Here is a 115,343-nt window from a genome sequence, read left to right on the forward strand (position 1 = left end):
ACTCGAGGAGCTAGCCGGCGCAGCTGGACATTGAAATGCGGAGGGCGCTCTCCCTGGGACGTACAAACTGGACTGAGCTTCCTGAGATAAAGGAAACACGGAGAGCGATAGCGATCCGATGTTGACTTATCGTAGGGAAGTGAGGGAAGTTTGAGAGTCCCAAGCGCCCGCAGCTGGACACATTGAAACTAATTGTGACATACTTTATATGTAAATATTATATACTAATTATACTGAAATACGACAGAATTGGAAAGAGGCTGACTAAATATAGTTTGCTATTATTAGTCAGCCTCTTTATTCAATTTTTTCATTTTATCATAGGATGCTTCTTTTGTCTCAAATATTACTTCACAATAATGACGTTTATATTTCCGAAAACGGAAATCAATTGAGACAGACTGGACATCAATGCAAGGCGGTTGTTACGGATATCTTCCTTGTCTGTCATTACCATGATATTGTCGAAGAATGCGTCAATCGCTGGTTTTAACGAAGCGAGCTCCTTCCAGACCTCTGTGTAGTCCTTGGCATCAGATGCTTGAATCACCTTTTCTTCCTTTTCCTTAAACAAGGAGTACAAAGCTTGTTCCTCCCTGTTGATGAGAAGCTCTGCTTTTACCAAGTTATCATTGACAGCTTTTTTGGCGATATTTCTTACACGACTCAAGGATTCCATGATTTCTTTGAAATTCGCATCCTCTTTTGCAGCGTCCAGGACTTCCGCCTTTTTCACGCTTGCATTCACATCATGAAGCGGCAATTCCAAAATCGCATCAACGATATCATAGCGTATTCCGCGTTCAGACAGGTTGTTCTTTAAGCGCATTTTGAAAAATTGGATCACTTCGGCAACCGTCTCATCCTTGGAACGTTTTCCAATATTCTGTTCCTCGTAATGGGAGACAAATTTAGTGATCAGTTCTTCAACGGAAATCGGCCATTTTTTGTTGATCAACGTCTGGATGATTCCTGATGCTTGCCTTCTCAATGCATATGGGTCCTGAGAACCTGTCGGAATGACACCGATAGCAAAGAAGCCTACAATCGTATCCAATTTTTCCGAGATGCTAAGGATCGCACCAACATCAGAAGCTGGTGTATCATCATCTGCAGACCGCGGCATATAGTGTTCATTTATTGCACGTGCGACAACAGGATTTTCACCTTTTGCCTTTGCATATTTCTCTCCCATGATTCCTTGCAGTTCCGGGAACTCATATACCATGTGAGAAACCAGATCGAATTTGTAGATGGAGGAAGCACGGCTTACATTCTTCATGTTCTCTTCATCTACCTGTAGAAGATCCGCTAATTTAAGCGCAAAATTGTGCACCCGTTTCACTTTTTCCCCGGTTGTACCTATTTCTTCGTGGAAAACGATCTTATCGAGTCTTTTTACTGCTTCATCGATGACTAGCTTTTCGTCTTCCTTGGAGAAGAAAGCTGCATCTGAAAGTCTGGCACGAAGCACCTTTTCATTTCCTCTTGCCACATTATCCAGGTTTTCATGGTTCCCGTTACGCACAGTCACAAAATAAGGAAGGAGTTTTCCATCCTTGCTTTTCACCGGGAAGTAACGTTGATGCTCTTTCATCGATGTAATCAACACTTCTTCAGGCAAGGAAAGATACTCGGATTCGAATGTACCGAATAGTGCAGTCGGATATTCAACCAGATTGTTTACTTCTTCGAGCAAGTCTTCATCCACCGGGATTACCCAGCCATTTTCCTCTGCAATGATTGACAGCTGCTGTCTGATCGCTTCCTTGCGCTCAAAAGCATTTACAATGACATAATTGGAAAGAAGGGCATCCACATAATTCGCTGCTTCCTTCAATTCCACCTGAGCCCCTAGGAAACGGTGACCGGTTGACACTCTTCCGGACTCCACAGTAGTGATTCTCAATGGGATGATTTCATCACCGAATAAGGCAATCAGCCACTTGATTGGACGAACATAACGGAGCTCTTCACTGCCCCAACGCATATTTTTCGGAAAATGAAGGCCTGTCAAAACGGGAACGATCGTTTCAAGGATTTCTTTTGTTTCTTTCCCTACGACATGCTTTTGAACGTGTGCATATTCTACGCCGTTGATTTCTTTGAAGTAGATATCATCTACAGTCAGACCTTGACCCCTTGTAAAGCCTTGTGCCGCTTTGGACCATTCCCCATCCTCATTCTGGGCAACTTTCTTTGCGGGACCTTTTGCTTCAACTGTAACATCCTCCTGTTTTTCCACCAGGTCTTCTACAAGCAGAGCCAAACGACGTGGCGTGGAATAAACGTGAACATAACCGAATTCCAATTGATTGGCCGCCAACCATTCCTTCACTTTCGCTTCCAGTTGGCTCATCGAGTCTGTCACAAAGCGGGCAGGCATTTCTTCCAGTCCTATTTCAATTAAAAAATCCCGTTTACTCATTTGTGTTCTCCTCCTTATTCAAAATTGGAAAACCAAGTTTCTCTCTTTCATCATAGAACGTTTTCGCTACTTTCCTTGCGAGATTACGAACACGTCCAATATAGCCCGTACGCTCTGTTACAGAGATCGCGCCTCTGGCATCCAATTGGTTAAAGGTATGGGAGCATTTCAAAACATAGTCATAGGCAGGATGTACGAGTCCATGGCCCATTTGACGATGTGCTTCCTTTTCATAGATATCAAATAGATTGAAAAGCATGTCTGGATCTGATGTTTCAAAAGTATATTTGGAATGCTCATATTCCGGTTGAAGGAAGATGTCACGCACCGTGAAACCTTCTGTCCACTCCAGGTCAAATACGTTTTCTTTATCCTGGATATAAGATGCCAAGCGTTCTATTCCATATGTGATTTCCACAGATACCGGTTTACATTCCAATCCGCCTACCTGTTGGAAGTATGTGAATTGGGTGATTTCCATCCCATCCAGCCAAACCTCCCAGCCAAGACCTGCTGCACCGAGGGTCGGAGCCTCCCAGTTATCCTCCACGAATCGGATATCGTGCTTTAACGGGTCAATGCCAAGCTTTTTAAGGGACTCAAGGTAAAGCTCCTGGATATTATCCGGTGAAGGCTTCATGATCACCTGGAATTGGTGATGCTGATAAAGCCTGTTCGGGTTTTCCCCATATCTTCCGTCCACAGGTCTTCTGGAAGGTTCTACATAAGCCACATTCCAAGGCTCAGGACCAATACTTCTAAGGAATGTGTATGGGCTCATCGTACCTGCGCCCTTTTCCACATCATAAGCCTGCATCAAAATACAGCCTTGTTCGGACCAATGATTTTGTAGTGTTAAAATCATGTTCTGAATGTTCATCTTCATTTCCCTCCAATACATATTGTCAAGTTGACCGAGAGCGGGAAAATAGAAAAAACCTCCCGTCCCTATGCCAACTTCCATCAGCATAGGGACGAGAGGTTATCCCGCGGTTCCACCCTATTTGTAAAGGGTCTTCCCTTTACCACTTTATCCGTATTGCTCCAGAACGCCTTCCCCATCTCTCTGACCCCTAGCTCTCACTATCCTAGGTTCGCTTTTTCAGAGGGCGAATAGGTACTACTTTCCTTCACCGCAATCATTATGAACGTAATTGGATAATAAATGATTTTTTTCACAAAGTCAATAATCACCGCTATTTTTTATCAAGATTTACTTTTAAGGTTCCAATCTGTTTAAGGAATCGTTTGGATTTTAACATTATTCCTGAATAAGCTTCGTAATATTCATCTATGATCAGGCGCAGCTCCGCCCTTGTCTCCTCTTTAAGTGAGAGATTTCCTATTCGATTCAGATCGTAATAATAAAAGGTCCTTAAAAGCCTTAAAGCTGCAGGTGATGCCTTTATAAGATAAGGGTCCAAATGATGACACCGATGACATAGAAAGCCACCTTCCTTTATTGAAAAAGCAAAAGTACCTTCCGTGCTTGCACATGAGGCACATTTATTCAACTCGGGTGTGATCCCGATCACATCAAGCATTTTCATCTGATAGATGAAGGTCAGTATTTCTGCATCAAACCCGTCATTGATATAGTGCAAGGTCAGATAAAGAAGTTCGTATAAATGAGGATTGCGTCTTCTGTCTTCCGTAACCCGGTCCATCAGTTCCACTACAAACGAGCAATAGGCTGTCAAGAAAATATCTTCCCTTATCGCCCGCATCGATTCCATCATATCGCCCTGCTGCAGGCTTCCGAGTCCGCTGCCTTGCTGGAAGACATATGTCCCATGTGAAAAAAGCTGGGAAACTGCAGTGAGCCGGCTGCTCGGTTTATTTGCCCCACGCGCCATCACACCGACTTTACCCAATTCCTTCGTATACAGGGTCACAATCTTATTGTTCTCTCCATAGGCATTTGTCCTGATGACTATCCCTTCACATTTATGTAGCAATATGTCCACCATCCCGCACTGATAATCATTCATTATCAATTGTATAGACCTGCATATAAAAAGGCAATCTACAAGGGGTAGATTGCCTTCATCACATCAACCATCGTCATGAAATTGGTAAGTCACGATTCGCCAGCTCTTCTGATTGCTCGGGTATATCGACATTCTCCTTTTCAAGCTCTTTAAAAAGAAGATAGGTATCAATATTACCTGTTTCCTTAAAGACTTTCCAGGTAAAATCCAACATTGTAAACCCCACCCTTTCTGTTGTAAAGACCAGCATACTTATTCCAATTCCTATATGACTATGATGACCGTTCAAGGGCCAAAACATGTTAGATAAATAATGTAAATTCCCCTGCAAAGTTAACTGCTGCGAATATGCTTGCCTTTTAATTTCCATAAGGTTTGACTATGCAAATGATTTTATCGGTTCTTTATAGCACCGCTGTTGATTTCCGCACTAGGCTGCGCTTTCCGCGGGGCGTTTGTGGAGCCTCCTCGGCTTACGCCTGTGGGGTCTCCACTAAACGCTATCTCCCGCAGGAGTCTTCGCCTATTGCTCCAATCAACAGCTAGCTTAGATAAAAGCATCACTTTTGTTCTTGATTAATATTCGTTTTCGTTAAAACCAAAGTCCCTTAGCTGGGATTGTTTGTTGCGCCAGTCTTTCTGGACTTTCACCCAAAGTTCGAGGAATACTTTTGAGCCAAGGAGGGCTTCGATGTCCATTCTTGCCTTTTGGCCAACTTCTTTTAATACTTTGCCTTGTTTTCCGATGACAATGCCTTTTTGTGAATCACGTTCCACCACAATCGTTGCCTGAATATCCACGATATCTCCACGTTCGCGCTTTTTCATCGAATCGATGGCTACAGCAATGCTATGTGGCACTTCTTCCCTTGTAAGGTGCAGCACTTTTTCCCGAATGAGTTCAGAAACAATGAAACGTTCAGGGTGGTCTGTAACCTGATCGGCAGGGTAGTATTGTGGTCCCTCAGGCAAGAATTGCTTGATCTGTTCAAGTAATGTTTCCACATTATTCCCTTGAAGTGCAGAAATGGGGATGATCTCTTTGAAATTGAATAGAGATTTGTATGTCTCCATTAAAGGAAGCAGCTCGTCAGGGTGAACCTCGTCGATTTTGTTTATGACCAAGTAGACTGGGGTTGATGTTTCCTTCAGCTTCTCGATGATGAACTCGTCGCCTCTTCCCAATCCTTCTTTTGCATTGATCATGAAGAGGATGAGGTCGACTTCCTTCAAAGTATTCTGAGCCACTTTCATCATGAAATCGCCCAGTTTATGCTTAGGCTTATGGATTCCAGGGGTATCTATGAAAACAATCTGTGCGTCATCCTGTGTAAATACACCTTGAATTTTATTGCGGGTCGTTTGAGGCTTGTCGCTCATAATGGCAATCTTTTGTCCAATGACCCTGTTCAGAAACGTCGATTTTCCTACATTCGGTCTGCCAATAATGGAAACAAAGCCTGATTTGTAATTAGTATTGGTATTAATCATTTAAATCCTCCGGTGAAAAAGCTCCAGGCAGCAATTCTGCTACAGTCAATTCCTGCACATCACCGTGAAGGTTTGTCAAGATGACTTTCGTTTCAGGTGCACATAATTCAGAGATGACTTGGCGGCAGGCTCCACATGGGGGCACAGGGCGTCGGGTATCAGCTACGACTGCGATTGCATCAAACTCCATTTGACCTTCTGAATACGCTTTAAATAATGCCGTACGCTCAGCACAATTGGTCATGCTGTATGCGGCATTTTCAATATTGCATCCGCGATAGACCTTTCCGTCTTTTCCTAGTAAGGCTGCACCAACTTTAAATTTGGAGTATGGTACATAGGCTAATTCTCTTGCTGCTTTTGCTTCTTGGATCAAAGCTTCTTTGTTCAATGTTGTTCTTCCTTTCTTCTATAAGCATCAGGGTTCGCGTTACTATTATTTTACCTTAATTCCTGCTGTAAATCACGTGAAAATTAAACAAAAATATAAAAAATTTTAAATTTTCAATTTATTTAATGATAGCCCATAAATAAGGTGAAAATAAGAGTATTCCTATTATAACAGAGATAAATGCAAAAACCAGAGCAGCCGAAGCCGCCACATCCTTTGCAATTTTTGCCAAAGGATGATATTCCTCCGTCACAAGGTCCACCACATTCTCTATTGCGGTATTCAGTATTTCAATGACGAGAATACCTCCTATGACAATAAAAAGGATGAGCCATTCCACTTTGGATATATGCAAGTATAGGGAGAGCGCCATCACAAAAAAAGCAATACCAAAGTGGATTTTGATATTCCTCTCTGTCCTCAGGACGAACATCAATCCACTCCAAGCATAGGTAAAGCTTTTTGCGAAGGAGCTCCTATATCCCTTCTTATTCCGCTCTTTTGAGTCCATAGGCATCAAGGATTTCCTTTTGTTTATCGAACATTTCCTTTTCTTCCGCTTCTGTTTCATGGTCATAACCCAAAAGATGAAGCAGTCCATGGAGCGCCAGGAAACCTAGCTCCCTTTTCAATGAATGTCCGTATTCCTCCGCCTGCTCCATTGCTTTAGGAACCGATATGATGATATCTCCAAGCATTCTTGGCGCTTCTTCTTCATAAATGATTTCCATTTCCCCTTCTCCCATTTCTTCCATTGCAAAAGAAATGACATCCGTTGCCTTGTCCTTATTGCGATAATCGCGATTTATTTCCCTTATTTTTTCGTTATCCACAAAAGTGACAGAAAGCTCGGCCCCAGAAGTTATATCTTCTTTTTTTGCTGCAAATTGAAGAAGTTGCTCAATATCTGTCCATTGCTCTTCTGATATTTCCGACGTTTCATCCATCATATCTATTTCCAGCATTATTCATCATCTCCCTTTTTCTTGGTTGCATCCGGATATTCTATTCGAGAATGAAAAATCCCCTGAAGGGTTTCACAGAATGATTGTCCCACCGTCTCGAGTTCCTTGAAGGTCAACGAGCAGTCACTATATTGCCCGTCTTGTAATCGATCGCTGATGATCGCTTTAACGATGCTCTCGATCTTATCAGGGGTCGGGTTGCTCAAGGATCTTACTGCAGCTTCAATGCTGTCGGCAGTACCTACGATGGCTGCCTCTTTTGTTGTCGCTTTCGGACCAGGATAGCGGTATTCCTCTTCCCTGATATCCTCATTCTTCTCTTTCGCTTTATGGTAGAAGAATTTCAATAAGGTTGTGCCGTGATGCTCTGCCGCAATATCGACAATTTCCTTCGGCATATTATGTTCGCGCAATATTTGAGCACCATCGGTTGCATGTGCCACAATGATATTCCTGCTTGTTTGCGGAGGCAGTTTATCATGAGGATTGCTTCGGCCCATTTGATTTTCGATAAAGTAATGCGGCCTTCTTGTTTTCCCGATGTCATGATAATACGACGCCACCCTGGCCAACAGCCCATTTGCCCCGACAGCTTCACAAGCAGACTCTGAAAGGTTGGCGACCATGACACTGTGGTGATAGGTTCCCGGCGTTTCCATCAGTATTTTTCTTAACAATGGATGGTTGGGATTGGACAATTCCAATAGTTTCATGGTGGAAAGCATGCCGAACCCTACTTCAAAAAACGGCAATATCCCAATCGTCAATACGGCCGAAACGACACCAGATCCAATTGCCATGGTGCTGTGCGTACCAATTTCAAGCCACTGACTGACTCCTGAGAGATCCCGATTTGTCAGCAGCATCATAGCAATGACAGTGATCACATTGATCAGGGACACGAACAGCCCTGTTTGAAGAATCGTCAGACGGCGGTTATGCTGGTTAAGGAACAAGACGGATGCTATGGCTGAAATGATCAGATAAGCCCCTACCGTATAATTCATTGCACCAGGAACTGTATTAAATATGAGACTTCCACATATCCCGAAAATAATACCTGAAATGATGGCAATCCTGTCATCTATCAACATCTTTATCAGCATGGCACCCATTGCTACCGGAGCAATAAATCCTATTTCCGTTGCATTCAAGGTCTGGAACAAGCTGAAGATCTTCAGTAATAATAGTGTGATGGAAAATATGAGAAGGTACATGGTCAAGTATGTGTTTTTACTGTGGATGCTCGTATCGATACTCCTGAACAGGTAAGCCAATGCCACCACCATCAACGAAATGATAATCGCAAGCCCGATGAATGGAGTAATGGAATTCGATTGGTTAACAAGTCCTGCAGCTTCGAGTATCCTGAATTTTTCCCGATCAACAAATTGACCGGCTTTTACGATGGTATCCCCTTGGGAGATACGTACCGGTTCTACAGTATCTTCTGCTTGCCGTCTAAGATCCTGCGTCAATTCGGAATCATAGATGACATTTGGGATGATGGACAAATTCGCAAGGGATATCCCGATATTCCTTACACTCATAGGGAGATTCCCATATACTTGCATTTCTTGGACAGCATCATTTTTAGCTGCCTTCACATCATCTTCAAGTCGTATTTTTTTCGACATTGCATTATTGATGGCTGTAACTGTGGCATTCCTTAAAGTAGTTAGCTCTGCTTTTGTCATTTTCAAAAGCAACAAATATTCCTCATCGGATATCGCTTCTTTCCAATCATCGGTAACTTGTCCGACCAAGTTTTCTTTGAGCAGGGAAAGCTTCTCTTCATCTGTCAGTGCAACTGGCTCTGCAACCTGCTCCTCTTGGGATTCATCCGCTTCTTCTGTCGCGGTTTGTTCAGGCGGCTTTTCCAGGGTTTGTATCTCTGCCTGGACTTCTTCCACCACATCAAATACCTTATGTACACGTTCCGCTTGTTGAATGACTTTTTCTCGATCGTGGCGGTATTGGTCCTCTACACCATCTGCCGCTTCCCGGCGAAGCATGGCTGTTGCTTCCCTATCCTCGAAATTGTGAGGTGCCACTATCGTTTTTTCAGCGTTGGAGAAAATGCTTACATTTATTTCATCCGGTTTGACATTGCTGTACATCAGACCGAACATGATTGCTCCAAGCAAACAGTAGATGATAATATGATAAAATTTGAACCTTTTCAGCTGCTGAAAGGATTTTCCCCAATTAAAAGCACGTTTCTTCATGATCTCCCCCCTTTTTAGAAAAGCGTAGCCGGCTCGGTCTGGCCTGACAAGCATAAGACAGGTTTCCGGAAGAGGTTGGTTTTCACCTCTGCAGGAAAAATGGCTTATGACCTCGAGGGCCAAGCCGGCGGAGCTGGACAATGGAAAAGCGTAGCCGGCTCGGTGCCCGACAAGCAATAAAGGATTTTCCCTCTTTCAAGCGAAAGAGCCCCATTAGAGGGGCTATTTATTTTCTTCCAATTTTTCATATGCTGCAATGATGCGAGCCACAAGTGGGTGACGGACAACATCTGATTGTTCAAGCTCAATGAATTGGATGCCAGAGGTGTTTTTCAGAATATCCCTGACCACATTGAGTCCTGACTTCATGCCCTTGGGAAGATCCACTTGGGAGATGTCCCCGGTGATCACCATCTTGGAGCCGAAGCCCAGTCTTGTTAAGAACATTTTCATTTGTGCCGGTGTTGTGTTCTGTGCTTCGTCGAGTATGACAAATGCATCATCAAGGGTTCTACCTCTCATATATGCCAAAGGAGCAATCTCAATTGTTCCGCGTTCAATCAAGCGTTGTGTATGTTCAGATCCGAAAACATCATGCAGGGCATCATACAATGGACGCAGATAAGGATCGACCTTTTCCTTCAGATCTCCTGGCAGGAAACCTAGGCTCTCTCCAGCTTCAACAGCCGGGCGGGTCAATATGATGCGTTTAACCTGTCCATTTTTCAGAGCCATGACGGCCATGACCACCGCAAGATACGTTTTCCCCGTACCTGCAGGGCCAATCCCGAACACAAGATCTTTTTTCTTGATGGCAGAGACATATTGCCTTTGACCCAATGTTTTAACACGGATGGACTTACCCTTTACGTTCTTAGTCAATTCCTCTTCATAAAGGTCTTGGAAGGAATCCAATTTGCCTTCACGAGCAAGCTGGATCGCATACACAACATCACGCTCGGAAATCGTTATTCCTTTACGGATAACAAGCAAAAGGTTCTGCAGGACATTGTCCACCATTTCCACATCAGAAAGTTCTCCTGAAATATTCACGGCTTCTCCTCTTGTTACAATGGAAACCTTCAGTTCTTCTTCAATCCTTTTTAGATGAACATCTTGGTTGCCAAATAGAGCAATTGCTTCATTTGGATTATTTACTTGCTGCTTCATCATCACTAATTCTTCTGACATTCCTCAGTCTCCTTGAATAATTGGTTCTATTTTTACAATATTTTCAATGACTTGGTAATGAATTGATACTTTCACTTTACCATTCTCCGTTTCATGGTGCAAAACTTTTTCACCAATAATGGTGGCATCTTCGGGCAAATTCTTTTTCAAGTCTTTTTTCCCGATCACAAGAGCCTCTTCCACCGCTTCTTCCTCATCAAATATTCTCTCCACCATTTCGGACTCATGTATCGTTTTACCTACATAGGAGATAGGAAGTTTCCATTTGAAGAAATAGGCAGGACGTTCCGCTTCGTATTCCTTTTTCTGCTTGTACTCCGGCTCGAAAAATCCCCAGATAGGAATGTTGACACTTCCGATTTTCACATAATGCTTTTTATACACTTCACCGGTAAACACGGGTAGAATGGTCTTCATTGGTATTTTCACTTCAGATTGGTACCAGGTTTCCCCCAGCACTTCCCCTACAGCTGCAATCGACTTCTCATTTCCTTCTTTGCCAATGATGCCTGAAATAAGGAGTTGCCCTTTTTGCACATGATCATTTCTTTCCACCTTGGGTTGTCCTTTTTCAACGAACATGTTGACCACCACAGCTTTTTTCGTTGCAACAAGATTCCTTGGAGAGAGGCTCTCTATCTTTTCCGGTTCATTCTTTTCCACTACCTCGAAATGATAGGACGTTCCATTCAGGACCACGCCTATCCATGTAAGTTCACTGATGGTATCCGTCAGATCCCTCTGGATGCTCTCAACATCCTTGATAAAGAACTGGAGCTTGCCCTTTTTCACGCCAAGCCTGTCCAGCTCTTGCATGATCTTATGCTCTGTTGCCGGATTTGCCCCTTTGATTTCAATGCTCCACACCATATTGGAAAGAAGGAATATGGTCACCAGGCATAAAACGATGCCTGCGATGATGCCACTGTTCCTGAAGGAGTATTGCAAAAGAAAGGGAAGTCCCCTTCTTGTAAGGAAACGAAATTTGCACTCCTGATTTTTGATCAATCTGCGTATAGTTCGGACATCTTTTAATAGAATGTAGCAGGTGTATGCCTCTGCCCCCATCTTTTTCACTTGCCATATTTGAATCCCATTCCTTGTGCAGTCATTGAGGAACCTTTCCACTCCTCTTCCATGAATAATGATTTTGACACTGCCTGAAAAAAAGTTCATCCATTGGTTTTTCATGAAAATCCTCCTATATCATTCATTCAAATAGAGTACTTGGCTTATTTTCCCTTCCAGCAGGATCTCTTCCGGAAGGATGGTCCTTATGACAAATGAATCCCCTTTGACAAGCAGCTGGCCCTGTTTGAGCAGAAGCCTTATCTCCGTGTCGCTGAAGGTGAGCAATCCTCGGTGATTTTCAATATATATATGTATTTGTCCAATCATGGTTATGCGGGGCAGATCCATCATGACATCTGCGGGTAGTTCCATATTTTCCTGCATCCAGCTGTTCATTCTCGCGCGAAACTTCTTAAGCATGGAAAAACCCCCTTTCACTCATATGTATGAGAAAAAAGAGGGTTCTATCACTGAATTTACTCGGCAATCAAAAAAATCCCATACCGTTTAGAACGGCATGGGATGATATTCAACCTTTCCTTCTAGAGGCAGCATAATGCTGCGAATAGATTGGGGAATGAGGGTTCCTCGCACGTGGCTGACCGAGGATTTCTGCCCACATGACACCCTCCACCACACGTTTCGGGTTGATTTTATGGTTCTTAACTACTCTTCCTTCAGAAAGCTGCAGCTCCTGTTTTAGTATGGGGCTGTTTTTGACGATTTCCTGTTGCTTGATGGAAAGCTCCTGGACTTTTTCCTTCATCTGGAGTGGAGCGGTCTGTTTTGCTGTTGCGACCTGTTCTTTCTTTTTTTCCAAGTAAGGAGAAAGTGTCTCCCTTACCTTCTTTTCCAACTCTTCCTTCGTTTCGTTGAAGATGTCTATATCCCAGTCAAAGCTTTCCTGTTTCTTTTCTTCCCTGGGTTCATTGTTTGGATAAGCAGATTGAGTCTGCGGCTCTGTATGCTGCCCAGACTGCCTTTGCTGTCTTTGCTGCTGACGCCTCTTTTGTTCCTCTTGTTTCGATTTCTTTCCAAACAATCCGGTAATGGCACCGATCAACAGGACCAAAAGCAGGGGGTTACTAAGGAATAATTCAATGATGGTACCCAATGGTCAATCTTCCTCCCTTCCTAAAGGAGCAGGGAAAATGAAGCATTTCCCCCAAATCGTATATTACTTCTTGTCTCCATCTTCAGGTGTATCATTCAACTTCCCGATAGAATCTCTCATGTCCGTATCAGCAGTGATGTTCTTAATGTTCATATAATCCATCACGCCGATATTACCTGAACGCAGGGCTTCTGCCATCGCAAGTGGAACTTCCGCTTCGGCTTCTACAACCTTTGCACGCATTTCTTCTACGCGGGCGCGCATTTCCTGCTCTTGCGCAACGGCCATCGCACGGCGTTCCTCAGCTTTAGCCTGAGCAATTTTCTTATCTGCTTCCGCTTGGTCAGTCTGTAATTCAGCACCAATGTTTTTCCCGATATCAATGTCCGCGATATCGATGGATAGGATTTCAAACGCTGTTCCTGCATCCAAACCTTTGGATAGGACTGTTTGTGAAATCATATCAGGATTTTCCAATACTTTTTTATGATTATCAGCAGAACCGATTGTACTGACGATACCTTCACCTACACGGGCGATGACCGTTTCTTCTCCCGCTCCCCCTACTAGACGCTCTATGTTCGCACGAACGGTAATACGGGCTTTTGCCTTTACTTCAATTCCATCCATCGCAACACCGGCGATAAATGGTGTTTCGATTACTTTAGGGTTTACGGACATTTGAACTGCCTCGAGTACGTCACGGCCTGCAAGGTCGATTGCAGCTCCACGCTCGAAAGGTAATTCGATGTTCGCACGTTGCGCTGCAATAAGTGCATTCACAACACGATCCACATTTCCTCCAGCTAAATAGTGACTCTCCAACTGGTTTGTTGTTACATCCACGCCTGCTTTATGGGCTTTGATCAATGGATTGATAACACGGCTCGGGATAACCCTTCTTAATCTCATCCCTACAAGTGTGAAGATACTCACTCTGACCCCTGCAGCCAATGCTGAAATCCAGAGCATTACCGGTACAAATGTCATCAGTACCGCAAAAAAGATTATTCCCAAAACAACTGCTACTAAAATTATCAATGAAGTTGGATCCATCATTCATTTCCTCCTGTCAAATCTTCTGTGTGTATTTCTCTAACAACAATTCTAGGACCTTCCGCTTTTACAATTCTTACTCGTTTGTTCGAGCCGATAAAGCTGCCTTCGGTCACAACATCAATGCGTTCTTCTCTGATGACTGCTGTACCTGAAGGTCTTAACGGTGTTAATGTCACACCCTCCTGCCCGACCAGTTCGATACGCGATACATTTGATACATAGCCCTGCTCCGTATTGGTGGAATCGCGCAGGATGATGCGGTCAAAAAGGCGGATCCGCTTTCCGAATACGGTAAAGAGGACTACCATCGCAACAACCGTCACGACCATGGCAACCAGCAAGGAAATGCCAGTCTGCACTATATTACCTGTGGCTAAAAAGAAACTTGTAATCACTGCGCCTAATCCTAACACGCCTAAAATCCCCCCAGGCACAAATATCTCGAGCACTATGAATATGACACCGAGTATGAACAAAATCATCGTTTCCATTCCGGCCAGGCCTGCTACAAGATGCCCGTAGAAGAATAGCAATAAAGCACTGATCCCCATAAAGCCAGGTATTCCAAACCCGGGAGAATAAAGTTCAAGGACAAGGCCCAAAGATCCTACAGATAACAGGATCGAGACGACAATCGGGTTTGTCAGGAAACGGGCGACACTCTCTGCAAATGAAACCTCGACATTCACCACTTTCGCATCCTCATAACCCAAAGTTTGCAGTAGCTCGTCAAGATTTTTCACAGTCCCTTCGGAATACTCGATCTCCAATGCCTCTTTTGGACCCAGTGTCAGTAATTCTCCTTTGGGAGCACCAAGTTCTGGCAGATCCACTTCTGTATCAGCCATGGCTTTTGCATACAAGGGATCCCTTCCACTTGACTCTGCGGCATTTTCCATTTCCTGCAGCCAGTAGGATTGAGACTTTTTATCTGCTGCATTACCGTCACCGGTGATCACAGCAGCTGCCCCCATTGTAGCCCCTGGTGTCATATAAATTTTATCGGCATAAAGGGCGAGATATGCACCTGCCGACAATGCCCTTGTATCAATGAATGCAACACTTGGGATAGAGGTGGATTTGAAGCTCTTGGATATATCGCTTGCAGCATCCACCAGTCCTCCCGGAGTATGCAGCTTGTATATGATAAGATCTGCACCTGCATCCTCCGCTTCCTCTATCGACCTGTTAATAAAGGCAAGCAGCCCACTTTCAACCGTATCCTCAACCGGAATGACGTAGACAAGCTTTTCTGCACCATCCACAGTTGACGGCGCCATCGGGAAAAGAGAAAGTATTAAAGCAAGTAAAAAAGCACTAACATAACCTATACGAAGAACCTTTTTCATGATGTCCCCCTCTCCAACCATTCTTCCTTTTTATCTTTCACCGTGCCTACTAAGTAATACGCACAAACTCCAGCCAGGTTTCAGATTTTATGTATTTTTTAATGAAATTATTTTTATAAGGGCGGAGTTTTGAAAAAAAGATGGGGAAAAGGAAATGAATGTAAAAATAGCATCTTACATGTGTAAGATGCTATTTTAATGTTTTTATGAAAGATGTTGTTGTACAAGTTTGTTAACAAGGCTACCGTCCGCTTTGCCCTTAACCTTAGGCATTAAAGCTCCCATCACTTTACCCATGTCAGCTTTTGAAGTAGCGTTCACATCAGAGATTGTCTGTTGAACAATTGCTGATACTTCTTCTTCAGATAACTGTTCAGGCAAATAATGTTCGACTATCGCAAGTTCACCTTGTAATTTATGAACCAAGTCTTCACGACCGGCTTTATCAAATTCATGGAGGGAGTCTTTACGTTGCTTTAATTCACGAGACAATACGGTAAGTTCTTCCTCTTCAGTTAAATCTCTGCCATGCTTGATGGACTCGTTTTGAATTGCAGACTTAACCATTCTGAGTACGGAAAGCTTCTCTTTGTCCTTATCCTTCATAGCTTGCTTAATATCGGTATTTAAACGCTCGAGAAGACTCATTCTTACACCCTCTTGTTAAAATTTACGCTTTCTAGCAGCTTCAGACTTCTTCTTGCGTCTTACGCTTGGCTTTTCATAGAATTCACGCTTTCTTGCTTCTTGCAACGTACCAGTTTTTGAAACTGAACGTTTGAAACGGCGAAGAGCATCTTCAAGCGATTCGTTTTTACGAACAACTGTTTTTGACATTCTAATTCCCTCCCTCCAGAACAACCACTAACATTTTCAGAAAAAACATGGACTATACTTGAAAAAACCATGTATAGAACATGTACTTTCCAATTATAATATATCTGTTTGTGATGGTCAACAATTATAAGGAATTGCTTTTAAACATTCTTCTTCGTACTGTTATCGTGATATAAGTTTATAACCTTACTTTCCTTCCCAGCAATCATATACTGAGATCTCCCCAAATAGAGCGGAATCGATAGCTTATCCCATTGCGGAAGACCATTTTCGTGAAATAGCATATCATCTTTATAAAAACCTGTCATCTCGCCAACAAACCAATCATGGTCTCCATATGTCCGCTGATCCATCACCTTGCACTCGTAGGCAATGTAAGCATGGTCGAGGATCGGTGCTCCTATTGTTCTCCCTTTCGTATAGGGTGCGTTCATTTCCGTCAATTTATCAGTCTCCATGCCACTTTTTGTACCTGAAAATTGTATGTAATGTGCGTAAGCCTCCGGCACAAAATTTATCGCAAATTCCCCAGACCCTTCTATCAGATGATGTGTGTACCTTTCCTTAGCAATTGCGACCCCATAAATGGGTGGTTCATAAGAGATATAGCTATGCCAGCCGGCGGCCATGATATTGACCTTGCCCCCGCTTGCAGCTGTAACAAGTGCCACCATGCCCGGGTAACTGTGCATCACCGTTTTTTCCGTCCATTTCCTCATGCATCCTTCTCCTTTTTGTCATTCTTGTCCACCTTTCTCCATATAGTGAAGAGAGGTGATGGGCTTGTTTACTATTATAACGTTGTTTTTTGTTTATTTAGCGATATTTTTATATGGAATGACCGTTATGCGCACAGGTCTTTTAAACCTGACAGAGGACAGGACAAAGGGGTTTCTGCAGCATTTTACCGATCACCCGATTAAAGGCATGATGATAGGAGCGGTACTGACGGCATTGCTTCAGAGCAGTTCGGCGGTCATGGTGATCACTGTGGGCCTTGTAGCCGCCGGCTATCTCAGCTTTTATCAGTCCATCGGAATCATGCTTGGAAGCAACATCGGAACGACATTGACTACAGAACTGATCACTCTTGATATTTCAAATTATGTCTTCCCATTGTTGATTATCGGTTTTCTATTACTTTTCTCAAAAAAGAAACTTCCGTTCAGTATCGGATCTTCCATTTTCGGTCTTGGATGCCTGTTTGTTGCAATGGGGGGATTTGAAAGTCTCGCACTACCCCTTTCCCTGTTTCCGAATGTACAGGAATTTCTGATGCATACAAATGACCGGCACCTGATTGGCGTATTTCTTGGGACTGTCATCACGGCACTCATCCATTCAAGTTCAGCAACTGTCGGTATCAGCATGAGCTTTTTGAATAATGGCCTTCTGTCACTGCCGGCAGGGATAGCCATCATGCTTGGAGCAAATATCGGTACATGCATCACTGCATATATGGCAAGCATCGGGGGGATTAAAGAAGCAAAGCTCACTGCCTATGCGCATATCTGGCTGAATGTTTTTGGTGTATTGGCGTTTTTCCCATTGATTCCTTTATTGGGTAAGGTTGTGGAGTTTCTGGCAGTAAGTGCGGATGTACAGCTGGCCCATTCCAGCGTTATTTTCAATATTGTATGTTCGTTTGTGGCACTGCCATTTGTGAAGCCTTTTTCGAGGTTTGTGGAGAGGTTGCATCGGTAAAATAATTTTACACGTGAAATATTGCCCGTTGATTTCCGCTCCAGACACAAGACTCGCCGGGGACGGATGGGAGCCTCCTCGGCTTCGCCTGTGGGGTCTCCCATGCCCTCTACTTTCCCGCAGGAGTCAAGTGTCCTCCGCTACAATCAACTCAGGTGTTAAATATTATTTTCTCTACTGAAGTAATTAAGACAAAATTTTTTCTACCCTTAGAAAGGAGAATTCTCTACTTTAAGTCACCCCTGTTGGTTGGAGTGCAAGGCGTGAGACTCCTGCGGGAGCAGCGTGTCAATGGAGACCCCGCAGGTGCGTAGCACCGAGGAGGCTCCCGAGGCCGCCCGCGGAAAGCGAACGCCTGGAACGGAGACCAACAGTGTGTTTAATGTTGACATCCTATCTTTATTCCATTTTTTCTTTAAAATCCCAAAAAAAGAGCATCCAATCTGGACGCTCTTTTTCATGTATATTAATAGTCGCTGTCTGCAGTCAGTCCGTTGACGATTGCGATTCCGGAGCTTGCTCCGATACGTGTTGCGCCAGCTTCGATCATTTCTTTTGCATCCTGTGCATTTCGGACACCACCGGAAGCTTTTACTCCGATTTCAGGTCCTACAGTTTTTCTCATCAATGCGATGTCGGCAGCTGTTGCTCCACCAGTAGAGAAACCTGTAGAGGTTTTTACGAAATCTGCGCCTGCTTTTACTGCAAGTTCACATGCTCTTACTTTTTCTTCATCTGTAAGAAGGCAAGATTCGATGATCACTTTTGTCAGTGCTTTTCCTTTCGCAGCTTCCACAACTGCACGGATGTCTCTTTCAACAAGCTCGTTGTCGCCGTCCTTTAATGCTGAAATGTTGATGACCATGTCCACTTCAGTTGCGCCGTTTTCAATGGCATTCGTTGTTTCGAATGCTTTTACCTCTGGAGTGTTTGCCCCTAATGGGAAACCGATAACGGTACAAACATCCACTTCACTGCCTTCAAGTAATTGTGCAGCAGTTTTTACCCAACCTGGGTTTACACAAACAGATGCAAAGTTATATTCTCTTGCTTCTTGGCATAATGTTGTGATTGCTTCTTTAGTAGCGTCCGCTTTTAATAATGTATGATCAATGATTTCTCCAATGTTTGTATGCATAGTATATGCTCCTTTCAATATAAGAGGTCTGACCTCTAACATCACCTTAGCCATCATAACATGTTTGATTGTTTTTGGCGAGTACAATGATAGTATTTCCTCTAACTTTTTCTCCACAAAAAAAAGTGATTCCATCTTTTCCAATGGAATCACTCTATTTACAATTATGAACTTAGGCGAACCTGCTCTTCTTCAAGACGCGTTGCATCGTCCAGGATCCGGACAAATTGACCTTCGTTATAAGGGTAGCCCGCTTTGGTAATTTTCACTTTGACAAGTTTACCGACCATTTCTTCATTAGCCGGGAAGACCACTTTCAGATAGTTGTCCGTATAACCTACATACAACCCTTTTTCTGGTTCTTCTTTATAGATTTCCTCAGGAATCACTTCCAAAACTTCCTCTTCGAAGTTGGAAGCATATTCTTTTGCAAGTTGATTGGAAAGCTCGATGAGGCGATGAACACGCTCATTTTTAACTTCCTCATCCACTTGGTCCGTCATACGTGCTGCAGGCGTTCCGGTACGTTTGGAGTATGGGAACACATGAAGCTCTGAGAATTTATGTTCCTTGATGAAATTGTAGGTTTCCATGAATTCCTCTTCCGTTTCACCAGGGAATCCGACAATGACATCGGAAGTAATCGCTAGACCAGGCAATGCTTCCTTCAGGCGATTCAAACGGTCAGCGAAGAATTCCATCGTATATTTACGACGCATTCTTTTCAACACCGTATTAGACGCGGATTGGATCGGAATGTGAAGATGACGCACAATTTTATCCGAATCATTCAATACTTGGATCACTTCATCGGTGATCTGGCTTGCTTCTATGGAAGAAATACGGATACGCTTCAAGCCCTTGACTCTTTTGTCCAGTTCACGGAGAAGCATGGCAAAATTGTAGTCCTTCATGTCTTCACCGTATCCGCCTGTGTGGATTCCAGTCAGGACGATTTCCTTATAACCTGCATCAACCAATTGTTGAGCCTGTGTGATGACTTCCTCCGGATCACGGGAGCGCATCAGACCGCGTGCCCAAGGAATGATACAGAACGTACAGAAGTTGTTACACCCTTCCTGGATTTTCAACGATGCACGGGTGCGGTCAGTGAAAGCCGGGACATCAAGCTCCTCATAAACACGCGCTTTCATGATATTCCCCACTCCGTTGATCGGTTGGCGTTCCTGCTTGAATTGTTCAATATACTCAAGCATTTTCACTCGGTCCTGGGTTCCCACTACGATATCAACGCCTGGGATTGCCATGATTTCCGCCGGGGAGGTCTGGGCGTAGCAGCCTGTGACACAGATGACTGCGTCTGGATTTTTTCTGATGGCACGGCGAATGACCTGGCGACTTTTCTTATCGCCTGTGTTCGTTACCGTACAGGTATTGATGACATACACATCTGCAGTTCCTTCAAATTCGGTTCTTTCATAATCATTTGCTTTGAATAACTGCCAGATTGCTTCTGTTTCATAATGATTTACTTTACATCCAAGTGTGTGAAAGGCAACAGTTGGCATGTTTTTCACCTCACATTAATTCATTAGTTCAAAATGATACGACATGGCACTGAGCGCATAGAGCGGTGCCGTCTCTGTCCTTAGGATCCGGGGACCTAATGCACAGAGGATAAATCCTTGCTCAGTAAGCTTATCTATTTCTTTTTCGGAAAGTCCGCCTTCTGGTCCGAAAAGCATCAGTACAGACTCTCCCGCATTCATATTTTGTAGCGCCTGGGCAAAGGCAGATCGCTCACCCTTTTTGGCACTTTCCTCATAAGCGACTAGTTTATAATCGTAGTTCCCGCTTTTTTTTAATAGCTCTGCAAATGAAAGTGGGGCAGTAACTTCAGGCAGAAAAGAACGATGGGATTGCTCGGCAGCTTCCTTTGCAATCTTGTTCCATCGCTCCACCTTTTTCTGACCTTTTTTCTCATCCCATTTTACGATGGAACGGGCAGCATTAAAAGGGATAAACATTTCTGCGCCAAGTTCTGTTCCCTTTTGAATGACAAGTTCCAATTTATCCCCTTTGGGCAGCCCGTTCGCAATGGTTACACGAACCGGTAATTCCACTTCAGCACTTATCCATTCTACAATATGGGCCACAACCATATCATTGGTAATTTCAGCAATTTGACATAGAGCGGTCTGCCTTGTATCAGACAGGCTGCAGAGCAGGCGATCCTCTACATTCATCCGCATCACTCTCGCAATATGATGAACATCCTCACCAGTAATGGTAATCGTCTGGTCCTCTATTTGATTGGAATGGACAAAATAACGCTGCATGCTAATCCCGCTTTCTTAGTTTTCTTTTTTTGCTATAAAGGCAACCCAGTCTTCCATCATCATCGTCTCTTCAATCTTGAAGCCGGATTTGATCAAAGCATCCTTCACTTCCTGCTTTTTCGTACTGATGATACCTGAAGAGATAAATGTACCGCCGTTTTCCAATACCCTGAAAACGTCATCTGTGAATCGGACGATCACTTCAGCAAGGATGTTGGCAACCACTACATTTACTGGCCCTTCCACATTGTTAAGAAGGTTGTTCTGTTTCACGGTTACACGCGGATGCACTTTATTCAGCTTGATGTTCAGTTTGGCAGATTCGACGGCCACATCATCAAGGTCCAAAGCAAGTACCTCTTGTGCGTCCATCATGGCAGCAGCAATACTCAGGACTCCAGATCCGGTACCAACATCAATCACCTTGTCATCGGGTTGAACTGTACGCTCAATCGCCTGGATGCAAAGGACTGTCGTCGGATGGGTACCCGTTCCGAATGCCATTCCTGGATCAAGTTCAATGATTTTTTCATCTGAACTCACCGGCTCATATGTTTCCCATGTTGGCACAATGGTGAATTTCTCGGAAATCTTGACAGGATTATAGTACTTTTTCCAGGCTGTCGCCCATTCCTCTTCATTTACTTCACTGATGGAAATATTGTTTAATCCAAGATCGATATCAAATAGAAGAAGATTGTTTATGGCCTCTTTGATCCCCTCTACCGTTTCGCCCAAAAAGCTGTTAACTGGCAGGTAGGCTTTCATAATGACGCCTTCTTCCGGATAATCATCAGGATTGAGTTGGTATATCTCCCCGAATTTGTCTTCTCTTTCCTTCGTGAGATCAAATGGATCCTCGATCACCACTCCACTGGCACCAGCCTCGTGAAGAATATGTGAAATCGGTTCAACCGCTTCATTTGTTGTATGGATACTAATTTCTGACCATTTCATAATACCAACTCCAATCCTACCATTAATGATTATTCTCCCTTAAGCACGCGCTTCACTTTTGCAAAAAATCCATCTTCATTCTCATCAGGCAGTTGGCCGCTGACTTCGGCGAATTCACGCATAAGCTGCTTTTGTTTTTCTGAAAGCTTTGTAGGAGTTACAACTCGAATCTTGATATGCTGATCGCCCTGACCGTATCCACGAACATTGGCAATCCCTTTTCCTTTTAGGCGGAAATTCGTGCCTGTCTGTGTACCGGCAGGAACCTTCAATTTCACTTTTCCGTGCAGGGTAGGCACCTCTACCTCATCACCAAGTGCAGCTTGTGCAAACGTGATCGGCATTTCACAGTAAACATCATCTCCATCACGTTCAAAGAATTCATGGTTGCGAACATGGAACACGATGTAAAGGTCTCCCGCTGGACCACCGTTTACGCCCGCTTCCCCTTTGCCTGCCACTCGCAATTGCTGCCCATCATCAATGCCTGCCGGGATTTTCACATGGATGGTATTGCGTTTCTTCACGCGGCCTGCACCATGGCAAGTCGAACATTTATGAGGAATCGATTTTCCTGTACCTTTACACACTGAACATGTACGACGGTTAACGATACGACCAAACGGCGTGTTCTGCTCGACACTCTCCTGCCCTGTACCGCGGCAGTTGGAACAGGTTTCCACTTTCGTGCCAGGCTTCGCACCAGTCCCTGAACACGTGTCACAGGATTCCTCCACCGGTATTTCAATGTCGGTTTCCTTGCCGAATGCCGCTTCCTCAAATTTGAGCGTCATGGTGTATTGAAGATCAGATCCCTGTCTTGGTGCATTCGGATCACGGCGACGCCTGCCGCCACCCTGTCCGCCAAAGAAAGTCTCGAAAATATCTTCAAAGCCGAAGCCGCCACCGAAGTCCGAGCCTCCGCCAAATCCGCCGAAGCCTTGGTTAGGGTCGGTATGGCCGAATTGGTCATAGTGCGATCTCTTCTGATCATCACTTAAGACTTCATAGGCTTCCTTGATCTCCTTGAATTTATCAGCTGCATCCGCCTCTTTGTTGATGTCTGGATGGTATTGTTTGGACAGCTTGCGGTATGCCTTTTTCAGTTCATCTTTCGACGCGCTTTTACTGACGCCAAGTACTTCATAGTAATCGCGTTTACTCATTAAATACCCACTCCCGATCTATTCACATAAAGGTTATTGTATCACTTTTGAGCTTTAAAAAGCAATAAAAGGTTAGACCTCTCCATCCCATTTTGTGATTTCTATTTACATGAAAAAGAAAGTCAAAGCCTAGGCTTCGACTTTCTTCTTTTAATGGTTCAAAAGTCCGGAGACTTCAGCTTATTTCTTATCGTCGTTTACTTCTTCGTATTCTGCGTCCACAACATTATCGTCTTGGTTTGCAGATCCAGCTTCAGCGCCTTCTGCTCCTTGAGCAGCTTGCTGTGCTTGTGCTGCTTGCTCATAAAGCTTCATGGAAAGCTGTTGTACGATTTCCTGAAGTGCATCTTTCTTTGTGCGGATTTCCGCTAAATCGTTTTTCTCGATTGCAGCTTTCAATTCTTCCTTCGCATCTTCTGCTTTTTTCACTTCTGCTTCTTCCACTTTGCCTTCTACTTCTTTAAGTGTCTTTTCAGTAGTGAATAACAATTGGTCAGCTTCGTTGCGAAGTTCCACTTCTTCCTTGCGCTGCTTATCTGCATCCGCATTTTCTTCCGCTTCTCTTACCATGCGTTGGATCTCATCCTCGGATAAGCCTGAAGAAGATTTAATTGTGATAGTTTGCTCTTTATTTGTGCCAAGGTCTTTCGCACGAACGTTTACGATACCATTCTTGTCGATATCAAAAGATACTTCGATTTGTGGTACGCCACGTGGTGCAGGCGGGATGTCCGTCAATTGGAAACGACCAAGTGTTTTGTTGTCGTTAGCCATCGGGCGCTCACCTTGAAGCACATGGATGTCCACTGCAGTTTGGCTGTCAGCAGCTGTTGAGAATACTTGAGACTTGCTTGTAGGAATTGTTGTGTTTCTTTCGATAAGCTTCGTGAATACTCCGCCCATCGTTTCAATTCCTAAAGAAAGTGGTGTTACGTCAAGAAGTACTACGTCTTTAACGTCTCCAGTCAATACTCCACCTTGGATTGCAGCACCTAGTGCAACAACTTCATCCGGGTTAACCCCTTTGTGAGGATCTTTTCCTGTTTCTTTCTTGATAGCATCTTGTACTGCAGGGATACGAGTAGACCCACCAACAAGAATTACTTTATCAAGTTCAGAAGCGGAGATGCCAGCATCTTGTAGTGCTTGGCGGACAGGACCCATTGTACGTTCAACCAGTGAAGACGTGATATCGTCAAATTTCGCACGGGATAAGCTCACTTCCAAGTGAAGAGGCCCAGCTTCTCCAGCCGTGATGAATGGCAGGGAGATTTGCGTGTTTGTCACTCCGGAAAGATCCTTTTTCGCTTTCTCAGCAGCATCCTTCAGACGTTGCAATGCCATTTTATCTTTAGAAAGGTCGATGCCATTCTCTTTTTTGAATTCTGCAACAAGATAGTCGATGATCACTTGGTCAAAGTCGTCTCCACCAAGACGGTTGTCACCGGCTGTAGAGCGTACTTCGAACACGCCGTCTCCAAGCTCAAGTACGGAAACGTCGAACGTACCGCCTCCAAGGTCATAAACAAGGATGGTCTGATCTTCGTCCATTTTATCCAATCCGTATGCCAATGCAGCTGCAGTCGGCTCGTTGATGATACGTTCCACTTCTAGGCCTGCAATTTTACCGGCATCTTTTGTTGCTTGACGCTCTGCATCGTTGAAGTAAGCAGGAACAGTGATTACCGCTTTGGTTACTGTTTCTCCTAAATACTCTTCCGCATAGCCTTTCAAGTGTTGAAGGATGATTGCAGAAACCTCTTGTGGAGAGTACTCTTTTCCTTCCACTTCCACTTTAAAGTCTGTACCCATGTGACGCTTGATTGACATGATTGTATTAGGGTTCGTGATGGACTGGCGCTTTGCCACTTCCCCTACTTGACGTTCCCCGTTTTTGAATGCCACAACGGAAGGAGTTGTTCTATTGCCTTCCGGATTTGGAATTACTTTTGGCTCGCCGCCTTCAAGGACAGCAACACATGAGTTTGTTGTTCCTAAGTCAATACCGATAATTTTACTCATCTTGTTTTCCTCCTAATGCTTATATGTAGTTACACTTTTTCAGTCGATTATTGCTTTACTTTCACCATGGATGGGCGAATGATGCGGTCTTTCAGTTTATATCCTTTTTGGAACTCTTCGAGGACTGTATTGGACTCCCCTTCGCCTTCTTCCACTTGCATCACTGCCTGGTGTAGATGCGGATCGAATTCCTGGCCCACAGAGTCGATTGCTTCAAGACCCTCATTCTTTAATGCTTCTAGTAGCTGGCGGTGCACCATTTCCATGCCCTGCAAGAATGTTTTTGTCTTTTCATCCTCGGCTTCCACTTTAAGCGCCCGTTCAAAGTTATCTAAAGCAGGAAGTATATCTGTAACAAGATTTTGCGCGCGATATTTTTGCGCTGCCTCTTGGTCAAGTCTCATGCGACGGCGGAAATTATCAAAGTCTGCCTGCAGGCGAAGGTAACGGTTTTCAGATTCTTCAAGCTTGGCTTCAAGCTCTTCAATCTTCTGCTGTTCAGGTGATACCTCCACCTCTTCTTGTACAGCTTCTGCAGTTTCCTCGTTCTCTTCCACAGTCACTTCTTCGTTTTCAACAGTTGCTTGTTCGTTCTTTTCTACCAATGGTTTCACCTCCTTAAATACGAAATGCGGAGCCGGTTTGATCAGCCCCGACAAGCATAAGACGGGTTCCGCTGGAGGTCGCCCTTTGACCTCTGGCGGAAAACGGCTAATGACCTCGAGGGGCTAGCCGGCGCAGCTGGACACCGAAATGCGAAGCCGGCTTGATTTGCCCTAACTTCTACAATATTTCCATGCTCAGTCCTTTTGATACAGCTTGGAAACGACCTGGGAAAGGTCGGAACTGACAAGCTGAAGAAGACTGATCACGCGCGAATACTCCATACGTGTAGGTCCAAGTAATGCTATCGTTCCCAACTGTTCCGGACCGATCGAATAGGTAGCGGAAATGATGCTGCAGCCTTCCATACCCGGAATATTGTTCTCGCTGCCGATCTTCACATGGATGCCGGCCTCTTTTGCACGAATATGCTGGGACAGGTCCTTTCCTTGATCGATCAATAGCATCAGCGAGCGGATCTTATTGATATCGTTGAACTCGGGCTGGGTGAGCATATTGGTCTTTCCGCCAAAAAACACCCGGTCCTTTTCTTCCATGTACAGAGTGGTACTTAACGATTGCAGGATATTTTCATAATTTCCTATATGAGAACGCAGAAGGGTTGCCACCTCTTTGTATAGCTTGTTGATCAACTCCGAAAGCGGCACTCCGATTAAACGCTCGTTTAAAATGTTCACCATTTTTTGAATGTCGGATGCATCCATATTGGCTGGAAATGTTATCATGCGATTTTCAACATGACCTGTATCCGTTACAATGATCGCAACTGCCTGCTCATGGTTTATCGGGATGATCTGCAGATTTTTCAGCTTATGATCCCTTACACCCGGTCCAAGGACAATGGAAGTATATTTCGTCAGATCGGAAAGGATCTGTGCCGATTTCTGCACTATCTTTTCCATTTCATAGATCTGCTCCCTGAAGATTGATTTTATCTCGAACACATCTCGCTTTGTCAGTCTCTCAGGTGAAAGAAGGTGATCCACATAATAGCGATACCCTTTTTCAGATGGAACTCTACCTGAGGAGGTATGTGTTTTTTCAATAAAACCTAATTCCTCCAAATCCGCCATTTCATTTCTGATGGTGGCCGAACTGAAGGATATTTCATCCTTTTTGGAGAGCGTCCTTGAGCCCACAGGTTGTGCAGAACGGATGAAGTCGTCAATAATTACTTGTAACACCAACAACTGTCGTTCTGTAAGCACTCAGCATCACCTCTGTTAGCACTCCTTTAAGTCGAGTGCTAATTCTATAAATAAATTACCAAATACCCAATCACATGTCAATCAGATCGCACCAATAAATGCTTGAAAAACTTCATTGCCAAGAAATTTTCCTTTTCGGGTCAGACGGATATAGTCGCCTTGTATTTCCAGCAGTCCTTTTTTAATGTTTTCATCAATAGGTGCTTGCAGAATATGAAGTGCATCAGCGCCAAATTTCCGCTCAAAACCGGAGATGGATACTCCCTGTGTTTTTCGCAGTCCAAGGAACATCTCCTCTTCTATTCGTTCTTCCCGCGTCACCGTATGCTCTTCTTTAATGCCGAGCCCTGTTTCGGAAATAGCATCCATGTACTTCTTCAATGGACCATGATTCGCAAGGCGCACACCATCAACATACCCATGCGCACCAGCTCCGATTCCATAATAGGATGCATTGTCCCAATAGGTGATATTGTGTCTGCTCTCGTATCCCTTTTTGGCGAAATTGGATATTTCATACTGTTGGTAGCCGTGCTTTTCCATTTCATTCATCAGCACGTCGTACATCTGCACTTCCTCCTCCTCGGTGGGAAGGGGAAGTTTCCCTTTGTTCATCAGATTATAAAAGACGGTCTTCGGTTCAATGATCAAGGAGTAGGCAGAGTAATGCTCCATATCAAGCGAGAATGCCGTCCGCAGGGTATCCTGAAAATCCTCCACCGTCTGGTCAGGCAGACTATAGATCAGATCCACACTGATGTTATCAAAACCGGCAGCCCTTGCATGCTCGATCGATTTGATAACATCCTCTTTCCGATGCGTGCGGCCGATTCTTTTCAATAACTCATCGTTGAAGCTTTGGACACCGAAACTTAGGCGATTCACCCCGCCCTCTTTTAACAGATGAAGCTTCTCAAGTGATAGGTCTCCCGGATTCGCTTCAAATGTATACTCCATATCCTGGGTCACAGGGAAATTCCGCTGAACTGAGTCTAGCAAGTAAGCCAACTGCTTTTCATTCAATGCCGTCGGAGTCCCGCCCCCGACGAAAATCGTTTCCAGATGATCGGGAGGAAACCGCTCCAATGTATGCTTCATTTCCATATCCATGAACTGTAGATATTCATCCACCGGCTGATTTTTCAAAAATACTTTATTGAAATCGCAGTAATGGCAAATATGATGACAGAACGGTATATGAAGATAGGCTGATTTAATCATAAAATCACACTTCCCTTAATTTGTCCCTACACTATAGCACAGGAAATACTTTTACGAAAAAATACCGCAGTAGGTCTGCGGTATTTTTCCTTTTGCTATATATTACTTTTTCTTCGCAGAATCGTCCATTTTCAGAACTGCCATGAAGGCTTCCTGTGGCACTTCCACAGAACCAACCTGCTTCATGCGTTTTTTACCTTCTTTTTGCTTATCCAAAAGCTTTCGTTTACGGGAAATGTCTCCTCCGTAACATTTTGCCAGTACGTTTTTACCCATGGACTTAATCGTCGATCTCGCAATGATCTTCTGACCGACAGCCGCTTGGATCGGCACCTCGAACTGTTGTCTCGGGATAAGCTCTTTTAGTTTCTCTACGATTATTTTCCCTCTGTCATAGGCTGAATCCCTGTGAACGATGAAGGAAAGTGCATCGACTTTTTCTCCATTCAGGAGAATATCCATTTTAGATAAAGCGGAAGGCTTGTACCCAATCAGTTCATAATCAAAGGAAGCATAGCCCTTTGTATTCGATTTTAACTGGTCAAAGAAATCATACACGATTTCCGCCAATGGAATTTCATAAACGATGCTCACCCGGATATCATCCAAATACTGCATATCGATAAAGTTCCCTCGCTTGTCCTGGCAAAGCTCCATGACCGCTCCGACATAGTCGTTCGGAACCATTATTGTCGCTTTGACATATGGCTCTTCCACTCGATCGATCGTTTGTGGGTCAGGGAAATTGGACGGGTTATCTACATTGAATGAGTCCCCGTTCGTTAAATGCACTTGGTAGATAACGGATGGAGCCGTTGTAATCAAGTCGATATTAAATTCACGCTCGATACGTTCCTGGATGATTTCCATGTGAAGCAGACCAAGGAATCCGCAACGGAAACCAAAGCCAAGGGCCTGTGAAGTCTCAGGCTCATACTGCAAGGCTGAATCATTCAGCTCAAGCTTCTCCAATGCATCTCGAAGGTCATTGAACTTCGCAGAATCAATCGGATAAAGTCCGCAATATACCATCGGGTTCAATTTACGGTACCCTGGAAGAGGTTCTGTTGCACCATTCTTCGCACTGGTGATGGTGTCACCCACTCGCGTGTCACCGACGTTTTTGATGGCTGCAGTCAAAAATCCTACATCCCCGACCGTCAATTCATCAAGCATCAACGCTTTGGGTGTAAACACACCAACTTCATTGACCTCAAACTCCTTGCCTGTCGCCATCATTCTGATCTTATCCCCAACCTTGACCGTACCATTCACCACACGGATGTATGCAACAACTCCACGATAAGGATCGAATAAGCTGTCAAAGATAAGTGCTTGCAATGGAGCATCCGGATCACCCTGCGGCGCCGGGATCTTTTGCACAGCCTGCTCCAGGATATCCTCGATCCCAATGCCGGCCTTTGCACTGGCCAAAACAGCATCGGATGCATCAAGTCCGATTACATCCTCGATTTCCTGGCGAACGCGCTCAGGCTCTGCACTCGGCAGGTCGATTTTATTGATGACCGGCATGATTTCAAGATTGTTATCCAATGCCAAATAAACGTTAGCAAGCGTCTGGGCTTCAATCCCCTGCGCTGCATCCACAACTAAAATGGCTCCTTCACAGGCAGCCAAGCTTCGAGAAACCTCATATGTAAAATCCACATGTCCCGGAGTATCTATCAGATGGAAAATGTATTGCTCCCCATCCTTCGCTTTATATTTTAACTGCACGGCATTTAATTTAATGGTGATTCCACGCTCACGCTCAAGGTCCATCGAATCCAAAAGCTGGTTTTTCATTTCCCTTTGCGTCAAAGCTGATGTCTTTTCCAAAATGCGGTCGGCCAAGGTGGATTTACCATGGTCGATATGGGCGATAATGGAAAAGTTCCTGATCTTTTCTTGTCGTTTTAAGCGTTCTTCTCTGTTCATCTCTTTCACTCCTACACTTTCGGCAACGTACACTATTTCTGATTATAACAATAGCGTGGGGAAGATTCAATGGTAATCGTGAAGGGGGGGAATTCGCGGGAAGAGGATGCATGAGATCTTCCTATCGGACTTTTTTGCCGGTCAATCGGACTTTTTTGGAGTTCTATTGAACTTTTTTCCTGGTCTATCGAACTTTTTTCGGTTTCTATTGACCTTTTTTGCAGTTCTATTGAACTTTTACCTATTATTGGAATTCGGCTAGGAGACAGTGAACAAAAAAACGGCCCAGCATGGGACCGTCCGCTCTATTCACTGACCTGTCCTTCGATTTTATCTGCTGCATCGTTCAGCAGCCCCGACATCAGGCTGCTCACCCCGTCTGCCAGCTTCTTTCCCATGGATGAGAAAAAATTGAACGCTTTGATTCCTTCCAGCTTTTCCTGCTTTTCCTTTATATCCTGGGAAGTGATTTCGTTGCCGAGGAATGTGCCATTATAGCCCTCAGTCGTTTCCACTACGTGAAAAGCCTTGCCATCTGAGGGGTCTTCATAGCCCTTCATCTTTCTCATACCTTCATTCGCCTGCTGCATCCCTAAAAGCACTCCAAGAAACAAAACCATTGTAATGAGGCCACTCATGAACAAAAATCTTTTCATCGCACTTTCAGCTCCTTTTATTCTTTATTGACGGTCACCCTCTGGCGTGCCATCCACTTTTTCAGCATCCCAATAGATTTCACTGAAAACATCCGCAAATATTTCGAGCGTCCTGTTCATCTCTTCAAAAGTATTGTCAACTCCGCCGACTTCTATAAGCATGGAGTTTGGTGATAGGTCTTGATTGTAAAGCCCGTTTCTCGTGGCAACTGCTGGCGGATCGAATAATCCTTTGCTCAGGCCAGGGTATTTTTCCTGCAGCTTTTCATGGATCTGATTGGCAAGCTTTTGATTTTGCTCATAGTTAGGATTCTTCTTACCGATAACAAAATATAATTTTGCGTAAGATTCTCCATTGATTTCAATGGTGGTGCTGGATCTTCTCCCCGCATCACGATGAATATCAATCAAGTAGTTAAGGTGCTGATTCCCTGCCAACGCTTCTTGAACAATTGGTCTGGTAATGTCATAGGATTTTCCGTATGTCCAGTTCTTTTCCTTTAATCCAAGCGCGGTATCCGTCGTATCAACATCTGTACCGATCCCTCTATCAATCAGTTCTTGCTGAAGCTTTGTACCAAGCTTAGTCACATTGACTTCAGGGTGACTAGCAGAATCAGGATCAGTCACACCTTTTAAATAAGGCAGAAAAGATTCACGTGAATGGGAATGGTAAATAAAAACGGTACGTTTGTCTCCAGTCGTTTGGGCAGGCGGGGGACTGTTCCCTTCACTCTCCTCCTCAAGTTCTACAGCGGATGCCTCTCTTTCCGCCAAAAGAACTTCCATCGGCGGCGAGGATTCAACAGGCATATTCGCATAGTTGATCCCTTCCCCTGCAACAAGGATCTCCCCATCATAATGAAAAAATCCCGGTATCTCATTTCTTATCAAGCTTCTCGGGTCATCCAGGTTTATGCTGGTTGTCAATTCAAACAGCGCGGAGCCATAATTAGGCTTCTTCGCCTCCTCTGACAATCCTTGGGTAAAATACGCATTGGTATAACCCAAAATATATAAAAGAGATTCTCCATTCAGTCTTTTGGAAAATTCGTTGATCGAGCTTGAGGTCACCCGATACTCCGGTTTCAGTGATGTCATTACACCGGATACCGCAAAAACGAGAATAAATCCCAAGATCACTGCTACGATTGCTTTTTTCAAGCTTGTCCCATTTACTGTTACGACGACGTTTGACGAGCGGTAGCCCTTCATGCTTTCACCCTTTCTATGCTAATTGCTACTATGTGTATGCATCAGCACAAAAGAGTAGAACAGGCTGTCGATTAATGGGTATAGGCGCCTACATTATCCTGGCCAACTTTTGCATGCAGGGCGGCATTCAATCCTTCCGCAATGACATTTGCCATGTCACCAATGAAGTCATCCACTTCCTTTGGCGTGACCATCAGATTATGGCCAAGCGGGGAAAGGACCTCATGGATCAATCTTCTTTTTTCCTCATCAGGCAATGTCCCGACAAGGCCGAGGAAATTTTGGCGATGCTCATCAGCCGGCAGATCCTCCTCTGTCAGCTTCCGCTTTTCACCAAAGCTCATTCCTGCAGGGACCAATGACCTTGAAGGGTTATCCCCTTCTTTCATTTCCCTGCCGAAATGCTTGAGAATAAAGTCAATCGTATCACTTGCCATGGATACCGCATCGACAACTGTCGGGATTCCGATGGCGATGACAGGAATCCCGAGCGTATCAAGACTAAGCTCTTTTCTTTTGTTGCCGACCCCTGACCCTGGGTGGATGCCTGTGTCTGAAATCTGGATTGTTGCATTGACCCGCTCAATGGAACGGGCAGCCAGTGCATCGATGGCAATGACAAAATCAGGTTTCGTTTTTTCCACAACCCCGACAATGATGTCACTTGTCTCGATTCCCGTTAACCCCATCACTCCGGGTGTGAGCGCACTGACCGGGCGGAAGCCGTCCTGTACCGATTCCGGCTGAAGGCTGAAAAGATGCCTTGTAATAAGCAGATTTTCGCAAGCAAGCGGCCCCAGGGCGTCAGGCGTCACATTTTTATTGCCAAGCCCAACGACGAGACAGCTGGCATCCTTTGAAATTTTCATTCCATCCAAAAATGCGCTGAATTCTTTCGCAAAAACCCTTTCCACCTTCTGCTGCAGTTCAGTATCCTGTTGACGGATCGCCGTTGTTTCCAGGGTCAAATAGTTCCCGGCTTTTTTCCCTGTCATTTCTGCACCTTTTTCAGAGATGGTAACGGTTGTTATATTGATTCCGTCAGATTGGCGTTCTTTCACCACCACTCCCTCAATCGCCGTGGAAGGCTGACCACCGGGCTGGGCGGTTGTGCTTCCGCCCGTCTGTGAAGAGGGGGACTCCTTTTCCTGTTTTTCACGTGCTATCTCGTTTGCTTCAATTGCCAAATCTGTTCTTACACTATATTGACTTAAATCCAATGGTTGATTATTCATAGAGACCTCCATCATTGCCAAATTTTAGTTTTATTTTTACCTTTTCCCCGCTTTTCATGCATCCTATATTCTTGGGCCTGAAACGACTTTTCATCACAATTAAGGCGTGATTTTCATGGAAGAAACCACTTTCAAGAAAATTACCTTGACTCCCTATTGCATAATCATCATGGATTTGATAGAATATCACTTGTTCTTATAAGTATAGAAATGTCGAGTTTTATATAATCTCGATCGTCGAATTGTATGGAGGTGAAAGATATGCCAAACATTAAATCTGCTATCAAACGTGTAAAAACTAACGATGTACGTCGTGCTCATAACGCTACTATTAAGTCTTCTATGCGTACTGCTGTGAAGAAAGTAGAAGCTTTTGTTGCCAACAACGATGTTGAAGGTGCAAAAACAGCTTACTTAGAAGCTGCGAAGCGTTTAGACAAAGCTGCTCAAAACGGTATCATCCACAAGAATGCAGCAAACCGTCAAAAATCTCGCCTAGCGAAAAAAGTAAACGGCGCTACTGCCTAATGAAAGACGATCCACTTGGGTCGTTTTTTATTTTGCCTTTTTTTATTTTCCCATTAAAGACACCACCAGTGCCTGGCCCCTCCATCCACCGATCTCAAACAAACCAGTGCCTGGCCCCCTCCATCCACTAACCAACCTCTTTCTTCCCCCAAACAAAAAAAGAGGGGCCTGGCACTAATAAGTACCATCCCCCACCTAATCCCATTCAATGTCAATCATTTCAAACTATTTCACCGGTGCCAGCTTCAGCAGCAGCATTTCAATTGCCAGCCTCTTGTCCACTTTCCCGCTTTTCATCTCATAATCCGCTTCTGCAAGATCCTCGATCATTTTCATCAGTTCCTTGCGTGAAAAATAGCGACTCTGTTGCGCTGCCAGTTTCACTCTGTATGGATGCACCCGTAGGATCCCCGCCATTTTCTGCTGACTGTAGCCTTGTTCACTCAAATCCTTCACCTGATATAACATCCTGAATTGGGTGGCGATCAAGGCGTGCAGCTTGATGGGCTCTTCATTGTTCCTGATCAATTCGTAGAAGATTGCCAATGCTTCATCAATTTTACGGTGCACCATTTTCTCGATCAGCTCGAAAATGGTATGTTCGATTGATTTGGCAGCAAGCAGTTTGACCGTTTCCACATTGATTGTCTGTTCAGCCGCTCCTATATACATCGCCATCTTGTTGATTTCCTGTGCCAGGACAGAAAGGTTCACCCCGGCGATTTTCAGCAATTCCTCCGCAGCATCGTTGGCAAGCACAGCACCGTTCTGTTCTGCCCTTCCCTTCATCCAGGCCATGAGTTCCCTTTCGCCCAGGGGTTGCCCTTCGATTACCTCTGCTATCGATTTCAACTGCTTCACGATTTTTTTGCGTTCGTCAAGCTTCTCATAAGGCGCATGAATGACAAGGATGGTGTAAGGTGCCGCCTGCTGTATGTATGACAAAAAACGGTCTGTGTTGTGCTCCACCTTGCTTTTACTTTTCTCACCCGTCAAAAAGAATGGATTGGTGAGCACCACCACTCTCCTCTCTCCCATAAAAGGCAAGGTTTCCGCGTCTTCAATCGCGATATCGACCGGCTGTTCTTCCATATCATAATAGGACAGATTGAAGTCATGCTCGTCCACTTCAAGGGCATGATCGATGATGCTGTCCCGGACTTCTTTTAATAAAAAACCTTCCGTTCCTAATAATAAGTAAATAGGCGCAAAATGTTTTGCCTTTATTTTTTTCAATGCTTCAAATCCCATAAGATTGCTCCCGTCAGTTTTGGTTCACTATTCTATCGTACATGAGGAAGCAAGGTTGTGACAAGCATTGAAACGACAAACAGAAAAAACGCCTTTAAAAGTCAAAGGAGATTAGTTTCAGCTGTAAAAACTAATCCCCATTTTATATGAACGTCAACGTAGCGAGCCCCAGGTAACTCACTTGCTGACGATTGACCCCCTCGGGTGTAATACTATGTTCTCCCGTTATTTCCGAACTATTTGTGACAACTCTTGTCAAAGGTGGAAAAGCATATTTGTTAGGTAGATTTTTTTTAGCGAATAGCTTATACTAATGAATGATAAGGAGGGATACTTATGAACGAATTTGAAAAAAGCGTCCAAAGTAAACGTAACGATGCAGTTGATTCTGGTGTCGGTTTTGTCGTATCCTTCGGGTTTTTCGCAACGATTTTTCTAATGGGAACTCTTATTCAGTACCTAGGATCTTAATTACGGTTCTATACATACCGTAGTGATTCTTTCTCAAAGCTCGTTGTGGAAAGAATGAGGATAAAACTCAAAGCTTCGTTTTAAAAGAGACTGCTGATAACCTGCAGTCTCTTTTTCATTTCTTCTAGTGTATCCTATGGTAATTGGGTGGAAAACGTTCCTCCGCGTTGTGTAAAATTATAAAAGATGGCTCCTTGTTCATCCGTGCGATAATGCATGGAACCGATACCTTCGATTCGCTCCAGCACTTCAGCATGGGGATGCCCAAACCGGTTGTTCCTGCCTGCTGATATAAGGACATAATCAGGGTCCAGCCGATCGAGAAATGGAGCCAGGCTGGATGTGCCGCTGCCATGATGCGCAGCTTTCAATACATCCGCCTTCAATTCAGGATACCTCTGAATAAGATCCCTTTCCCCAGCTGCTTCTATATCACCTGTAAACAGCCACGATAGCCCGCCGAACTCTGCGTACAGGACAATGGAACCATCATTTTTGTCCTTATATACCTTTGATGGATGCAAAAATTGAAAGGAAGCTTCCCCTGCTTTCCAACCAGACGAATCATCCACCACTTGTACGTTGATTTTCCTTTTTGCTGCCTCTGACATAACCTCCCGTTCCATTTCTCCCCCCTCTCTTCCAAATCCAACAGGGACATATAAATCCTTTACTTTTATCTCGTTCAACAGGCTTGGAACATTGCCGATATGATCATAGTCCCCGTGCGTCAAAAATAGTTTATCCAGTTCCCTTATCCCTTCCGCTTTTAAAAAAGGGACAAGGATACTTTTTCCGCCATCAAATTGCTTTTTTCTCCTTTTCCACTCCTCCACCTCAAACTGGTAAACACCCCCCGTATCAATCAAGTAAGTGCCGCGATTGTGCGGCAGCCTGATATAGATGGCATCTCCCTGCCCGATATCGAGTACCACGGCCTTTCCACCTGGCTGGAACAAGCCGATATTCCAGTGAAAAATAAAACAGATCATCAGGAAACACATGGCCTTCCAGCTTCTTTTGAAGGTTACATTTTCCATTTTGTAAAAAATGAATAAAACCGACAGAATATATCCAACCATCAAATAAAGTGGTGGTCTTCCGAAAACGAGAGTACCGAATGAAAAACCGGCGACCCCTTCAGCCAGACCATTCATCAATAGCAAAGGATATTTCAGCAATGGGAGAATGACGGGTACAATATCAGGGGAAATGATCAGGCAAAAGAATATGAAAAAGGAGAGCGGCAATACAAACAAGGAGTAGAAAGGGACAAAAATGAGATTCAAAAGCGGGCTCCATATGGAGAATTGAAAGAAATGATAAAGGATGACCGGCAGTGATGCAAGTTGAGCAACGATTGAGACGTAAAGCAATTGATTGCTTTTATGCGGGAGAGTTCGCAGCCTTTTCTCCGAGAGGATCAAACATAGACTGACAATAAAAGAAAGTTGAAAACCGATATGATAAAGGTAATAAGGATTGATCAACAGGATGATCATGCATGCCACCCCGATGGCATCGATGGATAGGAACCTCTTTTTAATCATCAGATACAAGAGCACCACGCCGGTCATTATGCCAGCCCGTATGACTGATGGAGCCGCCCCCGCGACAATCACATATAATGGGAGGAACAGGAGAAGTGTACCATTCATGAAAGCTCTTGTGACACCCAGTCTGATACCAATAAGGAATATGGCGGCCGTGACCACGCCTACGTGAAGGCCTGAGATTGCCAGCAGATGGACAAGTCCCAACAACTGATAGGTTTCAAGGATTTCTTCATCCATGTAGCCTCTTTCTCCAAAAAGGAGGCTGATCATGAATCCTGATACAGGCTGTTCCACTTCATCATTGATCAGTTTCATGCCTTTTACCCTCCATTGCTTCAATGCTGTATGGAAGCTTGGGGAGGGTGGAGATGTACATTCTGTAGGGGCATCGATTAACGTGAGGGTCCAGTGAATGTGTTGGTGATAGAGAAATCGCTTATAGTCGAAGGCATGAGGATTTGTAGGAGGCAGCGGTTCTTTAAGTGATCCTAAAAAAAAGCAATTGTCCCCGATCTGGAGTGAGGAAAAGCTTTGAAATTCATTTTCTGTATCCATGTAGTATTCAATAAGAAGGGTTTCTTCCCTTTCGGTGTCGATTCTAAAGGATATTTTATTGCCATCCCTTAGGATCATATGGGTTATTTCTCCGGAAAATTCTGTATCCCTTACAGTATACTGGGAGATATTTGCCCGGTCTATCACGCTATAATACAACCCATAACCAATTCCGACCATCAAGGCGGCACATGCCAATCCGCTTCTTTTCAAACCAAGCCATATCCAAAGAAGATAACAACATGTTAATGTCAGCAGCCCCCAGTGAAATAAAAAACTGGAGACTGCAATGCCCAGACAGCCGGCAACGGCAAGATAAGCAAAATTGCCTGTTTGGTTCATGAGGGATTACACCCGGACACTAAACAAACTTTCGGCCTTTTCATACCATTCCTTTATTTCTTCCTCTGAAGCTCCCGCGTTTTCAAGCTTAGCAATCAACTCAGTGATGAACTTCAATTTTTCAGGATCATGAAGGCCTGAATTTTGAAACTCCACATATTGAACCCGGACTCCCGCCTGTTCAAACATTTCCATCGCGTATGGGTGATTCTTATAATCCATGGCATAATAGACCGTCTTTATCCCTGCCTGAATGATGGCTTTACAGCAATGAAGGCATGGAAAGTGCGTGACGTAGATTTCTGCCTCCGCTGTCGGCACACCGAATTTGGAGCATTGGAGAAGGGCATTCATTTCTGCATGTATCGTCCTTACACAGTGGTTATCGATGACATAGCATCCTTCATCGATACAATGCGTCCCGCCAGCGATGGACCCGTTATAGCCCCCTGCGATGATACGCTTGTCTCTGACTATGGTAGCGCCGACTGTCAATCGTGTACATGTGCTGCGTAATGCGAGTAAATGGCTTTGAGCCATGAAGTATTGATCCCAAGATATTCTAGCCATAGATTTCCCTCCAGCTTCTGATTTGCAATAACTATAGTGTATCGACATTCCCGTTGCCTCGTCAATTTAATTTGTCGTGGTAATCTCATCCCGTATTTTCTCTAGTGATTTCTCTCCGATACCTGTGACATTCAACATGTCATCAACCGACTTGAATAGGCCATTTTCCTCGCGATACTCTATGATGGCTTGAGCTTTGGAAGGGCCTATCCCAGAGAGTGTTGTAAGCTCTTCCTCTGTCGCGGTATTAATATTCACCTTTTTATCAACCGCTCCCTTTCCCCCGGCATCATTCGGTGTTTCGACGAATGTCAGCTCTTCAGTTTCCTCCCCTTCTTCCGGGACATAGATCACCATTTCGTCCACTAATAAGGAAGCCAGATTCACTTTCCTCGTATCGGCATTTGGCAAAAACCCGCCCGCTTTGTCCACCGCGTCAATGATTCTTTCTCCGGATAGCAGCTCGTACACCCCTGGAAGCCTTACTGCGCCTTTGATATCAATCAAAACAGTCGCAGGGAGACGGGGGGAATCATTTGTTTCTTGTTCAAGAGACTGATTTGGTTCCTCCACCTCCTCTTGATCCCGCTCTTCAACTACGAGCTTCTGAAAAACAGGAGGTTCCGTCATCTCAGAAGAGGGGAACATCTTCGGCCATAGGAAAATCACGAGTACCACGGCACCCATTGTACCGAGCATCCATTTCTTTTTATGGAGATATAAGGATTCTTTCACTGTGGTTTCACCTTCTATTCATATTTTTTCTAAAAAAACATATAGTGTATGAGAAACTTTTTTGGATGAAGGAGGGAATGAAATTGAAAATTGGAATCATCGGGACCGGTAACATGGGAAAGATATTAATCGAAGCATTTATCGAAGCTGGCGCAGTACCTCCTGAAAATATGACAATAACCAATCGGACTTTAAAGAAGGCGTATAGCATTCAAAGCCTATACGAAAACATAGTGGTAAAAGAAACAGCAGAGGAAGTAGCGAAAGATGCAGACATCATTTTTCTTTCCGTCAAGCCTTTGGATATTCACCCCCTTTTAATGAGAATAGATCATTTACTGACTAAGGATAAATGTGTGATTTCCATCACCTCTCCTGTATCTGTGAAGCAGCTGCAGTCTCTCGTATCCTGTCAGGTGGCAAGAATCATCCCGAGCATCACAAACCGCGCCCTTTCCGGGGTGACCTTGATGACTTTTGGCGAAAATTTAAGTGCAGAGTATCGCGATTATCTGACTGAAATTTGCGGAAAGATTTCCAAACCGATCACCATAAGTGAAAATGTGACAAGGGTCGCTTCCGATATAGTAAGCTGCGGACCTGCATTTTTCAGCTATCTGCTGCAACGTTTCATAGATGGGGCAGTAAGTGAAACAGAGATAACAAAAGAGCAGGCCACCGCACTTGCAAGTGAAATGATCGTCGGAATGGGAAAGCTGTTGGAAAAGGATCTTTTTACGCTGCCAACCCTTCAGGAAAAAGTGTGTGTAAAGGGTGGTGTAACAGGAGAAGGGATCAAGGTGCTCGAAAATGAGCTGGGTGATGTGTTCCATCATTTGATTCAAAAAACCCACGAGAAGTTTGATGAAGATCTATGCGAGGTTAAAAAGCAGTTTCATTAGAAAGGTATTCGACTCTTTCGACAGAATTCCTTTTTCTTTTGCAAATTTTTCATAAAAAAATGATGATAAAAAACCATCCTTGGGATTAATGGATGGTTTTTTCCACTGAAGATAAAAGTTTACATATTTTTGCTCTGCTGAAGAAGCTTGGATTCTCCTGTACGTTCCCACTCTTCCACGGTTTCATATGCCTTTTCAGGGGAGTATCCTTTCCCGACAAGGACTCCCATCAGGATGAATTCCTGTAGGATATGTGTGGCATTAATGCCTCTTTTCACATCCTCTAAGCCCTCATTCACTAAAAACTCCGTGTACTTTACCCACTCATCTGGAGTTTTCCCTGAAATGACCGTTCCTTCTTGCTCTTCTTCTGCAGCCATTGCATCAGCCTTGGTAGTATGGACGGTGCCAAATGGATGGTTTGGCGGCGCATATATCGAGTAGAGTTTGAGCGGGGTATTGCCTGTGTTGGTCAGGTTATGCCATGTGCCAGCAGGAATGATGATGGCGTAATCGTCATACACATCCCTTTCAAAGGTAAAATTATCTTTACTCTTACCCATTTGAACAATTCCCTGTCCTTGCTCGATCCTTAAAAATTGATCCACGTCAGGATGCATTTCCAAACCGATATCTTCCCCAGGATTGAGGCTCATCAAGGTAAGTTGCAAATGCGTTCCCGTCCACAAAGCTGTACGATAAGTATTGTTTTGAATGGTGGCTTCATTGATATTCACCACATAGGGATTTGGCCCATTATCTTTAAGCTGGATTCTTCGGTCTCCCTGGATGAATCCGACGTAGTCATATGGATTTATCGGGGTATATCTGTAAAATGGCTGTTGAGCATAATGATACATCGGCGCTTGAACATAATAAGGATTCGGATATTGGTACCTGAAAAAATTTGGATCATGGTACATTTTTTTCATTCCCTTCCCAGTTTATAGATTTATCCTATGCACTGTCAGTTGGAAGGTACTTCGTCTAAAACAAAAGCCCATCAAATTTGGACGAATTTGATGGGCTTCCATGTTTGTTTATCTATATTTTTCTTGCGGCAAAGAACACTCTTTCCGCCTGATCGGCGAGGTGTTCCATGGAGAAATCCCCTGTAAGGGATAACAGTTCAAAGCCTGCTTCCTCCAGCCATTTCTTATAGAGATCCACACTATGTGTACGCTGATAATGCACTTCGTCAAAGCGGGAATATTGTCCTGATTCCTCATCGAGGACAAAAAAGCTCAATTCATGCTCCACACTGTTGGCTTCTTCCCCTGCAAAGCAGTTCCATATGTAGGACACTTCTTCTTCCACATTCGTAAAGGTGCTATTCACAAATATTTGGGACATTTTAAAAAGGGAATGAACATCAAACATAAAGAGGCCACCATGGGCAAGCTGGGTGTAAACCCTATTGAAAGTTTCCCGGATCTCCTCTTCTGTCCGCAGATAATTGAGGGAATCGCAAAAGATGGTCACGCAATCCGTACCAGCAAAACCATCAAGCTCCGTCATATTCTGCTCAAAATAGGGGATCGTGACCCCCGCTTGAACAGACTTTTCATGGGCTACTGCAAGCATGCTTTCAGATAGATCCACACCAGAGACCTTCCACCCTTCTTTCGCAAAACGGATGGTCATTTCCCCGGTCCCGCAACCGACATCCACGATGCTAAAGTCCTGTTTCCCCTTCGCATGACGACCTTTGATGCTCTTGACGTACTCCACCCATTTATCATACGGGACGTCCTCCATCAAATGATCGTAAATGAAGGCAAATTGACCGTAAGCCATTTACGTCAGCTCTTTAAGGACGTCTTCACGCGGGGCATCTCCCCAGAGTCGCTCCAGGTTGTAATAGCCACGCTCATCCTTATGGAAGACATGTGCAACGACATCCCCAAGATCTACAAGGATCCAACGTGCCTCATCGAAGCCTTCCATTCTGCGGACATTTTGGCCCTGCTCTTCCGCTGCTTCCTTGATCGCCCTGGCAATTGCTTGTACCTGCTTGTCGGAGTTACCATGACAAATCAGGAAATAATCCGATACAAGGGAGATCCCCTTCATATTCAAGGCAACCAATTCTTCTGCTCTTTTATCGTCTGCCGCTTGTGCAGCAAGTTGTAATAATTCTTTTGACATTAACTTAACTTCCTTCCTTTTACTTTCATAGTCATATCATTATAAGCGTGAAAAGTATCCGGGTAAACAGGCTGATTCCGCTTCAAAAGATAGGAAATCGTATTTTTCATCGCTTGTATCAGTGCTATATCAAGGCTTGATTCGGCAGATTCCCTTACCTCTTCCACCCCGGGAAAGTCACGGCCCGGCTCGATATAATCCGCTACATAGAGGACCTTATCAAGCGTAGTCATATTAATTTTTCCTGATGTATGGCATTTTATCGCCTCTAAAACTTCTTTATCCGTAATGCCTACTTCTTTTTCCACCAAATAGGCACCAACCGGGGCATGCCAAAGTTCATCATGGTGTGTAAGGAGATCCTGCGGCATATTTTGATCCAGGATGATATTCCGCATTTCTTCCTTATCGCGGAACTTGGCATAGTCATGGAAAATAGCAGCAAGTTCTGCCTTGTTTTCGTCCACGCCATACTTTTTTGCGAGAACGATGCTTGTTTCCATCACCCCGATGGTATGGATATAGCGGCGTTCTGTTAATTTCTCCCGAACAATTCTGAGCGCTTTTTCTCTATTCATACAGCTTTTTCTCCTCTATCATTCGTCGGACATTCTCTGGCACCAAATAATGGGTTGATCTCCCCTCTTTGATACGCTGCCTGATGAGCGTAGAGGAAACCTCAAACTGGGGAGTTTCCACTTCGATCACAGGTAGTGAGGTGGTAATCGAATATCCCGGCCTTTTCACACCGACGAATTTCACCAGCTTCAGCAGTTCTTCTATTTTATGCCATTTTGGGAGGTATTCCACCATATCGGCCCCGATGATAAAATGAAAATCCACTGTCGGATAGCTTTCCTTCAACATCAATATCGTGTCATACGTATAGGACGGTCCTTCTCTTTCAAGCTCAATTGCCTGGACCTGAAAATAAGGCTGACCTTCAATGGCTCTTTTGATCATTTCAAGTCTTACGTCGCTGGATGTGAAGGAATCCGACTGTTTATGAGGGGGGATATGGTTCGGCATGAACCACACCTCGTCCAGGCTCAAGACATGCTTTACATCATTTGCTATCAAAAGATGACCAAGATGCGGAGGATCAAAAGTGCCTCCCAAAATGCCTACTTTTTTCACCATGATCCCTCCCTCACCTTATCTGGATTTCGGCAATTCGATCTGTTTGTTTTCCCTTGACTCCTTGTAAAGGACAACAGTATTTCCGATTACCTGGACAAGCTCCGCCCTTGTTCCTGCTACAAGCTCATTCGCCACTGTGTTTCGGTCATCATCACAGTTTTGCAGGATGCTCACCTTTATAAGCTCTCTCACTTCAAGTGCTTCGGAAATTTGTTTGGTCATATTTTCATTTACCCCACCTTTTCCAACTTGAAAAATCGGGTCAAGATGATGTGCCGCAGCACGTAGAAATCTTTTTTGTTTACCTGTTAACATGATGTTCCTCCTAGTCGTTCTGTTACTAATGTTTCCATCCTTTCCACATCCGGAACATTGCCTGTCCATTGTTGAAAGGCGAGAGCAGCTTGATATGCAAACATCTGCACACCATTTTGGACAACCGCTCCCTTAAGTCGTGCTTCGTTCAATAGCCTTGTTTCTAAAGGATTATAAATGATATCACTTACCACTGCATTCTTTTTCAATGTTGAAAGCGGGATAGGAGTCTCCTCCACATGGGGATGCATCCCTACAGATGTGGTCTGCACAATGACATCATACGTAGGGAGACTCCGGACAGCTTCTTCCATCGTCACTGCACGGCAACGGTCATGGAAGGAGAACTCCTCGATCAGGCTGATCGCTTTCTCAGGTGTGCGGTTCAAGATATCCGCCGTGACCCCGGGCTCCTGTAAAAGAGAATAGATGATGGCCCTGGCTGCTCCGCCGGCACCAATGATCAGCATCCGTTTATCAGAAGTCTGCGTCACCTGCTTTAACGCTTCCACGTATCCTGGCCCATCGGTATTGTACCCTTTCAATTTCCCGTTTTCACAGACCACAGTATTGACCGCACCTATCCGGCGGGCGTGTTCGTCCACTTCATCCAATAAAGGAATGATGCTCTCCTTATGTGGAATCGTCACATTGAAGCCGGAGACGCCGAGGGCTTTCATCCCTTTCACTGCGTCTTCAAGGTCACCGGGCTCCACATGGAATGCATGATAAAAGGCATCCATACCCAGATGGAGAAAAGCATCATTATGAATGAGTGGAGACATTGTTTGCTGTATCGGACAGCCTATCACCCCGTATAGCTTCTTCATCAGTGCGCCCCCTATTCGATCCTATGTTAAATCAGGGACTTCCTCAGCATCACACCAACGCCTTTTGGGACATGTGCAACAACCTTGATCCCCGCTTCTTTGATTGTGATCCATCCCAGACCGGAAAATACGATATCCGTTTTTTCCTCTTTGATCGTGAATTCATGCGCAATGAGTTCCGGGAAATTTTCCGCATGATCTTCTCCAGGTGGCTGCAACAACTCACCAAGATGCTCTTTATACATACTGTCTGCATTTGCAAGCTTCGTCCGATGAATATAGAGTGCGTTGGAAAAATAACAGGTGAATGAATTGCGTCCACCCTTTATATAATCGAATCTTGCCAATCCACCAAAGAATAACGTCTGCTCTTCGTTCAATTGAAAGACCATCGGCTTGATTTCCTTTTTAGGTGAAATGACCTTCAGATCTTTTTTGTCCACATAATGAGCCATCTGATGACGATTGATGATACCTGGCGTGTCATAAAGGGAAGCGCCATTATCCAATGGGATATCTATCAGGTCCAAAGTCGTACCAGGGAACTGGGAAGTAGTAATGACATCCTTTTCCCCGGAGAACTCGCGGATGATGCGGTTGATGAACGTGGATTTCCCTACGTTCGTACATCCGACTACATATACATCCTTACCGTTGCGATACTCGTCCATTGCAGCTGCAAGTTCCTTTACCCCTGTACCTTTATCTGCACTGATCAAAAATACATCTTCAGGCTTCAAGCCCAGTTCCTTGGCAGCAAGCTTCATCCAGTTGATCACTTTGTTAGGCTTTACTGATTTTGGAAGCAGATCCACTTTATTTCCCACAAGGAGGATCTTGTTGTTTCCTACAAATCGGTGCAGTCCAGGCAGCCAGCTTCCATCAAAATCGAAAATGTCCACGATTTTTACCACGAGGCCTTCCGATTGTCCGATGCTATGCAGGATTTTGATAAAATCATCATCTGTCAAGGATACATCCTGAATTTCATTATAGTTCTTCAACTTGAAACACCGCTGACAAATGATCGTCTCTTTGTTCAATGATGATGGTGGAGCATAGCCCAATCCGGTTTTATCCTCGGTTTGGATGTCCACTCCACAACCAACACACACTACTTGTTCTTCCATATAGCTTAATCCTCCCAAGAAATCATGCCTCTTCGCTTCATCCAAGATAATATTCTGCGCTCTACCTGTCGATTGAACTTGGTGACAAACCCATCTGATTTGGCAACCGGGACAACCAAAATGGTATGCAGCCCCAGACGGTTACCTCCGAGTACATCCGTCAGAAGTTGATCACCGATGACAACCACTTCCTCAGCCTTGATATCCATCTCGCGCAAGGCGCGCCTGAAGGCTCTTCTGAATGGTTTTCTTGCTTCATAGATGTAAGGGATCCCCAATGGATCTGAAAAGAATTTCACACGCTTCAGCTTATTATTGGATACGATGGTGACCAAGATTCCGGCAGCCTGCATTTCCTTGAACCACTCAATCAATGCAGGTGTCGCTTCGGGTCTGTCCCATTCCACCAATGTGTTATCAAGGTCTGTGATGATCCCCTTGATGCCTTTTTCCTTCAATTGCGCTGGCTTGATTTCGAACACGCTTTTTACATGTTCAGCCGGCAGAAAATATTTTAGCACGATGCTCACCCTCTATATATATTTCTAAATTCGAATACAATTTTTTGATGTACCTTTTCCGAAACAAAATTATACTTTACCATCTTACCCAAATTCCTTCAATGTTCCAAGTAAATTGTCGATAATAGTAGTGTTTACTAATGATGCAAGAGATAAAAATTAACGGAAAATAAAAATTTTTCGACAAATTACAGTCACTTTCAACACCTGTGGATAACCTTATCTACATTATACAACCCAGCAGATTGCGTTTATTGGTAATTATAAACAGATTACCCACAAGTTATCCACCTTTCGCTGTGGATAACAGAACGGTTGTTCTAAAAAATATTACGTGGTAGAGTAATGATACAAACAAGCTAACTGATCATTATATGACCATACCGGATGACATAGAACAGAATTTCACACTTTTGGAGTCGACTATACATATAGACCACACTAGGAGGTGTAGGGCAGAGGCCAACCTGATGAGAAAACTTTCTGATGAACTTTTACTTGAATCCTATTACAAAGCAACGGAGTTAAAACTGAGCTCAGATTTCATCCACTTGATAGAGCTTGAAATACAACGCCGATCCTTGAACTATAAAATTAAAGCAACATCCTAAAAGAGCCTGGATATGGCTCTTTTTTTGCGTCCGCGTCCGGATACGACAAATAAAAGAAAAGCTAGAGTTGGAATACACTAGCTTTTGCCATTGCTCTTCTCGTTGTTCCAAAGCTTGAGAGGGGTATCCTCCACTAGCTGAGCCACTTACCGATTCTTTGCCCCACCTTCACTTCCTGTTTTTCCTTGATGGAAGGATCAATCATGAAAGAATCCTTTTCAAACAGGAGGATGACAGTAGATCCAAAGGAGAAATAGGCCATTTCCCCTCCCTTGGTCAGTTCACTTGATTCGTGTGTAAGTTCAATGCTGTTGACAAACATTGCGCCAACCTTCACCAAGGTGACGTGTTTGCCATTATGCTCGATTTCTGTAAGGCGGCGGTAATTTTTGGCCAAAGGCTCTTTACCGTATTTCAGTCCAAGCTGGTTGACCGGATAGGATTTGCCGCCCAAGGTCCATTGCTTGGTAACCTCCCCTGTGATCGGGCTGTGAATTTTATGATAATGACTCGGGCTCAAGTAAAGGACCATGTATGTTCCGCCCATATACTTCGGTGCAAGCATCTCATCTGAAAGCATTTCTTCTATTGAATAGTCAATACCCTTTGCAGTCATCTGTAAATCATTGGTGATGCTGCCCATCTTCTCCACTACAGCATCGACCGGGCTAACCACGGAATCTGCAGCAGCATCAATCGGGCGCACGGTCGTTTTCAGGCTCCGGATGAAAAATTGTTGCAGCGTTGGAAACGTGGAGATATCATCCTTCATCTCATCCAAATTGATTTTATAGACATTCGCAAAGGACGGGATGAACCGTTTACTCATTTTTGAAGAAGCGAATCGTTTTACAGCCATGGAAGAGTACTTATGATTCGTCAGCTCTATCGACAGCCTGTACAAGTTTTTTAACAAAATATTTCCCTCCAACAGAATCTTTTTGATGACACTTATATAAAAAACAAGAAATGTTTAATAGACATTGGTTGATTTGTAATTAAACCTGACAAAACGCCAGACTCCATGAGTGATATTATAACATTTGAAGCAGGCTCTGCACTATTTATTTATAAAGTATACCCAAACACAAAAAGGCAGCCCCGCTTTTACCGCAAGGCTGCCTTTCAATTATTTGGTCAGTTCAAGGAATTCTTCTACATCCTCAAGTGATTTTTTCACTGCTTTTTCCCAGAAATCGCGTTGTGTCAAATCCACGCCAAGATGTTTCTTCGCAAGGTCCTCCACCGTCATGGATGCAGTATCCTTCAACAATGCGATGTATTTGTCCTCATAGTTCGTTCCCTCCTCAAGCGCTTGGCTGTAGATGCCGAGTGAGAAAAGGTAGCCGAACGTGTAAGGGAAGTTATAGAACGGGACCTGCGTGATAAAGAAATGCATTTTGGAAGCCCAGAATGTAGAATCATATTCATCCAACGCACCGCAGTATGCTTCTTTTTGCGCTTCCACCATCAGTTCATTCAGCTTCTCCACACTCACAAGTCCATTTTTGCGTTCTTCATAGAATCTTGTTTCGAAAAGGAAGCGGGCATGGATGTTCATGTAGAACGCAACGCTGCGCTGAATTTTATCTTCCAGTAATGAGATCTTTTCTTTTTCATCCTTCGCATACTTTACAGCTGCATCGGCAACGATCATTTCAGCGAATGTGGACGCAGTCTCCGCCACATTGCTTGCGTAGAAGCGGTTCAATGTCGGTACTCCATGCATGGCATGCTGATGGAAAGCATGGCCAAGTTCATGTGCTAGGGTGCTGACATTGGAAAGCGTGCCCGAATAGGTCATGAAAATACGGGACTGACCCGATACAGGGAAGCTTGTGCAGAAACCACCCGGACGCTTGCCTGCGCGGTCTTCCGCTTCGATCCAGCGATCTTCAAATGCCTTTTTCGTGAACTCCGTCAGCTCGGGCCCAAACTTGGAAAACTGCTCGATGATGAAATCTGCTCCCTCCTGATAGGACAGCTTCGTTTCTTCTGCAGTCAGGGGGGCGGAAACATCATACATACTCAGCTTCTCAAGGCCAAGCAATTCCGCCTTGCGGTTCAGATACTTTGTCAGGGTGCCTTTATGGTCTGTGATGACCTGCCACATCGTATCCAGCGTTTCCTGCTTCATGCGGTTGTTATCAAGAGGCTCCTTCAGTACAGATTCCCAGCCTCTTTGCTCATATACTTGAAGGCGGAAACCAGCAAGATGATTCAATGCCGAGGCAATCGTATCTGCTTGGTTTTCCCACGCCTCTTTCCATGCTTTTGCCACTTCTTTACGGACTTCACGGTTTCCATCAGAAAATCTGTTTTGAGCCTGACCGACGGAAAGCTCTTTTTCCTCACCTTTGTCCTTCACTTTCACTTTGATGGTCCCGACAAGGGAGTTATACAGCTTGCCCCATGCATGGTATCCATCCACCGCAAGAGATGTGACCAGCTTTTCCTGAACTGCCGGCAGTTTATCATTCGCTCTTCGTCTGCGTTCATTCAGTACATATTCCAATACTTTGAATTCTTCCTTTTCCAAAAGTGAAGTCCAAGTCTCTTCGTCGATGGTGACAAGCTTGTCATCCAAAGCACCAAGAAGCACCTGAAGCTTCGCATGGATCTGGGCAACCTGCCCCTGCAGTTGGGCTGCTCCCTTATCCCTCACATCCGCAGCAAGCAGACAGTTGACGAATGCAGAGGACTGCACAACCTTTTTCACGACAGTTTCATATTCTCCAAGCACTTCTTCCAGGTCATCCACTTTGAATGCAGCAATATGTTGTTCGAACGCTTTTAGGTCCTCTTTTATTTCCGATAGATATGTATGATAGCTTTCAGAACTGCTTCCACCTTCAAAAAATATATCAAGGTCCCAAGTATCTTGAAATGTTTTCGTTGTCATAGTAGTTGAATCCCCCTTTTTATTTCATAAAAATAATTATAACGTAAAAATTATAATATTTCCATAATTCCAAACCATTAGGCTTACAAAATATTCGAGTTTCGAAATTCATCCTATAGATACAAGAAAAAAAGCTTATGCTTCAAAAGCATAAGCTTATCTGACAAGATAGTTACGATAGTAGTGTCCTCCACCGAGTAAAAGGAGGATGAACAGAACCACTACTATGCCGTAGAGCCAGCCTCCGAAATATCCGTAAGGTCTATATGGCGGATAAGGGCATGGCGGCGGACAAGGCGGAGGGCAACATGGGCCATATGGGTACATACCATAACACCTCCTTCAAGGAATAGGTATTTATACCACTAACATATGCAAATCCCATAAAAGAGACAGGGCAAAAGCGGAGAAAAACCCCAACTTTCTAAACTTTTATCACAAGTTCGTGTCAGGAATATTAAATTTTGATGAGGGGCCAGACCCCGGCAGGAATTAAGAAAACCTTGGACGGTTGATGTCCAAGGTTTTATATTTCATTGTTTTTTCTTTTCTTTTTCGGCCCGGTAGAATTCGTGGAACATTTTCATGAGGGCGCGTTTTTCGATGCGGGAGACGTAGCTTCTTGATATGCCGAGCTCTTTGGCGATTTCCCGCTGTGTTTTTTCATCCTTGAGGTCAAGTCCAAAACGACCGACAATCACTTCCCGCTCCCGGTCGTCCAGTACATCGATATATTCCTTTATCTTTTCGAGCTCCATATTCAGCTGGATGGTATCAATCACATCCTCGGATTCCGATTTAAGGACATCAATGAGGCTGATCTCATTCCCCTCTTTATCCTGACCTATCGGATCGTGCAGGGAAACATCCTTTTTTGTCTTTTTCAATGCCCTGAGATGCATCAGTATTTCGTTCTCAATACATCGAGCCGCATAGGTCGCGAGCTTTGTTCCTTTTCCGGAATGGAAGCTCTCAATGGCTTTGATCAGTCCGATGGTTCCTATGGAGATCAGGTCCTCGGAATCTTCGCCAGTATTTTCGAATTTTTTAACAATATGTGCCACCAGACGCAAGTTATGTTCAATCAACATATTCCTTGCATGTTCGTTGCCCCCTGCCATGAGCTTTAAGTATTTTGCTTCGTCCGCTGATGATAATGGTTGTGGAAATGCATTATTTTTGACATAGGAAACTAGAAAGATCAGTTCTTTGATTAAGTACCCTACCGATGCTAATATGCTTGACACACTTTCACCTCCATAAGAATCGTTAGGCAAGAGCCTAGTAGTAATTCTTATGTCAGAAGTGGTCTAACTGTGCAAGTACACCTGAAAATAAATAAATGCAGCTCTCTTGAACTGTCACATCCTTTTGTTCGATAAAGAGAAATTAATTTTTAATCTACCAATTCCTACGAATAATGGTACAATTTGAATAAGAACGGATGTTCATAAAATGAAGATCCCCCTCCCTTTCAAAAGGAAATAAAAAAATCTTCCTATTATAATAGGAAGACATCAGTACTGGATATAAGGTAGTTTTTTAAGCTTGGAAGGGATCGTTCCTCTTCCGACTTTAATGACGCTGTACTCTTGAAACAGGGTTTCAAACCACTTTGAAACTTCAGCATAAGTTTTATTTTTGTAATCCACAAGCTGGGCAACCCGGTACCGATTACGTTCCTTTTGCTCACGATCCACAACGATAAACCAGAAGCATGTCAGCTCAAAAGTGCTAGTACTTGTCATTGACATAGTAAGAACTCTCCTTTAGCTAGAAATTAATGTCTTGTTGGCAGTTCTGTCGGTGTATAGTTATCTGTTGCACTTACGGAAGAACCGAATACATTAGCACCGAAAAGAGTGATGGAAACTACTAGTACAGTAACGAAGAATTTTTTCATTTAAATTCTACCTCCAAAAGTTTTTTGTTTGAAATTTTTGTAACATTTAATAAACTATCTATAATAGGAATAATACACTATATTTAATAGTTGCATATTTTTGATTATAGGCGATTAGAGCCATATAGCATGCAATTTTCTCAAGAATACTCCATTTCTCGTGAAAATTATAATTATAGGAATATTTTAAAGGGGGGACAAGCATGGATTTCTCTTTGATTGGGAAGGAAATAAAGGTTTTGAGGTCTGCTTTGAACCTTTCACAGGCTGAACTCAGCGAAGGTATATGTACCCAGTCGCAAATCAGCAAGATAGAGAAAGGCGAGGTTTTCCCTCTAGCGAATACTCTATACTACATCGCTGAAAGACTCGGGGTGGATATCAACTACTTTTACGATCTCGCAGCCAATCCTAGACTTTCCTATGTGAAGGAAGTTTTCACGGAAGTCCGCGAATTACTGAACAAGTGTAAATATGAGGAAGTCTATAAAATTGTCGAGGCAGAAAAAAAGAATAATCTGTTCATCAATAATAGGAAATATGCCCAATTCCTGATTTGGAATGAAGGAATCTGTGTGTACCACCTTCACCATAATAAAAATGGTGCGCTCCGTCTCCTTCATGAAGCACTCGATATGACGAAAATGACTTCCAAGCTTCTGGGGGAAAGGGAAATTGAAATTATTAATAGTGTAGCCATTATATATTTTGAAGTAGGAGAATACAATAATTCTTTAGAAACATTTAATAATGGACTTAACCATTATAAAAAGATACCTTATATCCACGATTGTACCATAAAAACAAAACTTCTTTATAATAAGGCAAAAGCACTGACCCGCCTCAATAGAATAATTGAGTCCAATGATACTTGCATGGAAGCCATCAAATGGTGTGTAAAGCACGATAGCATGTATCTTCTGGGAGATATCTATTATCATATCGGATATAACTTTAGTCTGATTGATGAAAATAAACATGCAATCGATAATCTGGAGCGTTCAATTGAAATATTCAATCTGCAGGATAACAAGATCTTTGTTGCCCATATAAAAAACAAAATCAAGGAACTCAGGACAAAAGACATCATAAAAAACTAGGCGGAGGACATGGTCCCCGCCTAGTTTTCATTTGGAATCACTTTTTTCCCAATAAACCTTTGCTCATCAAAAATTCTTTTGCAACCTCAAAGCTCGTCTTTCCTTCCACACTTACCTGATAGTTCATCTCGCGCATTTCATCGTCATTGATCTGGTTGGCAAGCTTGTTTAGAATCCCTTCCAGTTCAGGGTGTTCTTCCAAGGTATCCTTTCTGAGAAGTGCTGCCCCCTGGTATGGCGGAAACAAGTTTTTGTCGTCCTCTAAAACACGGAGATTGTATTGTTTTATTTCGGCATCCGTCGAGTAGGCATCCACCAGGTTGACATCGCCTGTCTCAATCGCCCGATAACGGAGTTTTGGCTCCATCGTTGTAAGATTCGGCAAAGTAAGCCCATAAACATCCTGAATTCCCACATACCCATCCTCTCGATCGGCAAATTCAAGCGTGAATCCCGCTTTTATCTCATTTTTAGCTCCATTCAGGTCAGAGATGGCCTTTATTTCATTTTCTTCGGCAAAGTCTTCCGGAATGGCCAGCGCATACGTATTGTTAAAGCCCATCGGCTCAAGGTAGACAAGATCGTCCTGCTCGAGCAGCCCTTTTTTCGCCTGCTCAAATACCTCCCTTTGATCAACGCTGACAGGCTCCTCTTCAAGGAGAGTCACTATTGCTGTACCGGAATACTCCGGATAGATATCGATCTCTTTACTCTTTAAAGCACGATAGACAAAACTGGTTTTCCCGAGAGATGGACGGAGCTCCACCTTCAAATCAGTTTCCTCTTCAATCAGAAGCTTGTACATATTGATGATGATATCCGGCTCAGCACCGATTTTTCCACTGAGAACGAGATCCGGCTCTGTCGCACGCATAACGGCAAAAGGGGAAACAAAAAGCAGAACGGTGGCCAAACCGATGATGAGCGCCTTTTTACCCGCCCCTTTACGTGCAGCAGTCTCGACCGCCCTTAATATAAGGTCAAATAGAATCGCAAGCAGGGCGGCAGGTACCGCGCCTAAAAGGATGAGCGCATTGTCGTTTCGGTCGATGCCAAGGAGGATCAGCCTACCCAGGCCACCCGCTCCGATCAACGCCACAATCGTTGCCGTACCTATGATAAGCACCATGGCTGTTCTTATCCCTGCCATGATGACCGGAAGAGCCAACGGCAGTTCCACTTTGAATAGCCTCTTGGCAGATGTCATCCCCATTGCCCTTGCAGCTTCCTTGAGCGATGGATCCACTTCTTTGATCCCAGTGTACGTATTTCTCAGGATTGGCAGAAGTGCATATAAAAATAAGGCAATCACTGCAGGGACGAAACCGATCCCAACAAGTGGTATCAAAAGCCCGAGCAGCGCAAGGGATGGTATGGTCTGAAGTACGGCCGTCACTCCAATAATCGGCTCTGCAATCCTTTCTTTTCTTGTCAAATAAATGCCAAGCGGCACAGATATGGCAACGGCTATCGCAAGCGCAATGACGGAAATCTGGATATGTTCAAGCAGGGCGCTCCAAAGCTGATCCCCTCTCGCTTCATACAAATCACGAAGGAATGTCATGATACAGTACCTCCTTCAAGATTGCGTTTATAGATGAACTGGAGTACATTTTGCCTCGTAAGCACGCCTAGCGTACCGCTTGCGCCTGTCACCGTGACTGCTTCATGGACCTGAAGCAATTCAAGCGCCTCTGCAAAACTGGATTGCCCATCGATAGCTACGGCGGATTCGACACCTTCCACCAACGTCAATTCCTCCACTACATCTTCAAGCTTTAGATGAAAGATACTTTGTTTGCTGCCGATGAATGATTTTACAAAATCGTTTTTCGGATGTTTCAAAAATTCCTCCGGTGTACCCACCTGCACCATCTCGCCGTCCTTCATCAGACAGATCCTGTCACCAAGCGTCAGGGCTTCATTCATATTGTGTGTGACAAATACAATCGTCTTTTGGATTTTTTCCTTCAGCTTGAGAAAATCCTGTTGCAGTTGTTCCCTGCTCAACGGATCGAGTGCACTGAAGGGTTCATCCATCAGGATGATTGGCGGGTCGGCAGCAAGCGCCCTCGCCACACCGACCCGCTGTGCCTGGCCACCAGAAAGCTCGGATGGCTTCCTATTCCTATAGATGGATGGATCCAGCCCGACAAGCCCGAGCAGTTCCTCCACGCGCTTTTTGATATCCGCCTTCTTCCAGCCCTTCAGCTCAGGTACAATGCTAATGTTCTCCTCGATCGTCATATGTGGAAAAAGCGCAATTTGCTGCAGCACGTAGCCAATGTTCCAGCGAAGTTCATGGATATTATGTTCCTTGATGCTTTTTCCGTCTATAAGTATGTCTCCGTTTGTTACGTTATGTAGCCTGTTGATCATCTTCAATGTTGTGGTTTTTCCGCATCCGCTCGGACCGATCAACACAAAAAATTCCCCTTTATGTATATTCAATGAAAAATTCTGGACAGCTGTAGTCCCATCCTCATATGTTTTCTTTACATCCCTGAAGGTTATCAATCTTCGCACTCCCTTGTCCTCTAAACTTTTTCTTACTTGGTCTTAGTCTTTCTCAAAAGCACAAACTATACATACCCTTCCTTCAAAAGTTTAAACAATCGTTCCCAGTCCATGAAAAAAGGCGAACCCATTTGGTCCGCCTGTACCTACTATATTTTTTCCTTCCTTTTCATCCTCGTGACGAAGATGAAAGGCAGAAGGGTCAGCTTCAAGAACATACTAAGACTCCTCTCCATTTTTTAACTAGGTGAAGTCTTCCTCCACACTTTTCCATGTAAGAACTTTTTGCTTTTGCTTCATCATCTTAATCCTCTCCTTTCGCATTTTTTATGAAATCCTTAGTAAAAACGCACATCGCTGTACATACGGTCCTTAAGGGTATTTAGTGTTTCAACGACTTTCTCTTCGTGCAATCGTTCTTCAATGGACTGTTCTCTTTTCTTCACAGTAATCGTTACAAATAGTAAATGTAGGGTCATGGTGTATCACCTCCTTTTATTTTGGTTCCTTAGACACCGCCGTTGATTTCCGCACTAGGCTTCTTCTAAGCACACAAAAAACCGCAGGGGGATTCCTGCGGGCATTTTGGATGGATGAAGACATAAAAAGCCGCAGGGAATCTATTCTCCTGCGGCTGGATCGGTTAACGGAATGTTAAATTTAAGCGTGAGTATGCTTTGCTCCAGATAGGTCGAATAGACATAACGTATTCAATTGTGATTTGTTGTTCCACTTTTTCATCATCATTGTGTTCGACCTCCTTTGCATAATTTTACTTACAGAGGTAAGTATATCCAATTACTCTGTATTTGTAAACACCATTTTTAAAAAAATTAGAAAATAAACAATAAACACAAAAAAACCTCCCGGATTAAAGGGAGGTTCGGCTGTTCATTCATCTTGTTCCTGTTCTTGTAAAAGTCGTTTCAATTTTCTCGTTTTCAACACAGAAAATACGGATCCTGAGAGAAACAGCACCGTTGCGCCCATCATTGTATAGATTTGCAGGGCTTCTTTGCCGCTATGCTGAAAAGCTACTCCTATATATAAAAACACACTTACTGTCGTTAATATCATGGCATATCTTGTGTAATCCTTGATTTTCAATTGAAGCTCTTTATTATTCATATGTCATCACCTCATATGTACTACTTTAACATAGATTAGTAGGATCACTCGCTTGTAATTTTCTCCATAAACACGTTCCTCGTCCGTTATCTTCTAGTCATTCCTACCCTTATTTATGAAAGAAATATCCTAAATATGCTATCACTCTAGTGTTTTTTTCTCATTCTTCTTTTTTCCTTCTCTGAGAATGTCATTCAATGTCGAATTTATGTATAATAGGCAATAAGTTTCCAAAAGGAGGTCAGCCTTATGAAACGTCTACTACTATGCAGTTGTACCTTCATCCTTCTTTCCGCCTGCTCCACTGAAAGTAACACCACAGAAGAAATCGTTGTGGTGAACCAACCCAATCCAAGCAACCAGCCCAATGACCAATCTACAAATGAAAGCTCTTTGTACATCAAGGATCACAAAGAGAATGATGACAAAAAAGAAGAGAAGAATGACGATGAGGAATAAAAAAGAGGAGCCGGCTCTGCAGCGGGCTCCTTTCCTATTATGACAACTGATAGATTTCGGCGTACTTTTCTTCCAAATATCTGATGAGGTATTTTGCATCCAGCTCTTCTCCCGTAACTTTGACAATCAACTCGTTCGGAGAGTAGAGTTTTCCGTGCTGGTGGATGTTCTCTTTCAGCCATTCCCTGATTGCCATAAAGTCCCCTTGCTCGATCTTGTCGTAGAAATCAGGCATTTCCTTCAAGAACGTATAAAGGATCTGTGCTGCATACAGGTTTCCAAGTGAATAGGATGGGAAGTATCCGAATCCGCCAAAGGACCAGTGGATATCCTGCAAAACACCAAGCGTATCAGTAGGCGGTGTGATTCCCAAGTAATCTTCAAACTTCTGATTCCATACTTGTGGCAGGTCCTTGACTTCAATCTCTCCGCCAAACAGTGCTTTTTCAATTTCATATCTGATCATGATATGCAGATTATAGGTCAGTTCATCCGCTTCCACCCGGATCAGTGATGCATCCACACGGTTTGTGGCACGGTAGAAGTCATCCAGTGAAACATCATTCAACTGATCTGGGAAATGGTTTTGCAGATCACTATAGAAGTAGGTCCAGAACTCTTTGGAGCGCCCTACCATGTTCTCGAGGAATCGTGATTGTGATTCATGAATGCCAAATGAAGTCCCTCGGCGAATCACCGTACCTTCATAATCTGTGTTCACGCCCTGCTCGTACATGCCATGTCCTGCTTCATGGATCGTGCCAAAAATGGCAGAACGGACATTATCCTTCTGATAGCGGGTAGTAATACGGACATCCCCTGTGTTCACTGATTGGGCAAAAGGGTGGACCGTCTCGTCCAGACGTCCGCCTTCCATATCAAAACCGATCAATGGCAGAATATACGCATTGAATTTCTTCTGGGCTTCCACATCATATTCCTGTGCAAAGATATCCTCGCGAGGCTGTGCATTTGAAGCCTTGATTCTATTTAATAGATCTACACTCTTTTCACGAAGCTCCTTGAATAATGGATCTAGCTTTTCCACCCTCAATCCTGGCTCATATTCGTTCAACAGTGCGTTGTAAGGATGACCTTCATAGCCATAGTACTCCGCAAACTTCTTTTTGAAAGCAAGGACCTTCTCCAGAACTGGTGCAAAGGAGGCAAAATCATTTTTATCCCTTGCTTCCTCCCATGCCTGGTTCGCGTTGTTCACCAGGATCACATATTCCTGATACTCATCAGCCGGGATCGTTTTGGACTTTTCATAATTTTTCTTGCGTTCTTTTACACAAGCTTTGGTCACTTCATCCAACTGAGCCCAAACATCATCAGCTGTCAGGAATTCCAATACTTCTCCCATTTCTTCAGAGATGGAGAGTTTGAAGGACTCAGTTGAAAGTGTCCCGATCGCTTTTGCAAAAAGGGCACGCCCCTTTTTCGGTGCCTTCGTTTTTGAATCCCAGCCAAGCAGGCCAAGGACATCACTATAATGACAAAGCTTTTCATCAAGCTTTTTGAACTGCTCGACCTTCAATTGAACCTTTTCATCTAATACAGGTACTGTTGACATATTACTCCCCCTAATTGATTATTAAGAAAATTATGTACATTCCCAATTATTATAACAGATTTGTTTCGTATTGCGAATAAAAAAGTTTGGACAAAAAAACCTCCAAAAGCGCAAGGCTTCAGGAGGTTTACTCATTAGTTTTCAATTGCTTGTTTCAAGTCTGCGATCAGATCATCCACATCTTCAATACCAACGGAAATTCTCACCAATCCGTCCGTAATGCCAAGTTCCGCACGGCGATCAGCCGGAATGGATGCATGCGTCATACGGGCCGGCACCGAAATCAGACTCTCGACCGCACCCAGGCTTTCAGCAAGCGTGAAGTATTTGATTTTCGCCAATAGTTGATCCGCTTTTTCGGCACTTCCGATATCAAAGGATACCATACCGCCAAATCCGCCAGCCTGACTCTTTGCGATATCATGGTTCGGATGGTCTTCAAGCCCCGGGTAGTAGACTTTTCCTACTAAAGGATGGCTTTCAAGGAAGTCCACGATGCGGCGTGTATTCTTTTCAGTTGCTTCCATACGCAAGCCGAGTGTCTTGATACCACGCATCAACAGCCAGGAATCCTGTGGTCCTAATACCCCTCCGGTAGAATTCTGTACAAAGTGAAGCTCTTCTGCAAGCTTTTCGGAATTCACCACAACCAGTCCTGCCACAACATCACTGTGACCGCCAATATACTTTGTCGCACTATGCAAGACGATATCGGCGCCGAGGTTGATCGGGTTCTGCCAATATGGCGTACTGAACGTATTATCTACAATCGTCAATAGGTTATGTCTCTTGGCAAGCAGACTCGCTTTTTGGATATCCGTGATCTTTAGTAGCGGGTTCGTTGGCGTCTCAATGAAAATGGCTTTAGTATTTTCCTGGATCGCCGCTTCGATGTTTTCCATTTTGCTTGTATCCACAAAGGTCGACTCGATACCCACACGGTTCAATACCTTTGTCATGACGCGGTAGGTTCCACCGTACACGTCATCTGTCATGACGACATGATCTCCGCTATTGAAAAGCATCATCACAGCTGTGATCGCAGCCATGCCTGAACCGAAAGCAAACCCGGCTTTACCATTCTCTAGGTCCTTGATCAGTTCTTCCAGTGCAAAACGGGTAGGATTTCCTGTTCTGGAATATTCGTATCCCTTGAACACACCTACACTTTCCTGCTTATATGTGCTTACTTGATAGATGGGTGTAGAAACCGCACCAGTATGCGGGTCACCGAAGATTCCACCATGTATAAGCTTTGTTTTCTTATTCATGTCAAATTCCTCCTTCATAAATCTTCTTGCTTAAGTACCGTTCACTGCTGTCAGCAAAAATCATGACGATATTGGTACCTGATTTTGCATCCTTCGCTTCTTCCAATGCAGCATGCAATGCGGCACCAGATGAACTTCCGACGAGCAGCCCTTCTTTTACTGCAAGCTCTTTTACCCGTTCGAAGGCATCCACATCAAAAATTGTATGAATGGCATCAAAGTAGCTTTCATCCATATATCCCGGCAAAAACTCCATGCCGATTCCCTCCGTCTTGTGCGGTCCGGATTCGCCTCCATTCAGGATAGATCCTTCCGGTTCCACAATGACGGTTTTCACTGCCGGATTTTTTTCCTTCAAAAATTTTGCAGTCCCCATAAACGTCCCACCGGTTCCCGCACCAGCCACAAACACATCCACCTTGCCATCCAGCTGCTCCCACAGCTCAGGACCCAATGTTTTGTAGTACGTATCTGGATTGGCCGGATTCCCGAATTGCTGTGGGCAATATGAATTGGGGATCTCAGCATTCAATTCCTTCGCTTTGGCAATGGCACCCTTCATCCCAAGCTCAGTTGGGGTGTTGATCACTTCTGCCCCTAGCGCCCTCATCAGGTCTTGTTTTTCCATGCTGAATTTTTCCGGAACACATACCTTCACCTTGAAGCTCGTACCGACAGCCGCAAGTGCCAATCCGATCCCGGTATTCCCGGCAGTCGGTTCGATGATGGTACCGCCTTCCTTCAGGTTCCCCTTTTTCACCGCATCATCAATCAGCTCTTTTCCAAGACGATCCTTGATGCTTCCTCCAGGATTATAGAACTCAAGCTTGGCAAAAAGACGGACACCCTCCGGCAATGGGAAGCAGGTAAGTTCGACCACCGGTGTGTTCCCGATCAGTTCGTGCACATTTTTATATACGTTCATATCGTTTCCCCTTCACGTGAAGCTGATTATGCTTGTTTCAGCTCGTTCAGCATATTCTCAATCAGCATGGATGAATGCAATGCAGCTTTACTTAAGAACTGGTCAAAGCTGATATTGGATTCTTTCCCTGCAATATCAGATAATGCACGGATGACCACAAATGGAACCTTAAATGAATGGCATACCTGTGCAATCGCAGCGGCCTCCATCTCAGCAGCCTGAAGGTCCGGCATCTTTTCGCGGACAGCCTCCACTCTTACTGGATCATTCATAAATGAATCACCCGTTGCAATCAATCCTTCCACCACCTGCATCCCCGATACATGCTTGGAAGCAGATTTTGCCACCTCTATCAGCTTCGCATCCGCTTCAAATGCTGCCGGCAGACCAGGAACCTGACCATACTCATATCCAAAAGCAGTCACATCCACATCATGATGACGGACCTCTGTGGAGATCACTACGTCCCCTACGTTAAGCTGTGGTGAAAAACCGCCCGCAGAACCAGTATTGATCACAGCATCCGGATGAAACCTTTCCAGCAACAAAGCCGTGCTTAATGCAGCATTCACTTTCCCGATCCCGGATTTGGACAGCACCACATCCACACCATTCAAGCTGCCACTGTAGTACTCACAACCAGCCACAGTTGTCGTATCCATTCCTTCTATTTTTTCACGCATGATTGTTACTTCTTCTTCCATTGCTCCGATGATTGCTACTTTCATTGCAGTTTCCCTCTTTTCATTGTATTAGCCATTTCCGATCGGCCAGCTTCTTTTGAAAAGAGAGTCGCCGTCATCATAGCTATTGTTTGATTGCTTCCATTACCCAGACAAAATGATTAAAACGCTGAAACTCCACAGTAAATCCATTTTTATTGAAGATTTCCTGCAGCACTTCCATCGTTGTATAGTACTCTGATTTCAAATCGTTCGCCAAGTTAAAAAACTCATGCTTTTCTGCCTGTTCAATTGTTGCAGAGTAAGCGTCCTTATTCTCGAACACTGTATCAGCAAATACTATTTTACCACCTTTATCAAGTAAGTTTCCATAGTGCTGTACAGCTTCTTCTTTTTCCGTATCTGTCAGATGATGAAACGCATAAGTGCTGACAATCGATTGAATCTGTTCCGGTGGTGCCGGGAAGTTCAAAAAGTCCCCATCCTGCAGTTTCATATTTTCCGGAAGCTTCTCAGCAGCCTTTTCACGCATCGATGCCGACGGCTCCACTCCATAGACCGTCAAGCCTTTTTTGATAAGTTCGTTAGTCAAATTACCAGTCCCCACACCGAATTCTAGAACCGGACCATGAGCTTTTGAAGTTACGTCCGCCAAAATATCCTGATACCCCCGGAATACCTCTGCATACTCCTTATCCGTCCCACTTACCGTCGCATCATAATAATTTGCCCAATCATTAAACAACTCAACAAATTCCCTGCCCATGAATCATCACTCCACATAATTTTATATATTATATAATTCCTATCTGTATAGTGTGAATTAAAACTTACTGACCCTAATCTAACATATTTCCCTATTTTCATCAACGGATTTGTTTGGTACGATGGGAGGGAAAAAAGCTATTTTATATAAGGTGGGCGGGATTCTATGAATTTGGAATTTAAACTGATAGAGGATAAAGTCGAGTTTTTCGAAGCACTCGATATCAAGGAATTAGAAAAAAAATCAACGAAAAGGTCGACCAGAACCGGGCCATCATGCTCGGCGTACACTCCGTATCGCATCAGATGCATGTGGACGGTGATGGCAGGCGTTTTTATAGTGCTGTTGTGCATTTTCGGATGGTTGGGAGATAGCATGACGTGAGGCTGTTTGTTTAGGCATTGGAGGATGCCTGGATGAGCAGCTTGTTGTTTTTTATTAGGAGGTATTTTCGGTTTCTTGTCGTCCCCAAGATCGGTAAATTCTGAGAAGTAAGTATCTTTGCAGCTACAGAGCGGGAATTCAGTTGAAGAAAAGACCTTAATTCTTTGTTAGAGATTGTATCTCCCATTAGAAGTGCATAGTCCCGGATTACATGTATGTGTGCCGTAGCACTCGAAAATTGACATTGCCTGCAGAACCAAAATTTACGGGCTCTTTCCATAGGGATCTTTTTACAAGAAGGACATTGAACACCTTTTTCGATCTCAAAAGGTTCTATTTTCAATTGGGTTAATGGTGAGGTTGCTAGGGGGGTATCTTGTTTTAGGATAAGTTTAGACAGTCTTTTTAAATCTTTGTCCGTGAAGACCTTGCCGGAGTATTTTTTTTCAAATGATCCTGTCAGGTTGTGAATATTAGAATGTCTGGACACTTTCTCATACACATATTTATCTGCGTTAATCAACCTGGCATGATTATTCGCGATTATTACTTGATATTCTATCGTCATTATCGGGAAGTTATGTTTGGAAAGCCAATCATGTAGTTGCGCCCTCTGTCTCTTCGCCTGTGTTATCGGGCATTCCATTCTATCCACTTTATCTTCATAGGTCCGGATCAATTGGTTTTGTTTATAGCAGAATTCCAAATCACCGATAATGTTTTTAATTTCGAGGATCAAATAGTACCAAGGAGTGACTAGCAGTGTATCGATTTGAAAAAATCTACCTAAGGAATCCTTCAGGCGTATACCATTAAAAATATGATACTCACTCATTGATAAAAAGCTTAAATAATAATCAACTGCCATTTCACCACGATATCCTGCCTGATGTTTCAGAAATTCACTTGAGGCCAATCGATATTTAGGATTTTTCTCAGATAGACGATCCATCACACTTTCTAATTTCAATAGATACAATGATTTATCACGTTTTTTAAGTATCATACATTCCCTCCTTTTCTAATTACCAATATTTTCGACACGCATAGACAAATTCCTCCCTACTTATATAGAATTTTTTTGAGTGCTGATTTGGATTATTTTTATATCGGTCCAAAATGTAACTTTATCGATCCGTTTTGAGGGGTTATCGAGCGGAAACACGGACTAAACGATCCATAATCAATAGTTTACGATCCAAAACACCATATTATCGATCCATTTACCTTTTTATTCCAAAAACTTTTTTACCAAAACCATTATTTTAGAAATGACCTGAACAAAAAAAACAGACCCACCCATTCCAGGCAGATCTGCTCCTCCAACATAATTTTACAACGACTTCACCTGTTCCACTTTCGTCGGCTTCCATCCTTTGCCGGTTACCCATTCAAGGTAGACCTTGAAGTTTTCGCCCGAGGCTTTGTTCTTGATGGATGCGATGGAATGGTGTTCGCTGCCGCCGTTACCCAAGAAGTATAGTGTATAGTCGCCACTTGCAAGGCCTGTTGCCGCTGAGACTGCTTTCAGCTTTTCATCCCAGTCCACATGGCCTTCCTGATAAACGGATGTGTGCGGTTCTGATTGGGATGTTCCGACTGGCCCCCAGCCAGGGTTGGTCATCGTCTTGATGACATTCGGATCATCGGAGTTCTCAGAAACCTCTGTTTCACTTTCTTCATTTTCTGTATCTTCATCAGTATTCTCTTCGGCATCTTCTTCATCCGCCGGCTTTTCTTCGTCTTCAGGCTTTTCTTCATCTTCAGGTTTGGATTCAGATTCCTCTTCTTCCTTAGCGGCCTTATCCTCTTCCTCTTCAGGAGCGGATTCTTCGTCTTCCTCGGCAGCCTTATCATTATTCTCGGCAGATCCGTTCAGCTCTTGTTCGTTGGTGCTTACCTGCTTGTCGTCTGACTTTCCGAAGAACAATTGAGTGCCCAGGAAAATGATGAAAATGAATACAAGACCAATCAACACATTCAATATGAGATTGCTTTTTTTGCGCTTTGTCGTTCGGCCATAACGTGAGCCATCTCTATAATTTAAAGACAATCCAAGTCCCTCCTATGCAAAGCAGTTATTAGTATAATTACAATAGTTAATTGTAACACCATTGCGCCCGCTTGCACAGTGAAAAGGATTGGCATTATCTTTCTAGCATTTCCCAGTCGTGAATACTTTTGACAACATCGTGGTAGACACTTGATACATTATTTTCATAGAGCACATCAAGTTCGACGACGACCATTGCATACTTCGGATTTTGAAAAGGGAAATATCCTGCAAACCAGCGATTCAAAAGCTCACCGCCGCCCTCCAGTTTTTTGCCTGTTTGTGCGGTACCGCTTTTGCCTGCAACCTCGTAGGGAAGATCCCTGAAACGCCAGCCTGTCCCTTTCTCATTCACGACCACTTCTCTAAGAAGATGCTGCAGCTGCATGACGGTGTATTTAGAAAGCCGCTCCTCCTGCTCCATATCCTGATCAGGAAAGGAATAGAGTGTGGCGCCATTTTTATAGACAATATCACTGACAAGCTTCACTTCTTCCGCACGTCCCCCCCGAGCGATGGTTGCCATCATGTTTGCCACAGCCAGTGGTGTGACACGGACTTCCTTTTGACCGATGGAGGTCTGTGCGACTGCCAGACTCACCTTTTTGTCTTTATCGTCATGCCATACCACACCTTTTTCCTCGGCCGGGATCTGGGAGAATCCATCAAAATGAAACACATCACCCTTCCACCCGACTTTGGTTGACAGGCCAAGGATTTTGGCGTAGGCATCAATTGTATCCGGATTGACCTCCACCAACTGCTTTCCGAGTTCGCCAAAGGTATGGTTGCAGCTTGAGGCAAAGCTGTCCTCAAAGTTCAGCACACCTTTACGCTCTTTCTCTTCCGATAAAAGCTCGCCTTGTATATCCAGGTCACAATTAAAGGTGGACTCGTCATTCACGATGTTCTCCTCCATGGCAGCTGCAGCGATGACGGTCTTGAAAACCGAACCCGGAAAATGCCTCTCGAGCATCACATTTTTCGCACCTTCATCGTCAAAAGGAGCTCCAGGATTCAAAGCAGGCCGTGAAGCCATGGCAAGGATCTCATTCGTTTCGATGTCCAAGAGGACGAGCCCGCCTTTTTTCACCTGATAATCATTGAAGATCCGTTCTGTCATCTGCTGAAGGTCCTTGTCTATCGTCGTTTTGACTGAAACTGGATGATAGGGGTTGGATGGTCCCGTATAGCGGACATCTATCCCAAACAGCGGCCCACCGAATCGGTCCACATGGTATAAAAGTTTTGTTTCCCCTTCTGGAAGGAGAAATTCGTCAAAAGCCTGCTCGAGGCCAGTGATTCCGATCGGCGTCTTTGGGGAATAGTTCTCTTTGGACACTTTTTCCTTATAGCGCTTCAGAAATTCACCCTCATTTTCACCTGTCATCCCGATTACCTGCTGCGCCACCTGATCGTCCAGCTTGAACTGTCGATATAGTGCGACAACACCCGGAAAATCCAGTTGATTGATTTTTTTCATCTGCTCCTCATCCAGCTTGACGGGACCATGGAATTCAGAAACGACCACCGGCTTTTCCGCATCTTCCAAGAGCCTATCTATGCTCGAGGTGGACATCCCAAGAATGGAAGCAAGCTCCTCCTTCGGCCAGTCCAGCCCGTTCAGGAACGGAAAAAGGATCAAGCTTGGATAATAGTCATGTGTGAGGGGATTGCCGTGGCGATCGATGAATCTGCCACGTCCTTCATCTATTATCATGGATTGGGTACGCTGTTTGACGCTTGCCTCTATGAGGTTGACCCTTGAATCGGAAAAGGATTCCGTGCTGACCAATTGAATCTGTACGAGCCTTCCGACGAGTCCGATAAATATCAGTATGATTGCAATTCCGAGCTTCCCTATTCGTCCTCTTATTAATCGTTGCATATAAAAACACCTCGTCAACAGTTTGGACGAGGTGTTCATTATTTAACCTTATAAAGGCTATTATTTTATCGATACGATTTTCACGTTCATTTCTCCGCCTGGAGTCTGGATCGCTACTTCATCTCCGACTCTTTTGCCCATCAGTGAGCTTCCCATTGGGGATTCGTTCGAGATGTTTCCTTCGAAAGGATCTGCTTCAGCACTACCCACGATGGTGTATGTTTCTTCTTCACCATCAGGCAGCTCCATGAAAGTGACTGTTTTGCCCAATCCGACTGCATCTGTATCTTTGTCTTCCTGGATGATTTTTGCGTTGCGTACCATTTGCTCCAAAAGAGTGATACGACCTTCCACGAAAGCTTGCTCTTCTTTTGCGGAATCATATTCAGAGTTCTCGGATAGGTCCCCGAAGCTGCGCGCGATCTTGATGCGCTCCACCACTTCTTTGCGTCGTACGCTTTTCAGGTTTTCGAGTTCCTGCTCAAGCTTCTCTTTCCCTGCTTGAGTCATTGGATATACTTTCTCTTGTGCCATGACTAATCACTCCTTCTAGTAATTGCATTCCCCAATTTACTTTCCTTTTATGTAAATGTGGAAAAAGATGTACCCATCAAATGGAATACATCGACGTTCTATCCACAATTGGAAAATTCTCTAACTTCTCATATGTTATTACAAAATGTCATTTTGTTCAAGAATTGTTTGAATTTTTGTTACCATTAAATCGATGGCAACATGATTTTGCCCGCCTTCAGGGATGATAATATCGGCATAGCGCTTCGTCGGTTCGATGAATTGATTGTGCATCGGCCGCACCACGGTCACATACTGCTCGATGACAGAATCGATCGTGCGCCCTCTTTCTTTAATGTCCCTGAGCATTCTACGGATGATGCGGATATCGGCATCCGTATCCACAAAAAGCTTGATATCCATTAAGTTGCGCAAACGCTCGTCTTCTAATACCAAAATTCCTTCTACAATGATAACTTCCTTCGGCTCGACCTCCACCACCTGGGAGGATCTTGTGTGAAGGGTATAATCATAAACCGGCTTGTTGACTGAGTCATAGCTTAATAAACTCTCAATATGTTTTATCAGCAGGTCGTTATCGAATGCTAGCGGATGATCGTAGTTCGTTTTTAAACGCTCTTCAAAAGCTACATCCGACTGATCCTTGTAATAGTAATCCTGTTCTAGCATCAAGATTGATTTCTCTGTAAAATGATCAAATATTGCTTTAGTAACACTCGTCTTTCCCGAGCCTGACCCACCAGCTACACCGATTACGATTGGTCTTTTACCCATCCTGTTACTGCCCCTTTCGCATCATGTTGTTCGGATAGATCGGCTTTTCGACTTTGAATTTCACAATTTGTAATGGATGGCGTGCAGCATCAAGCTCCCTGCCGTCCTCGTCCCAAATCTTCTCTATCTTTTGTTTGAAGTTTTCTATTTCAGGTCCAAAGAATTCAACTTCTTCCCCTGACTTGAAAAAGTTTCGTTGCTGCAGGGTGACCATCTGGGTTTCCGCATCATAATCAAGCACCAATCCCACGAAATCAAACGTAGTCTTTTTGCTATGATTTCCAAACATCTGCTCCTTATACCCTGGCACACCTTCGAAAAAGGCTGTAGCCGTTTCACGGTTGGCACATTTATCGAGCTCTTTTAGCCACTGGGGATCTATCACGAAGTTCTCAGGATCTGCACAATATGCATCGATGACTTTACGGTATACACTTACCACCGTTGCCACGTAATGGATTGATTTCATGCGGCCCTCGATTTTCAGGCTGTCAATGCCAAGCTCGATCATCTTAGGAATCGATTCTATCAGCTTCAAGTCTTTTGGACTCATGGCAAACGGTGCATCTTTTTCAGCAAAAAGAGCCTGCTCCTTGCCATCATTCAGCTCATACAGGTCATAGTCCCAACGACAGGACTGACAGCAGCCACCACGGTTGGAGTCACGCGCTGTCATATGGTTACTTAGCGTACAGCGGCCTGAATAGGCGATGCACATCGCACCATGAATGAAAGACTCGATCTCGATGTCCACCTTTTCCTTCATTTCACGGATTTCCTCCGCACTTGTTTCACGTGCAAGCACCACTCGCTCAAGCCCCTCTTCCTTCCAGAACTGGACAGCCTTCCAGTTTGACAAGGACTGCTGGGTGCTCAAGTGGACTTCAAGCTTCGGTGCCACACGACGGCATGTTTCAATGATCAATGGATCTGCAACGATGATTCCATGGACACCGGCATTCTCAAGGCCGATCAGATACTCATCAAGTCCATCGATATTTTCGTTATGCGCGAAAATATTGGTTGTTACATAGATTCTGGCACCATACTTTTCGGCAAAACGGACACCTTCAGCCATCTCTTCGTGGGAAAAGTTCCCCGCATTGGAACGAAGGCCGTATTCCTGGCCCCCGATAAATACTGCATCGGCACCATAGTGCACGGCAATTTTAAGCTTCTCCAAATTGCCGGCCGGAGCAAGAAGCTCAGGTTTTTTCACGATCACACGTTTACCGTCTACGATTTTTGATATCTTATCATTCACATAAGTTGTCATCCTGTTACCTCCTTTTCTTATTAATAAACCGTTTCTTTAAAGAAAAAGCCTGTATCTAGTGGACGGTGTTCCTGCTGTTGCTCCTCAAGCTCTGCAAGCAGGTCCTCTTTTACATTTTCATATTCTTCACGGTCTTCCACACATAGGTCGATAGCTTTGCGGTAGCGCTTTGTCGCCTCCACGATATACTCAGCTGTCTGCAGGACCCCATCAATCTTGAAGCTGTCCACTTCAGCATCGATCATTTCTTCAAGCTCATCGATGATGCACATGTCATTCGGGCTCATGATGTGTGTGCCATTTTCGTCTTCAAAAATGGGATATTTATTGTTTCGTTCATTATCATGCAAAATCATTGTCTTGTCTTGCGCCTTTTCGACTTCCATGGATTTCCCCTGGTATTCGAAATAGTGGCCGATCAGCGAACGCTTCGATTGGAACATACAGGTCATCCCGTGCACCTGCACTTCGATTTCAACCTCGGCATTCTCTTTCATTTCCACAATGGAATCCATGTTGATTTCGCGGGCCAACACCGCTCGTTTTGCACCTTTTCGGCCCCAGTAGTTGCAGGTATAGTAGTTTGTTGCCGTTGTTTCGGTGTTCCAGTGCAGCTTCAAGGAAGGGGCTGCTTCCCTTGCCGCCATCAGTACGGCTGGGTCACCAAAAATGACAGCATCCGCATTCGCCTGCTCAAGGAAGGATAGGTAGTCTGACAGTTCGTCCACCTTTTCATTATGAAAAAGGGCGTTCATCGCCACATACACCTTTCTGTTCTGTGCATGTGCAAGTTCGATGGCTTCTGCGACCTGGGTACGATTGAATTCTCCTGCAAGTCGCAGGCCATAGCGCTGCTCACCTATTACGAATGCATCCGCTCCTGCTTCGATCAGGTCACGCATGTTCGCCATGTCCTTCGGTGTTACTAACAGTTCAGGTTTTTTCATCATCTTTCACCTCTTCTTTTACTTATGGCAATCCCGTCTCCAACAGGAAGAATCGATGTCACATAATCAGGATGGTTCATGAGCCAGTGGTTGAAATGGTCGATTTTCTTCACAAGATTCCGAATGCGCTTCGGCTCGATCGTTTCATGCATTTCTGCAACCAGTCCCTTGAACAGGACATTGTCTGTTATGATAACCCCATTTTCCGCTAGAAGAGGCTCATACATCGTAAAGAATTTTTCGTATTGTCCTTTTGCAGCATCTATAAAAATGAAGTCATACGGGCCCTCTTTTTCAATCTCTCCAAAAACCTCCAGGGCGTCCCCGAAAACTAGCTGAATCTGTTCTGTACAGCCAGCTTCTTTTATATGCTCCACTGCCTGCTTGAATCTGACTTCATCCCGTTCGATGGTCACAACCTTGGCATCAGGCAGGGCCGTGGCCATACGAATGGAGGAATACCCGATTGCCGCACCTATTTCCAATATCCTTTTTGGTCCTGAAAGCCTCAGCAGCTGCAGCAATGTTTCCATGCCTACGAGATCCATGATCGGGACATTTTCTTTTACTGCAAGCTTTTCCATCTTAGTGATGACTTCATCACGGGGCAAAATCAGAGAATCCAGATAGGAGATGATTTTATCATGATTAATTCCCAAGTGTGGTCCTCCCTTCACTTGATCATATATAGTAAATAGCATTTCTTACACAAGAAAATAGAGTTCACCCCAGGATGAGGAACTCTTATGTGTGCAAAGCTTCTTCATTTAAACAACTCGATATATTTTATCATAAAAATAATGGGAATGCGAATAAATTTCGCATCCCCACCACTTATCAGTTAGTCGATATATATTTGTTTTTATCAATGTTGTGTTCTTCCAATGTTTCATTGAACAATACTTCGCCATCAGGCGTTGCAAGGAAGTAGAAGTATTCGGATTCTGCCGGCTTCAATGCCGCCTCGATGGATGAGACGCCTGCATTGGCGATAGGTCCCGGCGGAAGCCCTGTGTGCAGGTAAGTGTTGTAAGGTGAATCCACTTCCAAATGTTCGTAAAGGGTGCGTTCCTTATGCTCTCCAAGCGCATAAAGTACTGTTGGATCCGTTTGGAGGGCCATGTCGATCTCAAGGCGATTGTAGAATACACTTGCGATATATTGGCGATCCTCCTGGTTGGTTGCTTCCGCTTCAATCATACTTGCCATCGTCAGGAGCTGATGAGGCGTATATTCCTTTTGGCGCATAAGATCTTCATTTTCAGCGACCACTTCGACTGTTTTTTGCAGCATGGTTTCAATGATTTCCTCGACAGTCGGCTCTTCTACGTAAAATGGATAAGTTGCCGGGAATAGGTATCCTTCCAATGGATACTTCACTTCCTCGTTAAGAACGTCATCTGTCAGGATTGACGGATATTTATCGATCATCTTCTTAACAAACTCAGGATCATTGACAACCTCCAGGAATTCCTCTTCCTTAATATTTGTTCTGCTTGCCAGGATGGTGGCAATCTGGGTAAGCTGGCGTCCTTCAGGGATGGTCACTTGGAAAACAACCTCCTGCATGATTTTGCCCTGCTTCAGTTGACCGATAATTTCATCCAGTGACATGGAAGGGCTGAAAGCATACTCTCCCGCCTGGAATCCTGATTCACTTTTAAATTTTACGTAATAACGAAAAATCTTCGCGTTATGGACGACACCGTTTTCCTCGAGGATCTTCCCGATGGTTGTCGGGGAGGAACCGATTGGTATTTCAATTTGCTTTGTTTCTTTATTTTGTTCATCCACTGGTTTCAAGGCATTTTTTATGTAAAAATATCCGCCGCCAATTACACCGGTTAGGACTAGCATTAGAATGACAAATACAGTAAATACGATGCGGCGAACAATTTTCGCCTCATGGTGCTTTTCTTTTAACTTCTCTTCGATATAGTCTTTACTCTTTTTCTCAGACAAAAAAAGACCCCCTCTCGCACAATTATTAATTATACAACAATTTGATATAAATTTTGACAAAAATATTTATTCTTTTGGATTTTCGACAAATTTATTATGCGTTTTTACCTATGACAACTGGTGAAAGATAGTCCTTAAGAACCATAAAAACTCTATATGATAACCAATACAGACCATTTCAGGCTTTCATTTTCCTTATCGTTTGCTCCATGAATGGCTTTCATTCAAATATGTCTGTCTGGGCGAGATTCGGTTAACATTTTTATGATAATCGTTACTTTGTGGTAAAATGAAGGTGGAGGGAGATTATGAAACTAACCATGTATACAGACTACTCATTGCGAGTATTAATATATCTAGCGAGTGTCCCATCTTCTGAGAAACTAGTCCAAATCAAGGATATTGCGGATTCATACGGCATTTCGAAGAACCATTTGATGAAAGTGATTTTCCACCTGGGGAAATTGGGCTACATCGAAACAATCAGAGGGCGCAACGGTGGCCTGAAACTTGCCATATCACCTAAAGAGATCAACATCGGGAATGTGGTCAGAAATACTGAAGAGGATTTTCATATGGTGGAATGCTTTCAGGACCATCAAACTTGTATACTGTCACCCGCCTGTAAATTGAAAGGTGCGCTGCACCAAGCTACACAGGCATTTTTGTCAGTACTTGATCAGTACACCCTCGAGGATCTTGCTTCCAATAAGGAACAGCTATCCTCCTTATTATTTGAACGTCCAGAGCCATCCACGTAAAAAAGAGCAGGATCCGGTAGCTTCCCGGTCCCTGCTCTTTTTTCTGGAGAGTACAGATTATTCCTCGTCCTCAGCCATGAATGTATTAAGCATTTCTTCGATCATATCCCACTCTTCATCCGTTTCAACAGGTTGAAGTTCGCCTTCTTCGTTTTCTTCGTTCGGCACGAAGCTGGAAGCGTGGATTTCGATATCATCTTCATCGTCGTTCTCCGCTCCCACTGGATAGTAAAGAACGTAAGACTTTCCGAATTCCTCTGATTCGAATGTAAATAATACCTCACAAAGCTGTTCGTTGCCGTCTTCGTCTACTACTGTAATTTGCTTTTCACCGTGTTCCATTCTATTCACCTCAGGTTTATTGTTGGCTATCCAGGTATCCTTGGAGGATCACCACTGCAGCCATTTTGTCTATTACTTGTTTTCTTTTTTTTCTACTTACGTCAGCAGAAAGAAGGATTCTCTCTGCTGCTACAGTAGAAAGCCGTTCGTCCCAGTAGATGACAGGGAGACCGGTTTTTGCAGTCAGCATATCACCATAATGCCGGCTGGCTTCCCCTCGGGGGCCAATGGTTCCGTTCATGTTCTTCGGAAGGCCGATGACCACTTTATCGGGCTTATATTCAGCAATGATCTGCTTTAACCGTTTAAAGCCGAGGTTCTTTACCGCTTCATCAATTTTTATCGTTTCCAATCCTTGAGCAGTCCATCCCATTTCATCACTGATGGCAACTCCTACCGTCTTGGAACCTACGTCTAAGCCTAAAATGCGCATGTACTACTCCTTGCGATGCTGGTTTAGATAAGACTTCACCAATTCTTCGATCAGCTCGTCCCTCTCAATTTTCCGTATTAATGATCTTGCATCCTTGTGACGCGGGATGTACGCAGGGTCACCAGAAAGAAGGTAGCCGACAATCTGATTAATCGGGTTATACCCTTTCTCTTCTAATGCATCGTGTACAGTCGTTAATACTTCATTTACATTCGCTTCCATTGTTTCTTCCTGGAAGTTGAACTTCATAGTTTTGTCAAAGGAGCTCATGGTATGCACCTCTCTTTTAGACTTCTTTATTCTGCTTGTAAATTGTTACCTTTATTGTACACCAATTTTCAACAATGTTAAACGGATTTTATACATTCTTCCACAGATTGTAGTGCAGAGTCGACTTGTTCCGGGTTTTTCCCGCCTGCCTGAGCCATATCCGGACGGCCTCCACCGCCTCCGCCGCAACGGGTTGCCACTTCCTTCACAATTTTTCCGGCATGGTGGCCCTTTTCGATTAAATCTTTTGTTACACCTGCTGAAATGTTCACTTTTCCATCCTGTACGCTTGCAAGGACAATGATGGCAGAACCTAGCTTGGTTTTTAAATCATCCACCATCGTACGGAGATTGTTCATATCCGTACCTGCCACTTTACTTACGAGCATGGTCACTCCATTTACTTGTTTAGCTTTATCAGAAAGGCTGGACGCTTCAATATTTCCGAGCTTCGCTGACAGGGATTGATTTTCTCTTTGAAGCTCCTTCATGTCAGAAAGAAGAACATCGATTCTGCTTCCGACTTCCTGAGGCTTCGTTTTCAATTTTACAGCAGCGTCCTTTAATAGTTGGACCTGATCATTCAACAGACGGTATGCAGCTTCGCCTGTCACCGCCTCCATGCGTCGTGTTCCTGCACCGATACCTGATTCAGAAACGATTTTGAAAAGGCCGATGACAGAGGTGTTTTGTACATGGCATCCACCACAAAGCTCAAGGCTGTAATCGTCCACTTGCACCACTCGGACGATGTCCCCATATTTTTCACCGAATAATGCCATTGCCCCCATTGCTTTTGCTTCTGTAATGGATTTGTTTTCAATGACAACATCAAGATTCGCCCATATCTTCTCGTTGACGATCCCCTCGATTTTTTCGATTTCCTCCTGTGTCACCTGTCCGAAGTGGGAGAAGTCAAAGCGCAGTCGATCTGCAGTCACTTGAGATCCAGCCTGGTTGACATGTGTTCCCAAAACATCCTTAAGAGCCTGATGCAGGATGTGTGTCGCTGTATGATTTTTGATTATCTGTGCACGATTGTTTGCATGCACTTCAGCCTTGACTGTCTGCTCCCTGTTCAAAATGCCTTCTTCCACTAGGATGGTGTGAAGATTCTGGCCGTTCGGTGCCTTTTGAACATCCTTTACAAAAGCTCTTCCGCTTTCACCAGCGATATAACCGTGATCGGCTACCTGACCGCCGCTTTCTGCGTAGAACGGCGTTTCGGAAAGGATGACCTGCACTTCTTCACCAGCTTCGGCAGAGTCAACAAGCTCCCCATTTTTCACGATGACTGAAATGGTCGATGTTGCGGAAAGCTGCTCGTACCCTACAAAAGTACTTTGGGAACGAATTTCCCCCAGGACCCCTGATTGAACCTGCATGGAATCCACATCCTGGCGAGCGGAACGAGCACGTTCACGCTGCATTTCCATTTCTTTTTCAAAGCCTGCATGATCTAATGTCATGCCCTGTTCTTCTACATACTCTTCTGTCAGTTCCACCGGGAAACCATACGTATCATAAAGTCGGAAAGCATCCGCTCCGGAAATGACGTTATTGCCCTCTTCCTTTGCTCTCGCAATAACCGTGGAAAGAATGGCAAGACCATCGTTCAATGTTTCGTGGAAACGCTCTTCTTCAGTTTTGATCACACGTTGGATGAAGTCCTTCTTTTCTTTTACTTCCGGATAGAAGTCGACCATGATTTCTGCCACAACTGGTACAAGGTCATGCATGAAAGGACGGTTGATTCCGAGCTGCTTTGCATAGCGTACCGCTCTTCTCAACAAACGGCGCAAGACATAGCCGCGACCCTCATTGGATGGTAGCGCTCCGTCCCCTACAGCGAATGTAACCGTACGGATATGGTCAGCTATCACTTTGAATGCCACATCTTTTTCTTTCTCGGTCCCGTATTTTTCACCAGAAACTTGCTCTGTTGCCTGGATGATCGGGATGAACAGGTCTGTATCGAAGTTTGTCGGTACATCCTGGATAACTGAAACCATGCGTTCCAAGCCCATTCCTGTATCGATGTTCTTCTTCGGCAGTGGCGTGTAAGTGCCATCAGGATTATGGTTGAATTCGGAAAATACAAGATTCCATATCTCCAGATAACGCTCATTTTCCCCGCCAGGATAAAGCTCAGGGTCGTTCTCGTCATTTCCATAGGATTCCCCGCGGTCATAGAAGATTTCAGTGTTTGGACCACTAGGACCTTCACCGATATCCCAGAAGTTCCCCTCAAGTCGGATGATCCTTTCAGCAGGCACCCCGATTACTTCATTCCAATAACGGTATGCTTCCTCGTCTTCAGGATGGATGGTGACAGAAAGCTTTTCAGCATCAAAGCCGATCCACTCTTTGCTGGTCAGGAATTCCCATGCCCAGTCGATCGCTTCTTTTTTGAAGTATTCACCAATGGAAAAGTTCCCGAGCATTTCAAAGAATGTGTGATGGCGGGCTGTTTTCCCTACATTTTCAATATCGTTTGTACGGATTGATTTTTGTGCATTGCAGATGCGGGGATTCTGAGGGATCACCCGTCCGTCAAAATACTTTTTAAGCGTTGCTACCCCACTGTTGATCCATAATAGGGAAGGATCTTCATGTGGAACAAGTGATGCACTTGGTTCAACAGAGTGTCCTTTTTCTTTGAAGAAATCCAAAAACATTTGTCTGACTTGCGCAGAAGTTAAGTGTTTCATTTCGATACATCCTCCTTTATCTTTTGAAAAAAAACAAAAAACTCCCGTCCCCAAAACAGGGACGAGAGTGTATTCTCGCGGTACCACCCTGATTATGACAGGACTTGCCCATCATCTCTCAGATGCTTTAACGGTGCAGACCGGCAGGATTTTACCCCGCACTCCGGATTAGCTTTCTGCCACTCTTCTTCCTGGAATCCTTTCAGCCTGAGGAATTCCTCTCTACTAGGAAGGGCTTTAGCATACTCTATCCTTCTTTGAATTGAAATATGTAGATGTAAAGATTATATGCAACCTCCTGCCTGTTTGTCAATGTTTGATAAAATGACTGCTGATATGAGTGATGGTCACCTTTAAGACAGCAAAAACAGGGACTGCCAAAATCAACCCGAGCACCCCAGCTACCTCACCGCCAATCAAAAGGGCCAGGATGATCAGGACCGGGTGGATATGCAGGCTTTTTCCGACTATCAGCGGGGATAGGATATTGCCTTCTATGAACTGCAAGCCAAAAATGATGACCACAACAAGGAGCACCATCTTCACAGATATGGTGGCAGCGATGATGATGGCAGGAAATGCACCTATCACAGGACCAAAATAGGGGATGACATTTGTTACCCCGATGATGACACCAAGCACCAGGGGATAACGCATTCCTGTCAGCCACAGACTCAAGGTCGCCAGCACGCCGATGATGAGGCATACGGTCAATTGCCCCCTGATATAGCTGCCAAGAGATTGGTCGACATCATGCAAAAAGGCCATTCCCGGTTTGCGCCACTTTCTTGGCGTCAGATACCAGACTGTCTTTTTCACCTGGTCATAGTCCTTTAGCAGATAGAACACGATAAATGGAATGACAATGAGTATAAAAAAGGAGTTCAATAGCCCCTTCAAACCTGCGATCACTTTTACAAGAAGGCTTGAAAGCATCTCTTCAAATTCCGAAAATGTCTGATCCACCCTCTCGTGGATGCCGTCGGGCCAACTCGATGTACTTGTGTGGATCTGCTTGATCCAGTCACTGTATGTCTGCGCCAGCCTTGGGAAGTTTTCTGACAGCTCCCACAACTGATCAATGATGACCGGGATCCCCTTATACCCCACGAACCCGATCCCGCCGAAAAACAAGAGATAGATGATCAGGATGGCAATGGGTCTCGGCAAACCTCGATTATGGGTATACTCTACCACCGGATGAAGCAAATATGTAATGAAAACACTGATAAAAAACGGAATGCTTACAGTAAGGATGATTCTTAGCATGGGAGTCCAGAACGGGCTCAGCTTCATCCAAACATACAAAATGATCATAACGAGTAGAAGTGTACCTAGGCGTAATAGCCATTTCCACTGATTGTTCAAGCGAAACGCCTCCTACTCGTTATTGTCTATATAGTTTTCAATTATTATGCAGTCGTTTTATTTGAGAGCGAGGATGGAATCGGAAATTGTCTTGATGATGAACTGCAGATCCTCATCCTCGATGGAAAGGGGTGGTGCCAATGTCAGGACATTGTTGTAGCCCGCAACAGTTGCACCGTTCTTCCCGATGATGAGGCCTTTTTGCTTGCAGCTTGCAATGACACTATTGATTTTTTCGAGAGAGATCGGCTCTTTTGTTCCTCGATCGCTGACAAGTTCGATTCCTACAAGCAGCCCCTTCCCTCTGACATCCCCGACGAACGGGTGGTTAGAGAGTCTGGATTTCAACTCATTAAGCAGTACCTTCCCTTTCTCGGCTGAACGTTCAATCAATTTCTCGTTTTCCATGATTTCTAGATTCTTCAGCGCAAGGGCGCAGGAGGCCGGGCTACCGCCAAAGGTGTTGACATGGCGGAAGTAGTCATATTCATCCGATCCCTTGAACTTTTCATAGATTTCCTTCTTGACGGCTGTTGCGGACAACGGAAGATACGCACTTGTTATTCCCTTTGCCATCGTTATGATATCAGGCTTCACATCATAGTTCATGAAACCGAATGGCTTGCCGGTCCGGCCAAATCCGCAGATCACTTCATCCACAATCAGAAGGGCACCATGCTTTTTGCATACTTCACTCACGGCTTTCATGTATCCGTCAGGCGGCGTAAGAATACCCCCGCCTGTGATGATCGGCTCCATGATCATGGCTGCGATCGTCTCACTCAGCTCCCACGTCATTGCCTGATCGACATCCTTTACACTCCTTAGCTTCATCGGATCTGTGGATGCCGGCTCCTCCATCCGGTAGGTGTCAGGTGGTGGGACATGGACAAATCCCGGTGCCAGCGGTTCGTATTTGTACTTTCTCTGCGCCTGTCCCGTTGCCGCTAGGGATCCCATTGTGTTTCCATGATAGGACCTGTACCTGGACACGATTTTATAGCGGCTGTGTTCACCGCATTGCAGATGATATTGCCTTGCAATCTTGAAGGCGGTCTCGTTCGCTTCCGAACCGCTGTTGGAGAAGAAAATGACATACTCATCCTTTAGCCATTCATTCAGTTTCTTAGCGAGCTTGATTGCGGAGACGTGACTCTGTGTCAATGGAAAGTAGGCAAGTTCCTTCAACTGCTCATAAGCCGCTTCAGCAAGCTCCGTGCGGCCATACCCGACATTGACACACCATAGGCCAGACATCCCGTCCAGATACCTTTTCCCGTCCACATCCGTCACCCAGGCACCCTTCGCCTCTTTAACCACCATCGTCCCCTGCGGACTGTAAGGCTTCATGGAATGCCATACATAACGCTCATCACTAGCCATCAAATCCTGCCCATGCGCCTGATCCATCCTGACCAAAGCAATCACACCTTTCTTTAGGGGCCAGACCCCTCATTTCATTTATTTGTTTCTCGCCATTAAAAATCGAATCTGGATGTGATCATTTTTTTACGGGTATAGAAGTTCAGTCCATCTTTTCCGTTGACATGAAGGTCTCCATAGAAGGAATCTTTCCATCCGGAGAATGGGAAAAATGCCATAGTGGCAGGGACGCCTACATTGACCCCGATCATCCCGGCATCCGCCTCTTCCCTGAACTGCCGCACAGCCTTCGCATCCTTCGTATAGATGGTGGCACCGTTCCCGAAGCGGGACTTTTCAATATGTGAGAGTGCCTCATCTAGGTCACTTGCCCGCAGCAGACTCAATACAGGTGCGAAGATTTCTTCTTTTGCAATCGTCATGTCAGGGGTAACATGATCAAAAATCGTAGGGCCGAGATAGTTTCCTTCGGTCAGATCTTCCATTTCCTTTCTTCCATCCCGTAAGAGGGACGCACCTTCCGCCACTCCCTGTTTTATAAACCCGACCACCTTTTCCCTGTGACTTTCGCGAATGACTGGTGTCAGCAATACTTCTTCATCCATCCCATTTCCGATCGACAAGGCATCCGCCTTCACCCTCAGCTCCTCGACAAACTTATCGTTGTCACCAACCACGACGACCGCACTGCAGGCCATGCAGCGCTGACCTGCGCTACCGAAGGCTGATGTTAATATATGCTGGGCAGCCTTTTCGATATCACAATCAGGCATGACAACATGATGATTTTTTGCCCCTGAAAGTGCCTGTACACGCTTTCCATTGGCAGCCGACCTTTCATATACATATTTTGCAACAGGCTGCGAGCCTACAAAGGAAATGGCCTTCACATCTTCATGATCAAGCAGGCCATTGACCACATCATGCGCACCATGGACAATATTCAACACCCCATCTGGTGCTCCGGCCTGGGAGAACAGCTCCACCAGACGGTTTGCAAGAAGCGGCGTCCTTTCAGATGGCTTCAGGACAAAGGTATTCCCGCAAGCGACTGCTAGGGGGAACATCCATAAAGGTACCATCATCGGGAAATTGAATGGTGTGATCCCGCCTACCACCCCCAATGGATAACGATACATGCTCGAATCTATTTCTTCTGCGATATTTGCCAACGTCTCCCCCATCATCAGTGTTGGCGTCCCTGCGGCAAATTCTACACACTCCAAGCCCCGCTGCACTTCTCCGTATGCCTCTTTATATGCCTTTCCGTTCTCTAGGACTATCAGTTTTGCCAGCTCTTCATGGCGTTCTGTCAACAGATGATGATATTCATACATGATGCGTGCACGTTTCGGGACAGGGACGTTCCTCCAGGATTGAAAGGCACTTTTGGCAGCCTTGACTGCTTCTTCTACATCCTCTTTAGTCGAAATAGGCACCTTTGCCAGGCATCCCTTTGTAGCCGGGTTCTCGACATCCAAGGTTACAGAACCCCTGGAGTCCACCCACCTTCCATTAATGTAATTTTGAAGTACGACCGTATCCTTTGACGTTGTTGTCATTAGACTACCTCCCATTTTTGAAATTTTAGAACTTATGCCTATTATCTGATAAAATTGCAAGGCTTTCATTAGACAAAATGTAAAACTTATTGAAGGATTGTTTCCACACTTTGAATACATATAATAAGATTTATAGGTGGAATTGGAGTTTCTGAATGGGGGGAGAATGAACTTGGTTGTTGAGAGGAGAAATTTTTGTGTGTTCTCTGAGGGAGGGCTGATCATCGACCTAATGATGAGCTTTTCAATCGCTTTCGAGGTGCAAAAAAACCGTCATCCACATTATGATGAGCTTTTCAACCGGTTTCGAGGTGCAAAAAGCCCGTCATCCACCTTATGATGAGCTTTTCAACCGCTTTCGAGGTGCAAAAAGCCCGTCATCTACCTTATGATGAGCTTTTCAACCGCTTTCGAGGTGCAAAAAGCCCGTCATCCACCTTATGATGAGCTTTTCAATCCCTTTCGAGGTGCAAAAAGCCCGTCATCCGCCTTATGATGAGCTTTTCAATCGCACTCGAGGTCCAAAAAGCCCGTCATCAAGCTTATGATGAAACTAATAATTTTTATCCATATGATAGATATCCACCTCATATCCAAGCAACAAAATAGACCTCATCATCTCGATGAGGTCTATTTTGTTGCCGATGCCTTAAAGATTCAATGTCGTCTTGGTTGAGTCTTCGAAATAGTCATTGGTGGAATTAAGATACTCATACACCATGATCATAAATTCGATGACCAGTCGCTTCTCTGCATGCATGAAGTCCTCACCAAGCAGGCTTTCCAATTTTTGAATGCGATGATAGAGGGTTTGCCGGACGATGAACAACTGATTGGCAGTCTCTTTTTTGGAACCATTGCACGAGAGATAGACCTTCAATGTCTCCAACAGCTTGCCATTGTGTTTCTGATCATGCACGATGACCGGTTCAAGATACTCCATCACGAATTCGCGGAGATCTTGCTGCTTTTGCATATAGGAAATGAGCCGATAGATATGTAGGTCCTCAAAAAAGGAGGAATAGACCCCATTAAGTAGCTGCTCCTGTATTTTCATGGCCTCCCAGGCAGTCCAATAGCTCTTTGACATCTGTTCGAGTCCATGGACATACTTCCCGATACTCAATCTGAGAAACGTTCTTCCATTCTTATCACATTGCTTGGAAATCAGATTCGATATCCCCTCTTTCACCCGCTCCTTCCATTTCCCTGCATCCCTGTGGTTAAGCAGGATGACGGTGAGGGTATTTTTCATTTCTGTAAAAAACACCGAGAATCCCTGTTGCTCGAAAATGGAACGGAACAAAAGGGTGAGATAGGTTTTATCCAAGGAAGGAACGTCTGGGCCATTCTTTTTGCAGAGAAGGACTACTCCGTTTTTTACAAAAATAGAGTCATGGCGCGACAAGAATTCCCTGATGGACTCTAGGGACTGCCCGCCATCCAACCAACTTCTGAGCCACTCACTTTCTTCAAGCCTTCTTTTTTCCTCTACATATAGGCCGCGTAAGAGATGCTGCGCAAGGGCCGTTACCGTCCTGTCCAGCATAAGCAGATCAAATTCACTTAAAGGGCGATCCTTCGAATAGAGGTGTATCACCCCATATTGCTTGTCCAGTACTTGTATCGGTTGTTTTAGATGGAGATCCTCATCATTGTCGATTTTGGAAAGGGCTGACACTAGTTCTTTTCTTTTATGGATTGGAACACTTGGAATAAAATATACATCCTGATTTTCTTTTTCATAAATAATCTGGGCGCCAATATGTTCATGGAGGTAGGAAAGAATTTCTTCTTCATGGGAGATGGTGAGAAGTTTTTTATTTAAGCTTTGTGCATACATTTCAAGCTCTGAGATCTTTTGATATTGCTGGTTGATCAGGACAGAATGGATATCCTGGGTAATTTCCACAAAGGAAACCTCTTCATGAAAAAGAATGAGCGGGAAGTGGTGTTCATCTGCTAGGGCAATGATTTCCTCTGGGATTGTCGATGTGTATCTACCTTTTTCAATACAAAGTCCTGCTGCATGGGAATTGATCAATTGTTGGACAAAGGAATGGAAGGCGGCCGGATTGTCACCAAATGATACACCTGTGGAGAGGATCAATTCCTGGCCGTTCAGCAGCTTTTCGATAACTGTGATTTCCACTACATGTACCCATTTGACTAAACGGTTTATTCCTTTCTTGCCTGCGATCACTTCTGCCTTTTCAAAATGCGTTCTCTGCATAATTTCCTGCAAGGATAGCATGCCTTTCATGAATTCACCTCTTTTTTATTGCATATTTCCATTATACAGTATAATCCGCTCCTAATTATTTAAATTTTCTGACACAAACAAACAAAAGGTGACAGAAACCTCGATCAGGTTTATGCCACCTTTTGTTTTTAATTGTTTATAGGAAAATTCAGCTGTATCTCCTTGACCATTTCCTGAAATTCACCTTCGTCATTGAAATCACTGGAGTCCCAATTTTCCAGGATCCAATTGACCAGCTCTTCAGGTGAGTTGAAAAACTCTCCACTGGAATCGGCCTTACGGATCGTGAAACGGTTGTTATCCTCATCAATCGTCACTTCACAAGGATAGGCACTTTCTTTGCACTTCAATTGATATTCCATTTTTATGAGCTCCTTTCACGATGAGGTTTACAAAATTTTATTCCTTGTTCCCATTATCTATGAGGATTTTTCTATTTTTCTTTTTGCAGCTGGCGTATCAAAAGGGAGGAGAAGTACTTTCTCGAATCTGCATGTTTGATGTGTAAGGTTTCCTCCTGTTTATCGGCCCCTGCGCTTTTCTCGAGGAGCAGAAAAGCCCCCTCCAAGTTCTCTTCGACATTCTTTATCCTGAACCCTTTTTCTATAAAATAATCAATCTTATCCCGTTCTGCCAGGAATTGCTGATAGTCACTCATATTATTCCTCCTTCATTAGCTGGAAAGCTCTTTTGGCTCCTCCATTGCTTCCTCGCCATCCGTTATGACCCAATCCCTCCCCACTGTGATCCCAAGGTATTTTTCATCATCAGGATCGATGATTTCCGCCTGCTGGTACACATTGAAGTACCAATACTTAGCCAGTACATAATAGACTGCCGCTCCGACAACGAATCCTACAAGGAAAGAATAGTTGGTCAAGAAATAGGCTGCCGTCCCGCCCGCGATCCATGCAATGAACCCTGCAATGTTCACGCCATGGAAATATCTGAATTGACCATCCTCCTCATAAAGGTCATGAACATTGACTCTTCGTTTTCTCAGAAGATAGTAATCAGCAAACAGTATCCCGACGATGGCAGACAATATCCCTCCCACAATCAATAAAAGCGGAATCAAGATATCAAATAGACTCCAAGGCTGCACGACACTCCCTACAATCCCTGCGATGAATACCCCTGCCCAGAATGGCACTTTCGGCCCTCCTACATTGGAGAAAATGGTTGCGGCAGGAATGACATTGGCAGAGGCATTTGTTGACCACTGGGCAAAAATGATCATGATCAAAAGCACGCCAAGCACGATTCCTGATGCAGCCTCCTGGAGCGCTACAACCGGATCATAATTGGATACTGCGATGTAGGCCACACCCCCGATGATGACCATAAAAGTCTGGGTCAACGGCAGGGCAATGACACTTCCAACAAGACTGGACTTATTCCTCTTCAACCAGCTTCGTTCATACTTCGGTGCCTTGATGAAACGGGAAATGGACGGAATGTCTGCCGCAAGCGTCGCCCAGAAGCCCATATTACTGAATATGACGATCAAAAAGGCTGTGAAAGCTGCACCGCCTGTGACGGGGCTTTCAATCCATGTCCATACATCGCGTCCCTGTTCAAGTGCCCGATCGGATAAGGTGGTGTACATCCAGGCCGAAATGATGATGATGATCGGTGCCGCCAGATCCGCAAATCGTTCAACAGCCTTTATCCCAAGGGCAGTATTGATCAATTGAACGGCTGCAAAAATCAGATAGCAGACAAACCAGTTGTCAAAGCCGAATAGCGTGGCCAGAATGGCGTTCATGGCAGTAGCCCCGAAGAACGTGTTGATCCCGAACCAAAATGAAGCAGTAAGTCCCCGGATGATGGAAGGTATATGAGTGCCAAGTGTCCCGAATGGGGCTCTCATATAGACTGGAAAGCTGAGTCCATGTTCAATCCCGATATCACCGGTGATGGTCATGAATAGCCCTATACCGACACTGCCGATGATCGTGGCGAGTATCACCCATCCAAGCGACAGGTTTTGAACCCCTGCCCCCCCGATTGCAAATGCAGCCAATACCACTGCCATCCCTACCCACATCACTGCAAATCCGAGCGTCCCTATTTTTCTGCCATCATGGGAGATAGGCAGTAGATCTGGTGACTTTAAATAACTAGATTTCTTTTTCATTTTCATAGCACCCCTCAATAATAATTGAACACAAAGATCAAAGAGCTTTTAACAACAATTGCCTGACCTAAAAAAGTGATGTAGGTCAAGCAATCGGAAGGTCATCTGCATATGATTGTAGGGTAGGTTGGTCAGATAGGTTGCGTCTCGTTCTGCTTCAGTTTTTTCATTGTTCCATATTTTTCGCGTTTGATATATTGTCCACTGCCGGCCTTCCCGACAAACTGCCTATCACGAACGACAAATTCCCCGCGGACCATAACAGAGACAGGTTCGCCTGTAATCTTCATTCCTTCAAAGGCATTATAATCGACTGCCATATGATGGGTTGCAGCAGAAAGGATGCGCTCCTTGTTCGGGTCGAACAACACAAGGTCAGCGTCTGCCCCCACTGAGATCGTTCCTTTTTTCGGAAACATCCCAAAAAGCTTTGCGACTCTCGTAGATACGATGTCCACAAACTGATTAATTGTGATTCTTCCTTTCATTACACCTTCTGAGAAAAGGATGCTCACTCTATCCTCAATCATCGGCCCACCATTCGGTATCTTCGTAAAGTCACCTTTTCCCAAGCTTTTTTGACCGTTAAAATCAAAAGAGCATTGATCTGAACCCAATGTTTGAAGCTGTCCGCTCTTAAGGGCATTCCAAAGCACTTCCTGATGCCATTTTTCACGCAACGGAGGTGACCAGACGTATTTGGCACCTTCGAAGTCAGGCAACTCGAGATGGCTTTGGTCGAGCGCCAAATATTGTGGGCAGGTTTCCCCCCAGATATCCACGCCTTTGTTTCTCGCCTCGGCGATTTTTTCCACAGCCTCGGCACACGATACATGCACCACATACAACTGGGACTTTGCAAGGGAGGTTAGCTGGGCAGCCCTGCCTGTTGCCTCCCCCTCCACTTCCGGAGGCCTTGTCAAGGCATGATACACGGGATCTGTATTTCCATTCTTTAATGCTTCTTTTGTCAAATAGTCAATGACATCCCCATTTTCCGCATGCACCATCACGAGAGCACCTAAATCCTTGGCAGCGATGAGCGTACGGAATAATGTTTCGTCATCAGCCTGAAAAACATTTTTGTAGGCCATGAAAACTTTCAAAGAGGAGATTCCTTCTTCCTGTATCACAGCTGGAAGCTCTGAAAGCACACGCTCATTGATTTCGCCGATCATTAGATGGAAACTGTAATCAATGACCGATTTATCCTTTGACTTGTTGTGCCATGTTTGAATGGCATCTTTCAATGGTTTGCCTTTTTCAGTGAGACAGAAATCAATGATTGATGTTGTCCCTCCAAAAGCCGCTGCCATGGTCCCCGATTCAAAATCATCCTTTGTAACGGTCCCGCCAAATGGCATATCCAAATGCGTATGCGGATCGATGGCTCCTGGAAACACATAACAGCCTTTTGCATCGATCACTTCCGCATCCCCATCGGGTAAATTGTGACCGATGGCTGATATTGTTTCCCCTTCGATTAAAATATCCGCTTCATACCTGTCACTTGCGGTTACAATGACACCATTCTTGATCAGTTTTTTTCTTGCCATTTTCATTCCCCCTATTTAACCGTGTCCACTTCCATTTGCTTTAACAAGCCTAATGCAGACTGCCTATCATTCCACGTCATCGGCGGCTGTTCGTGTGGCAATTCCACCATCGTGATCGCATCTTCCACCGGACATACGATCGAGCAAAGATTACAACCGACACAATCCTCTTCCCTGACTCGCAAATAAGGCTTTCCATTCGGATCATTCAACATATCAATACACTGATGGGATGTGTCCTCACAGGCGATATGGCACTTGTTACAGTTAATACAGGTGTCCTGATTGATGCGGGCCACTATCTTATAATTAAGATCGAGATTGCCCCAATCCGAATACTTCGGAACGGATTTACCCACAAGGTCCATCACCGATTGAATCCCCTTGGAATCCAAATAATGTGAAAGTCCCTCTATCATATCCTCCACGATCCGGAAACCATGGTGCATGGCCGCCGTGCAAACCTGTACCCCAGTTGCTCCCATCAGCATGAATTCAACTGCATTCTGCCAATCCGATACCCCGCCCATCCCTGAGATTGGAACATTGATCCGCGGATTTCTTGCACATTCCCCGACCATATTCAGTGCAATAGGCTTTACTGCCGGACCGCAATAGCCTCCGTGAGCCCCTTTTCCAGCAACATGCGGAATCGTGTTCCAGCTGTCCAAGTCCACTCCAGCCAGACTGTTGATGGTGTTTATCATGCTGACTGCATCGGCTCCGCCTCTTACAGCCGCTTCAGCCGTTACCGTAATATCCGTTATATTCGGCGTAAGTTTGACAATAACAGGGGTTTTTGCGGCTTCCTTTGCCCAATAGGTCTGCTTTTCCACAAGCTCAGGCACCTGTCCGGATGCAGAACCCATCCCACGTTCCGCCATCCCATGCGGACAGCCGAAATTAAGCTCCAGTCCGTCCACTCCTACCGCTTCCACCTTCTTGACTATTTCATGCCACTTTTCCTGTTTGGGCTCCACCATCAGCGAGGCGATCAGCGCACGGTCGGGAAATCTTTTTTTCGTTTCAGCGATTTCCTTCAGGTTCACTTCGAGCGGGCGATCTGTTATCAGTTCGATATTATTGAATCCTGCGACCCTTTGTCCGTTGAAGCTTACTGCCGCAAACCGCGAAGACACATTGATAATTGGATCACCAAGGGTTTTCCAAACCGCTCCACCCCATCCTGCTTCAAAAGCCCTCTGCACCTGATAGCCTGAATTGGTAGGCGGTGCCGAAGCCAACCAAAAAGGATTGGGTGATTTGATTCCTGCAAAATTAATCGATAAATCTGCCAAACTGTTCCCCCCTCACTAGAATCGTTTACTATGTCAGGCTGTCTCTATCGCTTGTTTCACTAAGCTCTCATAAATGGCATAAGCAGTCTGTTTACCTTGCTGGGCCGCGGTCACCACCATTGCTTCCCCCTGCCCTTTCCCGAAAATGACATCACCACAGGCAAACACTTTATTATTGGAAGTGGCATGTGTGAGGGGATCTATTTTTACGACTCCTCCATCATGCTCCAGACCAAACTGGTCGATCAAGGACGTATACCTTGTCTGTCCAATTGCTTTGATCACCGCGTCCACTTCAAGCAGGAATTCCGATCCCTCCACTTTAACAGGCCTTCTGCGACCGTCCTCCCCCGGTGAACTAAGTTGCATTTTGATGCACTCAATGTGCGTTACTTCACCCGCTTCATTTCCGATGATTCTACTTGGCGCAGTCAGCCACCGGAACTCCACGCCATCCTGCTTGGCAAATTCATATTCGAAATCGTAGGCTGTCATTTCTTCCTGTGTTCTCCGGTAAAGGATTTTCACATTGGCCGCACCAAGCCTCACCGAACAGGTTGCACCATCAATCGCTGTATTTCCGGCTCCAATCACGACGACATTCTTCCCTTTGAATTGATCGCCGATGGCTTTTGTTTTCGTTTCTTTCACAAAATCTATCGCATCATAGACACCCGAAAGGTCCTCCCCTTCAATTCCAAGCATCGGTACACTTGCCATCCCGACCGCAAGGATCACCCCATCATACTGGGCCAGGATTTCCTCCACCCCGATATCCACTCCGACTCTCGTATTGGTCCTGATCTCTACATCCAGGCTCTTCACCTGATCTACTTCCCAATAGGAAACACTCTTAGGCAGACGGAACGATACGATTCCATACGTGTTCAGTCCGCCAGCCTCCGCCTCGGCTTCAAATATGGTCACTTCAAATCCCAAAAGGGCAAGCTCCCTTGCGGCTGATAGACCTGCTGGACCCCCTCCGACGACGGCAATCTTTTTACCATTCGGTGCACCTTTTGTGAAAAGGGTCTGTGCATTTTTCATCGCCCAATCGGTGGCATAACGCTGCAGGTCCCCAATGATGATCGGCTTTGTATGATGATTCAGCACGCATGCACCTTCACATAATTCCTCTGTCGGGCAGACCCTTGAGCAGCTTGCCCCTACAGGATTGGCAGACATGATTGTTTTGGCGGATCCTTTAAGGTTCCCTGAGGCTATTTTCTTGATAAATGTTGGGATATCAATGCTGGTTGGACAGGCGACGATACATGGAGCATCATAGCAATACAAGCATCGATTCGCTTCTTCGAGGGCTTCTCGATCCGTCAGGCCCGGCTTAACTTCCAGGAAATTTGAAGATAGATTATCGTAGTCGATCCTTTTGACAGTTTTCAATCCAACATCTCCTTTCTATTTCAAACATCGTAAAAAAGAGATCACTCTTTTTCATGTGTCCCCTTCATTCTGATGAAGGAATCCGGTTCACAATTTTTACGAAAGAGTCATCCCTTTATTGCCCTTAAGGCAAAAGTGCTGTCATTTCTTCATAGGTTTCCGGTCTTCTGTCCCGGTAGAACTGCCATACATCTCTCACTTCACGGATAAGTTTCTTGTTCATTTCGCCGATTATCACCTCATCCTGATCACGGCTGCCGATCGAAACAAAGGAACCGCGTGGGTCAACGAGGTAGGACTGTCCATAGAATTCGCCCATTTTCCAAGGCCCTTCCACTCCGACCCTGTTGATGGCACCTACATAATATCCATTTGCAACCGCATGGGCAGGCTGTTCAAGTTTCCACAAGTATTCGGATAGGCCTGCAACTGTTGCAGAAGGATTGAAGACTATTTCCGCTCCTTTTAGGCCTAAAAGGCGGGCGCCCTCCGGAAAATGGCGGTCATAGCATATGTAGACCCCGACCTTTGCATATGCGGTATCAAAAATCGGATACCCGAGATTCCCTGGCTTAAAATAGAACTTTTCCCAAAATCCATGACCCTGGTCACCGACACCGACCTGAGGGATATGCTGCTTGCGGTATTTGCCAAGATAGCTTCCATCCGCATCGATTACTGCCGCAGTGTTATAATAGGTGGCAATTCCTTCGCGCTCGTAGATTGGAAGGACAATGACCACTCCGAGTTCCTTTGCCAGATCCTGAAAAAGCTTCGTTGTCGGTCCATGAGGGATTTCCTCTGCCGCTTCGTACCATTTCGGGTTTTGTTCACTACAAAAATAAGGACCATAAAAAATCTCCTGTAAGCAGATGATTTGTGCCCCTTTTTCCTTTGCTTCCCTTACTAATTTAATGTGCTTCTCAATGGCAGCCTTCTTATGAACCTCCACCGGTTCTGTACCGTCGACATCATTGGAAGCTTGAATCAAGCCAATCATCACTTTGTCGGACATCCTATTACCCCCTTTGAAGAATGCACTAGCCTGTGCTACGGTATTAATTTTTAGAATTATTTGAACTTTATGTATATTGTACTTCCTTACTTGTCTTTTTTCACTATACATAATGTTAAATGATGAAGGGGCGAGACTGTCCATTGTGTAAAGTGAGGGAAACATATTTAAATCAAAAAAACCGCCCTGCCATTGGCAGGACGGGTTAAGTCAATCTAGTTTCAAGAAAACATACGCTTGGCGCGTTTTCTCATTTTTTTCATATTGCGTTTGGAAGTCATATCCCCAAGAAAGTTCTGTACATCATTGTTTTTGCTTAGACGGCTTGCTGCTGCCCCTAAGCCCATCATTAACAAAGAAGACATTGCTCTGTTCATGCGACTCACTCCCAACTATTGTTTACATGCTGATCTGCCGATCGTCTTCATGGAACAAATCATCCAATGAGCTTAGTGTTCCGTCCTCTTCGACTTGATGAGTATGGACCACGCCTTTGGAGACGGAAAGCTCAATAAAACAGCCCCAGCAGTAAAACTGGTTCACACCAATTTTTCCGATATCTTTACTTTTGCAATTAGGACAACAAAGAACCACCATCGAACACCTCTCGTTAGGTTGATATAGAAACGACGACGGTATCCTTTCCGATGATAAGGTCAGAAGGGTGGTGAATGATTTTCTTGCCCTCTGCAATATCAGCGAAAAAGCCGTCCGTTACCTCATATCCTACGATTGTGCCCGTTTCCTCTTCAAAATATACATCATCCAGGAGGCCGAGCTTGTTCCCTTCCCCAGTAAGAAAGGACTTCCCTTTTATACCATGCCCGTGGATGAAATACACCTCTTTATCCTCCTCTTTTGATAAGGAGTCAAGAGCACGCGCTTCCACCATGACACCGTCGTCCCCAAAGGATATGATATGTTCGAATGGAAGAAACTTTTTACGATGGAAGACCCCTTTTCCATCAATGAGGAGTCCTTTTATCTTCCCTGGTTCCTCTATGCAAAAGTCCGTAATCCGCCCTATCTTGTTACCTGATGCCCTATCATATATTAGCATCCCAACCACTCGAGAAAATGTTCTCAAAGAAACCCACCTCTTTTCGAACATTAATAGGTTTCGTCACGGGGAACAATGTCATACAGCGAAAGGTTTTCCATTTAAAAAAGAAAAAGGCCAGTCCATGGGACAGCCTCTTCTATTCATCTTCCCCCATGAAGTCATATGGCGAAATATTCTCCATTCCGATATTGGCATCCTTCCAGAAAGGGATCTCTGCAAGAACTGCTTCATCCACTTCTTCGGCCTGAATGATATCCGAACTTTTCATATTCAGCCTTTCTTTCAAGGAGGTCTGCCTTGCCTGTTCATCGGCCCGTTGTACCCCGATTCTTAATGCATCCTCTTCTCCGCAAAGGATCAAAAAGCGCTTTGAACGGGTCACTGCAGTGTAAAGCAGATTTCTGCGCAGCATCCGGTAGTAGCTTTTTACTACAGGAAGCACCACGATCGGAAACTCACTTCCTTGTGATTTATGTATCGAACAACAGTAGGCATGCGTAATCTGTCCCAAATCCTGTTTGGTATAGGTTACCTCATTGCCTTCAAATGATACGATCACCATGTCCTGCTTTTCCGTGTTCTCCTTGGCATAAAAGATGGTAACCACTTCACCTATATCCCCGTTGAATACATTGCTTTCCGGTTGATTGACGAGCTGAAGCACTTTGTCGCCTGTCCGATAGACGATATTTCCAAAAGCCAATTCCCGGCGCCCTTCACTTTTTGGATTGAACAGCTCCTGCAGCATTTCGTTCAGCTTATCTATCCCTGCATTTCCACGATACATCGGCGCCAGCACCTGGATATCGCGTGCGGTGTATCCTTTACTTTGGGCATTGGCACAGACTTTTTTGACCACATCCATTATCTGGCCCAGTCCGCATTTGATAAAGGAGCGATCCTTTTTGGCCACTGCAATATCCGCCGGGACTACCCCATCCTTCATATCATGCGCCAGTTCAATGATGGAGCTGCCATCCGCCTGTCTGTAAATATCCGTCAATTTTACAGTGGGAATCGCTTGTGATCCCAATAGGTCCTTCAACACTTGTCCAGGTCCTACGGAAGGAAGCTGATCTTCATCCCCGACGAGCACCACTTGTATATCTGCCGGGAGTGATTTGAACAACTGATTGGCGAGCCAAATGTCGACCATGGATACTTCATCCACAATCAACAGCTTGCCTGGGATCGGATTTTCTTCATCATGCTGAAAGCCTTCGGAACCGTTCCAGCCAAGCAATCGGTGGATGGTGAGAGAAGGCAGTCCCGTTGCTTCGCTCATCCTTTTCGCAGCCCTGCCTGTTGGTGCAACGAGCATGATAGGGAACGGATCATTCTTGGAATAATCGTTTGGCTCCAATGAACAGCCGTGAAGGTCTGCATACAGCTCCACAATCCCTTTGATGACTGTTGTTTTACCTGTTCCCGGCCCGCCTGTCAGTAGAAGCATCGGAGTCATCAATGCTTGCTGGATCGCTTCTTTCTGGGAAGGGGCATATTGTACCTTCAGCCTGTCTTCCAATTCACCAAGGGCCAGTAAGAATTCGGATTCAGGAAACTGATCCTCATATTGGGTTTGTTCCATGACTCTTTTTATATTTGTGACAAGGCCCTGTTCGGAAAAGTAGAGGCTCGGGAGATAGACACGACCTTCTTCTGACTTCAGTTTTCCTTCTTCCGTCAGCTGCAGAATTTCCCTTGAAATATCGGAATCCACAACCAATCCATGCTGCTTCTCATTTAAAAGCTTCCATACCGCTTCAACGAGTTGATTTTCCGATACAAAGCAATGCCCCTCTGACATGGAATGCTGCTCAAGCATGTACAAGCAGCCTGCCCTGATCCGGTCAGGGTGGCTGCCGGATATACCGAAGTGGCTGCCGAGCTCATCTGCCCTTGCAAACCCGATACCTTCGACGTCTTCTACAAGCTGATAGGGATTCTTTTGTAGGATGCTGATTGTTTCGTCCTTATAGGTCTGATAAATTTTCATGGACAGCTGCGGGCCGAACCCGAACTGTGAGAGGGCGATCATGACTTGTTCGAGTCCCTGATGCTCCATCAGCGAGTCATAGAGAAGCTTTGCTTTATCACCGGGAAGTTTTGGGATTGAGTCAAGGACCGATGGATTCTCCAAAATCTTGGAGATTGCATTCTCCCCCAGTGCATCCGCAATCTTTTCAGCCGTCTTTTTCCCGATACCTGAAAATAGATCACTGGATAGATACTGTACAATGCCTTGACGTGTTTGCGGGATATCTTTTCGGAAGTGTTCAACATGGAACTGAAGTCCAAAACGGGGATGCTCTTTCATTGTACCGAAAAATATGTAGGTTTCATCCTCGTGGATCCGAGGGAAATACCCTGTTACGACCGCTTCCTTTTCCTCATATGGAATATTCGTCTCTGTCACTCTGATCCTGACAACCGAATACATATTTGATTCGTTGTGGAAAATGGTGACGAGATGAGATCCTTTAATGAATTTTTCATGTTCCTCGAACAAGTCGAGAGAGGATTGCTGCTTTTGGTCCTTCATGGGATTTCCCTCCGTCCCTTAATTTTCGGTCAAAATCTTTTTAGCGTGTGCTGCAAGCATATGGTCTGCCTGCACATCCAATGCCTTGTCAAGCATCTCGATCGCCTTATCCCTGTTTTCCTGATAAGCATATGCCACACCAAGGTTATAATAGGCATCTGCATGCTCTTCATCGCTTTCCACTACCAGTTCAAACTCAGTTGTCGCTTCCTTGATCAACCCTTGTCCTGCAAGGCATAGCCCATATTGGAATCTTGCTTCGGCATCCTCAGGCTTCAGTTCGACAGCTCTCTGGAAGTATGGGAGTGCAAGTTTCGGCTGCTCGAACTGCAGCAATGTCATACCAAGCATGAAATAGATGTCGCTGTCATTGACACCCTTTTTCATCGCAAGCTCGAAATGATCCTTCGCCTCATGCCATTTTTCCAGCTGATAGTAGACATTACCGAGACCATAATGTGCTGTTCCCATGCTTTCATCTTTGGATAAGGCCCGTTCAAAGAACTTTATCGCTTTTTCCAGTTCTCCCACTGCGCTTAGCACATTTCCAAAGTTGACATACGCCACTGCGTTTTCCGGATTCTGTTCTATCTCTTCCGAAAAAGCAGCCAACGCCTCTTCATATTTTCCTTCTTGCAAGTATTGAATTCCCAATGCATTATTGTCTTTCATCTATGTTTGCACCTCTTTATCGCTGATTTACTTCAATAAGTATAACACAGGAAAAACCTCCACTCCCATTAAGAAGTAGAGGTTTTCTCATTATCCTACATACCATAATTTTTCATTGTTTTTAAAAACATGGTCGATCGTACCGCCGCCCAAGCATTCGTCCCCATTATAGAATACGACCGCTTGACCTGGTGTGATGGCACGGATCGGCTCGTCAAAGATCACCTTCACTCGGTTATCTTCAAGATGCTCGATGCGTACCTTGTTATCCTGTTGGCGATAACGAAATTTTGCCGTACATGAAAGCCCGTCTTCAGGAGCTTTGTCTGATACCCAGCTGACATCTGCCGCTATGATGGAATCGGAATAAAGAAGCTCGTTATCAAAGCCCTGGCCTACATACAGGACATTCTTTTCGAGATCCTTACCGATGACAAACCATGCATCACCGCTTCCGCCGATGCCGAGGCCGTGACGCTGGCCGATCGTATAATACATCAAGCCATCATGCTTGCCCATCACTTTCCCATCCATTGTCAGCATATTTCCAGGCTGTGCTGGTAGGTAGCCGCTCAGGAATTCCTTGAAGTTGCGTTCACCGATGAAACAGATGCCCGTACTGTCTTTCTTCGTGGCAGTAGCAAGCTCTGCACGCTTTGCAATTTCCCGCACTTCTGATTTTTGTATGTTTCCGATCGGGAACATGACTTTAGAAAGCTGTTCCTGGCCGAGCTGGTTCAGGAAGTAGGTTTGGTCTTTGTTCTCATCAAGCCCGCGAAGCATTTTGTACTCGCCGTCACGGAATGCAACCTGTGCATAATGTCCTGTTGCCAAATAATCGGCTCCAAGATCGATTGCATGCTCAAGGAAGGCTTTGAACTTGATTTCCTTGTTGCACATCACATCCGGATTCGGTGTGCGTCCTGCTTTATACTCATCCAGGAAATACTGGAATACTTTGTCCCAATACTGCTTTTCGAAATTAACCGCGTAATAAGGGATACCGATCTGGTTGCAGACACGGATTACGTCATTGTAATCTTCTGTTGCCGTACATACGCCGAATTCATCGGTGTCGTCCCAGTTTTTCATGAAAATACCGATTACATCGTAGCCTTGTTCTTTAAGAAGAAGCGCAGCTACAGAGGAATCCACTCCACCAGACATTCCTATTACTACACGGGTATCCTTTGGTGCTTTATTCATTTTGATCACCCCGTATTTTATTTCTTTCTTGTTAATCTCTTTACCACTTTTGCCGTTTGTTCGGCTGCGTGGATGATTTCTTCTTTTGTGTTGCCCAGGCCGAAGCTGAAGCGGATGGAGGAGGCGATGCGGTCTGAATCCTTGCCGAACATTGCTACAAGGACGTGTGACGGATCGATGGAGCCTGCCGTGCAGGCGGATCCGCTGGAAACCGCTACCCCGGCCAGGTCCAGGTTCACAAGCAGGGACTCTACATTTGTTCCTGGAAAATAAACATTCATGACATGAGGCAATGAATGTTCAACAGTACCGTTTATTTCGAATCGGACCTCTTCCCGCTCCCAAACTTCCTTCATCAATTGCTTGAACTCCAAATACTGGACCGCTTTTTGTGCTCCCTGTTCCACGCTCAATTCGATGGCTGTCTTGAGGCCGACGATCCCGGCCACATTCTCCGTACCGGCACGCCGTTTCCGTTCCTGCTCGCCTCCATAACTTAGTGGTGCAAAGCTTGTACCATTTTTGGCGTACAGGAAACCAACGCCCTTTGGTCCATTGATTTTATGGCCGGACATGGAAAGAAAATCAATTCCCAATTCATTTACATCTATGGAATAAAGGCCAAACGCCTGAACGGCATCGGTATGAAAATATGCCTGATGATCTTTTAACAATTCCCCGATCTCTTTCATCGGCTGGACTGTTCCCACTTCATTGTTACCAAACATGATGGTGACAAGGATCGTTTCATCTGTTAAAGCATCTGAAACATCTTCCATTTTCACCAATCCGTGTTCATCAACTGGAAGATAGGTTACCTTGAAGCCTTCTTTTTCGAGCTGTTCACACGTGTGCAGCACGGCATGATGTTCGATGGATGTTGTAATGATATGAGTGCCTTTGTTTTTGTTTGCACGTGCCACGCCTATGATTGCAAGATTATCCGCTTCTGTTCCACCGCTCGTAAAAATGATTTCATTTTCCTTCGCGCAGATAGCTTTGGCGGCAATGTTCCTAGCTTCATCCACATAATGCCTCGTTTTGCGGCCAAACTGATGAATGCTAGACGGGTTGCCGAATCCCTCTTTCATTACCGGAAGCATACTATCAATAACAGCCGGATGCATAGGAGAGGTTGCAGCATGATCTAAATAGACTCTTTTCAATGAGCACGCCTCCTTTCTATTTATAATGTTGTCCTTTAAATGTAAAACATATAAGCTTCCTGGTCCCCGCCGGAATAGTTGGCAAGGTCATCAAGTGTCGTGTTATCCAAAACATCCTTTACCGCATCACGGATCCGTATCCAAAGCTCACGCTTGGCAGGCTCCTCGTCCTCCAGCACTTCCACGGGACTGATCGGTCCTTCTAGTACCCGGATGATGTCACCTGCTGTGATTTTCTCCGGTTCATCCGCCAAAATATACCCGCCATATGCTCCGCGGATACTTTTTACCAGGCCGGCATTGCGCAATGGCGCAATCAATTGTTCAAGATAGTGTTCTGATAGGTCATGAGTCTGAGCGATTGTCTTTAATGACAACGGGCCTTCCCCCACGTTTTTCGCTAGCTCGATCATAATGGTCAATCCATAACGTCCTTTTGTTGAAATCTTCATTCCCTACACCCCTATTCTTACTTTCCAATAGCTTATAATTGCATCGTCAGATTATTATCATTTTTGTGCTGTATTTTATAAAGGATATTATCTGTAGTTTTCTGGCAGGCGGGAAGTGTCCATCCTACAATCGGACCGATCGTGAAGCTGAAAAGGATCGTCCCGATAAACACGGGTCCTCCTAAAAGCCACCCTACACATAATACTATTAATTCCATCGCTAATCTAATATGTTGCACTTTAAAGCCCGTCTTCTCCGTCAAGGCGATCATCAGACTATCCCTTGGACCGGCTCCGCAGCGCGAAGAGATATAGACGCCGATACCGACTCCTATCACCAGCACACCAAGGATCAGCATGAAAAGCTGCCCGAAAAATGAGTACGGTGTCTTCAAGTATGGAATGAACAGATACATATCAATGAATATGCCGACCATCAGCATATTCAAAAAGGCACCGACGGAAGGGAGCCTTTTTACAATCAGAGAAGAGATGGCCAAAATAAAAAAACCTGCAATGATGGACCATGTACCAATGGTTAAACCAACCTGGTAAAACAGGCCGATATGAAAAACATCCCATGGCGCACTGCCAAGGTCCGCCCTGATCATCAGCACGATCCCAAAAGACATAATCAATAAACCGAAAAAATAAATGGACCATTTCGCCAAAAATAAGCTTCTGCCTATACTCCGCTCACCTTGCATACATTCGCTACCCTTCTTTTGTATATACTTGTTAGCTAATAAAATCTATCCCATTATAGCACAGAATATGAGGTATTACATTTCTAACCATGACTTTAATTGTGGTAGAGTGGGTAATAGAAGAAGATGCTAAAGTAAGCAGGAAGGTGTTTTATATGAGCAGCAAACCGTTGGCCTTTCGAATGAGGCCGAGAACGATAGATGAAATGGTAGGTCAGGAGCATTTGGTCGGAGAAGGAAAGATCATACAGAGGATGGTAAAGGCCAGGCACCTCTCCTCGATGATCCTATATGGTCCGCCTGGAATCGGGAAGACCTCGATTGCCACAGCCATCGCAGGCAGCACACAATATGCTTTCCGGACGTTGAACGCAGTCATCCATAACAAAAAGGATATGGAAATCGTGGCAGAGGAAGCGAAAATGTCAGGCAAGGTGATCTTGATTTTGGATGAGGTTCACCGCCTGGACAAAGCGAAGCAGGACTTTCTTTTGCCGCATCTGGAGAATGGCAGGATCGTACTGATCGGGGCAACGACAAGCAATCCCTATCATGCCATCAACCCTGCAATAAGGAGCAGATGTCAGATTTTCGAACTGCATCCCTTATCTGTCGAGGAAATCCAGGATGTATTGAAGCAGGCATTGAATGATAGTGAACGTGGTTTAGGGGACTATAAAATCAACTTGAGCAGTGAAGCCATGGAGCATTTTTCGAATGGCTGCGGCGGTGATGTGCGTTCCGCATTGAATGCCCTCGAGCTTGCAGTCCTGTCTTCTGCCCCGGATGAAGAGGGCTTTATAAATGTAGATCTGAACGCTGCCGAAGAATGCCTGCAAAAAAAGAGCTTTTATCATGACAAGGATGGAGATGGACATTATGACGTCCTTTCTGCATTCCAAAAATCGATACGGGGCAGCGATGTGGACGCCGCACTACACTATTTGGGCAGATTGATCGAAGCGGGCGATCTTGTCAGTATCGCAAGAAGGCTTTTGGTCATCGCGTATGAGGACATCAGCCTTGCAAATCCTCAGGCGGGTGCACGGACACTTGCAGCAATTGAAGCCGCTGAGAGGCTTGGCTTTCCGGAAGCAAGGATACCACTGGCAAATGCAGTCATCGAGCTTTGCCTGTCCCCAAAATCCAATACTGCATACAAGGCATTGGATGAGGCACTGGCCGATATCAGAAGAGGTCTTGTTGGAGAAGTGCCTGCCCATCTCAAGGACGCTCATTATAAAGGAGCTTCCAAATTGGGGCGTGGCGTCGATTATCTCTATCCACATGATTACCCTGGCGGCTGGGTGGCACAGCAGTATCTCCCTGATAAACTGAAGAACAAATCGTACTATAAACCAAAGGAAACAAGTAAATTCGAAGCTGCCCTGGCCCAGATCTATCAAAAGACGAAAAAGAAATGATTTAAGGCCTTTATTGTTAAGTAGTTAAAATGTAAGCATCAAATGAAGCCGTTGATTTCCGCTCCGGACACTTGCTTTCCGCGGGGACGGATGGGAGCCTCCTCGGCTTCGCCTGTGGGGTCTCCCATGCCCTCTACTATCCCGCAGGAGTCAAGTGTCCTCCGCTACAATCAACTCAGTTTTTTAATATTATTTGTTCTACTGAAGTATAAAGATAAGACAAAGGGCAATTTTTTCAACCTTTAGACAGGAAAATTCATCCTTTCCTTTACCCCTGTTGGTTGGAGTGCAAGGTGTGAGACTCCTGCGGGAGCAGCGTGTCAAGGGAGACCCCGCAGGTGCACAGCACCGAGGAGGCTCCCGAGGCCGCCCGCGGAAAGCGAACACCTGGAACGGAGACCAACAGGGAGTTTAATGTTGAAACCTTATCCTTAACCCAGCTATAAATTTAAAAACAACAACCTTTACGAAAATAGCCTAATTAAAATGGCTTGCCCGATGATGCGGCAAGCCATTTCTTTTTACTTTTGTTCAATCAAACCGATATCGATTCCCGTCGGCTCTTTGAGGTAGGCGAGATAAAATGTATCAAAATCCATCTTCTCCCTGACCACTACGGCCCCTTTTACCTTGGCGATGGCCAATATTTCATCAATGGAATCCACTTCAATCTGTATCCTTGTGCCTTGTGGATGATCTTCTGGCCCTTTTGCTATGCCGCCACTCATGATATTTGCACCTTTACCGGTCACCACTGGCCAATATTCCCAATTCGGTTCGCCGATTTCCCAACCGAATACATCCTCAAAAAACTTGGTCGCTTTTTCGGGCTCCCTGCTGCTGATTTCAAAACCAACCACTCTATTCATTTTATCGCCCTCCCTATTTATCTATTTCCCTACTAGTTCTCCTAATTAACTCTTATTCCTTTATTGATTGTATAATCTCCTATGTTTTTGTCCAAGATGGTAAAAAAACGTCCGTTTTAAAAGGAGTGTCAAACTATGAAAGTTCGTCAGGATGCATGGTCCCATGAAGATGATCTACTATTGGCAGAAACCGTTTTACGATACATAAGAGACGGCGGTACACAGTTGGCCGCTTTTGAAGAAGTTGGCGATAAACTGAATCGCACGTCAGCAGCCTGCGGATTCAGGTGGAATGCTGAGGTCCGAAAAAAATACGAGCCGGCGGTAGCCATTGCAAAAAAGCAGCGGAAAGAGCGCAAACGGGCTTTGGACAAGCTGAAAAAGCAAGAATTCTCTGAGGGCAAGAGTGCTGCAAAGACAATGCCGGCAGTGGAAATGGAATGGCTCCCCGCACCATCTGGCACCACAGCGCAATGGAGCATCCCTGCTTCCTTCCAATCACAGTTGCAGGAGGTAGAGGAAACGGATGCTTACCAACCTCTCCCATCAAATCAGGGAATCACATTGGATGACTGCATTCATTTCATGCAAAACCTGAAACGTGAAAAAGAATTCGGCCAAGGCTCACAACTGGAACACGAACGCTTGAAACATGAGAACCATCTGTTAAAAAGAAGGATTGCAGCTTTGGAAGATCAGCTTCATAAACTTGAAGAGAAGCAGAGTGTCATCAATGATGACTATGAAATGCTCGTTCAGATCATGGATCGTGCGAAGAAGATGACAGCACTGCAGAATGAGGTTATGTAAGACAAAATAAAAAGGATGACAGCCTGAGCAAATCTGCTCTTTCTGTCATCCTTTTCCGTTTTATTGCTTTCCGCCAACACGCTGGATATGGATATCTTTCAATAGATCATTGATTACATATCCGCCAAGGATCAGTCCTGCAACAGACGGAACAAATGCATTGGAGGAAGGAGGCATTTTAGCCTTTCGAATTTGCGCCTGGTCATTCCCAACCGTTTTCCGTACCTCTTCACGGATGATGATCGGGCTTTCGTCAGAGAATACCACCTTGATCCCGCGGTGAATCCCCTCTTTTCTCAGCCTTGTACGAATGACTTTGGCAATCGGATCTGTATGTGTCTTTGAGATGTCTGCCATCTTGAAACGTGTCGGATCCGTTTTATTTGCCGCTCCCATGCTGGAAACAATCGGAATCTTCCGCTTCAGGCATTCTTTCATGAGGTGGATTTTATAAGAGATGGTATCGGACGCATCAATGACATAGTCCAGGCCATAGCTGAAAAATTCCTCATATGTTTCATCTGTATAGAACATTTTCAACGCAATCACTTCACACTCGGGATTGATATCGGCAATGCGTGCCTTCATCAGGTCCGCTTTAGGTTGTCCAACCGTGGAAACCAATGCATGGATCTGACGGTTTACATTCGTGATATCGACAACATCCTTATCAACAAGGATAAGACGCCCCACTCCAGAACGGGCAAGGGCTTCTGCGGAAAATGAACCTACTCCCCCGATTCCGAGTACTGCAACCGTACTGTTTTTCAGCGTTTCCAATCCTTCTTTACCTATTGCTAGTTCATTTCTTGAAAATTGGTGTAGCATGACCCATCAACTCCATTTATGTCTTGTATCTTTTCTTTTCTTATCGGCTTTTTAGAATTGTACCCGAAAATGAATATAACATACTTCAAGGGAAATGCAAGTAGTCATATAGGAATTTCTTTTATGACGAAAAAGGTTTACATGCCTTATAATAGAGGGAATAGTAACCTGATAATTATTTTTGTTGAAGGCGGGGAGTCTGTGATGAAAAAATTGTATAAGGCATTATCTTTCCTATTAGTGATCAGCAGTGGAATTTTGACATTATGCAGGATGAACAAATCCAACAAAGAGATGATTGCAAAGGAAACCACTTCCTTTCAAGTGAAACAGACCTTGGCTGCAATAGCGGCAACGCTCGAACGAACCGCGGTGGATGAAAAACCTCTTGAAGAAAGTCCGGAAGATGCCGAAAAGGTTAAAGATGACAGGGATCCTCCTTTGATAAAAGGAAATAAAAATGGCCGCGGCGAGTATATCTACCATATGCCTGGCGGTGTATTCTATGATAGGACAACTCCTGTTGAATGGTTTCATACAGAAGCAGAGGCACAGGAAAAAGGATATCGCAAATCGGCGAGATGAATATTGGCAATGACAAGGAATGCCCATGTAGAGGGGGCATTCCTATTTTTTTACAAAAAAACCGACACCCCAAAAACACTGGAATGTCGGTTTTAAATCCGTATGTAGGCAAGTCCCAATCGTGCCGTCGTTTGATGCCTTCGTTTTGAACCCGCTCACAGCAGGTGGGTGCTCTGTTTCATGCTTTTTATACGTCCTCTTGCGTTAGGAGGCATGTACGCAGCAACGAAAACTCTGAGCTCCCGTATAATCTATTGTTCGGTCAAAACAATAGGTTATACGACGAACACATCAGGACTTGCGACTTCTTGAAAGTATCATAACACACGCATTTTTTGTTTGCAAGAGTTCACCGTATGGGAAAATCTACTCTTTTTTGACAGCCAGCGACAAATGTAATTCGTCTAATTGCCCACCTGCAACAGGGCTTGGCGCTTGTGTCAGGATATCGCTCGCACTAGCCGTTTTAGGGAATGCGATGGTATCGCGAAGGTTCGTTCTGCCTGCAAGAAGCATTACTAGACGGTCAAGGCCAAGCGCGATTCCTCCATGTGGAGGTGTGCCATATTCGAAGGCTTCAAGCAGGAATCCGAATTGTTCCGTTGCTTCCTCCTGGCTGAAACCGAGCACTTTAAACATCTTCTCCTGGATGTCGCGTTCGTAGATTCGGAGTGATCCGCCACCAAGCTCATATCCGTTCAACACTAAGTCGTATGCTTGTGCCCGTACCTCGCCTGAGTTGCTTTCAAGCAATGCCAGATCTTCTCGGACAGGCATCGTGAACGGGTGATGAGCTGCAAAATAGCGTCCCGCTTCCTCGTCGTACTCAAGCAATGGCCAGTCTGTCACCCATAGGAAGTTGAATTTGCTTTCATCGATCAAGCCAAGTTCTTTTCCAAGCTTCATACGAAGCGCCCCTAGTGCATCAGCAACGACAGATTTCTTATCAGCTACGAATAGAAGTAAGTCGCCTTCTTGCGCATCGAGGGTCTGAATGAAACTTGCCTGTTCCTCTTCATTGAAGAACTTTGCAATAGGTCCTTTTAACCCATCCGCTTCAACTTTTAACCATGCCAGTCCTTTTGCACCATATACCGAGACAAATTCAGTTAATGCATCTATGTCTTTACGGGAGTAGTTTCCGGCTTTGCCTTTTACATTGATGGCCTTCACTTGCCCTCCGTTTGCCACCGCTGCACTGAACACTTTGAATCCGCAATTTGCAACTTGCTCGGACAGATCGACAAGTTCCATGTCAAAGCGGGTATCAGGCTTGTCGGAACCATATCTGTCCATCGCATCCTGGTAAGTGATACGGGGGAAGTTTTCCGGTACATCCACGCCCTTCGTATTTTTCATGACCATTCGCATCATATCTTCCATCATGCCGATGATTTCTTCCTGGGAAAGGAACGAAGTCTCAATGTCGACTTGCGTGAACTCCGGCTGTCTGTCGGCACGAAGGTCCTCATCACGGAAGCAGCGGGCGATCTGGTAGTAGCGTTCCACACCGGAAACCATCAACAGCTGCTTGAATATTTGCGGTGATTGAGGCAAAGCATAGAATTCGCCTGGATGTACCCGGCTTGGCACTAGATAGTCGCGTGCACCTTCAGGCGTGCTTTTTGTCAGGATCGGAGTTTCCACTTCCAGGAACTGCTGGTCGTTCAAAAATTCGCGAATCGATCTTGTTACATCATGACGCATTTTCAGCGTGTCGAACATGACCGGTCTGCGAAGGTCCAAGTAGCGGTATTTCAAGCGGATATCTTCGCTTACCTCTGTTTTGTTGTCAATAACGAAAGGAGGAGTCTTCGCTGCATTCAATACTTCGATCGCTTCGGCGTGAACCTCGATTGAGCCTGTTTTCAGGTTAGGGTTTACAGTTGCCGCATCACGGGCAACCACCTTCCCTTTGATATATAGAACATACTCGTTACGTACATTTTCAGCTGTTTGGAGCGCTTCAGATGATACATCCGGGTTGAATACGATCTGCACCAATCCTGTACGGTCGCGAAGGTCAAGGAAAATAAGACCTCCAAGGTCACGGCGCTTCTGCACCCAGCCTTTCAGTTCGATTACTTCTCCAATTGATGTTTCCGGCACTTCTCCACAAAAATAAGTTCTAGCCTGCATCATTTATCTCTCCCCGCTTTTCTTTTCCAATAAGTATGTTGCAATATTTTCAAAGGGTACTTCCTGTTGTTCACCTGTTACCATTTCTTTTATCGTGACGACACCCTTAGTCAGCTCATCATCACCGAACACAAGCGTAAATTTGGCATTCAACCGGTCGGCTGCTTTGAATTGCGCCTTCAACTTTTTATCTTGATAATCCTTTTCAGCTACAATCCCCGCTTTTCTTAAATCAAACAATAGCTTTACGGCTGTTTCTTTCGCTTTGTCACCCAGTGCGACCACATAGCAGTCTATCTCTTCTTGAATCGGGAATTCCACCTTTTCCGCTTCCATGGCTGATATCAGGCGTTCAATGCTTAGGGCAAAACCGATACCAGGGGTTTCCGGTCCGCCAATTTCCTGAACCAGACCATTATATCGGCCTCCCCCGCATAGGGTGGTGATGGCGCCAAAGCCTTCTGAAGTGCTCATGATTTCAAACGCTGTGTGGTAATAGTAATCAAGTCCCCGTACAAGATTAGGATCAATTTCATATTGGATGCCAAGCGCAGTTAGGTAAGCGACAACTTTATCAAAGTATGCCTTGGACTCTTCATTCAAATATTCAAGAATGGATGGCGCAGTTGCCATCAATTCGTGGTCACGGTCCTTTTTGCAATCAAGGATGCGCAAAGGATTCTTTTCCAGGCGGCCTTGGCAATCCCCGCAGAACTCCTCGATTCGAGGCTGGAAGTGCTGGATCAGCGCATCTCGGTGTGCTTGACGGCTTTCCTTGTCTCCAAGACTGTTGATGACCACCTTGAGGTTTTTAAGCCCGAGGCTTGTGTAAAGTTCCACTGCCAAAGCGATTACTTCCGCATCGATGGACGGATCATTACTGCCTAACGCCTCCACCCCGAACTGGACAAACTGACGGAAACGTCCAGCCTGTGGCCGTTCATAACGGAACATCGGACCCACATAATAAAGCTTTGTCGGTTGATTCGGAGACCCGAACATTTTGTTTTCTACATAGGAGCGGACTGTCGATGCAGTTCCCTCCGGACGCAGCGTAAGACTTCTGCCTCCTCTATCCTCGAATGTGTACATTTCCTTCTGGACCACATCCGTCGTTTCCCCCACTCCACGAAGGAAAAGCTCCGTGCTTTCAAAGATCGGAGTGCGAATCTCCTTATAATTATAAAGCTGACAGATCTCCTTCGCCTTTGTTTCAATGTACTGCCACTTTTCCACCGTACCAGGCAAAATATCCTGTGTACCCCGCGGTATCTGAATTGCCATTATCGGTTCCTCCTTTTATTTCCAAATGGGGCCAGACCCCTTTTTTATCAATACAAAAAACTCCCGCCCCTTGCTTAACTGATCGTTAAACAAGGGACGGGAGTTGAATTCCCGTGGTGCCACCCTAATTGAAGCAACATTCATCCAAGAAACGATGAATATGATGCTTCCACTCAAAGCAGTTAACGCCTGCAACGTCCTTCTCCTAATAGAGCAATTGCTTTTTCAGAGAGGATCCTAAGGAGTGTTCGTTCATTGGGTCATCATGGGGAAATGCTTTCAGCCCGGGGCATCTCTTCTCTTTCCATGTGTATTCACAACTACTGTTCTCCATCATTGGAACTGATATATTATGTAACTTCATTATTGGTTGCGGAAGTTTGATACTTGCTAGTATATATAGATTCAAAAGCACTTGTCAAGGTTTTATTGAAATCGATTCAGATGTTTTTTCATCGCCTTCACATCACGCACCGTAATCCCAAACTCCGAAGCCAGCTCCACATATGTGGAATCCTTCTCTTTTTCTATAAAATCGTGAAAGCTTACACCAAATACATCTTTGCTTCCATATGCATGATTGTGCTTCTCATTGAATTTCATGGAAGATCGCCCCCTTTTTCATAAACACTGACTACTAGTCTCCCCGTTTTCCGAGAAAAATTTCACCTAAAGGAGGAATTTTTACTCCAGATGAAGAAATAAGTAGGTTATCCTTTAGAATAGGAGGCTTTACTATTGCTTCAAAAACTACATATCTTAGCAATTGGACTTTTACTTTTTTCTACAGTTTTTGCCACGGTCCATATCCCATCCGCCCATGCTGACGGGACGATCGAGGTGAGCACGGATGTCCTGAATGTACGGGACAAGCCTGATGCCAACTCGCTTGTCATTTCAAAAGTGTTGCGGGGAGAAACGTATCCTGTTGTCGATACAAAAGGGGAATGGATCAAGGTTCAGGTTACCTCCAGCAAGGCCGGGTGGGTGGCTTCCTACCTCGTGACGGACAAGCAAGGATCACCTTCACCTTCCGGGAATTCCGAATCGACAGATGGGGTGCAGGTGTTGACCGATGACCTCCGAGTCCGCTCTGGCCCCGGAACAAGCTTTAACGTAATCGGTTTTGTCCAGAGCTCTGATTCTGTAAGCTTTCTCGATCAGAATGAAAACTGGGTTAAAATTCGCACATCAGGTTTGGAAGGCTGGGTTTCAAGTGAATTTGTAAGCATCCAGACCAAAAAGAAGAAGAAAAAAGAAACAACAGATTCACAAGAGCAAGGGAATGAAAGCACACCCCGATCAGCAACGATCCTCACGGATGGACTGAACATCCGCAGCGAGCCGTCCACTCAAAGTAAGGTTCTTGGTACGCTGTCTAACGGAACCGTCGTAGAAGTGCTTTCTCAAAAATCGAGCTGGCTGAAGATTTCATTTGAAGGAGAAACCGGCTGGATCCATTCTGATTATGCAGATCTACATACTGACAGCGGCAACGAAGCCCCTTCCAAAAAGAAAGGTAAATCGAGTGCGACCATTTCTGTTTCCGGATTAAATGTTCGCAATGAGCCGAATCTTAATGGGAAGATCATTGATCAGATCTCCCAGGGAACTGAGGTGACCATCATCAGTGAACGCAATAATTGGTGTGAGATCGAATATGCAAACGGCAATACAGGATGGGTCGCAGGATGGTTTTTAGAGAGAAAATCACTATCTGCTAATCCCGGCAATGTCAATGTAACAGGGGATGGAAGTATCATCATTTTGGATAACGGGACGAACATCAGAAGTGAACCAAGTACAACTGCAAAGGTCGTCTATCGTGCAAATGAAGGGGAAACCTTCTCCATTAAAGGTTTAGAGGATGATTGGTACAAAATAGAGCTGTCAGATGGCACAACTGCTTATGTAGCCGGCTGGATTGTTACCACAAAGGGCCAGGCCCCTACCATCACAAGGGCAGGATCTGAACAGTATCTGCGGAATAAGGTAATCGTCATCGACCCGGGACATGGCGGAAAAGATGTCGGTGCCATTGGCGTGCAGGGAACATATGAGAAGGATCTAACTTTAAGGACATCTCGACTTTTGCAGGACAAGCTGAAAGCGGCGGGAGCAACTGTTTATCTGACAAGGCAGAACGATTCGTTCGTCAGCCTGCCGGCCAGGGCCCGCACTGCGAACCATCATGGAGCGGATGTATTCATCAGTGTCCATTATGATAGCATTGATGATTCAAGCGTTACAGGTACGACGACCTTCTATTACGGCGGCGCAGATCAGCAGCTTGCTGATTCAGTCCACCAATCATTAATCCAACTCACAAATTTACGGGATCGAAATGTACGACAGGAGAATTACCTCGTATTGAGAGAAAATATGCAGCCCTCCCTGCTTCTTGAGCTTGGCTATATCAGTAACCGAGGGGAAGAGCTGACCATTCTTTCAAGCGACTTCCAGGAAAGGGCAGCAACCGGGATCTATCAGGGGCTGGCTCATTATTTCCGGGATAGATAATAAATAAAACAAGTGCTTTGCTGTATCATTCGGCAGTAGCGCTTGTTTTTTGTTATTGCCCTTTAAACACCGCTGTTGATTTCCGCACTAGGCTTCGCTTTCCGCGGGGCGTTTGTGGAGCCTCCTCGGCGCAAATTGCGCCTGTGGGGTCTCCACTAAACGCTATCTCCCGCAGGAGTCTTCGCCTATTGCTCCAATCAACAGCTAGTGATCTTCAAAATTTGCTCTATTCATTTACAAGACCTTCTAAGAACTTATTTGTTGTTTTCAGTTATTTATTTTTTTTATTGATAAAATAAAAACGCCGCCGACCACTCGTTTTTGAGCAGTTCGACGGCATCAATATACCAACTTATTTACTTTCCACAATCAGGGTCACTGGTCCGTCATTGATGAAATCAACTTCCATCATCGCACCAAATTCGCCTGTTTCCACCTTTATGCCCTTTTCACGTAGCTTACCGTTGAATGCTTCATAGATCTCTGAAGCATGATCAGGCTTTGCTGCGTCCATAAAGTTCGGGCGTCTTCCTTTGCGGCAATCTCCGTAAAGGGTGAACTGTGAAACAGAAAGTATCTCCCCGCCAACGTCCAGCAGGGAATGATTCATTTTTTCATTTTCATCTTCAAATATACGGAGGTTAACGATTTTGTCTGCTACATATGCAGCATCCTCCACAGTATCTTCATGGGTCACACCGACAAGCAGCATCAAGCCTTTGTCAATGCGGCCAACCACGTTCCCCTCTACTCGGACTTCTCCTCGTTTCGCACGTTGCAACACTACTCTCATATATGAAAAACCCTCACTTACTGCATTATTCTGCGTACTGCATAGATATCCGGTATCTGCTTGATGCGTTCCACGACCTTTTGCAGATGACTGATATTATGGATGGCGATGGCCATATGGATGCTTGCCATTTTATTGCGGTCCGATTTGCCCGAAACTGCGTTGATATCCGTTTTAGTTTCGTTGACGGCCTGAAGTACCTCATTCAAGAGACCTCTGCGGTCGTACCCTGTGATTTCTATTTCCACATTGTACTCGCGGTTCTCTTTCATATCGCCTTCCCACTCAACATCAATGATGCGGTCGTTCGTCCCTTCCGCAACAACGTTTGCACAATCTGCGCGATGGACGGATACGCCGCGTCCGCGAGTGATGAAGCCGACGATTTCGTCACCTGGAACAGGATTACAGCATTTGGACAGGCGCACCAGAAGGCTGTCTATGCCTTGCACAACGACACCAGCGTCCTTTTTCTTCTTTGCCGGCACCGTCTTTTTCTTCTCGGCGTTTTCTGTGATGTCTGTGATCTGCTGTTCTTGATCACGTTTGCGGCGCTGCTTTTCTGTCAGTCGATTGGCAACCTGCAGGGCTGTGATCCCATTATAGCCGACTGCCGCAAACATATCCTCTTCGTTCATGAAATTGAACTTTTCCGCAACTCTGCTTATGTTCTCGGATTGAAGGATCTCCTTCAGATCAAAGTCCATATTCTTGATTTCTTTTTCTACAAGATCCCTGCCCTTTTCCACATTCTCTTCACGGCGCTGCTTTTTGAAGAACTGACGGATCCTGTTCTTCGCCTGGGATGTCTGAGCAAGCTTCAGCCAATCCTGGCTTGGGCCGTATGAATGCTTGGAGGTCAGGATTTCGATGATATCTCCGGTCTTTAATTTATAATCAAGGGTGACCATTTTGCCGTTCACTTTTGCACCGATCGTTTTGTTTCCGATCTCGGAATGTATGCGATAGGAAAAATCAATCGGAACCGATCCGGATGGAAGCTCAATAACATCGCCCTTTGGTGTAAAGACAAATACCATATCGGAGAAAAGGTCGATTTTCAGAGATTCCATAAATTCCTCGGCATTGGTCGCATCATTCTGCCACTCCAGGATTTCACGGAACCAAGTAAGCTTTTCTTCTAAAGTGGAACGTTCATCCGCGGCCTTATCCTCTTTATATGCCCAGTGCGCCGCAATCCCGTACTCAGCGATCTGATGCATTTCGGACGTGCGGATCTGCACTTCAAGCGGGTCCCCTTTAGGACCGATGACGGTCGTATGAAGCGACTGGTACATATTCGGTTTAGGCATGGCAATATAATCCTTGAATCGTCCCGGCATAGGCTTCCAGCATGTGTGGATGATACCAAGGACGGCATAACAGTCCTTGATGCTGTTAACAATGATTCGCACTGCCAACAGATCGTAGATTTCACTGAACTGCTTGTTTTGCATCGCCATTTTACGATAGATGCTGTAAATATGCTTCGGACGACCGGAAAGATCAGCTTCGATTTCCACCTCTTCAAGGCGCTCCGTCACTTCCCCCATGACTTCCTTGATATAAAGCTCACGCTCGGCACGCTTGCGTTTCATCAGGTTGACTATTCGATAGTATTGCTGTGGGTTGAGGTAGCGCAAGGCAGTATCCTCAAGCTCCCATTTTATTTTCGAGATCCCCAGGCGGTGTGCAAGCGGTGCGAAAATCTCCAGCGTTTCATTGGAAATCCTGCGCTGCTTCTCTTGCGGAAGATGCTTTAATGTCCTCATGTTATGAAGGCGGTCTGCAAGCTTTATCAAGATGACGCGGATATCCTGGGCCATGGCGACAAACATTTTGCGATGGTTTTCCGCCTGCTGCTCTTCCTGGGATTTGTATTTGATTTTACCCAGCTTTGTTACGCCGTCCACCAGCATGGCAACCTCTGCATTGAATGCTTCCTTTATCTCATCGAGAGTGATGGAGGTATCCTCGACCACATCATGAAGAAACCCAGCCGCAATGGTTGATGGATCTAGGTCAAGGTCGACAAGGATGCCTGCGACCTGTATAGGATGGATAATATAGGGCTCACCTGATTTGCGATACTGTTCTGCATGAGCATTTTTAGCAAACTCATAAGCCTTTTCTAAAAATGCGATATCCTCGCTCTTTAAATAGCGCCTCGCATTATCTATCACCTGGTCTGCAGTTAACACTTGCTCATTTGCCATATTTCTACTCACCTTTTTGACTTTCTCTTATTTGTATGAAGTATTTGAAAACTTGTTCCGTTCCAAGTCTTATTCATTATTGACAGATTTCAGTAATGTATATAAATAAAAATATATTGTAATTATTATCATGAAATTTCAAGTAGATGTAAAGGGCTTATGTACTAAAAATAAAGATTTGTCGACAGATTTTTTAGGAATCCCTGTAAAATTCATACTTTTCATGTGAAATTTTTAACAAAACGGTGACTTGAAAGTCTGAAGATATTAAGTAAGGGGGGAATATATGAAAAAACTAGAGCAAGGATAAGTTGCTCTAGTCCGTAAAACATATTAGTATTTCATCAAAGTCAGAATATCAAAATCGTTCAGCTTGCTGCGTCCGTCCAAGTAGGACAGTTCAATAAGGAATGCGATTCCGGCAACCACACCGCCCAGCTCTTCCACAAGCTTGATGGTCGCTTCGATTGTTCCTCCTGTTGCAAGCAGATCGTCCGTGATCAGTACACGTTGACCTGGTTTGATTGCATCCTTGTGGATTGTAAGGACATCTTTGCCGTATTCAAGGCCATATTCCACCCGTGCCACTTCACGAGGCAATTTCCCTTCTTTACGTACAGGAGCAAAACCGACACCCAAAGAATAAGCAACCGGGCAGCCGATGATAAATCCGCGAGCCTCTGGTCCTACAACCAGGTCAATTTGCCTTTCACGGGCATATTCAACGATCTGGTCTGTTGCATAACGGTAAGCATCTCCATTATCCATCAGTGTAGTAATATCCTTGAATTGAATACCCGGTTTTGGCCAATCAGGAACAATCGTAATATATTTCTTTAAATCCATCTTCTTTTTTCCTCCTATGAATGAACAGTGCACTGTTTGGTTAGATGCTGATCAAACCACGCTTTTAATTGTTTGTATGAAGAGTATAAAAACAAGTTTTCAAGCATCACTTGCCGCTGCTTTTTGCGATATGTCGGAGACTCTTCAAAATCTCGTTTTGCCGCCGCATTGTTCAATGCGATAAAGCCCTTGTCTATTGTAACAAATTCTAGTTCAAAAAACACCTGTGACATGAAATCAATTGTTTCTTTTGACCAGCCGCGATGCTTCGCGATTTCTTCGGCATACCTGTTTAGATCGAATGGACCTTTTTTTGACAGGAAACCGTAATACCACTTAAAGTGGTCGCGAGTCGGGATCGTAGAAAAATAATGATTTTCTTTTTGATGGAAAGAAGCATAGATCCGGGATGGAGAAGAGCTACGCAAAAGGCTCGCAAGCGTTTCCTCTTCATCCGGGATATCGAGCAGCACGATGTATTTATCCTCTACATCTATCTCTTTTCCAGCCTCAACATGTGTAAGGTAAGGAAGATATTCTTCTCCTATTTTCACTTCTTCCAATGTAGCAGTATTAAAGAACAGTATTTGTAGATTCTTTTTATCTATTCCTTGCAACGATTGATGAAGCTGTTTGGCAGAACGAATATCGAAAAGCTGCCATTCAGCCACTCTCAGGTCTTTTACAAAAAGCTGTGGCTTGCGGAAATTATTCCATTCATTGATGGCAAGCTCCCCCAAGACATCAAGTGTCGCAATCGGTGAAACATGGTGATAAGTCTCACCGAATCCGAATCCGACACAATCAAGCTTGCTGCCTTCCTTCTCGATGACAAGCTTCAAATGATTGCTCTTGTTTCCTATCTGGCGTATCTGTTGCGGAAATGCACCTTTCACCAATACTTTCGGCTTAGGATTTGCAACCCCATACGGCGCAAGCTTCTCCAACTGTTCGATGGTTTCAAGTGTTACGTCGTTCAGTTCACATTCGATATCCACTTCGGTGATCGGGGTGAAATCTTCCTCCGTCAAAATGGTATCCGCGATTTGCTTCATCCGATTCCGGAGCTCGTCCACATTTTCCATTTGTAACGTCATACCGGCTGCCATCGGGTGTCCGCCAAAGTGAGGCAGGATATCCCGGCATGATGAAAGATGTTCGAACAGGTCAAACCCAGGTATCGAACGCGCCGATCCTTTTGCAAGGCCCTTTTCCCCGTCAAGACTCAGCACGATGGTCGGTCGGTAGAAACGGTCGACCAGCCTCGATGCCACAATACCGATGACTCCGGCATTCCAGCCATGTCCCGTGACGATGAGAAATGAATTCTCATCTGGAGGGTACATTTCCTCGACCTGCTTGATCGCCTCTTCTGTGATTTGCGTGACAATCTGCTGTCTTTCTTTATTGTAAGCTTCCATCTCTTCAGCAAGCTCTTTTGCTTCCTCTGCATCTTCTGTCATTAACAGATGAACTGCGGGATCTGCATTGTCAAGACGTCCCACCGCATTGATCCGCGGTCCGATGGAGAAACCGATCGTCTCTTCTGTGATAGTGTGAAGTTCCACCCCACATTTTTGCAACAAGGCCTTTAACCCTACCCTTTTTGTCTGCTGCATCTTTTTGATCCCTTTTGAAGCAAGAAGCCTGTTTTCATCGACTAGGGGTACAAGATCCGCTATCGTTCCAATTGCTGCGACCTCCAGAAGATGCTCTGGATCCTTACCCAGCAAAGCATGTGCCACCTTATAGGCGACTCCGACTCCTGCAAGGTCCTTGAAAGGATAAGGACAAGTTTCTTTTTTCGGATGGATGATGGCAAATGCATCAGGTAAAACCGGTCCAGGTTCATGGTGATCGGTAATGATCAGATCGATACCAAGCTCCCTTGCTACATCCGCTTCATGCAGGGCTGAAATACCGGTATCGACTGTGATGATGACAGAAAAGCCGTTTTCCTTGGCCTGCCTGAATGCCGGTTCATTTGGTCCGTATCCTTCTGTAAAACGGTTCGGAATATAGAACTCCACTCTTGCTCCCTTTTCTTGCAGAGCAGTGACCATCACTGTGGTACTGCTTACTCCATCGGCATCATAATCACCGAACACTAAAATCTTTTCTTCACTCTGTATTGCTTTATCTATTCTCTGAACGACCTTTTCCATGTCTTCCAACAGGAATGGGTCATGAAATTCTTGTGTTTCTGAATGCAAAAAACTTCTTGCGGCCTCATGATCATCGAATCCTCTGTTTACAAGGAGTGATGCAATGAGAGGTGCCACTTTCAGGCTTTCTGCCAAATACCGTACCCGCTCTTGGTCAGGCTTATTTACATTCCAACGTGATTTAGAAGCTAACAAACGAATTCCTCCCTTAGCCTACCCTATTATACTAGAGAGAGGGTCTCCCTTCAATTGGAAAAAGTGAGTTATTCGCTTTAGGACGAATGTCGTTTTTACCTCTTCAATAATTGGATATTGTTCTGCACAATAAAATTAATTAATATTTTGTCTCCGTTAAATACCGCTGTTGATTTCCGCACTAGGCTGCGCTTTCCGCGGGGCGT

The 115,343-nt window shown here is 44.7% G+C and carries 112 protein-coding genes, 1 other RNA gene, 1 pseudogene and 2 other annotated features; of the genes and pseudogenes, 13 read left to right on the plus strand and 101 right to left on the minus strand.

Annotated features, from left to right (window positions below; all coding sequences use genetic code 11):
* Window positions 1-346 precede the first annotated feature (346 nt).
* The 18 genes from glyS to JOC95_RS10525 all read right to left on the minus strand — a co-directional run bounded on the left by glyS (window position 347) and on the right by JOC95_RS10525 (window position 16,834).
* Window positions 347-2,428, minus strand: coding sequence for a glycine--tRNA ligase subunit beta (gene glyS / locus JOC95_RS10440; protein ID WP_204415870.1), 2,082 nt, complete (start codon window positions 2,426-2,428; stop codon window positions 347-349).
* The gene (gene glyQ, locus JOC95_RS10445; protein WP_204415872.1) at window positions 2,421-3,308 is read right to left on the minus strand and encodes a glycine--tRNA ligase subunit alpha; all 888 of its coding nucleotides are present in this window, start codon (window positions 3,306-3,308) and stop codon (window positions 2,421-2,423) included. Before glyQ ends, glyS begins: the two co-directional genes overlap by 8 nt.
* 316 nt (window positions 3,309-3,624) lie before the next feature.
* Window positions 3,625-4,386, minus strand: a complete 762-nt coding sequence (gene recO, locus JOC95_RS10450; protein ID WP_204415874.1) for a DNA repair protein RecO — start codon at window positions 4,384-4,386, stop codon at window positions 3,625-3,627.
* Window positions 4,387-4,492: 106 nt separating this feature from the next.
* Window positions 4,493-4,633, minus strand: coding sequence for a YqzL family protein (locus JOC95_RS10455; RefSeq protein WP_204415876.1), 141 nt, complete (start codon window positions 4,631-4,633; stop codon window positions 4,493-4,495).
* Between the two features lie 362 nt (window positions 4,634-4,995).
* Window positions 4,996-5,910, minus strand: a complete 915-nt coding sequence (gene era, locus JOC95_RS10460) for a GTPase Era (protein WP_204415878.1) — start codon at window positions 5,908-5,910, stop codon at window positions 4,996-4,998.
* Window positions 5,903-6,301, minus strand: coding sequence for a cytidine deaminase (locus tag JOC95_RS10465; protein WP_204415880.1), 399 nt, complete (start codon window positions 6,299-6,301; stop codon window positions 5,903-5,905). Before JOC95_RS10465 ends, era begins: the two co-directional genes overlap by 8 nt.
* Window positions 6,302-6,419: 118 nt before the next feature.
* A complete protein-coding gene (locus tag JOC95_RS10470; protein WP_204415882.1) occupies window positions 6,420-6,818 on the minus strand; it encodes a diacylglycerol kinase family protein in 399 nt (132 codons plus the stop codon).
* Window positions 6,790-7,269, minus strand: coding sequence for an rRNA maturation RNase YbeY (ybeY, locus tag JOC95_RS10475; RefSeq protein WP_204416451.1), 480 nt, complete (start codon window positions 7,267-7,269; stop codon window positions 6,790-6,792). Before ybeY ends, JOC95_RS10470 begins: the two co-directional genes overlap by 29 nt.
* Window positions 7,266-9,494 carry an HD family phosphohydrolase gene (locus tag JOC95_RS10480; RefSeq protein ID WP_204415895.1) on the minus strand — a complete coding sequence of 743 codons (2,229 nt, stop codon included), beginning with the start codon at window positions 9,492-9,494 and terminating at the stop codon, window positions 7,266-7,268. Before JOC95_RS10480 ends, ybeY begins: the two co-directional genes overlap by 4 nt.
* A gap of 222 nt (window positions 9,495-9,716) precedes the next feature.
* A complete protein-coding gene (locus JOC95_RS10485; RefSeq protein WP_204415898.1) occupies window positions 9,717-10,685 on the minus strand; it encodes a PhoH family protein in 969 nt (322 codons plus the stop codon).
* Window positions 10,686-10,688: 3 nt separating this feature from the next.
* Window positions 10,689-11,876, minus strand: coding sequence for a sporulation protein YqfD (yqfD, locus tag JOC95_RS10490; RefSeq protein WP_204415900.1), 1,188 nt, complete (start codon window positions 11,874-11,876; stop codon window positions 10,689-10,691).
* Between the two features lie 15 nt (window positions 11,877-11,891).
* Window positions 11,892-12,176, minus strand: coding sequence for a sporulation protein YqfC (gene yqfC, locus JOC95_RS10495; RefSeq protein WP_204415902.1), 285 nt, complete (start codon window positions 12,174-12,176; stop codon window positions 11,892-11,894).
* A 109-nt stretch (window positions 12,177-12,285) separates the two neighbouring features.
* A complete protein-coding gene (locus JOC95_RS10500; RefSeq protein WP_204415904.1) occupies window positions 12,286-12,870 on the minus strand; it encodes a hypothetical protein in 585 nt (194 codons plus the stop codon).
* Between the two features lie 63 nt (window positions 12,871-12,933).
* A complete protein-coding gene (gene floA / locus JOC95_RS10505; protein ID WP_204416453.1) occupies window positions 12,934-13,926 on the minus strand; it encodes a flotillin-like protein FloA in 993 nt (330 codons plus the stop codon).
* Window positions 13,926-15,278, minus strand: a complete 1,353-nt coding sequence (locus tag JOC95_RS10510; RefSeq protein WP_204415906.1) for an NfeD family protein — start codon at window positions 15,276-15,278, stop codon at window positions 13,926-13,928. Before JOC95_RS10510 ends, floA begins: the two co-directional genes overlap by 1 nt.
* Window positions 15,279-15,482: 204 nt before the next feature.
* The gene (locus JOC95_RS10515) at window positions 15,483-15,926 is read right to left on the minus strand and encodes a GatB/YqeY domain-containing protein (protein ID WP_204415908.1); all 444 of its coding nucleotides are present in this window, start codon (window positions 15,924-15,926) and stop codon (window positions 15,483-15,485) included.
* A gap of 15 nt (window positions 15,927-15,941) precedes the next feature.
* Window positions 15,942-16,115 carry a 30S ribosomal protein S21 gene (gene rpsU / locus JOC95_RS10520; protein WP_010196218.1) on the minus strand — a complete coding sequence of 58 codons (174 nt, stop codon included), beginning with the start codon at window positions 16,113-16,115 and terminating at the stop codon, window positions 15,942-15,944.
* A gap of 140 nt (window positions 16,116-16,255) precedes the next feature.
* Window positions 16,256-16,834, minus strand: coding sequence for a flavin reductase family protein (locus tag JOC95_RS10525; protein ID WP_204415910.1), 579 nt, complete (start codon window positions 16,832-16,834; stop codon window positions 16,256-16,258).
* Between the two features lie 58 nt (window positions 16,835-16,892).
* On the opposite strand from JOC95_RS10525, the gene JOC95_RS10530 reads away from it, so the two are divergent.
* Complete coding sequence (locus JOC95_RS10530) at window positions 16,893-17,819, plus strand: Na/Pi symporter (protein WP_204415912.1); 927 nt, start codon at window positions 16,893-16,895, stop codon at window positions 17,817-17,819.
* 466 nt (window positions 17,820-18,285) lie between these two features.
* On the opposite strand, the gene deoC is transcribed toward JOC95_RS10530, so the two are convergent.
* The 13 genes from deoC to gpr all read right to left on the minus strand — a co-directional run bounded on the left by deoC (window position 18,286) and on the right by gpr (window position 33,499).
* Window positions 18,286-18,957 carry a deoxyribose-phosphate aldolase gene (gene deoC / locus JOC95_RS10535; RefSeq protein WP_204415914.1) on the minus strand — a complete coding sequence of 224 codons (672 nt, stop codon included), beginning with the start codon at window positions 18,955-18,957 and terminating at the stop codon, window positions 18,286-18,288.
* 164 nt (window positions 18,958-19,121) lie between these two features.
* Complete coding sequence (gene mtaB, locus JOC95_RS10540) at window positions 19,122-20,486, minus strand: tRNA (N(6)-L-threonylcarbamoyladenosine(37)-C(2))-methylthiotransferase MtaB (RefSeq protein ID WP_204415916.1); 1,365 nt, start codon at window positions 20,484-20,486, stop codon at window positions 19,122-19,124.
* 15 nt (window positions 20,487-20,501) lie between these two features.
* The gene (locus JOC95_RS10545) at window positions 20,502-21,257 is read right to left on the minus strand and encodes a 16S rRNA (uracil(1498)-N(3))-methyltransferase (RefSeq protein WP_204415918.1); all 756 of its coding nucleotides are present in this window, start codon (window positions 21,255-21,257) and stop codon (window positions 20,502-20,504) included.
* Between the two features lie 15 nt (window positions 21,258-21,272).
* Entirely contained in the window at window positions 21,273-22,214 is a 942-nt protein-coding gene (prmA, locus tag JOC95_RS10550; protein WP_204415920.1) for a 50S ribosomal protein L11 methyltransferase, read from the minus strand.
* Window positions 22,215-22,243: 29 nt separating this feature from the next.
* Entirely contained in the window at window positions 22,244-23,380 is a 1,137-nt protein-coding gene (gene dnaJ / locus JOC95_RS10555) for a molecular chaperone DnaJ (RefSeq protein ID WP_204415922.1), read from the minus strand.
* A gap of 180 nt (window positions 23,381-23,560) precedes the next feature.
* Entirely contained in the window at window positions 23,561-25,402 is a 1,842-nt protein-coding gene (gene dnaK, locus JOC95_RS10560) for a molecular chaperone DnaK (protein WP_204415931.1), read from the minus strand.
* 47 nt (window positions 25,403-25,449) lie between these two features.
* On the minus strand, window positions 25,450-26,007 hold the full coding sequence (grpE, locus tag JOC95_RS10565; RefSeq protein WP_204415933.1) for a nucleotide exchange factor GrpE: 558 nt from the start codon (window positions 26,005-26,007) through the stop codon (window positions 25,450-25,452).
* 195 nt (window positions 26,008-26,202) lie between these two features.
* The gene (gene hrcA / locus JOC95_RS10570; protein WP_204415935.1) at window positions 26,203-27,234 is read right to left on the minus strand and encodes a heat-inducible transcriptional repressor HrcA; all 1,032 of its coding nucleotides are present in this window, start codon (window positions 27,232-27,234) and stop codon (window positions 26,203-26,205) included.
* Window positions 27,235-27,315: 81 nt separating this feature from the next.
* Entirely contained in the window at window positions 27,316-28,455 is a 1,140-nt protein-coding gene (gene hemW, locus JOC95_RS10575; RefSeq protein ID WP_204415937.1) for a radical SAM family heme chaperone HemW, read from the minus strand.
* 102 nt (window positions 28,456-28,557) lie between these two features.
* Window positions 28,558-30,393, minus strand: coding sequence for a translation elongation factor 4 (lepA, locus tag JOC95_RS10580; protein ID WP_204415940.1), 1,836 nt, complete (start codon window positions 30,391-30,393; stop codon window positions 28,558-28,560).
* Between the two features lie 305 nt (window positions 30,394-30,698).
* Window positions 30,699-31,049, minus strand: coding sequence for a DUF3679 domain-containing protein (locus JOC95_RS10585; RefSeq protein WP_204415942.1), 351 nt, complete (start codon window positions 31,047-31,049; stop codon window positions 30,699-30,701).
* Window positions 31,050-31,073: 24 nt separating this feature from the next.
* The gene (spoIIP, locus tag JOC95_RS10590; RefSeq protein ID WP_204415944.1) at window positions 31,074-32,264 is read right to left on the minus strand and encodes a stage II sporulation protein P; all 1,191 of its coding nucleotides are present in this window, start codon (window positions 32,262-32,264) and stop codon (window positions 31,074-31,076) included.
* A 71-nt stretch (window positions 32,265-32,335) separates the two neighbouring features.
* Window positions 32,336-33,499, minus strand: a complete 1,164-nt coding sequence (gene gpr / locus JOC95_RS10595; protein ID WP_204415946.1) for a GPR endopeptidase — start codon at window positions 33,497-33,499, stop codon at window positions 32,336-32,338.
* 261 nt (window positions 33,500-33,760) lie between these two features.
* On the opposite strand from gpr, the gene rpsT reads away from it, so the two are divergent.
* Complete coding sequence (gene rpsT, locus JOC95_RS10600; protein ID WP_010196181.1) at window positions 33,761-34,027, plus strand: 30S ribosomal protein S20; 267 nt, start codon at window positions 33,761-33,763, stop codon at window positions 34,025-34,027.
* 225 nt (window positions 34,028-34,252) lie between these two features.
* Here the strand turns inward: rpsT and holA are convergent, their stop codons facing one another.
* Window positions 34,253-35,278, minus strand: coding sequence for a DNA polymerase III subunit delta (gene holA, locus JOC95_RS10605; protein WP_204415948.1), 1,026 nt, complete (start codon window positions 35,276-35,278; stop codon window positions 34,253-34,255).
* A gap of 336 nt (window positions 35,279-35,614) precedes the next feature.
* Between holA and JOC95_RS10610 the strand changes: the two genes are divergently transcribed.
* Window positions 35,615-35,749, plus strand: a complete 135-nt coding sequence (locus JOC95_RS10610; protein WP_204415950.1) for a YqzM family protein — start codon at window positions 35,615-35,617, stop codon at window positions 35,747-35,749.
* A 134-nt stretch (window positions 35,750-35,883) separates the two neighbouring features.
* On the opposite strand, the gene JOC95_RS10615 is transcribed toward JOC95_RS10610, so the two are convergent.
* The 3 genes from JOC95_RS10615 to JOC95_RS10625 all read right to left on the minus strand — a co-directional run bounded on the left by JOC95_RS10615 (window position 35,884) and on the right by JOC95_RS10625 (window position 39,507).
* Entirely contained in the window at window positions 35,884-38,202 is a 2,319-nt protein-coding gene (locus JOC95_RS10615) for a DNA internalization-related competence protein ComEC/Rec2 (RefSeq protein WP_204415952.1), read from the minus strand.
* A 6-nt stretch (window positions 38,203-38,208) separates the two neighbouring features.
* Window positions 38,209-38,772 carry a ComE operon protein 2 gene (locus JOC95_RS10620; protein ID WP_204415954.1) on the minus strand — a complete coding sequence of 188 codons (564 nt, stop codon included), beginning with the start codon at window positions 38,770-38,772 and terminating at the stop codon, window positions 38,209-38,211.
* Window positions 38,773-38,838: 66 nt separating this feature from the next.
* Window positions 38,839-39,507 (minus strand): helix-hairpin-helix domain-containing protein, encoded by a 669-nt coding sequence (locus JOC95_RS10625; protein ID WP_204415957.1) that lies wholly within the window; start codon window positions 39,505-39,507, stop codon window positions 38,839-38,841.
* An 83-nt stretch (window positions 39,508-39,590) separates the two neighbouring features.
* Between JOC95_RS10625 and comER the strand changes: the two genes are divergently transcribed.
* Window positions 39,591-40,409 carry a late competence protein ComER gene (gene comER, locus JOC95_RS10630; RefSeq protein ID WP_204416455.1) on the plus strand — a complete coding sequence of 273 codons (819 nt, stop codon included), beginning with the start codon at window positions 39,591-39,593 and terminating at the stop codon, window positions 40,407-40,409.
* Window positions 40,410-40,528: 119 nt separating this feature from the next.
* On the opposite strand, the gene JOC95_RS10635 is transcribed toward comER, so the two are convergent.
* The 9 genes from JOC95_RS10635 to JOC95_RS10675 form a co-directional block, all read right to left on the minus strand.
* Window positions 40,529-41,341 carry a cupin domain-containing protein gene (locus JOC95_RS10635; protein WP_472926649.1) on the minus strand — a complete coding sequence of 271 codons (813 nt, stop codon included), beginning with the start codon at window positions 41,339-41,341 and terminating at the stop codon, window positions 40,529-40,531.
* Window positions 41,342-41,453: 112 nt separating this feature from the next.
* Window positions 41,454-42,206, minus strand: coding sequence for a class I SAM-dependent DNA methyltransferase (locus tag JOC95_RS10640; RefSeq protein ID WP_204415958.1), 753 nt, complete (start codon window positions 42,204-42,206; stop codon window positions 41,454-41,456).
* Complete coding sequence (rsfS, locus tag JOC95_RS10645) at window positions 42,207-42,557, minus strand: ribosome silencing factor (protein ID WP_204415961.1); 351 nt, start codon at window positions 42,555-42,557, stop codon at window positions 42,207-42,209.
* Window positions 42,557-43,135, minus strand: coding sequence for a bis(5'-nucleosyl)-tetraphosphatase (symmetrical) YqeK (gene yqeK / locus JOC95_RS10650; protein ID WP_204415963.1), 579 nt, complete (start codon window positions 43,133-43,135; stop codon window positions 42,557-42,559). The genes rsfS and yqeK overlap by 1 nt, the downstream gene beginning before the upstream one ends.
* Complete coding sequence (locus JOC95_RS10655) at window positions 43,128-43,694, minus strand: nicotinate-nucleotide adenylyltransferase (RefSeq protein ID WP_204416459.1); 567 nt, start codon at window positions 43,692-43,694, stop codon at window positions 43,128-43,130. Before JOC95_RS10655 ends, yqeK begins: the two co-directional genes overlap by 8 nt.
* An 18-nt stretch (window positions 43,695-43,712) precedes the next feature.
* A complete protein-coding gene (gene yhbY / locus JOC95_RS10660; protein ID WP_204415965.1) occupies window positions 43,713-44,012 on the minus strand; it encodes a ribosome assembly RNA-binding protein YhbY in 300 nt (99 codons plus the stop codon).
* On the minus strand, window positions 44,006-44,842 hold the full coding sequence (gene aroE, locus JOC95_RS10665; RefSeq protein ID WP_204415967.1) for a shikimate dehydrogenase: 837 nt from the start codon (window positions 44,840-44,842) through the stop codon (window positions 44,006-44,008). The genes yhbY and aroE overlap by 7 nt, the downstream gene beginning before the upstream one ends.
* 26 nt (window positions 44,843-44,868) lie before the next feature.
* Window positions 44,869-45,972, minus strand: coding sequence for a ribosome biogenesis GTPase YqeH (gene yqeH / locus JOC95_RS10670; RefSeq protein WP_204415970.1), 1,104 nt, complete (start codon window positions 45,970-45,972; stop codon window positions 44,869-44,871).
* Between the two features lie 5 nt (window positions 45,973-45,977).
* Window positions 45,978-46,496, minus strand: a complete 519-nt coding sequence (locus tag JOC95_RS10675; protein ID WP_318245813.1) for a YqeG family HAD IIIA-type phosphatase — start codon at window positions 46,494-46,496, stop codon at window positions 45,978-45,980.
* 467 nt (window positions 46,497-46,963) lie between these two features.
* Between JOC95_RS10675 and sda the strand changes: the two genes are divergently transcribed.
* Window positions 46,964-47,104, plus strand: coding sequence for a sporulation histidine kinase inhibitor Sda (gene sda / locus JOC95_RS10680; RefSeq protein WP_204415972.1), 141 nt, complete (start codon window positions 46,964-46,966; stop codon window positions 47,102-47,104).
* Window positions 47,105-47,237: 133 nt separating this feature from the next.
* On the opposite strand, the gene JOC95_RS10685 is transcribed toward sda, so the two are convergent.
* The 5 genes from JOC95_RS10685 to JOC95_RS21550 form a co-directional block, all read right to left on the minus strand.
* Window positions 47,238-48,020, minus strand: a complete 783-nt coding sequence (locus tag JOC95_RS10685; RefSeq protein ID WP_204415973.1) for a phosphatidylserine decarboxylase — start codon at window positions 48,018-48,020, stop codon at window positions 47,238-47,240.
* A 213-nt stretch (window positions 48,021-48,233) separates the two neighbouring features.
* Complete coding sequence (locus tag JOC95_RS10690; RefSeq protein WP_204415974.1) at window positions 48,234-50,006, minus strand: M3 family oligoendopeptidase; 1,773 nt, start codon at window positions 50,004-50,006, stop codon at window positions 48,234-48,236.
* 533 nt (window positions 50,007-50,539) lie between these two features.
* Window positions 50,540-51,253, minus strand: coding sequence for an RNA polymerase sporulation sigma factor SigK (sigK, locus tag JOC95_RS10695; RefSeq protein ID WP_204415975.1), 714 nt, complete (start codon window positions 51,251-51,253; stop codon window positions 50,540-50,542).
* A 270-nt stretch (window positions 51,254-51,523) separates the two neighbouring features.
* Entirely contained in the window at window positions 51,524-51,760 is a 237-nt protein-coding gene (locus JOC95_RS10700) for a hypothetical protein (protein ID WP_204415978.1), read from the minus strand.
* A 26-nt stretch (window positions 51,761-51,786) separates the two neighbouring features.
* Window positions 51,787-51,909, minus strand: a complete 123-nt coding sequence (locus JOC95_RS21550) for a hypothetical protein (protein WP_263629487.1) — start codon at window positions 51,907-51,909, stop codon at window positions 51,787-51,789.
* A gap of 203 nt (window positions 51,910-52,112) precedes the next feature.
* Here JOC95_RS21550 and JOC95_RS10705 point away from each other — a divergent pair, with 203 nt between their 5' ends.
* A complete protein-coding gene (locus JOC95_RS10705) occupies window positions 52,113-53,009 on the plus strand; it encodes a helix-turn-helix domain-containing protein (protein ID WP_204415980.1) in 897 nt (298 codons plus the stop codon).
* A gap of 37 nt (window positions 53,010-53,046) precedes the next feature.
* On the opposite strand, the gene JOC95_RS10710 is transcribed toward JOC95_RS10705, so the two are convergent.
* The 4 genes from JOC95_RS10710 to JOC95_RS10725 form a co-directional block, all read right to left on the minus strand.
* A complete protein-coding gene (locus JOC95_RS10710) occupies window positions 53,047-54,573 on the minus strand; it encodes an ABC transporter permease/substrate-binding protein (protein WP_204415982.1) in 1,527 nt (508 codons plus the stop codon).
* On the minus strand, window positions 54,570-55,526 hold the full coding sequence (locus JOC95_RS10715) for an ABC transporter ATP-binding protein (protein ID WP_204416461.1): 957 nt from the start codon (window positions 55,524-55,526) through the stop codon (window positions 54,570-54,572). The genes JOC95_RS10710 and JOC95_RS10715 overlap by 4 nt, the downstream gene beginning before the upstream one ends.
* 338 nt (window positions 55,527-55,864) lie before the next feature.
* Window positions 55,865-56,005 (minus strand): YrzI family small protein, encoded by a 141-nt coding sequence (locus JOC95_RS10720; protein ID WP_204415984.1) that lies wholly within the window; start codon window positions 56,003-56,005, stop codon window positions 55,865-55,867.
* Between the two features lie 412 nt (window positions 56,006-56,417).
* On the minus strand, window positions 56,418-56,654 hold the full coding sequence (locus JOC95_RS10725) for a YrhC family protein (protein ID WP_204415985.1): 237 nt from the start codon (window positions 56,652-56,654) through the stop codon (window positions 56,418-56,420).
* A gap of 249 nt (window positions 56,655-56,903) precedes the next feature.
* Between JOC95_RS10725 and JOC95_RS10730 the strand changes: the two genes are divergently transcribed.
* A complete protein-coding gene (locus tag JOC95_RS10730; protein ID WP_204415986.1) occupies window positions 56,904-57,113 on the plus strand; it encodes a hypothetical protein in 210 nt (69 codons plus the stop codon).
* A 37-nt stretch (window positions 57,114-57,150) separates the two neighbouring features.
* Here the strand turns inward: JOC95_RS10730 and JOC95_RS10735 are convergent, their stop codons facing one another.
* The 5 genes from JOC95_RS10735 to JOC95_RS10755 all read right to left on the minus strand — a co-directional run bounded on the left by JOC95_RS10735 (window position 57,151) and on the right by JOC95_RS10755 (window position 62,334).
* On the minus strand, window positions 57,151-58,689 hold the full coding sequence (locus tag JOC95_RS10735; RefSeq protein WP_204415987.1) for a carboxypeptidase M32: 1,539 nt from the start codon (window positions 58,687-58,689) through the stop codon (window positions 57,151-57,153).
* A gap of 134 nt (window positions 58,690-58,823) precedes the next feature.
* A complete protein-coding gene (locus JOC95_RS10740) occupies window positions 58,824-59,960 on the minus strand; it encodes a bifunctional cystathionine gamma-lyase/homocysteine desulfhydrase (protein ID WP_204415988.1) in 1,137 nt (378 codons plus the stop codon).
* A gap of 1 nt (window position 59,961) precedes the next feature.
* Entirely contained in the window at window positions 59,962-60,885 is a 924-nt protein-coding gene (locus JOC95_RS10745) for a PLP-dependent cysteine synthase family protein (RefSeq protein ID WP_204415989.1), read from the minus strand.
* 26 nt (window positions 60,886-60,911) lie between these two features.
* Window positions 60,912-61,613 carry a 5'-methylthioadenosine/S-adenosylhomocysteine nucleosidase gene (mtnN, locus tag JOC95_RS10750; RefSeq protein WP_204415991.1) on the minus strand — a complete coding sequence of 234 codons (702 nt, stop codon included), beginning with the start codon at window positions 61,611-61,613 and terminating at the stop codon, window positions 60,912-60,914.
* A gap of 79 nt (window positions 61,614-61,692) precedes the next feature.
* On the minus strand, window positions 61,693-62,334 hold the full coding sequence (locus JOC95_RS10755; protein WP_204415993.1) for a class I SAM-dependent methyltransferase: 642 nt from the start codon (window positions 62,332-62,334) through the stop codon (window positions 61,693-61,695).
* A 165-nt stretch (window positions 62,335-62,499) separates the two neighbouring features.
* Between JOC95_RS10755 and JOC95_RS10760 the strand changes: the two are divergent.
* Window positions 62,500-62,708: pseudogene (locus tag JOC95_RS10760) on the plus strand (DUF2536 family protein).
* Window positions 62,709-62,728: 20 nt separating this feature from the next.
* Here the strand turns inward: JOC95_RS10760 and JOC95_RS10765 are convergent.
* The 9 genes from JOC95_RS10765 to mltG form a co-directional block, all read right to left on the minus strand.
* Entirely contained in the window at window positions 62,729-63,724 is a 996-nt protein-coding gene (locus JOC95_RS10765) for a nuclease-related domain-containing protein (protein WP_204415996.1), read from the minus strand.
* Window positions 63,725-64,051: 327 nt separating this feature from the next.
* The gene (locus tag JOC95_RS10770) at window positions 64,052-64,771 is read right to left on the minus strand and encodes a YrrS family protein (protein ID WP_204415998.1); all 720 of its coding nucleotides are present in this window, start codon (window positions 64,769-64,771) and stop codon (window positions 64,052-64,054) included.
* Between the two features lie 94 nt (window positions 64,772-64,865).
* Window positions 64,866-66,659, minus strand: a complete 1,794-nt coding sequence (locus tag JOC95_RS10775; protein ID WP_204416000.1) for a peptidoglycan D,D-transpeptidase FtsI family protein — start codon at window positions 66,657-66,659, stop codon at window positions 64,866-64,868.
* A 60-nt stretch (window positions 66,660-66,719) separates the two neighbouring features.
* Window positions 66,720-67,193 (minus strand): transcription elongation factor GreA, encoded by a 474-nt coding sequence (gene greA / locus JOC95_RS10780; protein ID WP_204416002.1) that lies wholly within the window; start codon window positions 67,191-67,193, stop codon window positions 66,720-66,722.
* Between the two features lie 138 nt (window positions 67,194-67,331).
* Window positions 67,332-67,967, minus strand: a complete 636-nt coding sequence (gene udk / locus JOC95_RS10785) for a uridine kinase (protein WP_204416004.1) — start codon at window positions 67,965-67,967, stop codon at window positions 67,332-67,334.
* Window positions 67,968-67,971: 4 nt separating this feature from the next.
* Window positions 67,972-69,243 (minus strand): peptidase U32 family protein, encoded by a 1,272-nt coding sequence (locus tag JOC95_RS10790; protein WP_204416007.1) that lies wholly within the window; start codon window positions 69,241-69,243, stop codon window positions 67,972-67,974.
* Window positions 69,244-69,263: 20 nt separating this feature from the next.
* Window positions 69,264-70,190: a peptidase U32 family protein gene (locus tag JOC95_RS10795; RefSeq protein WP_204416463.1), complete on the minus strand. Its 927-nt coding sequence runs from the start codon at window positions 70,188-70,190 to the stop codon at window positions 69,264-69,266.
* Window positions 70,190-70,843 (minus strand): O-methyltransferase, encoded by a 654-nt coding sequence (locus tag JOC95_RS10800; RefSeq protein WP_338083092.1) that lies wholly within the window; start codon window positions 70,841-70,843, stop codon window positions 70,190-70,192. Before JOC95_RS10800 ends, JOC95_RS10795 begins: the two co-directional genes overlap by 1 nt.
* A 184-nt stretch (window positions 70,844-71,027) precedes the next feature.
* Entirely contained in the window at window positions 71,028-72,152 is a 1,125-nt protein-coding gene (mltG, locus tag JOC95_RS10805) for an endolytic transglycosylase MltG (RefSeq protein ID WP_204416011.1), read from the minus strand.
* Window positions 72,153-72,460: 308 nt separating this feature from the next.
* Here mltG and JOC95_RS10810 point away from each other — a divergent pair, with 308 nt between their 5' ends.
* Complete coding sequence (locus JOC95_RS10810; protein WP_204416013.1) at window positions 72,461-72,913, plus strand: Rrf2 family transcriptional regulator; 453 nt, start codon at window positions 72,461-72,463, stop codon at window positions 72,911-72,913.
* Between the two features lie 57 nt (window positions 72,914-72,970).
* Here JOC95_RS10810 and JOC95_RS10815 read toward each other — a convergent pair whose 3' ends face one another.
* From JOC95_RS10815 to JOC95_RS10930, 24 genes are all read right to left on the minus strand, one after another.
* Entirely contained in the window at window positions 72,971-73,255 is a 285-nt protein-coding gene (locus JOC95_RS10815) for a DUF1292 domain-containing protein (protein ID WP_204416015.1), read from the minus strand.
* 16 nt (window positions 73,256-73,271) lie between these two features.
* Window positions 73,272-73,688 carry a Holliday junction resolvase RuvX gene (ruvX, locus tag JOC95_RS10820; protein ID WP_204416017.1) on the minus strand — a complete coding sequence of 139 codons (417 nt, stop codon included), beginning with the start codon at window positions 73,686-73,688 and terminating at the stop codon, window positions 73,272-73,274.
* A gap of 3 nt (window positions 73,689-73,691) precedes the next feature.
* The gene (locus JOC95_RS10825; RefSeq protein ID WP_204416019.1) at window positions 73,692-73,958 is read right to left on the minus strand and encodes an IreB family regulatory phosphoprotein; all 267 of its coding nucleotides are present in this window, start codon (window positions 73,956-73,958) and stop codon (window positions 73,692-73,694) included.
* 77 nt (window positions 73,959-74,035) lie between these two features.
* Complete coding sequence (alaS, locus tag JOC95_RS10830; RefSeq protein ID WP_204416020.1) at window positions 74,036-76,669, minus strand: alanine--tRNA ligase; 2,634 nt, start codon at window positions 76,667-76,669, stop codon at window positions 74,036-74,038.
* 54 nt (window positions 76,670-76,723) lie between these two features.
* Window positions 76,724-76,936: a binding site (T-box leader), on the minus strand.
* Window positions 76,937-76,978: 42 nt separating this feature from the next.
* On the minus strand, window positions 76,979-78,037 hold the full coding sequence (locus JOC95_RS10835) for an AI-2E family transporter (RefSeq protein WP_239582843.1): 1,059 nt from the start codon (window positions 78,035-78,037) through the stop codon (window positions 76,979-76,981).
* A 57-nt stretch (window positions 78,038-78,094) separates the two neighbouring features.
* Window positions 78,095-79,447, minus strand: a complete 1,353-nt coding sequence (locus JOC95_RS10840) for an aspartate aminotransferase family protein (protein WP_204416467.1) — start codon at window positions 79,445-79,447, stop codon at window positions 78,095-78,097.
* A gap of 68 nt (window positions 79,448-79,515) precedes the next feature.
* Window positions 79,516-80,982, minus strand: a complete 1,467-nt coding sequence (locus JOC95_RS10845; protein WP_204416021.1) for a CoA-acylating methylmalonate-semialdehyde dehydrogenase — start codon at window positions 80,980-80,982, stop codon at window positions 79,516-79,518.
* Between the two features lie 649 nt (window positions 80,983-81,631).
* Window positions 81,632-83,245: a PucR family transcriptional regulator gene (locus JOC95_RS10850; protein WP_204416022.1), complete on the minus strand. Its 1,614-nt coding sequence runs from the start codon at window positions 83,243-83,245 to the stop codon at window positions 81,632-81,634.
* A gap of 128 nt (window positions 83,246-83,373) precedes the next feature.
* Window positions 83,374-83,607, minus strand: coding sequence for a hypothetical protein (locus tag JOC95_RS10855; RefSeq protein WP_204416023.1), 234 nt, complete (start codon window positions 83,605-83,607; stop codon window positions 83,374-83,376).
* Between the two features lie 71 nt (window positions 83,608-83,678).
* Window positions 83,679-83,903 carry a hypothetical protein gene (locus tag JOC95_RS10860; protein WP_204416024.1) on the minus strand — a complete coding sequence of 75 codons (225 nt, stop codon included), beginning with the start codon at window positions 83,901-83,903 and terminating at the stop codon, window positions 83,679-83,681.
* A gap of 15 nt (window positions 83,904-83,918) precedes the next feature.
* A complete protein-coding gene (locus JOC95_RS10865; protein WP_204416026.1) occupies window positions 83,919-85,385 on the minus strand; it encodes an NCS1 family transporter in 1,467 nt (488 codons plus the stop codon).
* Between the two features lie 131 nt (window positions 85,386-85,516).
* Complete coding sequence (gene hydA / locus JOC95_RS10870) at window positions 85,517-86,941, minus strand: dihydropyrimidinase (protein ID WP_204416027.1); 1,425 nt, start codon at window positions 86,939-86,941, stop codon at window positions 85,517-85,519.
* 11 nt (window positions 86,942-86,952) lie between these two features.
* Window positions 86,953-88,239, minus strand: a complete 1,287-nt coding sequence (gene preA / locus JOC95_RS10875; RefSeq protein ID WP_204416029.1) for an NAD-dependent dihydropyrimidine dehydrogenase subunit PreA — start codon at window positions 88,237-88,239, stop codon at window positions 86,953-86,955.
* 33 nt (window positions 88,240-88,272) lie between these two features.
* On the minus strand, window positions 88,273-89,640 hold the full coding sequence (locus JOC95_RS10880; RefSeq protein ID WP_204416032.1) for an NAD(P)-dependent oxidoreductase: 1,368 nt from the start codon (window positions 89,638-89,640) through the stop codon (window positions 88,273-88,275).
* Between the two features lie 124 nt (window positions 89,641-89,764).
* On the minus strand, window positions 89,765-90,655 hold the full coding sequence (locus tag JOC95_RS10885) for a nitrilase-related carbon-nitrogen hydrolase (RefSeq protein ID WP_204416033.1): 891 nt from the start codon (window positions 90,653-90,655) through the stop codon (window positions 89,765-89,767).
* A gap of 221 nt (window positions 90,656-90,876) precedes the next feature.
* A complete protein-coding gene (locus JOC95_RS10890; protein ID WP_204416034.1) occupies window positions 90,877-91,032 on the minus strand; it encodes a YrzQ family protein in 156 nt (51 codons plus the stop codon).
* 22 nt (window positions 91,033-91,054) lie between these two features.
* The gene (locus JOC95_RS10895; protein WP_204416035.1) at window positions 91,055-91,252 is read right to left on the minus strand and encodes a hypothetical protein; all 198 of its coding nucleotides are present in this window, start codon (window positions 91,250-91,252) and stop codon (window positions 91,055-91,057) included.
* Window positions 91,253-91,265: 13 nt separating this feature from the next.
* The gene (locus JOC95_RS10900; RefSeq protein ID WP_239582844.1) at window positions 91,266-91,742 is read right to left on the minus strand and encodes a PRC-barrel domain-containing protein; all 477 of its coding nucleotides are present in this window, start codon (window positions 91,740-91,742) and stop codon (window positions 91,266-91,268) included.
* 112 nt (window positions 91,743-91,854) lie between these two features.
* On the minus strand, window positions 91,855-94,260 hold the full coding sequence (gene recD2, locus JOC95_RS10905; RefSeq protein ID WP_204416037.1) for an SF1B family DNA helicase RecD2: 2,406 nt from the start codon (window positions 94,258-94,260) through the stop codon (window positions 91,855-91,857).
* Between the two features lie 18 nt (window positions 94,261-94,278).
* Window positions 94,279-94,932 (minus strand): tetratricopeptide repeat protein, encoded by a 654-nt coding sequence (locus tag JOC95_RS10910; RefSeq protein ID WP_204416038.1) that lies wholly within the window; start codon window positions 94,930-94,932, stop codon window positions 94,279-94,281.
* 90 nt (window positions 94,933-95,022) lie between these two features.
* Complete coding sequence (gene mnmA / locus JOC95_RS10915; RefSeq protein ID WP_204416040.1) at window positions 95,023-96,138, minus strand: tRNA 2-thiouridine(34) synthase MnmA; 1,116 nt, start codon at window positions 96,136-96,138, stop codon at window positions 95,023-95,025.
* Between the two features lie 17 nt (window positions 96,139-96,155).
* Window positions 96,156-97,304, minus strand: a complete 1,149-nt coding sequence (locus tag JOC95_RS10920) for a cysteine desulfurase family protein (protein ID WP_204416042.1) — start codon at window positions 97,302-97,304, stop codon at window positions 96,156-96,158.
* Window positions 97,305-97,339: 35 nt separating this feature from the next.
* A complete protein-coding gene (cymR, locus tag JOC95_RS10925) occupies window positions 97,340-97,756 on the minus strand; it encodes a cysteine metabolism transcriptional regulator CymR (RefSeq protein ID WP_204416044.1) in 417 nt (138 codons plus the stop codon).
* A gap of 32 nt (window positions 97,757-97,788) precedes the next feature.
* Window positions 97,789-98,463 carry a YczE/YyaS/YitT family protein gene (locus JOC95_RS10930; protein ID WP_204416046.1) on the minus strand — a complete coding sequence of 225 codons (675 nt, stop codon included), beginning with the start codon at window positions 98,461-98,463 and terminating at the stop codon, window positions 97,789-97,791.
* A 155-nt stretch (window positions 98,464-98,618) separates the two neighbouring features.
* Here JOC95_RS10930 and JOC95_RS10935 point away from each other — a divergent pair, with 155 nt between their 5' ends.
* A complete protein-coding gene (locus JOC95_RS10935) occupies window positions 98,619-99,887 on the plus strand; it encodes a replication-associated recombination protein A (RefSeq protein WP_204416048.1) in 1,269 nt (422 codons plus the stop codon).
* Window positions 99,888-100,408: 521 nt separating this feature from the next.
* Here JOC95_RS10935 and JOC95_RS10940 read toward each other — a convergent pair.
* Window positions 100,409-100,756 (minus strand): VOC family protein, encoded by a 348-nt coding sequence (locus tag JOC95_RS10940; RefSeq protein WP_204416050.1) that lies wholly within the window; start codon window positions 100,754-100,756, stop codon window positions 100,409-100,411.
* A 135-nt stretch (window positions 100,757-100,891) separates the two neighbouring features.
* Between JOC95_RS10940 and JOC95_RS10945 the strand changes: the two genes are divergently transcribed.
* On the plus strand, window positions 100,892-101,566 hold the full coding sequence (locus JOC95_RS10945; RefSeq protein WP_204416052.1) for an RsfA family transcriptional regulator: 675 nt from the start codon (window positions 100,892-100,894) through the stop codon (window positions 101,564-101,566).
* Between the two features lie 60 nt (window positions 101,567-101,626).
* Here the strand turns inward: JOC95_RS10945 and JOC95_RS10950 are convergent, their stop codons facing one another.
* Complete coding sequence (locus JOC95_RS10950; RefSeq protein WP_204416055.1) at window positions 101,627-102,394, minus strand: tRNA threonylcarbamoyladenosine dehydratase; 768 nt, start codon at window positions 102,392-102,394, stop codon at window positions 101,627-101,629.
* Window positions 102,395-102,598: 204 nt separating this feature from the next.
* On the opposite strand from JOC95_RS10950, the gene JOC95_RS10955 reads away from it, so the two are divergent.
* Window positions 102,599-102,979 (plus strand): sunset domain-containing protein, encoded by a 381-nt coding sequence (locus JOC95_RS10955; RefSeq protein WP_204416057.1) that lies wholly within the window; start codon window positions 102,599-102,601, stop codon window positions 102,977-102,979.
* Window positions 102,980-103,087: 108 nt separating this feature from the next.
* Here the strand turns inward: JOC95_RS10955 and ssrS are convergent.
* From ssrS to JOC95_RS10975, 4 genes are all read right to left on the minus strand, one after another.
* Window positions 103,088-103,280, minus strand: a non-coding RNA gene (gene ssrS / locus JOC95_RS10960) — 6S RNA.
* Between the two features lie 65 nt (window positions 103,281-103,345).
* Window positions 103,346-105,118, minus strand: a complete 1,773-nt coding sequence (gene aspS / locus JOC95_RS10965) for an aspartate--tRNA ligase (RefSeq protein ID WP_204416469.1) — start codon at window positions 105,116-105,118, stop codon at window positions 103,346-103,348.
* Between the two features lie 3 nt (window positions 105,119-105,121).
* A complete protein-coding gene (gene hisS, locus JOC95_RS10970) occupies window positions 105,122-106,402 on the minus strand; it encodes a histidine--tRNA ligase (protein WP_204416059.1) in 1,281 nt (426 codons plus the stop codon).
* A gap of 89 nt (window positions 106,403-106,491) precedes the next feature.
* Window positions 106,492-106,748, minus strand: a binding site (T-box leader).
* Between the two features lie 80 nt (window positions 106,749-106,828).
* Window positions 106,829-107,005 (minus strand): RNA polymerase subunit sigma-70, encoded by a 177-nt coding sequence (locus tag JOC95_RS10975; RefSeq protein WP_204416060.1) that lies wholly within the window; start codon window positions 107,003-107,005, stop codon window positions 106,829-106,831.
* 135 nt (window positions 107,006-107,140) lie between these two features.
* Here JOC95_RS10975 and JOC95_RS10980 point away from each other — a divergent pair, with 135 nt between their 5' ends.
* Complete coding sequence (locus tag JOC95_RS10980) at window positions 107,141-108,922, plus strand: N-acetylmuramoyl-L-alanine amidase family protein (RefSeq protein WP_204416061.1); 1,782 nt, start codon at window positions 107,141-107,143, stop codon at window positions 108,920-108,922.
* A gap of 352 nt (window positions 108,923-109,274) precedes the next feature.
* Here the strand turns inward: JOC95_RS10980 and dtd are convergent, their stop codons facing one another.
* From dtd to recJ, 4 genes are all read right to left on the minus strand, one after another.
* Window positions 109,275-109,715 (minus strand): D-aminoacyl-tRNA deacylase, encoded by a 441-nt coding sequence (dtd, locus tag JOC95_RS10985; protein WP_204416062.1) that lies wholly within the window; start codon window positions 109,713-109,715, stop codon window positions 109,275-109,277.
* 17 nt (window positions 109,716-109,732) lie between these two features.
* Window positions 109,733-111,931, minus strand: a complete 2,199-nt coding sequence (locus tag JOC95_RS10990; RefSeq protein WP_204416063.1) for a RelA/SpoT family protein — start codon at window positions 111,929-111,931, stop codon at window positions 109,733-109,735.
* Window positions 111,932-112,264: 333 nt separating this feature from the next.
* The gene (locus JOC95_RS10995) at window positions 112,265-112,777 is read right to left on the minus strand and encodes an adenine phosphoribosyltransferase (RefSeq protein WP_204416064.1); all 513 of its coding nucleotides are present in this window, start codon (window positions 112,775-112,777) and stop codon (window positions 112,265-112,267) included.
* Between the two features lie 14 nt (window positions 112,778-112,791).
* The gene (gene recJ, locus JOC95_RS11000) at window positions 112,792-115,137 is read right to left on the minus strand and encodes a single-stranded-DNA-specific exonuclease RecJ (protein ID WP_204416065.1); all 2,346 of its coding nucleotides are present in this window, start codon (window positions 115,135-115,137) and stop codon (window positions 112,792-112,794) included.
* Window positions 115,138-115,343: the final 206 nt, after the last annotated feature.

Source organism: Sutcliffiella tianshenii (assembly GCF_016908565.1).
GTDB classification, from domain to species: Bacteria; Bacillota; Bacilli; order Bacillales; family Bacillaceae_I; genus Sutcliffiella_A; species Sutcliffiella_A tianshenii.

Excerpts from the sequence above, each read along its gene's own strand:
- JOC95_RS10470 (WP_204415882.1), bottom strand. The coding sequence starts at position 6,818 with ATGCCTATGGACTCAAAAGAGCGGAATAAGAAGGGATATAGGAGCTCC.
- JOC95_RS10890 (WP_204416034.1), bottom strand. The coding sequence starts at position 91,032 with ATGAACAGAGCAATGTCTTCTTTGTTAATGATGGGCTTAGGGGCAGCA.
- JOC95_RS10725 (WP_204415985.1), bottom strand. The coding sequence starts at position 56,654 with ATGAATAATAAAGAGCTTCAATTGAAAATCAAGGATTACACAAGATAT.
- JOC95_RS10525 (WP_204415910.1), bottom strand. The coding sequence starts at position 16,834 with ATGAGGAAATGGACGGAAAAAACGGTGATGCACAGTTACCCGGGCATG.
- yqfC (WP_204415902.1), bottom strand. The coding sequence starts at position 12,176 with ATGCTTAAGAAGTTTCGCGCGAGAATGAACAGCTGGATGCAGGAAAAT.
- JOC95_RS10995 (WP_204416064.1), bottom strand. The coding sequence starts at position 112,777 with ATGGATTTAAAGAAATATATTACGATTGTTCCTGATTGGCCAAAACCG.
- JOC95_RS10690 (WP_204415974.1), bottom strand. The coding sequence starts at position 50,006 with ATGACAACGAAAACATTTCAAGATACTTGGGACCTTGATATATTTTTT.
- JOC95_RS10795 (WP_204416463.1), bottom strand. The coding sequence starts at position 70,190 with ATGAAAAAACCTGAACTGTTAGTAACACCGAAGGACATGGCGAACATG.
- JOC95_RS10515 (WP_204415908.1), bottom strand. The coding sequence starts at position 15,926 with ATGAGTCTTCTCGAGCGTTTAAATACCGATATTAAGCAAGCTATGAAG.
- holA (WP_204415948.1), bottom strand. The coding sequence starts at position 35,278 with ATGGGATTTGAAGCATTGAAAAAAATAAAGGCAAAACATTTTGCGCCT.
- JOC95_RS10765 (WP_204415996.1), bottom strand. The coding sequence starts at position 63,724 with ATGATACTTAAAAAACGTGATAAATCATTGTATCTATTGAAATTAGAA.
- JOC95_RS10510 (WP_204415906.1), bottom strand. The coding sequence starts at position 15,278 with ATGAAAAAGGTTCTTCGTATAGGTTATGTTAGTGCTTTTTTACTTGCT.
- recD2 (WP_204416037.1), bottom strand. The coding sequence starts at position 94,260 with ATGAAGGACCAAAAGCAGCAATCCTCTCTCGACTTGTTCGAGGAACAT.
- JOC95_RS10640 (WP_204415958.1), bottom strand. The coding sequence starts at position 42,206 with ATGGCTTACGGTCAATTTGCCTTCATTTACGATCATTTGATGGAGGAC.
- glyS (WP_204415870.1), bottom strand. The coding sequence starts at position 2,428 with ATGAGTAAACGGGATTTTTTAATTGAAATAGGACTGGAAGAAATGCCT.
- JOC95_RS10710 (WP_204415982.1), bottom strand. The coding sequence starts at position 54,573 with ATGACATTCCTTCGTGATTTGTATGAAGCGAGAGGGGATCAGCTTTGG.
- JOC95_RS10485 (WP_204415898.1), bottom strand. The coding sequence starts at position 10,685 with ATGTCAGAAGAATTAGTGATGATGAAGCAGCAAGTAAATAATCCAAAT.
- dtd (WP_204416062.1), bottom strand. The coding sequence starts at position 109,715 with ATGAGAGTAGTGTTGCAACGTGCGAAACGAGGAGAAGTCCGAGTAGAG.
- JOC95_RS10620 (WP_204415954.1), bottom strand. The coding sequence starts at position 38,772 with ATGGCTAGAATATCTTGGGATCAATACTTCATGGCTCAAAGCCATTTA.
- JOC95_RS10955 (WP_204416057.1), top strand. The coding sequence starts at position 102,599 with ATGAAAAAATTGTATAAGGCATTATCTTTCCTATTAGTGATCAGCAGT.
- JOC95_RS10735 (WP_204415987.1), bottom strand. The coding sequence starts at position 58,689 with ATGTCAACAGTACCTGTATTAGATGAAAAGGTTCAATTGAAGGTCGAG.
- hemW (WP_204415937.1), bottom strand. The coding sequence starts at position 28,455 with ATGATTAAATCAGCCTATCTTCATATACCGTTCTGTCATCATATTTGC.
- dnaJ (WP_204415922.1), bottom strand. The coding sequence starts at position 23,380 with ATGAGTAAACGCGATTACTATGAAGTACTTGGCGTCAGTAAAAGCGCG.
- deoC (WP_204415914.1), bottom strand. The coding sequence starts at position 18,957 with ATGCATACAAACATTGGAGAAATCATTGATCATACATTATTAAAAGCG.
- mtnN (WP_204415991.1), bottom strand. The coding sequence starts at position 61,613 with ATGAAAGTAGCAATCATCGGAGCAATGGAAGAAGAAGTAACAATCATG.
- sda (WP_204415972.1), top strand. The coding sequence starts at position 46,964 with ATGAGAAAACTTTCTGATGAACTTTTACTTGAATCCTATTACAAAGCA.
- JOC95_RS10825 (WP_204416019.1), bottom strand. The coding sequence starts at position 73,958 with ATGAGCTCCTTTGACAAAACTATGAAGTTCAACTTCCAGGAAGAAACA.
- rsfS (WP_204415961.1), bottom strand. The coding sequence starts at position 42,557 with ATGTCAAAAGAATTATTACAACTTGCTGCACAAGCGGCAGACGATAAA.
- aspS (WP_204416469.1), bottom strand. The coding sequence starts at position 105,118 with ATGCAGGCTAGAACTTATTTTTGTGGAGAAGTGCCGGAAACATCAATT.
- JOC95_RS10855 (WP_204416023.1), bottom strand. The coding sequence starts at position 83,607 with ATGGAATATCAATTGAAGTGCAAAGAAAGTGCCTATCCTTGTGAAGTG.
- alaS (WP_204416020.1), bottom strand. The coding sequence starts at position 76,669 with ATGAAACACTTAACTTCTGCGCAAGTCAGACAAATGTTTTTGGATTTC.
- JOC95_RS10935 (WP_204416048.1), top strand. The coding sequence starts at position 98,619 with ATGAGCAGCAAACCGTTGGCCTTTCGAATGAGGCCGAGAACGATAGAT.
- JOC95_RS10740 (WP_204415988.1), bottom strand. The coding sequence starts at position 59,960 with ATGAATAAGAAAACAAAGCTTATACATGGTGGAATCTTCGGTGACCCG.
- hydA (WP_204416027.1), bottom strand. The coding sequence starts at position 86,941 with ATGGCAAGAAAAAAACTGATCAAGAATGGTGTCATTGTAACCGCAAGT.
- JOC95_RS10775 (WP_204416000.1), bottom strand. The coding sequence starts at position 66,659 with ATGCAACGATTAATAAGAGGACGAATAGGGAAGCTCGGAATTGCAATC.
- aroE (WP_204415967.1), bottom strand. The coding sequence starts at position 44,842 with ATGAAGAAGCTATACGGGGTGATAGGCTGTCCGATACAGCAAACAATG.
- floA (WP_204416453.1), bottom strand. The coding sequence starts at position 13,926 with ATGGATCCAACTTCATTGATAATTTTAGTAGCAGTTGTTTTGGGAATA.
- glyQ (WP_204415872.1), bottom strand. The coding sequence starts at position 3,308 with ATGAACATTCAGAACATGATTTTAACACTACAAAATCATTGGTCCGAA.
- JOC95_RS10480 (WP_204415895.1), bottom strand. The coding sequence starts at position 9,494 with ATGAAGAAACGTGCTTTTAATTGGGGAAAATCCTTTCAGCAGCTGAAA.
- JOC95_RS10720 (WP_204415984.1), bottom strand. The coding sequence starts at position 56,005 with ATGACCCTACATTTACTATTTGTAACGATTACTGTGAAGAAAAGAGAA.
- mnmA (WP_204416040.1), bottom strand. The coding sequence starts at position 96,138 with ATGAATAAAGCACCAAAGGATACCCGTGTAGTAATAGGAATGTCTGGT.
- JOC95_RS10850 (WP_204416022.1), bottom strand. The coding sequence starts at position 83,245 with ATGAAAGGCATGCTATCCTTGCAGGAAATTATGCAGAGAACGCATTTT.
- yqfD (WP_204415900.1), bottom strand. The coding sequence starts at position 11,876 with ATGAAAAACCAATGGATGAACTTTTTTTCAGGCAGTGTCAAAATCATT.
- yqeH (WP_204415970.1), bottom strand. The coding sequence starts at position 45,972 with ATGGAAGAACAAGTAGTGTGTGTTGGTTGTGGAGTGGACATCCAAACC.
- JOC95_RS10455 (WP_204415876.1), bottom strand. The coding sequence starts at position 4,633 with ATGTTGGATTTTACCTGGAAAGTCTTTAAGGAAACAGGTAATATTGAT.
- JOC95_RS10840 (WP_204416467.1), bottom strand. The coding sequence starts at position 79,447 with ATGGATCAGGCGCATGGGCAGGATTTGATGGCTAGTGATGAGCGTTAT.
- yhbY (WP_204415965.1), bottom strand. The coding sequence starts at position 44,012 with ATGTTAACAGGTAAACAAAAAAGATTTCTACGTGCTGCGGCACATCAT.
- dnaK (WP_204415931.1), bottom strand. The coding sequence starts at position 25,402 with ATGAGTAAAATTATCGGTATTGACTTAGGAACAACAAACTCATGTGTT.
- JOC95_RS10940 (WP_204416050.1), bottom strand. The coding sequence starts at position 100,756 with ATGAATAGAGTGGTTGGTTTTGAAATCAGCAGCAGGGAGCCCGAAAAA.
- JOC95_RS10610 (WP_204415950.1), top strand. The coding sequence starts at position 35,615 with ATGAACGAATTTGAAAAAAGCGTCCAAAGTAAACGTAACGATGCAGTT.
- JOC95_RS10585 (WP_204415942.1), bottom strand. The coding sequence starts at position 31,049 with ATGAAAAGATTTTTGTTCATGAGTGGCCTCATTACAATGGTTTTGTTT.
- JOC95_RS10950 (WP_204416055.1), bottom strand. The coding sequence starts at position 102,394 with ATGCTACACCAATTTTCAAGAAATGAACTAGCAATAGGTAAAGAAGGA.
- lepA (WP_204415940.1), bottom strand. The coding sequence starts at position 30,393 with ATGAACAGAGAAGAACGCTTAAAACGACAAGAAAAGATCAGGAACTTT.
- JOC95_RS10860 (WP_204416024.1), bottom strand. The coding sequence starts at position 83,903 with ATGAGTGACTATCAGCAATTCCTGGCAGAACGGGATAAGATTGATTAT.
- JOC95_RS10815 (WP_204416015.1), bottom strand. The coding sequence starts at position 73,255 with ATGGAACACGGTGAAAAGCAAATTACAGTAGTAGACGAAGACGGCAAC.
- prmA (WP_204415920.1), bottom strand. The coding sequence starts at position 22,214 with ATGAAATGGTCAGAAATTAGTATCCATACAACAAATGAAGCGGTTGAA.
- JOC95_RS21550 (WP_263629487.1), bottom strand. The coding sequence starts at position 51,909 with ATGAAAAAATTCTTCGTTACTGTACTAGTAGTTTCCATCACTCTTTTC.
- JOC95_RS10700 (WP_204415978.1), bottom strand. The coding sequence starts at position 51,760 with ATGTCAATGACAAGTACTAGCACTTTTGAGCTGACATGCTTCTGGTTT.
- era (WP_204415878.1), bottom strand. The coding sequence starts at position 5,910 with ATGATTAATACCAATACTAATTACAAATCAGGCTTTGTTTCCATTATT.
- JOC95_RS10885 (WP_204416033.1), bottom strand. The coding sequence starts at position 90,655 with ATGTCCGACAAAGTGATGATTGGCTTGATTCAAGCTTCCAATGATGTC.
- gpr (WP_204415946.1), bottom strand. The coding sequence starts at position 33,499 with ATGAATAATCAACCATTGGATTTAAGTCAATATAGTGTAAGAACAGAT.
- JOC95_RS10895 (WP_204416035.1), bottom strand. The coding sequence starts at position 91,252 with ATGGTGGTTCTTTGTTGTCCTAATTGCAAAAGTAAAGATATCGGAAAA.
- JOC95_RS10745 (WP_204415989.1), bottom strand. The coding sequence starts at position 60,885 with ATGAACGTATATAAAAATGTGCACGAACTGATCGGGAACACACCGGTG.
- JOC95_RS10755 (WP_204415993.1), bottom strand. The coding sequence starts at position 62,334 with ATGGGCAGGGAATTTGTTGAGTTGTTTAATGATTGGGCAAATTATTAT.
- JOC95_RS10790 (WP_204416007.1), bottom strand. The coding sequence starts at position 69,243 with ATGACAACTTATGTGAATGATAAGATATCAAAAATCGTAGACGGTAAA.
- JOC95_RS10615 (WP_204415952.1), bottom strand. The coding sequence starts at position 38,202 with ATGAACCAAACAGGCAATTTTGCTTATCTTGCCGTTGCCGGCTGTCTG.
- JOC95_RS10810 (WP_204416013.1), top strand. The coding sequence starts at position 72,461 with ATGAAACTAACCATGTATACAGACTACTCATTGCGAGTATTAATATAT.
- greA (WP_204416002.1), bottom strand. The coding sequence starts at position 67,193 with ATGGCACAAGAGAAAGTATATCCAATGACTCAAGCAGGGAAAGAGAAG.
- JOC95_RS10845 (WP_204416021.1), bottom strand. The coding sequence starts at position 80,982 with ATGACAACAACGTCAAAGGATACGGTCGTACTTCAAAATTACATTAAT.
- mtaB (WP_204415916.1), bottom strand. The coding sequence starts at position 20,486 with ATGCCAACTGTTGCCTTTCACACACTTGGATGTAAAGTAAATCATTAT.
- hisS (WP_204416059.1), bottom strand. The coding sequence starts at position 106,402 with ATGGCAATTCAGATACCGCGGGGTACACAGGATATTTTGCCTGGTACG.
- ruvX (WP_204416017.1), bottom strand. The coding sequence starts at position 73,688 with ATGCGCATTTTAGGCTTAGACGTAGGTTCCAAGACGGTAGGAGTTGCC.
- udk (WP_204416004.1), bottom strand. The coding sequence starts at position 67,967 with ATGGGTAAAAGACCAATCGTAATCGGTGTAGCTGGTGGGTCAGGCTCG.
- JOC95_RS10865 (WP_204416026.1), bottom strand. The coding sequence starts at position 85,385 with ATGAAAAAGAAATCTAGTTATTTAAAGTCACCAGATCTACTGCCTATC.
- JOC95_RS10705 (WP_204415980.1), top strand. The coding sequence starts at position 52,113 with ATGGATTTCTCTTTGATTGGGAAGGAAATAAAGGTTTTGAGGTCTGCT.
- spoIIP (WP_204415944.1), bottom strand. The coding sequence starts at position 32,264 with ATGAAGGGCTACCGCTCGTCAAACGTCGTCGTAACAGTAAATGGGACA.
- JOC95_RS10730 (WP_204415986.1), top strand. The coding sequence starts at position 56,904 with ATGAAACGTCTACTACTATGCAGTTGTACCTTCATCCTTCTTTCCGCC.
- yqeK (WP_204415963.1), bottom strand. The coding sequence starts at position 43,135 with ATGAATAGAGAAAAAGCGCTCAGAATTGTTCGGGAGAAATTAACAGAA.
- rpsU (WP_010196218.1), bottom strand. The coding sequence starts at position 16,115 with ATGTCAAAAACAGTTGTTCGTAAAAACGAATCGCTTGAAGATGCTCTT.
- JOC95_RS10635 (WP_472926649.1), bottom strand. The coding sequence starts at position 41,341 with ATGAAAAAAATGTACCATGATCCAAATTTTTTCAGGTACCAATATCCG.
- JOC95_RS10930 (WP_204416046.1), bottom strand. The coding sequence starts at position 98,463 with ATGCAAGGTGAGCGGAGTATAGGCAGAAGCTTATTTTTGGCGAAATGG.
- cymR (WP_204416044.1), bottom strand. The coding sequence starts at position 97,756 with ATGAAGATTTCAACAAAAGGACGTTATGGATTGACCATTATGATCGAG.
- JOC95_RS10545 (WP_204415918.1), bottom strand. The coding sequence starts at position 21,257 with ATGCAGCGTTATTTTGTCCATTCCAATCAAATAGAGGACCAGACGATT.
- JOC95_RS10530 (WP_204415912.1), top strand. The coding sequence starts at position 16,893 with ATGGGCTTGTTTACTATTATAACGTTGTTTTTTGTTTATTTAGCGATA.
- JOC95_RS10945 (WP_204416052.1), top strand. The coding sequence starts at position 100,892 with ATGAAAGTTCGTCAGGATGCATGGTCCCATGAAGATGATCTACTATTG.
- JOC95_RS10990 (WP_204416063.1), bottom strand. The coding sequence starts at position 111,931 with ATGGCAAATGAGCAAGTGTTAACTGCAGACCAGGTGATAGATAATGCG.
- rpsT (WP_010196181.1), top strand. The coding sequence starts at position 33,761 with ATGCCAAACATTAAATCTGCTATCAAACGTGTAAAAACTAACGATGTA.
- JOC95_RS10910 (WP_204416038.1), bottom strand. The coding sequence starts at position 94,932 with ATGAAAGACAATAATGCATTGGGAATTCAATACTTGCAAGAAGGAAAA.
- JOC95_RS10975 (WP_204416060.1), bottom strand. The coding sequence starts at position 107,005 with ATGAAATTCAATGAGAAGCACAATCATGCATATGGAAGCAAAGATGTA.